Raw genomic sequence first — 92,778 nt, 5'->3', positions numbered from 1 at the left:
GAGCAGGCAGTCTGGATAAGGGTAGGCTCTTTTTTTTCATCTTTACTAACGATTTAGTGTGAATCAAAAGGTAACGCTTATCCGCTGCTTTTTTACTAAACCAGCCACCGAAGGTTTAGTGCAACCACACCTTTACGGTAGCTACGCCACCGCAAAGCCCAGTCCGTTAGTGGTAGTATCAACTAAAGAAATCATCACGAAAGAGTACCTGTATTTAGAATAGTAACAGGAATAAAAACGCCAAAGCAAATACAATATGGATATAGTACTTACTATACTTTGTGTTTTCTCGATATTGTTAGGAATCATGATAATAGTAAGGCACAAGTTCTATAAGTATGATATGAGTGATATGTTATTTGTAACCAAGCTCAAATCCTTTATTCTCGGGCTTATTTTTATTATGGTAGGACTCTATGGTTTGTTAGACGGGATTGCAAAGCTTTTAAATACATGAAGACCCTTCGAGTCGTGAATGAAAGAATTACTAACCACTAACCACACCTAAACTTTAGCTACGCCACAGTTTAGCCCAGTCCGTCAGACTGTCTAACAACTTCTTCTCTTTAGCAACATTTATCAAGCTAAGTGGCTAAGTGATAATATACTTACCCCCTTGAGCTATGAAATTCAAACAAGCCTACAGCCGAGATGAGCCTCCCGGTGGCGGTGTCAGCCTGGAGGAGCTGATTTCCCCGGACAACGAAGTTCGCTTCATCGACGCCTTCGTCGATTCACTCCCGCTCGGGGAGCTGGGCTTCCGCACCGACTTTCTCGACAACGGCCGCCCGGCTTACCATCCCAGTGTTCTGCTCAAGCTCCTGGTCTACGGCTACCTCAACCGCATCCGCTCCTCGCGCTGCTTGGAGCGCGAGTGCCATCGTAACCTGGAGGTGATGTGGCTGCTGGGCCAGCTCGCGCCTGACCACAACACCATCGCCAACTTCCGCAAGAACAACTCAACGGCCATCACCCGCGTGTTTCGTGCCACGGTCAGGACAGCGCAGCACTTTGAGCTGATCGGCGGAGAGCTGCTGGCCGGCGACTCCACCAAGCTCAGGGCCCAGAACTCAAAGAAGAACAACTACAACCGGGGCAAGATCGCCCGTCACCTGGACTACATCGAACAGAAGCTCTCTGATTGCCAGCTGGCCCTGTCCCAGCCACAGCAGGCCGAACAGGCAGAGCAGCTTTTGGATGCCATGGCCCGGCATGCGCTGCGGCGCGAGTATTACCTGAAGCTCTTGCAACACCTGCAAGACGCTGGGGAAGACCAGGTCTCGACCTCGGATCCGGAGAGCCGGCAGCTGATTATCCGCAATACCATCACCGAAGTGGCCTACAACGTGCAGACTACTGTCGACGCCAGGCACTGCCTCCTGATCGACTACCGCGTGACCAACCGCAACGACTGCAAAGCCATGGGCAACATGCTCAGGCTGGCTAAGAGCATCGTGGGCAACAGTTCCTTTACCGCCCTGTTTGACAAGGGCTATCACACGGGCTCGGAGCTGGAAATCGCCCAAAAGCTTGGAGTTACCACGCTGGTGGCTATTCCGGCGCCTGCTGCCAATGCCCCTGATCCAGGCTACAACGTGGAGCACTTCACTTATGATCCGGAGCAGGACACCTACACCTGTCCCCAGGGTGCGGTGCTTACTACTAACGGCAGCGTCTACACCAAGCACCGCGGCAAGTCCAACCAAACCAGCTTCCACCAGTACCGCACCAAAGCCTGCAAGACGTGTGCGGTGCGGAGCCTGTGCACCAGCGCCAAAAACGGCAAACTCATCGAGCGCAACACCTACACCCCGGTCTTTGAGCGGAATCGGCAGAACATCGCCGCCAACCCCGCGCTCTACAAGCGGCGGCAGGCCATTGTTGAGCATCCCTTCGGCACCATTAAGCGGCAGTGGGGCTACAGCTACGTGCTCACCAAGAAAGGGATGGAAAGGGCCTCAGCCGATGTGGGGCTCATGTTGGTGGCCTACAACCTGCGCCGCATCCTCAACATCGTCGGCTGGGAGCGCCTGCTGGCCTATGCCAAAGCGTGTACGGCCTTTTTAAGCCTCCTGTGGGCCCTGAGCACCATGTTTAGGGCACGCTGGCGAAGCTTTTGCCAAAGCACAAAAAGCACCGTCTCTAGTGCGATATATCCTTGAATTACTATCTTTAGCCAACAAACCAGCAGAGGTTATTAGACAAACTGCCGTTACCTGTCATAAAAATGATAGAAGTAGAGAAGTTAAATAGCGCTGACAAGAGCAAAGTGAAGCTTGAAATGAAACAAGTCTTAGTAAGCTATTTAGCTATCGGAATAATTGTGGCTATAGTAACCGCTGCCTCTGCTATCTTCATACAAAAGAATGACAATCTACCAATCGGAAAAGGTACAGTAATAACTCTTTTGCTCCTAACTATTGTGTCTGGCTTTGCAGCCTTTTTATACTGTGCGGTTAAGGACTACCTGAAGGATTTAAAGAGTAACTCAAAAAGAGTATATTCAGGACAGATAACAGATAAACCTACTAATACCAACTGGGGGTGGCATGGTAACCCTGCTGCTGACTCTAACTCACAACCAAAGCTTATCGAATACTCTTTAGTTGTAGATAGTCAAAGGGTACGTGTAGAAGAAGAAGAGTATAACAGGGTTGAAATTGGAGACAGAGTAAGTTTGCATTTTACGAGCGAGAGTAACATCTTGTTAGAGGTAAAAAAAGAATTACGTTCAGGTAACAAAGCACAGGCTTAAACTTAGGCTGACGCCTCGCCTTAGCCTGTACGAGTGCCGTAGACAACAAGTAGCAGTTAACCTGCCCTTCAACAAAGCATTTACTTACTTCCCGTTGTTTAGCAGCCTGTCGCCTATTTTCTGCAGAAAGGCATCCCTGTAGCTGCTGCCCAGTGCCACCACGCTCTTGTCATCCAGGGTGACTTGATTTCCCTCCACCACCCTGACCTTTGCGTTGTGGACGATAAAGGACTTGTGCACCCTGGAGAACCTATCCTCCGGCAGCCCTTCCTCCACTTTCTTCATTGTCAGGTGGGTGATGACCGGCTCCCTGGTGGTGTGTATCTTCACGTAGTTCTGCAGGGCCTCCACATATACAATCTCCTCATACTCCACTTTCACCATCTTCCCCTTCACATCGCTTTTGACAAAGATGTAGGTGTTTTCCCTCTCCTGCACCGTACTGCTCTCGGCACTGATGCGTAAGCGGACTTTACTCACGGACTGCAGGAACCGCTCATAGGATATCGGCTTTACCAGGTAGTCGAGGGCGTTCTTCTCGAAGGCCTGCAGGGCATAGTCCGGGTAAGCGGTGGCGAAGACAATCTCCGTGTGCCTGTTTAACAGTCCCGCCAGGTCCACCCCACTCAGCTCGGGCATGTCCACGTCCACAAATACGAGGTCTGGTGTTACTGTGCCGCTGGTGATGGCGTGCAGCGCTTCCAGCGGGTTTTCGGCAGCCCCCACCAGCTCCAGGCCTGGAGTCTTTTCAATGTAATCGGAGAGCAGCCTAATGTTATGCGCCTCATCATCCACCACGAAGCATTTTATCATGAGAGTGCTATTCTAAGGTTCGTTTCATAATATAGTTCATCCTCCTGGATATGGAGACTGAAGTCTTCTTCCCTGAAGAACTTTCTCAGCCTGCTTTCCACATTCTGGATGCCTATGCCAAACCCCTTCTGCAGAAAAGAGCTTCTCTTCTTGTTCCTGGTGGAAAGGTGCAGCGTGGAATCCGTGCACTTGATAGAGACAGTGGCAGGGTGAGCAGGGTCATTGAGGATGCCGTGCTTGAACATATTCTCGATGAAGGTAAGCAGCAGCAGAGGGGGGAGTCTGTGCTGGCTGAAGCCCCCCTCGAATACGGTTTGTAGCTGAAGCGGCTTGCTGAAGCGGAGTTGGTTTAACGCGATGTACTTCTTTACCTGCTCTACCTCCCTGTAAAGGTCTGTTTTGCCATCCTCATGCACCGGCCCCAGCGCATAGTGCATCACCTCGGAGAGCAGCATGATACCCTCTGATGCCTTGGGGGACACGTCCTGTACGTTGCTGTAGACAAAGCTGAGCGTGTTGAAGAGCAGGTGCGGGTTAATCTGCGCCCGCAGGTAAGCGTTCTGTGATTCTGTCAGCTCCTTTTCTACCCTTTGCCTTTCTATGATATCCCTGAGCTTTTGTTTTTCAAGCTCTTCTCTTCTCCCCTGCTCTCTGCGCAAGGTGATGAGCAAATAGTAGGCAGTCGATAAGCCCAGCAAGTAGAGGCACCTCCAAAGAGACCTGATGGCATACGTCAGGTCCAGCTCAAGCGGGCGACTGAGTTCTAGTCCAAAGTAGTTGATGCCCAGGAACTCGACACTGTAGACGGCAGAAACATAGAGGAAGTATTCAAAAACGAGGGTACCAGGAAGTGCCAGCAGCACCAGGTGTCTTCTCCGTAGCGCCAGTGGTAAAAAGAAGTGTGCATGTAAATAAAAGTAAACAATATTCAGTATGTAATGAACAGTATAATCGCCCACTGTTCCAAAACTCCCTGAAACTATACCTACTGCGCTGACTTCATAAGTAATGAAGGCAAGCCAGCCAATAATATGGTACCTGTACTTCTGTAAAAGCGCAACGATGCATTTGAACTTTTGACTTATTTTGAGGGATGTCACCAGCAGGCCTGGGTGTTTTGCCTGGCTGTTGCCCTTGCGCAGGACATGTGTTTGAGTATGAATATGAAAGGGCACGGCCTGAAAGATTGAATATTAAAAACCACCTCAAGTTACAGAGGGTAATATAAAAGAATCCTAAGATGATTACTACTGTTACTGTGACTTCTGTTGATGATCATGGTGAAACAGAAGACTTTGTAGCAAAGAAAAAGTAGTGCGAAAAGAGGGTTGTGTAAGGTAGGCTCTTGTTCATCCATAGAAAGGCGCGGTTCATGTAAAGTTTTATGCTATCAAAATATTTTAAGTTACCTTAATATACATAAGGGCAAATAACAGGTACAGTCCCTGCTACAGATAACTGGAGCTATACCTTGAGCTACTGAGGATTTTACTTCCCTACTCCATGAAAGCAAATGTTACACTTCTTTTGGGCTGCCTGTTTCTGCTCTCTGGCAATATTGTAGCCCAAAGAATCTCTTACGGTCCTACTGTAGGTCTGCTCTTTGACAATCCTACGGGTTCAGTATTGCTAGACTCTATCCAGGTAACACTGCAGGGAGACAATGACCATCAGCCATACCTTGGTGGTTATGTGTCCTATGAACTCACAAAGACTTTCAAACTCACATCCGGCCTGAATTACTATAACTCCTATAAAAGCGCTATCGTGTACAGTACCGGAAAGGAGGGCTTTGAACGGCTTATTCATTCGACTTCAGCGGGCAACCGTTCAGTTGAAGTCCCTCTTCTCCTGGAAACAAAGGTTCCTGTATGGAAGGGGAAGGGAAGCATATTCTTCCTGTCAGGCATCAGTCCTCATATCAGGCTTACCCGACAAGGACTCCCCTATCACACAAGCAAGTTCATCAGCCAGGCCATGTCAGAGGCACTTTATAGTTTCAAAACAGTGATGAAGCCCGTTGTCTGGAAATACTCTTTGGGTGTGGGGGCTAACATCTGGCGGTTGAGGCTGGAGGCAAGGTGGCAGTACGACCTGGCCAATTCCGCTACAAATCCCTACAGGGTGTGGGGCAACAGTTATGCCTTTAACTCGAAGAACAACACCATCAGGTTCGGGTTGGGGTACAACCTTAACTGGAAAAAGAAAAATTGAGTTAGTACAACTGCGCCAATAAGTAAGTGTTCCACACAAGTATTTACATTAATGACAAATGATATAAATACAAAACCCAGAAGATGAAGCTTTATTGATACCACTAAATTGCTTTGTGGCTGCTCTCCGGATACTCGTGTTCAAATGTCTTAAACAGAAAAGTTTGGCTATAGAAAACTCCTTCGCTATGAAAAAGATTATCTGGTGCATGGCCATCATCCTGAGCGGTGGCAGCCTGGTGCAGGCGCAAACTGCCAAAGAGTATAAGGTGAAAGACGGGGAGGCGGCAGCGGATGCCATCTCAGCCCTGCACCTCTACCGCTACCCCGCTTTTCAACAGGGGCAGGTGGTGTACACGAACGGCAAGTTCTCATCAGCGACATTCAACTACAACCTGCTGCTGGGTGAGGTGCAGTTCATCAATGCCCAGGGAGATACCTTAACCTTGGGGCGGGAGCCTGCACTTATTTCCGTATCTGTCGGGGAAAGCACCTTCCTCTACAATCCGGAGGAAGGGTATGCAGAAGTGGTGGCAGACTACAATACTTTGAGGCTGGGCAGGAGGCAAAAGCTGGAGAGTGCGGGAACCGAGAAGGTAGGTGCCTACAACCAGTCCACCAGGGCCTCAGCCATCGAAAGCAAAAGCTCCTACCTGACCAGCAGCGGCCGGCGCTTCAACCTGTCATCGGGGGGCAGTGAGGTCTTTTCTGAGAAGGTGTCCTTCTACCTCATTGATGAAAGCAACAGGTTTCACAGGGCTACAAAATCCTCTGTGTCAAGGCTGTTCCCGAACCACAAAAAGGAGATTTACGGCTATGTCAAAGAACACTCCCTCAACCTCAGCAGGGAGGAGGACCTGAAGCAGCTGCTCCAGTTCTGCTCCGCGCTGGGGGCATAAGCCTGTGACGTCTTTAATGCTGTATAGCCCTCGCACTTTGAATTACGTATAGGTTTAACCCGAAAAAATAATACAATCTAAATTTAAAATGGTATTTTAACCAAAGCATTTAAATCTGAACTCTTTCATTCGTGTATAGATAAGAAGGGTTGTAATTGCAAGCGACATAGGCTGTATTGCTTGTTTTAAATCCTGTTATTTTCTCAAAATGTAAAGCAGCTGCTTTGCTCTAACTAAACAAAACCATGAAGACACTTTCTCAAAAAGCTTTTCAAATTCTGTTATTGGCAGTGGTAGTCTTTGCTCCCCTGTGTTGTCTCGGGCAAAGCCTGTCTGTTGAGGGTAAAATAGACGGTATTGGCAACAAGAAGGTGTATCTCTTTGTGAGAGACGCCCATAATCAGGACATCCTACTGGACTCTACTGTGTCTGCAAAGGACAATTTTGCCTTCACTCATGAGCCTGAAGAGCTGGGATTTTATACTATAACTGTTGACAGTGTGCCTGGAGGTGTATTATTCTTCCTGGACAGCAACGTGCAAATAGAGGGAGACAGTAAGGCAATATGGAATTCATCTGTGACGGGCTCACCCTTAACAGATGAATTCAATGACTTTCAAAGGCAATTCATTGCACCTGTGAGGCAAAAAGTTATTGCCCTATCCGACAGCATGCAGGACCCAAACCTGGACCCAAGCAGGAGAGAGGAGCTTGAAAGGCAGCAGAAGGAAATTGTGGACGCGACGCGTCTTCAGTCAGAGAAGTATATTAAAGAACATCCTGATTCTTTTTTAAGCCTGTTTCAACTGCATTCGTTAGGAAAAGAAAAGAAAAGGCAGCTGCTGGATATCATTGGCCAGGAGCTGCAGGAACACTCCATTGCGAAGGCTATTCGGGAAGAAGCCCAGCTTGAGGCGTCTGTGAGCGCTGGCAAACCTGCGCCAGCCTTCACTGTTCAGGATATGAAAGGCAACGCAGTTTCGCTTGCGGATTACAGAGGGCAATATGTGCTGCTTGATTTCTGGGGCTCATGGTGTGGCCCGTGCATCAAACTGATACCCGAGACCAAAGCCGCATATGAAAAGTACAAGGGCAAAAAGGTGCAGTTCATGGGTATTGCCTATGACGAGGAAAAGGACAGGGCAAAGCTCAGCGGGATGATAGAGAAGCACGGAATGGCGTGGCCGCAAATCTTCCAGGACATGTCTGACGAAAGCAAAAAGGGTGTCGTTCGAAGCTACAGAGTAACCTCCTTTCCATCCGTCATTTTGATAAACCCCGAGGGCAGCATTGTTTACCGGGGAATAGGGCAGGACGGCCTGGTAGAGGCACTAAAGGTACTGGACAAAGACATGAATTGACCAAAAGTTTTTGGCGGGCATGTCGCATTAAACCTAGCTGCTAAGGATACAAGCTGGAAACATAAGGCAGATGCCCACCAGAAAACAGAAGAAGCAGACGGTCGGGTGGGGTATGAGGGTGCCGGTACTGTATACTATCGTAACACTGGAGACACCTGGAGCACCACGCATGCAGTGTCTTACTTGATGGCAGTTGAAGGGTGTGTCTTTTAAGCAAATCAGCATAACATTGAATGCTATGGCTGTGCTCAGTTTCCAAGCTAGCTAAAGTTTAACTTGAAGGTCTATATGTTTTAAATAATTGTACAGGCCTTTATCAAATGAACACATTTATGAAAAGCAGTCTATTTGTTCTCTTGCTGGCCTGTGTTTCCTTGTGCTCCTCTTCCTGCACGACTAACCTCTACAAACGGCCTATAACGGTTGATAATATCGTGTTTAAGAACCAGGCAGGACCTGAATATGATGAAAAGCTGAAGGCTGACAGAGAATTTTTCCTGGCCTCTATGGATTCTATACAAAAAGAACAAAGGGCTTTTGTAATCGATACGATGGCAGCCGAGAAGGACCAGGCATTGAATTATACACTGGTGTTCAACCTGGAGAACAGAAAATTGAATAAGAAGTACCCCTTGTTTCACTCTCTGATTTTGAAGCCAAACAGAACAGACGTTCAGCCCTCTGCTAAAGAGACAGATTTTCTTTATAGCGAATTTCAATATTATACTCACGACTCTCTGTTTTATACAGACATGAACAACGTGCATCTGGTGTATGCTGCAATGGGAAACCTCTCAAAGCTTATGCCGACCCAGAAGCTTTATGAGCCTTCCAACACAATTTCAGGTGATCCCAAGTCTTTTGCTGTAGATAGCCTGAGCTTTTCTCCTGGCTTCACAAAAAAGCAGCAACAGTTTTTCAGGAATGTTGTCAATAACGCTTTCGTTGTAAGACAAACAAACAAAAGGCCTTACAACATCTTGATGAAGAAGGACTTTCACTTTCATCCTAACTTCCTCTCAAAAGCAGGCAGAGACAGTGCCGACTATACAATTAACTTCCATGTTTCAGACGACCCGGAAGCAAACAAAATCATAATAAAGCTGACCTACAGCGGGGAAGATATCAATGTCAAGATTCCAAGCGATCTTTCGAAAGCAATTACGTTGAACAGGCAGGATTTCCTGGATGGAAGGCACTACGAGGCTAATCTGAAGATTAGCCGGCTGATACCGAACTTCATCTTGATGCAGTATATGTTTGACTGATAAATCTAAATCCTAAAGCTGTGAAACAGTTGTTGTTTGTAGTTTCCCTTGCGCTGTCCTTTTCTGCCCATTGCCAGGATAGTCTGGTGGGTATCAGTGACGCTCCATTGGTAACGTTAGAGGGTGATACGTTGACAAGAGACCACCTGACAGGGAAGGTACTGGTACTGAACTTCTGGTTCATCGCCTGCGGCCCCTGCAGGCAAGAGATTCCTGCTTTGGATAAGCTCAGGACAAAATATATTGACAACAAGGACGTCACCTTCATTGCCATCTCATCCATGGATGAGTTTGATAAAATCCGCTACTTCGTCTCAAGAAGGCCCTTCGGCTATGAGCATGCCACGAAGAACAGAGAGTGGCTTAACTTCTATAAGGTTGTAGTATTCCCCACCAACATTGTCATAGATAAAACAGGGAAAATGACCTTCCGCCAAAAAGGATACATGCCGGACATCTTCACAGAGCTTGACAGGGAAATACAGAAATCTTTATGATTGATACGCCTGTATGTTGGAAAACATTTCAACTGCAACCACACGCCCTCAACAAAGTCTTTCCATTCTGCATAAAAGTCTTTTAATCTGGCTCCAGAAAATTGACTTACCACTTCCTGTCACTTTCTTTAGGGTGGATCCGCCTTTCTTTCAGGTGAGTTTCTCCAGCAGTTTCCTCAGGCTGGCATACTCCGGCTGCTCCAGCACGTTGAGCTCTCCCCCGGTTGCCAGCTCCAGCGCCCGGTGGCACTGGGCCAGCCTGCCGAGCATGGGCTGTATCTGTTGGTTATAGTAGTTGAAGAAATTGTAGATGTCCCTGGTGGAGCAGGGCAGCTTGTAGCCGGCGCTGGAGGAGACGATGAGCACCCCCTCGTCCCGCACCGGCCCTACCACCAGCGAGCGGAAGCGGTGCTCGGTGTAGTTCTCGTACCTGTAGGAGTTGAGGTGCTGCAGCAATTCATAGGTGTGGATGAAGCGGGTCCTGTAGTTATAGGTAAATACCATCAGCAGGTACTCCACGAAAACCATCCGGCTCCGGACAACGGGGTCCTCGCTGCCCGCGTGCCGCTCGAGGTAGTCCCGCGCCCGCAGCTGCGCCGCAGCCGTAATGGCCTCGTCCTGCGCATCCACTGCCATGCCCTCGGTGTCCACGGTATAGGGCACGTACCCCTCCGGCCAGCGCATTACCCCCACGCACTTACTGGCCAGCTCCTGTTCCACATCCACTTCCGATAACCCTGCGTGAAACGAGTTCTGGCTTTCGCCCAGGAAGCCAGCCAGCTGCAGCAGCCCTGCCTCCTCTGCATTCGAGAAAGTAAAGGTGGCCGGGGAGAAGAGGTCCACCTGGTGGTTCTCCTGGATGTAGCGGCGGAAGCTTTCCATGAACTCCGGCGTGCCCAGCTCGTTTGCTACGATGCTCAGGTCCGGGACGGTGCGGTAGAGGTTGTTGTAGATAAGCCCGGAGAGGAACTTGTAGAACGTGCCCTTGTACTGGAGCGGCGACTTCTGGTGCAGCTTGCGCTTGTCCACCAAGAGGGCGTGGAAGGTAAAGTCCAGGGACTTGAGTTCCTCCAGGAATTCTCCCCCCTGCGCCTGGAACAGGGAGCCCACTTCAAACCGGATGTCACCATTCGGGAAGTACCGGTCGCGGATACGGCGAAACCCCTCCTCCACTTCCCTTTTGTCCTCTTCCTCCACGAGCACAACGGTAACGGAGAAGTGCGTGCTGCCGGGCCCCCCGAAGGAAAAGCCGTGCGCCCCCGCCACGGAGACAAAACCTGTTTTGGCCATAGTGTATTTTATGTGACTGTGATGCCAGAATCCTCCCCCGGCTGCCGCATTTAAGATACTAATTACAGGGTCATTTTCTGTATTCAGCTAAAAAGATTAGCTTCTGCCGGTATATAATGTTTTTTTAAGGAAGTCCTAAAAGCGTTACTGATGGCCATGCATCTGGCGGGTAAGGCAGCCCTTCCCCGGCAAGCCTTTCCCCCACCGTCCAGCACTCCGCCAATTGCTGCTCATTTGCCGGAGAGCTTTCCGTGCGCTGGCCACCCTTCCGCCAGCCTCCTCATTGCGCTGCGCTCCATTCTTCCGCTGCCGGAAAAGTGGCTTCCCCACCCTGAGCAAAGCAGGCGCCATACACGTATTACTTCATAAACACAAAAAGTAAGGTAAACACGAAAATACAAGCTTCCTTTGTTTCCTGCTTCAGGCTGGCTATCCCGTCGCCACTGCAATGCTCTCCGGAGTAAGGCCCTGACTTTGCCTCTCCTCCGCGAAGGCTTTAATCGGTTTTGAATCAGGAGAAACTGTTACAAAAGGGAAAGGAAAGCAGGTTGTGCCGGTAGCGCCTTTTACTCCTCCTACTCCCATCATAGCCCAGGTTGGGCAGGACCACGCAAATTTGCACCCACGTTCTTGACACGTAGTAGACAGAACCGTGAGCCCGCTTGATAAGCTACAGAATGATGCTATAGTAGTAATTGCACGAAACATGCTGACTGCCGGCCCTTTGGCAGATACATCTGCTCATGCCCCCCTCTGTCTGGAGCTTCCAAAACGAGCTGTTTTCGTGGCTGTAGCCGTGTATATCCGGATATAAGCGTATTATCCGGATATACACGGCTATATGAATTGCACTAGTTGGCTTTAATTTAGCGTTACAGCTACCCTTTAGCTGTTGGTTACGCTCTCAAATCGGGGAGGTAGTACCTGCTTTTGTGTACAAAAGAGGTCTTAAGCAGGTCTCGCACTCCCCTTTCTATAATTTTTGGGTTATCCATGCCTGAAATAAAGTGAAGAAAGCAGGGATTGTCACAAAATTGCTTATATTGAAGAAGTAAGATATGATGACGGAAACAAGTAAAATAGCCGCTAAAAGGTCAAATTTCAGCAAAAGAATGAAGCAGACCACCTTCGCACATAGTGCCAATAAGCGTATGTTCCCGCATATCCGGTAGTTGTAGGTAACCAAAGTTATGAAACTCACCAGATACGAAGAATTGAATAAAATTTTGGCAGTAGTTGACTCGTGTCATACTGATTGCAAAATTCATTTCTCATTTAATCTGCCAAAAGATTTTTATGATTTGGCTAATCCAGAAAATAAAAAGGGATTAGCAATTAAAAAGTACGTTGACAGTGACTTTAACTTTTTATTGACAATAGATAATAAGCCAAAACTTATTGAAGATTTGGCAGCAAACTTTGAAAATGGAGAAATATGCCATTATCTCTTTACCAAAGACTCAGTTAAAATTGGAGAAGGATTTGACCATTGTATAATTAATTTCCTGCACCCTGAATATTTTCATTTAACATCTGAGCATCTTGAGATTTTGGGAGACGTGGAAATCCATTTAGCAAGAGAAATAAATTAAAAATGGCTCCCTACAACACGGCACAGGCTCCATACTCAGCTACGCCTCGTTCGCAGCCTGTCCTAATCCGTTGTATGGTACTTAAACGATGAAAGAAACTTGAAGGAATGGTAAGTAGATTAATCAGCAAGAACAAACTAATCCTACCTCTTGCGATTATAGCAGCTGCAAGTCAGGTATATGTTTTTGGTTTCGGTGCAAATGTATACATCAACATCGGATTTCATCTGGTGGTATCTTACTTGCTGAGTTATGCTTTTACATTTTTTAAGTTAAAAAGCTACGAAGAAAATCTACACATGAAGTCTTGGAATGCTCTGTTCGTATTTATGGCAGTACTACTGTTGATAGCGTTTTTTGCTTTCCCTGAATTTGAAGGTTTTAAGTAGAGAAACTGACGAATGGGAAAGTATAAGTTCATAGTTGCTCTTTTTGTAGTCTCAGCTGTTTTACAGATTATCCTTAAAGATTTAGAATGGGAAGCCTTAATTAGCAGTCTTGTATTTCTCCTGTTGCTATCATGTATAATTAGCTACGTTGCGACTCAATTTCACTTAAAGTATAATGAAAAAGCATCTCATGTGAAGTGGTGGTTTTATGTCTATGCTCTAATGATATTGTTTGCAGCTATACCTTGAAAGAAAAGCACCATACAACAAAGTATAGCAGGTATGCTGCGGCTACGCATTGCAATCCGCTATACCAGCACGTTACCTGTAAGTTATAATTATGAAGAAACAGTATCTCATACTACTTCTCGGACTTCTTTCGTGCAGGGCAACGGAAAATTCACTTGTAGGCAAGTATGATAGATACTGGGATTTTGAGCATTATTCTTCTTTGGAATTAAGACCAAATAAAACATTTGTACTAACAGGACAGGAAGGCTTAAGTTGGATAAATACAGAAGGTGCATGGGCAGTTAAGAATAAGGTCTTAACTCTAAACAGCTTCTCAAATACAACAACAAATACTCCAAGTATTGTTCAGGCAGAAAGGAAAGTAGCAGGAGACTCCATAGCGATTGTTACTTTTGACTATGAAGGTAAGGCGCAGCCAGGAGTAACAGTGCTTGCCTACCATCAAAGTGATACAGTTGTAGAAGATTATACAAAGGAAAACGGGAAGTTAGTTTTTGCAAATCAACCAATAGACAGCATCTCCTTTAGATTCATCGGTTCAAGTCCTTTAACTTATACAGGGGAAAGCAACTATTTTGAAATAAGAATGGGATTTACAGAGCTTCCAACATTTCGGCTGGAGAACAAGAAATGGCGAATTAAAGGTAAAGCCCTTCTTGACCCAAGATTCAAAGGTGAGCAAAAAAGAAACAAATACAGAAAGAAACCAAACAGGTAACCAAGTGTAGCAGTAAGGCTTGCTGTCGCTTCGCCTCTGCTACACGAGTAACGTTGGCAGCAATAAAAATTATAGAAGAAATGGTTATAGCTGATAAAAACGAAGTCTATGCACTTTATAAGTTACTGGCGAAGGCCAAGTTCTCTGACCAAATAGACAGTTATGACTTAAATGAATTCGCTGGCAGCCCACTTATAACAAGTCTTCTTATCAAGGCGAGAGAAGAAGTAATAAAAAACTTCGAGGAAGAAGGGCGTGCTGATGTAGTTGAAGACTGGTTAAAAAGGTCAGTTTACAAGTTTGATAGTATTACAGGCAAAGCAATAGCAAATCGACTAAAGCACCTATCTGACTCAACACTTAGCACATTAGCAGATTTGGACAGAGATAAATTAAGGGACTATGCTATCGGGTTAATTGAACCTTTGGAATATGAAAATAGCGAAGTCGATAAATTGGTTGACTACATGTATCAAATTGCTAAAGAAAATTAAGAATTCCTTCTGCCAACAAAGTTCTTAATTTAGGCTTCGGCTATGCCTCACCCACATTATGCACGAGCCGTTGGCGTGCATGCGAAATAAAAGGAATGGTTAAAAAGAAATATACCTATCAAGAGAGAGCTGAACAGCTTGCCAAAACAGTTGACATAGCAGATAAAATTGTGAGGAACTCCCAAGCAATTCCTGAAGAAAACAAGATTCACTTTCTTAAATGGGGGCAGCAGGTAAAGCACATGGCTTTGAATCCTGAGCCCCAGTATAGATATGTGGTAAGCCTTAAATATCTTGAAAACGATTTTCTTACGTTTTGGAATGAATCAAGTGGGGAAGAAATTGATGTATTTTGGAGTGAACTCTCAAAGGAGGGAATCAACTTCCAGCGAACAGACACTATCAAAACCGTTTTGAAAAGAAACAGAATTAAGAGCATCCATGAGTATGACAACATCAAGGATGCTATTGTAGTGGCGGAACAAACTGGAAGAATAAATAAGGACCAAGCTATTCAGCTTGATGTACTTATTATGGAGTTCGAGGAAAGACAGGCAAAAAGGGCAAAATAAAAAGCACGAAACGCCAACCAAGTACATACTTAACCCTTGCTACGCTTCAGGCTGCGCATGTACGAGTACCGTTACCAGTGATAAACGTCCTAAATAAAATAACCCTCTACTAAATGAAAATCTTCCCCCTACCACTTTTCCTCTTACTCACTCTTCTGTCCTTCTCCTCCTGCAAGAAAAAGGATGTTAAACCTGGTGAACAACTGCCAGCCGCCACCATGGAAGGAAAGAACATCTTCGGTGCCATGGTGAACGGGGAGGTGTGGGTGCCGAAAGGAAGGCCTAGTACGCTTGAAACAAACTATGATGTTGTATACGACCCAAACTACTTGGGTGGCTCCTTTGATATCAGGGCGTTCAGCAAAATAAAGGATGACCCAGCCTTTTATGAGTACTTCTATATCTATATGACACAGGTTGACCATGTGGGAGTTTACAGCCTTGGAAATCCAGACATCGGCACAGTAACATTTAGTTCGGAGAGTTGTGAATATCAGAGAGAAGATAACGTTCAGGGCACGCTGGAAATCACGAAGCTGGACATGAAGAACGGCATTATTGCTGGCACCTTTGAGTTCACGTTAGCCAAGCCAGGCTGCGATACCATCCGTGTCACTGAAGGCAGGTTTGATAAGAAGTTGTTCTAAAAAAATTAAGCAAAGAAAAGAATAACCTTCTGCTAACACTGCACAGGCTATTTGTTCGGCTGTCGCCTTCACACAGCCTGTACCAGCCCGTTGGTGCTTATTTTCAGAACAAATTTATCTTCAAAATCTATATTATTACTGTTACCCGAAAGTTTTGCAATGGTGCTTTTATGCACTGTAGTTGTTGTATGCTTTAGTTACTTCTATCAAGCCATTAAGAAATAGTAGATTAGGCTTCCGAAAACATTAATAATATTATGCGCTATAATACTGGGAATAACAGAACCTGTTTTTGCTCTCAACCATGCTAATGCAATTGCAGCAACGGTAGTATATATGAATATCAGAACAGCCTCCATTCCAGATGTCTGAAAAAGATGCAGGAAGCCAAAGGGTAAGGCTTGTACAATTATCAAAGTCCAAATCCCTTTGCTCGAAAAATCATGCTGTTTGGCATAGTACAGTAAGAAGCCGAATACCAATCCTCGTAAACCAAGCTCTTCGCCTAATCCAGGCATTGTGGCTTCATAAATGTAATACTCAACGCTTTCAAGTTCAGCTGGCGCATCTCCAATCATTTTCGCAATTACAGAAACAGTAATTATGAATAATGCTGTGAGTACAGATATCAATAGCCATTGGTTATGTTTCGGTATCGATAAACCCAGTAATTCTTTAGGCCTTTTGAAAAAGCTTGCAAATATTAAAACTATCAGAATACTTGCTATTTGCTGCCCCCACCCCATTTGAAGCTTTAGTCCTAAAGCTTTTTGAATAATTGACCCTGCTACAACTGAAGCAAAATAAACTAAGAAGGAGATTAATGCCAAAAGGACTGGCCTTTTTCTTGAAATGGTTAGAGACTTTACGCCTTGCCAACTTTGATACATGCTTTTGTTTTATATTAGGTTATCACACACAACCGGCTCGTACAAGAGGTGAGCGAGGCGTAGCCGAAGCTTTGCTCATGTGCTTATTATGGTATTTTCCTTATTAAATCCGCTACCGTTGCCAATTCCTTATTATCAGCTCTCAAACATTCTTGAGAAGATATATAACCTTCATAGGTATCGAAGTACTTCTTGTAGTTTTACTATATCGGTTTCCAATTCTTCATCTTACCTGTTCTATGCAAAGGGAACAATTTAGTATGAACATGGTCTACACCAAAACCTTCTATCATCATGCCTGTACGACCAACATTATTGAATGATTTATTTATTTAAATCATCAGTCCTTGGGTAAAGTTCGGTTCTATACACAGTGTACAGCTCATCCACGTTCTCATGAAAACGGTCAAAGTTCAGCTCATCCTGCATTCACAGGATAATTAGGATGCTGCAGGTCATGCCATGCCCTATACCTAGAATATTGATGAGGGAGATGACTTTGTTCTGCATCAGGTTCCGAATGGCTACTTTGAAGTAGTGTTGTATCATGGCTTTGGTTTTGTACTAAGAAGCTCGCCCCGCTTTGAAATTGCTGCGTTGCGGTATAGCCATTAGAAACTTTGATGCCAATTATACATACTTTTGAACTACAGCAACTTGTCCATCACTATATTCAAGACCTGTACGCTTTTGATACAGTTTCCCGCGATACACCTGTGCGCTTTCATTACACGCATGTGCACAAATGCTTTTTAAGCTTTTCGAGTGCCGGAGTGGCGTGTGGGATACCCGCCGTCCGGGCCAGCGGGGCCACCGGGGCGGTGTAGGGATGAAGCGCAGAGGTCTGGTCAAGGACAATATCTGCTATGAATGACTAGCGCAGAAGCAACGGCAGTTTAATATCCGGCCTTTTGTCAAGGGTGCGCAAGGAGTACGTCACCCCATCCCTGCCCACTAGGGTGGCGGTGTATCTGACGAAGCGTGGGGCCATGGTATATATAAAAGCGTTTCCCCTCAAATGTTTTCAAGCCGCCATCTTACTGACTTGTCCCGCAAAACGTGAGAATAATAGGATCGTGGAGCTTCTAGCGGCGCCTGCCTCCTGCAGCCAGTATGACGTCTCACAAATCAAAATCATCCATAACTTGATGATACGTTGCGTCTGATGAGGAATAACTATTTTATCCAGACAGTCGCACCTATCAGGAAAGTTTCGCCAGCAGCTTCTTCAGGTTATCATATTCCGGTTGCTCCAGCACATTCAACTCTCCCCCAGTCGCCAGCTCCAGGGCTCGCTGGCACTGGCCCAGCCTGCCGAGCATCGGATGTATCTGCTGATTATAGTAATTGAAGAAATTGTAAATGAATTGAAGAAATTGTAAATGTCCCTGGTGGAGCAGGGCAGCTTGTAGCCGGCGCTGGAGGAGACGATGAGCACGCCCTCGTCCCGCACCGGCCCCACCACGAGCGAGCGGAAGCGGTGCTCGGTGTAATTCTCATATCTGTAGGAGTTGAGGTGCTGCAGCAGTTCGTAGGTGTGGATGAAGCGGGTCTTGTAGTTATAGGTAAAGACCATCAGCAGGTACTCCACGAAAACCATCCGGCTCCGGATAACCGGGTCCTCGCTGCCCGCATGCCGCTGCAAATACTCCCGCGCCCGCAGCTGCGCTGCCGCTGTGATGGCCTCGTCCTGCTCGTACACTGCCATGCCCTCGGTGTCTACGGTGTAGGGCACATACCCCTCCGGCCAGCGGTTTGACCCCACGCACTTACTGGCCAGCTCCTGCTCCACATCCACCTCTGACAGCCCGGCGTGAAACGCGTTGAGGCTTTCGCCCAGGAAGGAAGCCAGCTGCAGCAGCTCTGCCTCTTCTGCATTCGAGAAAGTAAAGGTGGCCGGGGAGAAAAGGTCCACCTGGTGGTTTTCGTGGATGTAGCGGCGGAAGCTCTCCATGAACTCGGGGGTGCCCAGCTCATTGGCCACGATGCTCAAGTGCGGGACGGTGCGGTAGAGGTTGTTGTAGATAAGCCCGGAGAGAAATTTGTAGAACGTGCCCTTGTACTGGAGGGGAGACTTCTGGTGCAGCTTGCGCTTGTCCACCAGTAGGGCGTGGTAAGTGAAATCCAATTTCTTCAGCTCTTTTATGAACTCCCTCCGCTGCGCCTGGAACAGGGGGCCATCCGCAAAACGGATATTCCCATTCGAAAAATGCCGGTCGCGGATGCGGCGGAACCCCTCCTCTACTTCCCTTTTGTTCTCTTCCTCCACCAGCACAACCGTGACGGAGAAGTGGGTATCCTCCGGGCTGTCGAAGTGAAAGCCATGCGCCCCCGCCACGGAGACAAAACCTGTTTTGGCCATAGTGTGTAGTTGTGACTGTGATGCCGGAAGCACTTTCCCGGTTGCTGCTTTTAATATATTAATTATAGTGTCATTTTCTATATTCAGCTAAAAAGATTAGCCGCTGTCAGTATGTTACGCTATTTAAACGAAGTCAAAAAAGCGTAACTGATTGCCATGAATCTGGCGGGTAAGGCAGCCCTTCCCCGGCAAGCTTTGTCCCCACCGTCCAGCACTCCGCCAGATTATTCTAATCTGTCAGAGAGCTTTCCGTGCGCTGGCCACCCTTCCGCCAGCCTCCTCATTTCGCTGCGCTCCATTCTTCCGCTGCCGGAAAAGTGGCTTCCCCACCGCGCCAGGCAAACTCCAACCGCGTGTTACTTCATCAACATAAAAAGTAAAGTAAACAGAATAATACACGCTTACTGTGTTTCCTGCTTCAAGCTTGCCATCCCGACCCCACGGCAATGCTCTCCGGGATAAGGCTCTGACTTTGCCTCTCCTCAACGAAGGCTCTAACTGGTTTCAAATCAGGAGAAGATGTGACAAAAGGGGAAGGAAAGCAGGTTGTGCCGTTAATGATTTGTACTCCTCAACATCTATCAAGGGACAGCCCTGGGTTACATTCAGACCCTGCCGTGGCACTGCTCCAGCAGGGCCACGCAGATTTGCACCCACATTACCTGATACGCATTAGACAAGATCTTGAGCCCGCTTGATAAGCTATAGAATGATGCTACATTAGCGATTGCACGAAACATGCCACGCTTAAAACAGGGTGTAGGAAGCGGGTATCTTCAAAAAGTTTCTTATATTGAAGAAGGAAGATATAATGATGAAAGTCTGTGAAACAGCCGCTAAAACAACACATACTGCTACAAGAGTGGACCAGACGACTTCCATACATAGTGCAGCTAGCAGGAGTCGTACTCCTGCTAGCCAATAGTTGGCACATATTGTAATTAAAGAAAATGAAGAAGGCTTATCTGTCTGTACTCTTACTGGTTGTATTTCATAGCCTTTGTTTCTCACAAACTGTAGGGGAAAAGGAGTATAGAATTACAATAAAGGAGTGGGCAATGGGTGCAGATAATCACTTTATCATAACTGCTGACTCTGTAAAAATACGGAAGAGTGCATACCCTGAAGATATTTACTATACCTCCGCATTAACGAAAGAAGAGAGCCAGAAGATATTCGCCCCAATTGAAGCCGTTGATTTAAGAAAATTAGAAGAGCCTGTATATGTTTTTACAGCCCCACTACCTGAAGGAGAACTAAGCGACCATGGCTACCAGTATGATATAATGGTTCAGAAAGGAAGTGTTACAAAAGGCTTCCATATTGAGAGAGTCAAAGTAGATTTCTTATATGCCTTTATCAGTAGATTAAACCATTATTTGCCTGACAAATTCAAGGTAGGGTATAATGACACTTACTTGAAAAAATAACAAGTGCCAACAAAGTTCATAGTATAGGCTACGGCTTCGACTTGACCACACTATGCACGAGTAACGTTAGGCTTCAATAAAATCATAGATGTTAAGATTGTTCAGGAAAAAGCTTCCACACTGCGATAAGCTTTTTAAAGAGTATTTAAGTCCATGGTATTCAGCAGAAGACAAGCCTGAAATGACTCGTCCAGATATGTACATTATAGCTGGTTATGAAGGACAAAATCTTGACCTGGATGAACTACAGTATTTGCCAGAAGAATTGCTACAGGAAGTAAAGAGCGCCATTGATATAGTAACTAACGCTGCCTTACAGGACTATCAGAGCATCAAAGAATCCGATAGTATAAGCCTTGCATTACTTGATGAAGTAGATAGATTTTATGACAGAGCAGCAGTTGCGCAGATAATAAAGGATAGCGACCCCAAGGATTATTCCAACCAGTACTTGATTTCTGTTTGTGAGTTTGGAGCCACTTTAGGTTACCTGTTCAACCAGTCAATTGAATTTGGCTGGCTCTATTCTTATCCTTACTTTAATTCTATCATAGTGCATAAAGAAACAGGATTTGGAATCACTGTTTTCGATTGGGCGGTTAAGAAATTCAGCGAGTACGGTATAGAAGATGGATTTGCTGCAAAGTATCAAGCAGCCATAAACGGAATAGAAGATTACAAGAAGGAGAAAAATATCGGAGCCTAACCCAATACATAAGTCAAGCTGCGGCTACGCCTCGCTCGCTTTATGTACGAGCCGAAATCTATGAGTAAAACAAGCGTCATGCGCTAAAAATTGTTCAATCTCACTTCATATGGTGTCCCTCGTTTTACCACGGCTACAATCTGGTGGAGCAGCTTATTTCTGACAGCATTCAAGACGCTCATCTTGCTTTTTCCTTCCCCGACTTTCCGCTCGAAATAGGTCTTGAGTTCCTGGTTATAGCGAACGCTGTTCATGGCTGCCATGTGTAGCACGTGCTTGAGCTCTTTGTTGGCAAACTTAGAGACACCTGTTTTGCCCATCACGCTCGTGCCGCTCCTGTACTCAAAGGGAGCCACGCCGCAGTAGCAGGCAAGCTTCCTGCCGTCCTCCATCTTGGTGAAGCCCTGGGTATAGACAAGAAGGGAAATAGCGAGTACCTTTCCCACGCCTTTTACTGAGGTGAGCAGGTCATACTTGCGCTTCAGTTCACCGTCCTTTTCGATAAACTGCTGCATCTTTTCCTCCACCTGCTCCTTGCTTTTCTCCAGCCCCTTGATGGCTTTCCTGTTTACCTGCTCCAGGGTTTTGCCAGAGACAGGGTCCACCTGCAGCAGCTCTTTAATAGTTGTTTTCAGGCTCTGCAGGGCCTTAAGCAGTCTGCTCCTGTTTGCCTGCAAGTCCTTTAGCCTTTCCAGTGTCACGCCTGAAAGGGAGAGGCACTGTGCCTCCTTCTGGTGCAGCAGGGCATAGCGGGCGATGCGCTGTGCGTCCACCTTGTCATCCTTGCCTCGTATCATGCCGATGCTGCGCTTTATCTGCAGGGCGCTCTCCATCCATACCCTTACATCACGAGCCAGCAGGTAGTGCACCAACTGGCGGGTGTAGAGGCCAGTGTGCTCCATGCAGCAGAGGGTTTCCTGTCCTGCCTCACAGCCCTGCTGCTTGAGCCATGCTTTCATGCGCTTGAAGCCTGAGGGGTTGTTGTTGAACTTCTGGTGGAGCATTCTCCCATCGCTGCAGTTAGCCAGGCACACGTCCAGGCTGTCCTTGGATACGTCAACGCCCAGAATGTAGGCGGGTGCTTGGGAATCAATAGGCTTTTCCATATCTTTCAATAGGGGTTGTGCAAGCTATGAGTCGAAACCTTTATAATGGGCCCAAAGTCCCGAAAATCTATATGACCCCTGCCTGCGGGTTGAGAAATAAAGCAGCCAGACTGAATCGGCTCTTAGACCTGTTCGCCTTGTTAGCGGGTAGTGCACTGGCTGCTCTTCAGGTATAGGTAAAAGTTACTCCTATACCTGGTAATATAAAAGTATAGCTATTAGAAAAATGATATACCGCTAATCTAAAGGTTAGCGGGCATTCAAAATGAAAGAAAAGTTCATTAGATATCAACCGAAAAGAGATGTTCTTTTTGTTTTTGGAGCAGGAGCATCAATTGCAGATGGCGGACCACTTCAAAGAGATTTATTGCCCGAAATTTTGAATGCAGATTATGCAGAATCAGAATTAGCCAGCCTCGCCAAAAAGTTCATCCAGGATAATTTTGATACAGAGAATGGAAATGTTCCTTCGCTAGAATCTGTATTCGGTTATTTAGATTACTTCATTTCAAGAAAAGAAAGTTTAAAGGGTGGATACACAACTATTCAACTTATAAGTATTAAGGAGTCACTCATTCGACTCCTTCACCACAGAATTAGTGAATCAAAAACTCGTAGAGGGATTTATAAAAAATTCTTAGAATGCCTTGATAGATTCAATAAGAATGTATCGATAATTACAATGAACTACGACACCCTTCTCGATGAATCGTTTGACTTTTTATATCCTTCCAAAGCTCTTATTGACTACTGCATCAACTTTATGAACTATGAAGAATATGACAAAATTGATGCATTTGATTGGTGGGATAACCCACGAGAACCTGTTAGAATTTGGGATGAGAAGACACCAACACCAATTAAAATAATCAAGATTCACGGTTCATTAAATTGGAAATACTGTAACTGCTGTAGTCAAGTATTACTTACTCCTTGGGACACAAATATTGACTTAAAGACTCAAGGTTTCAAAGGAAGAATCGGTGCAAGCTGTGAAAATCCAGAAGAAATCGTTTTTGATTTAAAGTGTCCAAATGATGAAACACCCTTTGACACCTTCATAGTACCTCCATCTCACATTAAGGACTTAAATCATCCTGCCATCTCGAAACTTTTTGATGAAGCTGCAATCGAAATTCGAAAAACGGAAAAAATAATATTCATTGGATACTCATTTCCCGAAGCTGATGTTCATATAAAGGCCTTATTCAAAAAGAATATGTTGGACGAAACAGAAATTGAAGTTGTAGACCCTTACTTAAATGAGACGATAAAAAGTAATTACAAAAGCATATCACAAAATGCTGTCTTCATTAAAGATACTTTTGAGAATTACATAGAAAAGGAATTGGAAAATAAAATAAAAACAACCCGCTAACAATGGTTATAAGACATAGGGCGGACAGTGCTTTCCGCAAGTTTCGGATTAATAGAAGCTTTGTCTCGGTGAACAAGTACGCAGCTCCGAAATGTCCTACGTTTCGTACCCGGAACGGTATAACTATTGGAAAAATGATACAGCGCTAATCTAAAGGTTAACATAATAGCCGATAAGTAGCCTTATGTTAAATACGGGAATGTTAGGCTGGCAAAAGCAATCTCGTAAAATTTTCCCAGATTTTATATTTTACCTGATCTTGGTCCTTCATCCAAATTGTAGCTAGACCTTTAACCGCCTCCTGTAGGGACTGTTCCCGAGTAAAAATTTTGTCTGAAAAGGTGAATGGTGCATCAGTTTCGGTAACAAGTTTATCTTGTGGAATTTCCTTAATAATATTTTGACCATTCTTACTGGCTAACATTCTATGGTTTATGGAAAAGAAATAGCCACGTTCGACCGCACTTTTCAAGTCTCTTGAACTTCCAGAATACCAGTGCAAGATAACCTGATGTTGCGTACCTTTTAAAGCAGTAGTAAGTTCATCTATTGTTTCCTTAGCCGCTCCTCTACTATGCACCGTGAGAACCTTCGGGTTTGAATTTTTAACTGAATCCAAAAGGCTTCTAAACACTTTAAGTTGTGTGTCACGGACTGATTTTCCCTTTGAAGTGCCATCTAGCCCAATTTCGCCTATATATTTCGCTTTAGAGCATAGATTATCAAATGAGTCTGTTTCGTGCTCTCGCTCTACAGCGAGTTCGGGATGCAGCCCAAGTGCTACCCTAATATTGTGGCTCTCTCCGAAGAGTTTTTGATTAGGAGCCCATAGAACGGGAGTATTCGTGACTGTAATGGTCTTTATAGGCAAGTTGTCCTCCTCGTCAACACTAGACCTGATGCCTTTGAACAGGTCTAGGTGACAATGGGTATCTACATAATAAGGCATATCACTCAACAACAGTCACGTTTTGTAATACGGCTTCTACCTCTTCCAGCCCCCTTTTGTATACAGCTAAAGACTGGTCAGGAAACTCCAGCGGTCCAGTAAGCCTGATGGCAGCAGTTAAAAAGTTAGGGTCTTGACGAACTCTCTCAATCATATACTTGAACGCCATGACATTTTCCCCTTTTGCAGTCTTATCCTCCACTTTTGCTGTTGATGCGTGCAAACGCGTCGTGTAAATATCAGTTCTGTAGCGTCTTCCTTCTATTAATTGATCATTATCATCGGGTTGATTTGCTTTCTTCAAGGCCGCACGGCGTATGATGCACGGCACACATCTCCCGCAGTGCCTTCTCCCAGCCCCTTCAATATTTGCATTACGAGTAGAAGGCCGGCTGCAAGACATAGTATCTGCCCCAGCGACAAAGGCAGGGTCACCACACTCCAAGAGCATCTCACCTTTGGTTTTGAACTCAAAAGGATTGATGACATCTATATTTATACCAACTGCGTTGAGGAGCCTTTGCATTAAGTTTAGGTAAAAAGGGTGTGTCGTTCGAGTGCTGTAAGCACCAATTCGTAGTGGCGTTAAAGGAAGGTTTAGCGTGATAAATCCATTCTCCGGGATATAAAGCTTTTTTCTTGTATTTTCTTCGGATTCAGGCAGAGCCGTGGCACAGGCAGCCCCTAAAGCTAGGAACAGGAAGGAGCGCCCTCGCTCCGTGTTTTCACCTTCTATCGCTTTACCATTTAGCTTTGGTTTCCCTATTCTAACAAAAGCTTTTACTAATTCTGGTGACACAGAGCCATAGCGGCTGATGATCTCTTGGCTGGCCTTATTCCGGAAATCTGATACGTCGCTGCTTTTTGCGTGCCCAACAAGAAGCGGCCTTATTCCATCCTGTAAGAGCTTCATCGCGCCTATAAAGCTATCCATTCCCCCAGAAAACAGACACACTGTGTCTGTTGCATACTCTGTTGGTTTCATCTCTTTGTTAGATACAGCGATGCTGCTGGTACCTTGCCTAAAAGTAACCTGCCATAAGTCTCCAGTCAAAAAGTTCAGAATATCTGCAATGAGCTGCTGCTGTGACTGCCATAGTGCAGCATCGCTTACTGGCACAAACAGGTGAAACTGCCTGGTCCAACCGTCATCTGAGTTTCTGTACCGGTTGATACTGGTGTCTGCGGCGTAAGCGGTACAGGCTAACGCCAAAATGTCGAGCCCCTGCAAGGAAGGACTTAACTTAAGCCGACGTAGCTCCTTTAGTAATTTGTCAATGCTTATTCTTTGCTCCTTTTGTTCTGTGTTCTGGATATAAAATGTGTAGAAGGCAGAGAATTGATCATGTTCAACCAATGCTCCGTCATCATTATTACCTATTCGTAACTCTATTCCTATTTGAGGCATGTTGTCTATTTTTGTGAACCAACGATTGATTTAAAGGCTATACTGTAAATTTTAAGCACTGCCTGATCTAAATTGCTACGGTCTGCCATCTTCCCTCTCAGCTCAGGCACTATACGGCTATGAACAAGACCGCTTACGATCTGGTATAGCTTCTCTTCTACTCCGATAGCTCTAGCTGGATCTGACGTAGAAGTTGTTAATGATCTTCCTACATCACAGATGAGCTTATAAACAATGCTCTCTTCCAGAAACACGGCCATCATTTCACAGACCTGTGGCTCTGTAAGGCTCTTTAAGTCCAAACCTGGCATATATTTCACCAAGCGTGTTATTGTGACCGCGTATGCTTCTCGTGTTACTGTGTCATCTAGTAAGGCAGATGTGCCACAAACATGTTCCATCAGCGCTGATAACACTTGTATAGCAGGCTTATCTTTGTAGTCACTAAGATTAAGTCTGGTAAGGGTGCTTTCTAATCCGTTCTGACGAATATCGCTAAGTATGGTACCAAATCGCGCTACCGCTTTGCCGGAGCGACTCATTCTACGGGCTGAGCTGGATGCGCCGCCACCTGCCTGCGTGACGTAGTTCTTTAGTACCCGCTCAAGACCTGAATAGTCTCCGGTGCGGACAGCCTCACGAAAGCCGCGCTGACTTTTATCAAAGGGGTTAGCTGGTCGCTGTAATTCTTCTATATTTTCCTTTTCATTGGCTTCATCTTCAGGGTCTTCTGTCGGTTCTGCGTCATTCTTATCATCCAACGATTCTTCCTCATCGATCCAATCTGGAATCAACGGTACAGTTGGTTTAGGACCGTGGCGATTAATGGATGTTCCCATAGTTTGTTAATTATTTTAATTCTTCAATTAGTGCTTTAAGAGTTTGGTCAGCGTTAGGATCTTGTGAGATATTTTCAAAAAGCACCCTTCTTGCTTGCTTACCCTCTGAACTTCTGAAGAAGTCTATTCTAGTAGGTAACCAGGCTCCTAAATCTTTCGGGGCGACGGAATTAAGTAAATCTACTAGGGGAACTTCTAATGAAGCTTGACGCTGCACTAAATATGTCAGGCCTTCCATTGGTTTTGGCATGTTTTTCCAATCCCCTTCCTTCACTGTTAAGGTTTTAAGTTTATCAAAAACAAGCCTTGCCAAACTATCTCCCAGTGCCTTTATTTCAGACTCGTATTTTACAAAAGTTAATCTGATACCTGAAGCTAGGGCTTCAAAGATTGGTGCCAATACAGCAGGAAGGTCATCTGCAACTTTAAAGCTTACAGCACGCTCTCTTGAGATAAAGACATATGGCCTTAAATCTACTTCGCCTAGAGAAGGTGCTTGTTTAGCCCATTCCTGTAAACTTGAATCTAAAGGCTTTTCATTAAATTTTACTTGTTTAGTCTTTGTACTCCCTTTTCTCTGGTCACCCGTATTTTCAGGCTTGATTAGTTCTTCGAGTTGCTTTACAGTGTCTGAAGTGCCCTTATCAGTTACTGTTGCGTCTATTACTACTTTCTCATACACTTCAGAGTGAAAGCGCTCAAGCAGCATGAGTTTTGCCAACACATCCATTGCCACTTTGGTCTCCAGACCATAAATTTTTGCAACGCGCTTTCGCAGAAAGAGAGTATTTAGGAAGCGCTTAATATTCCGTGGATTTCCTCGTAGTTCGTTAGCTAAAGTATTACCCAACTGTTCGGCAACAGCCAAAGTGCCTCTCAAGTCCTGGCTTTCGCCCCCAAATTGTTTTGCTATAAACTCGTAAGACAGCTCAGTATTATCATAAGGCGTTTCTCTTGAGCTCTCGAAAGCATGGCATATTTCTATAAGCCTGTCTTTATCATATTCTAAATGGTTTTGCAGGAGCATAAAACGGATGTAATTCTGAGTCTGCAACCTATTCAGAGACGGAACCCTTATAGGAACCTGAATCAGTTTCTCCAAGTAATGTTTCGTATAATCAGCTTGTGAGACAGGGAGATCAGGGAAATGGCGCCTTACAGCATATTCTATCATTTGTTCGTCTGCTGCGATAACGAATACTGTTCCTTCAATAAACAGGAAAAGTTTAACAGCCTCCAGTATATCTATCACAGCCGTTGGCAAGCAGCGATCTAAATCATCAACCAGCACTACTAATCGCTCAACCGTTGATTCCTTTATCAATTGCTGTAATTCTTTTCTGAAAGCTTCTATTTGTGCTGGAACAGTTGCCTCTTCTGGTTTAAGCCACGGGTCCTCCTCTACTTGGACTTCAACATTCACACTTGGTGATGTTTCATCTTTTTTTGAAAATAAGCTCCTTGCACCTGCCATTAAGCCAGGTACACCAAATAAGGCAGTCGCTGGAAGTCCTAGCGCAGCCGTCATAGCTAAACCTCCGCCAACCTTTGCTACCTTAAGCCAGTTAATGCGCCTGAGAATTGATTTCCCAAGATCAAGCATCTTATCATTAGTACTTCGACTTTTCAACAACTCGTGTACAACTGCTTCCATCAGTGCTGACTTAGTGTCTTCATAACCCTGGTAAAGCCAGCCGTTGAAAGTAAAGCAAAGGGTCTGAGTGTCGCTCTTTAATTCTGTCTCAATCAGAGAAAGTATCGATGTTTTACCGGCACCCCAACTGCCATGTATACCGACAGTTAAGGGCCTTAGCTCCTCTTCGCGCATAATCTCCACTATCGTTTGGGCAACTCGCTGATGTCCGAGAAGGTCTAGGTTTGTTTCTTTGTCATTCCACATATACAGTTCTTATTTTGTTGATGCCGATTCTTCCTCTGCTGCTGTTACCACTTCAATGGCAAACTAAATCCCGTCCACATCTGCCGGGTTGTGAAGCTCCAGATATACTTGCTTGCTCGTATGTAATACAGATTATTCTAGGTGTAGGCTATGTTGGCATTGGAGTGGCTGTCATCTATTTTCAATGGTTGGGATAGCATCAGGAATGCAAAATACTATAATTTTTTATTTGTTATATATTAAACTTTTTATATTATATTTTAATATGATCCACTTACAGAAAGTCCTAAAATTGAATACAATTTTAGGTACTAGATGAGAAGCAATCTATGTTAAGTTAATATATACTATAACTCTCTGTCTCGTTTGTCAAGTTTTATAACAAAAAAACTTGACAAGATAGAAGCTATCTCTTATCTTGAGGCAATTATTATATACCTAAGTATCAATGAGCATTATGCAGCAAGTCCGGGAAAGGATTGAGCAGACTCCGCCTGGGGAATTGCTGACTTATGCTGATTTTAAGGTAAATGATAGCCAACTGGAGGCCCTGGCAGCGGCGCTCAGCCGCCTGGCCAAGCAAGGGGTAATCAACCGACTGGCAAAAGGCCGCTACTACAAGCCAAAGGAAACCGTTTTCGGGAAAGTAAAACCATCTGAAAAAGAGATCATCAAAAGCCTGAGCACCTCCAAAGGCAAAGTGAAGGGGTATGAAAGCGGTTTGGGGCTCTACAACCAGCTGGGCCTGACAACGCAGGTTCCCCAGGAGGTAACGCTGATGACCCGCAAACAGCGCCGGGTAGCGAATGTCGGTAAAACAAAGATCCGTTATGTTCAAAGCCCCACCCACTTCAAGGAGTCTGACATTGACAAGCTTCAGGTTCTAGACGCTCTGCGCGGTTACAAGAAGATTCCGGACCGCAACAGCGAGAAGACGATCCTCATTCTGCTCGAGTATATCAGAAAATTAGCCGAACGCGACATGGATCGGCTCATAGCGCTGGCGCTGGACTACAACCCCGCTACCCGTGCCATGCTGGGAGCTCTGCTGGAGCAGCTGGGCTATGCACAGGAGGCGGATAGGCTAAGGCAGTCGCTCAACCCGCTGACTAAATACAAACTGGGCATTAGCGAGAGCATCTTGCCCAACAGAAAAGACTGGAATATTATATGAACCTGCACCAAAACCCGGAGGTGTTTCGGGATGCCATTACGGCCACGGCAGAGGCCTTGCAGATCAGGGATGTGTATGTGGAGAAAGACTACTGGGTGACGCTGGTGCTTTACCGCCTAGCCCACTCCCCCTACGTGGAGCAAGCCATCTTCAAGGGCGGCACCTCGCTATCCAAGGCCTACAACCTGATTGAGCGCTTTTCTGAGGACATCGACCTGGCCATCAACGCCGAAGAAGGCATGACCAACAACCAGGTCATGCAGCTGATCCGCAAAATCTCAAAAGAGATCACAAAGGACATGGTTGAGGTAGATGACCCGCACAGGACCAGCAAAGGCTCCCGCTTCCGCAAAACACTGCACGACTACGGAGCCTCCGTGCAGGGAGACTACGGTCAAGCAACTGACAAGATTCTGGTCGAGATCAACTCCTTTGCCAGCCCTAATCCACACCAGCTGATGCCGATCAAGACCTACATCAGCCAGTTTATGGCTCAACGTGGTTTGCTGGACCTGATCCGTCAGTACGGGCTAGAGCCTTTTGAGGTGAATGTGGTAAGCCTGGAGCGCACCTTCACAGAGAAAGTGCTGGCCCTGGTGCGGGCCTCTTATGCCGAAAATCCGGTGGATGAATTAGGTAGCAAGATTCGCCATGTCTACGACCTGCACGCCATGCTAAAAGCACCTGCAGTGACCGCTTTCCTGCACAGCGAGGACTTCTTCGAGATGATCCAAGCTGTACAGGCCGATGATGCCCGCAACAGCGAGTTTCAAGGGGACTGGGCCATGCAGCCGTTGTATGCCTGCCTGCTGTTCGCCGATGTAGGAGGAGCCTGGAATTCTTTAGAGACAGCTTACCAACAGGAATTCCGTTCCCTTGTATATGGCACGCTGCCTGACCCGGAGGAGGTAATTGCTGACTTGGAAACAGTCGCTGCACGCCTCAAGACTTTTGGAAACAGAGAAAGTTAATATAGCCTTAAGCCAGATTTTGTAGAGTTTGCTTCTCATACTTTAGAGTCAAAAAGATAAGTAATCTCACAGGCCTTACACAACCGCTTTTCCTGGTAATACTCCGCTATATCGCACCGGCCATTGGTTTTTTGGTAAATATCCAGTCCCCTGCCAAGTACGATTTTCCAGCCATTATTCAGCTCAATGGAGCGGTCATGGATGTTCTCATCAAACTCAAAGGAGAAGAATATACCCGATGGCTCCAGCGAATCAATAATTTCCTTGAAGGCTTCCCTAGCGTTCTCCAGGTAATCTTCGTTGTTGCTGGTGATCAGGTGCAGCTTTACCTCCTGACCCTCTTCTTTTACTTTGGCGACCAGTGCGGTAAATTCCATGAAATTCCGGAGCTGGTACGGCAGTCGGATATAAGGGTCTATTAGCTTTATGTCAGTAGCTCCTGCCAGTTACCTACCAAACAGTTTCTCATAGGAAACGCCTGTCTGATTATCTCGGATAATCTTTTGACTTGCTTCCGGTTCTGCCTCCCTAACCTCTGGTTTAGTTACTATAGCACTTTCAGGTGCTGCTTCAAACGTGGTCTCCGGAGCCTTTTCTTTAGCGCCATATTCGATGATTTCCAGCGTTTGTACTTCCTTCTTCGTGCTAGTGGCTTTGTCGGTATAGCTGAAATCAACTTTCTCAAAGGTCTCGTCCATGATATGAAGCTGCTCCTTCACGCGCCTTCTGCACTCGATAGCGAATTCCAGTAGCTCCTGGGCATCCTCCTTATCAAATTTGCCATCTGGGAAGATTACCTTTACCAGTCCTGAGAAGGTCTTGGAAATAGCCGTTTTATCACGGGTAGTAATGCTATCAGATAGCAGTTTACCTAATTTATTTTTTATGATCTGTTAAAGGGTGCTTCAACCATGTTATCAGAAAACATGGGAGTAATTAGATGTTTTACAGGCAAGAATCTCTGTACTTATTATAACATTAGTTATGGGAGAAACTGCCTTCAGAGGCTGAAAATAAAGGTGCGATTCTGTTCCTATCTTAACTTTATAGCTCTTTACTATAAGGGAAGGTTTTGATGAGTTTCTTTTCTTTATTCGAGCTGTCGTACCTAAATTCTTCCTCTGCTATAGTATGTCCCTTTTCAGCCCAGTCAGTATCCTCCTTTAGCTTTATGCTGAAATGAAAGGTATAGCCTTCTGCCGTTGAATACTCACTAAAGTAAAAGGGTAGTATGACAGCCTGGGTTTTTTGTGGTGGGATGTTGATTTGGCCAATTTTACCCTCCTTCACTATTATTCCATTATCCCTTATTTCCCAGGACAACTCCACATTGTCTAATGCTGTAAAATCATATTTATTGGCTAAATGAAGCATATTTAGTTCATCCACCCAAAAGTCCACCGGCTGGTAACGCTTCTTTAAGTGAAGGCGTTGCCGTTGGCTTAAACTGTGCCAGTTCAGGACCTGGCTTCCTATCACAGGAACATGGTTGTCAATTTCGCTACTCGGGTAAAGAAACAATATGTCTCTTTCAATTACGTTTAGCGTGTCCATCAGTGGTTGATAGGGACCTTTCAACGTCAGGTTTCTGTTGAACGACAGGGCAATTATGGAAGGGTGGTTCTTGAGTGTCCTCACCTTTGCACCAACGTTCGTGATGAGCTTGTTGACTACCTGGAGCTGTTCCTCTGCAGAAAGCCCGCTCATGTCTTCCTGACTGGGCAAATCTAATCGTTGGATGATATACAGGCCGAGTTCATCGCACAGGTCGTATATATCAGTGCCCGTTGCTTCATCAGGGAGCACGATGGTATTGACATTGTGCTCCTTTAGAGAAACAAGGGAGACTTTTAAATCTTCTGGTGTATCGAGTGAGTCAGCAGAAAGGGGTATTTGATAAAAAACTGGATTGAGTGTCAATGGCATGCCTAGCGGCCTATTGCCCAGGTAAATCTTGTTTTTGCGTTGAGAGACTACACTGAACCCAACTTTGGTGCTGAGGACTTGCACCACCTCGCTGTCTGGGGTGGTGACCTGTAGCGTTAAGAAGTACAGGTAAGGCGTTTCGCTGTTCCACTTAAGGAAGTTGTCCCCGTTGAAACGTGTCCCTCTACTACCCATCCGGCCATTCCTACCTGGTTTAGGAAGGCGCTTTATATTGATTGTATCTAACTTTACGTGCTTTAGAGACGCGTCATAAAGGGTGTACCGGTAAGTGTTAGCGCGCAGAGAAGGAGAGTCGGCGTAAAACATCAAGTCCATCTCGATACTCCAGTCTGTGTCTTTGGAAGGAAGCGGATTTCTGTATTGATAGGTATAAAACTCTACAACATTCACCTTTGGAGTCGCGGTCAATATGATTTTACCGGCACTCTTTGGGATAAGGGCACCAGGCTCTGCTACCTTTAGCGCTATCACATTTCGGTTCTCTTTGAGAAAAGAGGTGATGTTTACCCTATTGGGCACTCCCTTTTCTATCAGCACAACCTCTTTTCCGTTAATGAGCAGTTGAAAGGCTGCACTCTGGGGCGTGAGGGTGATAAATAATTCTTTGTCCTTCCACAAGGGGGGGAAATCAAAAGAAGCGGTAAGAGATGCTTCCTTTTTTAAGCTGCCTGTTTTCTGTGGCCTGAAGAGAGCGGAAATATCGGAGTAATAGGGGGAATTTTCTTTCTGGAACGTTAAAGCCTGCGCTTCATTCTGGTAGGCAACAACAATGGGGGAGAATGGCTCCTTCACCCCTTCTGTACTGGTGCTTTCACCCTGAGCTAAAGCTGTAGTACTATGCAGTATAAGAAATATAAAAAGCAGATAGTAACGCATAGTACAAATTTTACATGGGCCTGATGTAACAACCACTCAAGGCTTTAACTATTGTCTCACCAATCAAACATTGAGAGATTTAACTCTAGTTAAGGCTAATAAGGTAAGCATATCTATGCCTTTCCTCAATGACTTCTTCATATAACTTACTTGGCACATTCGGAAACTACGTAACGGCTCTTCTGAACATCACCAAGGACAGAGTCCCGAAACAATTTATACTGTTGCCTCCTATCACCAAACAGTTCACGGCTGCCGTCATCATGCGGCTGGTAGAGCAGGGCGAGGTCGCAGTTGATGTTCCTATTACCCTTTATAAAATTGGTAAGGCTCCCCGTGAAGAGGAGCCGTTCTTTTATGTAATCTATAAGTATCATTATGAACAGTGTTAAAAAGCGAAATCGCCTTTGCAGCCTCCTGGAGAGTATGCGGGATTCGGTACTTTCAGGGGAGCTAAAACTATACTCGGGATTGTGTTATTTTGACAAGAATATATAGTATATTCGGTAGTTAAATTCCGTATATACTCCTGCATTTGGGTGAATAGCAGGAGTGCAGTTCCTGCTATCCAGTAGTGGGGTGTCACTAAAATAAAAAAATGGGAAGCAAATTGATTTCATATTGCAACCTTAGAGTTTTCCTGATTCTCCTTGGCATGATTACCAAGGATGTGTTAGCTCAGGAAACTGATGTAAAAGTTGCCTGGCTCAGGCAGAACGCTATTCCCATCAGTCTTGCATCTTTCCCTGATTCTCAGGCCATAGCTTATTTTGACAAGGTGCTCGCAGACAAGCAGGTCATTCTCTTGGGTGAGCAGAATCATGGTGACGGAACTACCTTCCAACTCTACAGCAATGTGGTGAAACTGCTACACAGCAGGTACGGTTTCGAGGCAGTTGTTTTCGAGAGTGGTTTCTATGATTGCCGCAGAGCATGGAAGAGTATCAGCAATAACGAAGACCCACTTGCTGCTTTCAACAACAGCCTATTTAAGGTATGGGCTCAAAGCGAACAAGTGCAGCCACTGTTTGACTACATAGCTCAACAGGCCAATACTTCTCATCCCTTGGAAGTAAGCGGCTTTGACTGCCAGTTTACAGGTTACTACGGCAGAAAGCTCTTTCTCCATGAAGTTGACTCTCTTGTACAGGTGTTGAGTCCTGCGTACAGGGCATCAGATGAATACCGTGGCTTTAGAATAATCGCCGGCTGGGTAACAGATTATTCCTACCCGCCCCCTTATCCCTCTGTAAAGGAGCGAGAGTTGTTTGTACAGGCCACTGAGCATATTACAGATTTACTATCTGCTTTGCAACCTGAGGAAGGGCTCTTTTGGCAACAGGCGATAAGGAACCTGATAGTTCAGGCTAAAGTCACCTGGTCAGTACAGAGGCTGGACAAAGGGGAGATGACTGGCAGGGAATTTAATAACATCAGGGATGAGCAGATGGCAGATAACGTCTCTTGGCTGTTGGAGGGTCCCTACAAGGGGAAAAAAGTTATCCTTTGGGCAAACTGCTCCCACACCATCAAGAACACCTTCACTTTGGTGCCTAAATCAGGACGGGACATTTTTAAGGGAGCGAACACCATGGGAGATATCCTCTTCGAAAGGTACGGGGAGAGGCTGTATGTGATTGGCACGCTTTCTTTCCAAGGGCAGACAGGGTTTGCGCATTATCCGCAAAAGACAAATGTAGCGCCTGCTCCAGTAGGCACCTGGAACTACCTGTTTCACTTAGCTAACCAAAAAGCAGCATTTCTGGACCTGAACTCACAGGAAGTGCAAAATAGCTGGATTAGCAAGCCTATGAACGCAAGGCTTGACGCATCGATTATCTTTGAGGCTGACTGGACTAAGGTGTTGGATGGTGTTTTCTTTATTCACGATATGGAGCCAAGTAGAAAAGCCGAAAGCAGCCGTGGTATTGAAAAATAGCAACGCCAACCCCGCCTTTACGTTAGCTACGCCACCGCCAAGCCCAATCCATTATTCTTGTTTAACATATATGGGCTTCTCGGCCGACCTAATTCAAAGAATTTACTTAATAACCAAGGTATTTGCGCTGTAGAGTTAGCCTCCAAATGCATCTTTTTGAATAGCTTATAAAACGAAGGTATAACTACTAAAAGTAAAGTTATGACTGTAAGCAAAAAAGATTATCTAAATACTTCTTCTGTTCATTCACGATTCAGTTTTATCTTTCTCTGTGTCCTAGGCCTCTTTCCTTTACCTTTTCGGACAGTCTGGGCACAGGAACTTCCTACTGGTAATTGGGCCGGCAGTTTATCGCCTAGTGAGGATGATAGGCAAGCAGTCTTTCACTTCTCCACTAATGCGGCCGGAGGTACATCTGCCCTTTTTGATTTACCTGCTCAGGGCTTCCACAGTTTGCAGGCTAAGCTTGCTCCTCAGCCAGGCGACAGCCTTAAATTTCATATTCAAAGCTTTGATGCGCATTGGATTTATATTGCCAAATACAACGCTGACAAAAGGGAGATTACCGGCACTTTATCGGTTGCGGGTGCCGGAATTAAGATCCCCCTCCAACTCAAGCCTATAGACCCTCAGGCTGTTCGTCCACTGCGCCCGCAAACCCCCCAGCCGCCTTACCCTTACCGGGAATGGCCGGTTAATTTCAATGGATCCGTCCCTGGTGTGCGCCTTAGCGGCAGCATTACCGCTCCCAAAGGCAAGAAAAAGGTTCCGGGGGTGGTACTGCTCTCAGGTTCCGGTCCGCATAACCGCGACGGCGAGCAATTTTACCATAAAACCTTTCGCGTGTTAGCCGACGAACTCACTCGAAGGGGTTTTGCCGTGCTGCGCTATGATGAGCGGGGTGTGGGCGCCTCTGCCGGAAATTATACGGGTACCACCATAGCAGAATTTGCGCAAGATGCCAAAGCAGCAGTCAAAGCTTTACGATCAGACCGTCGCATTAAAGTAGGCAAAGTTTATGTTATTGGTCATAGCCAAGGGTCTTTGGAAGCCCAGATAGTAGCGGCTGATGATCCAGACGTTGCCGGATTGGTATTTTTAGCTGGGGTTGGGCTACCCGGAGTCGAGTCGCGCAAAGCCCAGTATCGGGCAACCCTGAAAGCAAGAGGTATTACGGAAGAAGCGGCTAAAGAAGACTTGCTTATGTATGACAAATCATACGAAATTGTGGGGGCTGCTCCCGATAGCGCCACTGCTCTGGCCAACCTACAGCAATGGCATAAAGAAATTGAGATGGACCCGCAGTATAGCAACATGTATATTGCTCCCTTTACAGGCAATTGGCTTTTTTACTTCCTTCATTTCGATCCTAAACCAAACTTAAACCGAATTAAAGTACCCGTACTGGCTGTTAGTGGCAACAAGGACACCCAGGTTTTTGTAGAGAAAGAATTTGCGGCCATGAAAGCAGGGTTACAGGCAGGAGGCAACCAGCAGTTCCAATCGGTCATTTTGCCAGGGGTAAACCATTTTATGCAAACAGCCAAAACCGGAGCCTACGACGAACCATTCCAGTTACAGGAAACATTTTCGCCAGCCGGTCTACAAGTTATAGGTGACTGGTTAACGCAACAGGCCCAAATAGAAAACCAAAGAAAATAAAATGTAGCGAACCCCGGAATTGGATTATATCCCACAGCAAGGGCGAGGTTGAACATGAGATAGTTTACTCGCACCTGAAAGGAGGAAGACGAGGTAGTTTACTCTATAGGCTTCTCCAGGTCGATAACCTCCAGGTACGGCTCCAGGAGCTCCCTTCGCTCAAACCCATGCACCAGGGCAATCTGGTTATCTTCCGGCGAGTACCACACCTCCACAAAGAAACCGGACATATGGTAGAGCACCACGCTGCAGCCCATCTCTGTGCGTATGGCCAGAAACCTACCGTGCTCCCAGACAAGGTCTGCCCTGGTGTCACGGGGATAACAATTAAACTGGTAAACATCCATCCTCTTCCGCTGTTGGCTCCTTCTATCATACGGCGCTGGGAAACTTTGTCTGTCGGACCGGCTCTTCTGCAGGATTTGGCTTTCTTCACCAGGTACAGCACCTCCACTCCTCCTGCCGTTCTTTTTCCCCTTCTGTCATTGCCCCTCCCCAGCAAGCTTTGCCCCCTCCGTCCAGCACTCCGCCAGATTATGCTAATCTGTCCGAGAGCTTCCCGTTGCTGGCCACTTTTCCGCCAGCCTCCTCATTGCGGTACCCTCCATTCTTCCGCTGCCGGAAAAGTGGCTTCCCTGCTCTGAGCAAAGCAGGCGCCATCCGCGTGTTACTTCATAAACATAAAAAGTAAGGTAAATACGAAAATACAAGCTTACTGTGCTTCCTGCTTCAGGCTGACCATCCCGTCCCCGCTGCAATGATCCACGGAGTAAGGCCCTGACACTGCCTCTCCTCCATGAAGGCTTTAACTGATTTTGAATCAGGAGAAAATGTTACAAAAGGGGAATGAAAGCAGGTTGTGCCGTACATGCTTTACACTGCTAATACTCCGCCACTCCCATCAGGGGAAAGACCTGCGTTACATTCAGACCCTGCCGGGGCACCGTTCCAGCAGGGCCACTGAGATTTGCACCCACGTTACTTGACACATAGTAGACAAGATCGTGAGCCACTTGATAAGCTATAGAATGATAAGCTATAGAATGATGCTATAGTAGCAATTGCACTAAGCACGCTAACTGTTGACCTTGTGAAAGACGCATCTGCTCATGCCCCTCTGCTTGGAGCTTCCGGAATGAGCTGTTTTCGTGGCTGTAGCCGGATACATCTGGATATTTGTGTATTATCCGGATATATCCAGCTAGCACCCCGTTGCAGGAATTGTATCAATTTGCTCTGCTTTCATTCTTATAGCCGCCTTTTCCAGCTGGGTTTTCTCCTTAAACGGAGGACAAAAGTCTGGAATTCATGTGCACAGGGAGCACTTAGCCGCGGGCTCCACCTCCCCTTGTTGAATTTTTGGACCACCCCCGCTTAAAACAGAGTGTAGGAAGTAGGTATCTTCAAAAAGTTTCTTATATTGAAGAAGGAAGATATAATGATGAAAGTCTGTGAAACAACCGCTAAAACAACACATACTGCTACAAGAGTGGACCAGACGACTTCCATACATAGTGCAGATAGCAGGAGTCGTACTCCTGCTAGCCGATAGTTGGCAGAAATTAAAAGCATGGAAGATTACTCACATTTAGTTGGCGATTGTAGGATTGACAAACTATCACTTGATTTTAATTCCAACACAATCACATTCGTCATGACAAGATATCGTGAAGAGTTGGAAATAATAGAAGTAAAATTTGATGGAGTAATAAACCAAGATTTCAAAATTATTGACAAGGACAACATCGTTTTCGGAATAGAAGAAACTGATTGGAATGGCTTAGAATCGGAATTTCCTGACATGATGAAGTGGTACAAGCATTATAAAAGTATCGCCCCAGAAGAGAAGGAAATGATTAGTAATGGAACCGCAAAATGCTTTCAAATAAGGGGGACTGCAGGACTTGAAGGTTATATAATAGCAGAAACCATGAAAATTGAAAAAATAAATTCTGCCAACAACTAAGGCTTCGTTGGGTACGGAGTGCCGACAATGAAGCCGTGGTTGCACTGACCGCGCGACGCGTTATGGGTTTTAAGTCGGAAGATGTTTGCCTGCGCTACTTGCCTGGGGCTGTCTGGTAGCCTGCTGGCTCAACTGATATGAGCCCGGAGAGGTCTAAATAGGTACTTTTAGCTGTTTTCCGAAAGAGGTTTTCCGCTCTTTTCCTGTCGTTTGCTCTGCTACGGGCATAGCTGCGCCAGGCCACTTTTCCGGTGGCTTTTTTTATAGTCCCTTCTCGTACTCTGTGTACTGCCTGCCTGTCCTGATGCCCTGCGGCGGCCCTCGCTTGGGCAGCACCTGCAGGGTGACCATCGTCTCCTTTCTGCAGCAGGGGCACACGAGCGGGTTGTACTCCTCCAACTCCCGCACTTTTGCTTTCAGTTTCTTTTCCTCTGGCAGCTGCTCCCTGATGACCGGAATAGCGGCCGCCTTGCCGGTGCCGCTCAGGATGCCGTAGTGGCGTATCCTGACAAAGCCCCTGGGCAGGATGTGCAGGGCAAACCGGCGGATGAACTCTATGCCCCCGAGCGTCATCTCCAGCTTCCGTGCCCCCTGCCGGTAATCCTTGTAGGAGAAGGTCACGGACTGCCCGTCCACGGCGGTGAGGCGGTGGTTGGAGATGGCAATCTTGTGGGTGTAGCGGCCCAGGTACTCCACCACGCTCCCGGGCCCTGAGAAGGGGCGCTTGGCGTACACCACCCACTCTTTCCTGAACAGCGCGTTCACCAGCTCCCTGTCCACCTCCGGCAGCCTTTGCTTCAGGGCCTGCACGTACTTTGCCCTGAACACCCGGCTCATAGCCTTTACCGGGAAGAGGTACCTGCCCTTGCCGCGGGCCCCTTTCCACTTACCGTGCTCCGTGAGCCCGCCGCCGGGCACGACGCAGTGCAGGTGGGGGTGCAGCGAGAGGGTCTGGCCCCAGGTGTGGAGCACGGCCACCATGCCGAGGCGGGCGCCCAGGTGCTTGGAATCGGAGGCGAAGGTGAGCAGCGTCTGCCAGGCGGCCTCAAAGAGTGTGTCGTAGACGATGCGTGGGCTGTGCAGGGCCAGTTGGTTCAGCGTGTCTGGCAGGGTGAAGACCACATGGAAGTAGGGCACGGGCAAAAGCTCGGCCTCCCTTGCCTGTATCCACTCCTCCCGCTTTTTGCCCTGGCACTTGGGGCAGTGGCGGTTGCGGCAGGAGTTGTAGCTGACGCGGACCTGGCCGCAGTCGGTGCAGGCGTCCACGTGCCCTCCCATGGCCTGGGTGCGGCAGCGCATGATGGCAGCCAGGGTGCGCAGTTGCCAGGAGTTGATGCCGACATGCTTCTCCACCTGTGGCCAGTGCTGCCCCAATATGTCGGCCACCTCGTGTCGGGGGCGCACTAGCAGTAGAGGGTGTCGAGCGGGGAGAAGGGCTTTCTCCTGCCGCTCTGCGCCACGTGCAGGTAGACCATGGTCGTGTCAATGCAGGCGTGGCCCAAGAGGTCCTTGATGGAGACGATGTCCAGCCCGTCCTCCAAGAGGTGGGTGGCGAAGGTGTGGCGCAGCGTGTGCGGGGTGACCTGCTTGTGGATGCCGGCCGCCTGGCGGGCCGAGCGCACCACCCACTGCACGCCCGCCGTGTTGTAGCGTCTGTCCAGCAGCCCCTCTTCACTATCCTGCACCTGGCCGTTGAAGAGCCAGGTCTGCGGGCACTCGGCCTGGATGTAGGTCTGAAGGCCGCGGACCAGGTGCCCGCTCAGGGGCACGTAGCGGTCCTTGCCCCCCTTGCCCTGGCGCACGTGCAGCATCCTGCGGTCAAAGTCCAGGTCGGCGATCTTGAGGTTACAGGCCTCGGCGCAGCGCAGCCCGCAGCCGTAGAGGGTGGCGATGAGCACGCGGTGCTTGAGGAGTTTGGGTGCGCAGAGCAGCTTCCGGACCTCGGGCTTGCTCAAGACGACGGGCAGCCTGCGGTCGCGCCGGAGGGCGGGCAGCTCAATGCGCTTGTCCTTGAGCCCCTCCATGCGGAAGACGTAGCGCAGGGCGTAGACGGTGAACTTGAAGTAGGAGTTGGAGGGGGTGTTGTGCTCCTGCTTGACCAGGTAAAGGTAGTCGTTGAGCTGGTCGGGGTCAAGCTGGGTGGGCAGGCAGCTAAAGTGCAGGGCCACCTTGGCCAGGTGGTGGCTGTAGTTTAGCTGCGTGCTCTGGCCACGGCCGGCGACGGTGATTTTTTTGGAGAACTTCTCGTAAAGCTCAGCGAATCCCGCTACATTAGAGCAGGCAGTCTGGATAAGGGTAGGCTCTTTTTTTTCATCTTTACTAACGATTTAGTGTGAATCAAAAGGTAACGCTTATCCGCTGCTTTTTATAACACGCTACCGAAGGTTTAGTGCAACAAAGTTCAGCCTTAACCCTTGCTTCGCTTCGGGCTTCGGCTGCACGAGTAAAGTTATCCCAATCAAAGATGAAAGCAACACTACTCTACTTCCTGCTCTTTCTCTCTGCTGGCTGTGCCAATGCACAGAAGAGGGTCTACATGAATACCGATAGTTTAGCGGTAGCCCAAGCAAAGCAACTAATAGCTGACAGAAGAGTTGAACAAGTTCTAATCTATGAAAGGGGCTGCCTTGGCTGCGTCTTTCTGCAAGAAGTTGATTGTAACTGTGAAGACAGCGGTACAGATACGCATCTTATATGGGCAGAAGGGCAAAAGTACTACACCAAGGAATTAGGGTGCTGTGTTGGGGATACTGTAAAGGAGTTCAGCGAACCGAGATTATTTGAAGAGATAGTCAGCAATAATAGTATAATATTTAGTTCACAGTTTAAGACCGATTATGAAGAAATCCACCATGGCTTCAACAAAATGACGCTCCTCTCTGCCAATGGAAAGCAGGAAGTATATATGGAAGACTTTCTTTTTGCTGCGGATAACAAGTACAGAAAGCATAACCTGAAACAGGCAGCCAAAGTCTTTACAGAAAAGCTAAGCAAGGAATTTAATAAAAAGTGAAAAAGGAAATCGCCTAACGAAGTGCAGCACTTACACTTTAGCTACGCCTCCCCCATATGCTGCACGAGAAACGTTACCAGTGATAAACGTCCTAAATAAAATAACCCTCTCCTAAATGAAAATCTTCCCTCTACCACTTTTCCTCTTACTCACCCTTCTGTCCTTCTCATCCTGCAAGAAAAAGGATGTTAAACCTGGTGAACAACTGCCAGCCGCCACCATGGAAGGAAAGAACAGCTTCGGTGCCATGGTGAACAGGGAGGTGTGGGTGCCGAAAGGAAGGCCTAGTACGCTTGAAACAAACTTAGATGTAGTATATGATCCTAATTACGCTGGAGGTTCCTTTGACATCAGGGCTTTTCGAAAGACAAAGAATGATCCTTTCATGTTTGAGTCTATGGCGTTAGGCATGACACAGGTAAATCGTGTGGGGGTGTATTATTGGGGGAAGCCAGACCCAGAGCAGCATGGTAGCGCTTTCTTCTATTCAGAGACCTGCGACTATTTAAATGACCCAGAGGTTTATCGGGTAGGAAAGATGGAAATAACAAAGCTGGACATGAAGAACGGTATTATCGCTGGCACTTTCGAGTTCACGGTAGCCAAGCCAGGCTGCGACACCATCCGTGTCACCGAGGGCAGATTTGATAAGAAGCTGCTCTAAGAATCAAAGCGAAGAAAAGAACTATCATCTGCTAACACTGCACAGGCTGCATGCTCGGCTGACGCCTGTACCAGCCCGGTATCATAAATTTGCCTATTGGCTATCTTATAAGTAGACTTATGTTAAGTAAGGAATTTCTTGTGAGGGTCAATTATTCATAGATTACTTAATGTTAACAATGTGATTCCTCCATATGCTCCTAGCTTTTTCGACTCTTCATTTAGTATTAAATTATCCTTACCAGTTGGATAAATAGACTTACACCATGTAGACATGGTGGTGACTGATTTATGAAAGTCTAGTGAATAGGCATCTTTCTGGTGCAGCGCCTTGTACGTAGCCGTATCCCTTCCAGGGGAATAGGTAAGATGAACCTTCCTAGAAAACAGGTCCATAAACGACCTTGACTGAAGAGACCACTGATAGCCAGCATCTCCCCATTTGATCAGCGAACAGGGACATATATTTCTTTTTATATAGTTAACTGCGGCACTGAGTACTGATACTTGAAAAGTGTCTGAAAGGAATAGAATAGCAGCCATACCTGTCTTTTTGCTTCCCTTGCATGTATCCATGAACCTACTTTCAGGCATTAAGAGATTGGATGCGAAGCAATCAGCCTCTATTTCGGCGAGATTTTCGTTGTTGTATATTTCCACCATTGACGTGTGCGGCTTGACCTTGCCACTCGTCAAGGCGTTTCTGTGCTCGTCAATGTAAAAGTGCCCTAACTCATGTGCTATGGTAAACCTAGCGCGTGGAGAATTTGGATTTCCAAGTTTATCCAGGTTCAAAAAAATGTGAAACTTACCTTTATGGTACTGCAGCATATCATCGAAGAAGGTCTCGTATGCTCCATAGTCGAACGTGATGGAATTTGCAGCGGCAATTGCCCCTAAGTCCACAACCTGTGAGGGAGAGAAGAAGTCTGCTATCGTTTCAGCCAATGCAGCAATTTCAGCCTCGCGCTTTTCCCTTAGCATTGCCTTTTTGATTTAGTCTCTGCCTTCAGCTTTCTTTCTACCCTCTTCCATTCTTTGACGTATGTAGGCTGGGATTTCCTTGCCCTTTCTTGCGGCCTGTGCTAAATTTTCTTCTATTGCTTTTGCATCTTCACTTTGAAATTCATTTTTAGGCTCTACGATCCCTCTTCTTTCTATATCAAATGGACTCCTTAATGCTTCTGGTAATTTAACGCTTGAGTTATCACAGATACTTATGAAGGCTTGTATTTCTTGGTCAGACTCAGGGACTATAAAACCATTTTGTCCTAAGAAGCTAAGTACCCTTTTCTCGTATGAGTTTTCATCAGGGTTAGCAGACACATTATTGTTTTTGGTTATTTTCATAATTAAGCGTTACCCCCGTTTAACATTCTAACTTTTTTGAAGAAGCGTTGCTTTACTTGCCTTACATTGAATGAGGTTGTATTATACTTTGAGCAAAGACCTTGCATAATCTCATCTGGTAAATGGGCATTCTTCCTGTGAACATGGGTTAAATAGGCCATAACAATATCTTTGTCTCTTGTCTTGAGTGACTCCATGGCATCTCTGACGCTTTCCCTGGAGATAGGGTAGTCATCTTCCTGTAGAACATCATTTTCCTCTAGAGTATCAGCTTCTGATTCAGGCTCTGTTGGTAGTCTATCTACAGAGAAAAAGGCTTTCCTTTCAGGATTATGAGCTGTAAACGATTTTAACTGCTCTCCCATTATTTTTAAAAGCCAGGCCTTTAATTCAATTTCTTCATCATACCCCTCTCTCGGTTCAAACTCAACCGCTCTTTCGCATGCAACGAGGAAAACGTTTCCAGATAAGTCAAGTGCAAATTCTGAGGGGTTGCTGAAAAACTTGCAGGCCTGAATGCAAGCCTTGTAGATGAATTCCATATACCGTTGATGAAATTCAATAAAAGCATACTGATATTCATCGGGGTACTGGTCCTTATAAGAAATAACTAATAAGATATCCTGTATACTTTCACCTGCATAAGGGTTTTTGCCTTTTAGTTTTTGTTGCTCCATAGTTCGGTAGTCACGCTTTCGCCTAAGTCTTAAGAGCTAGCTGTAAATGCTGTACAGTAGCCTCTATGCGGATTCAGTGTCCTTCCCACATTTCCCCTCCTATATATAGTTCCAAGCGTGACAGTACCGATTTGTCACGCTTGGAACTATATATAGGACAATATAATATTTTAACTTTTAGCACAAAGCTTATGAAATGGTTTAATTTTTACCAAGACAAAAGTCTTCAGTGGCGCTGGCGCCTGAAAGACGGAAATGGAGCAGTAGTGGCTGACTCCGGAGAAGGCTACAATGACCGTAAGGACTGCGAGAAAGGAGCGGCCCTGTTTACAACACTAGGGCCAAATGCCCCAGAACGAAAGGTATCTGGAACTGAAGAGTCGGGTAATGGTCCGGAATGGGAATACTTTGAGGACAGGGCAGACGAGTGGCGCTGGCGCTTTCAGGCTAAGAACAACAAAATTCTGGCCGACAGCTCGGAAGGCTACTCCAGCGAGTACAACGTAAAGCGGGCTATTCAAAACGTTAAGTCCTTGCTTCGCGAGATCGGCAACCAGAACAGCAGCGGCAACAACGGAGGCGGTTACATTCCTCCTAGCCAAGGCGGTTCTACCGGTGGAGGGCGTTTTGCATAAACCACTGCCATTATGAATGAACTTGACCAATTGGCGTTAAGCCAAAGCAGCGTCTTGATGTCAGAGATGAGAGGTGTTGAGCTCCTGGGAGACTGGGAGCCAATTCCCTCAAGCAACGCTTGGATACTGCGTGTCCGCTTAGAGCTGCTTAATACGGCACCAACGAAAGATATTCCCCTTTTTACGGAGTGGGGAGTCATTGTTGATTTCAACATCGATCCCTGGGGAAAGGTACAGGTGCATCCTTCCAACGGACCAGGAGGCGTAACCACAACTTTTGAGCACCAGCAGTACAACGGAGGTCCGCACCCTCTATGGCCGGTACGCAACGGACATATCTGCAGCCTAAGCGAAACACATGGGCTTGCCGCTTCACGCAACGCTATGGAGACTGAGCCCACCTCAACCGTTCACCGTGTAGTGTGGCATATGGCTAGAGCGGTGGAATGGCTGCAATGCGCTGCTACAGACACGTTAACAGTTGCGGGGGATTACTTTGAGCTACCTGACTTTGACACGGCCTTTAGGTACAAAATAGCTGATTCTAAGAACAGGATATTTACATTGGCCTACTATGAAGACCGAGACTCCTTTTCTCACTGGAAACAGAGCCATTTTTACATTGGTACTGCGGCTGTGTCTTATTTGAACCATGTTGCCATAGTGCGGGAGTTCAAGGACCACAGAGGTGACAAAACTGTACATAAGCCCTCCTGGGGAACAGCGATTAATCAATTGCAAAGTCATCAAGATGCTTTATGGGTTCGCCTAGACGAGGTACCAGCAATAAACCGCTGGCAAGTGCCTACGACCATGAAGGAGCTTGCTGATGCCGTGGCCAGTCAAGGAAAGTCGCTGATCGATTTACTCAGGCCGGCCTTAGCAAAGCTTGAGACTCACAATGAGCTTCTGCTGTTTGTAGGTATGCCGATTCCCCGCAAAGTGAAAGAAGCGCCTTACAGGTATCATTGGCAAGCGCTTGTGTTGTCGCCGAAAACAAACGTTTCCGCTAAGGCTCGTGTTTCCCTAGTAGAGAACGCGCTTCGAAGTACCTCGCCTGTGCGTTGGGTGAGCAGAGCAGAAAACTGGCATCCTGATGATTTGCAAAACAGAGGAAGGGTTTCGCCTCCTTTACGGAAGGCGAATGTGCTCCTGTTAGGAGCAGGGGCCCTGGGCGCTAGTTTGGCTGAGCAGCTGGTCCGTATGGGAGTTACGGATATGACCGTAGTGGACCCTGACCTTTTGGAGGCAGGCAATCTTGTTCGCCATCCGCTCAATCTGCCACAGCTGAACAGGAACAAGGCCGTTTCCGTTGCCGATGGCTTGAACCATGCTAATCCATCGGCCAGGGTGGTAGGGCTTGCGGTATCAGCTACTTCAAAAGATAAGGCTTTGGAGGATGCAGTACGTGCCGCTACACTCATTATCGATGCTACTGCCTCCGACACGGTACTGCGGGAGCTGCCGTTTCTTGGCATTACAGGGTACGTGCCGGTCATCAGCATTTCGTTGGGGCTTCATGCGCAGCGCTTGTTTTTCTATGCTGACTCAGCCTCCTGTTTTGACGCTGATGCTTTTTATAAGTGGTTTAATCCTTACAGGGTAGAAGAACATTTAGCCGTTTTGAAAGAAGACATGCCCCGTGGTATCGGGTGCTGGCATCCATTGACGCCGGCCCGCCTTAATAGAATAGTAGGACTGGCTGGTGTAGCTGTGGAGCTTATTGAGCAGGTGTGTGAGGGGCAGATTTCACTGCCTGTCGGATGTTGTCACTCATGGCATGCTCCGAAGCTTGAGACAGCTGAGAGAGAATCAGTCGCATGAACCATTTATTCGGCTCTTCTGACGGGAAATACTGTGCCCATTTCCTGAATGAAGCACTCGATGTTATCAAGGATGATATTTCCCGATACCACCCCTTAGAAACGGGTGGTGTTCTGATAGGTCATTACGGCAGTAACCTTCGTATGGCAACAATTTCCATCGCGACCCCTGCTCCAGTCAACTCAGAGCATGGCCTTACCTCTTTTGTGAGGGGAACTGAAGGTATATCCGAAGCCTTAGCAGATGCCAAAAAGATAGATCCGTTGTTGCACTATGTAGGCGAGTGGCACAGTCACCCATCATCCACTCCTCATCCGAGTGCTGTAGACTCAAAGCAGATGCAGAAGTTTGCTTTAAAGCGACTGTATGGTGCCCGTACGCCCCTGCTCCTGATTGTTGGCGGTTCTCCTTTAGAGGGTTTACACGGGGAAGTGTATCTTTATCGCGCAAAGATAGTTCATACAGTTCTGTCGGCACTCTAGAATTTATAAGGTAACGCTGTCTTTTTATATGTTCTCAAGCCGCTGCGCAATGTGCTCTACCACTTCCTCGCACCATCTGTCTGCCAGGTCCTGAAGTTCTTCGTCCGTCCACTCCTGGTGATAAAGCTTTTCCAGCCACGCATGATGCCTTTCGGACCCTACCTCATACTTATAAGCTTCTAATGTGAAGACCAAGTCTTTTGATAGCCCGAACGCTTTTGTGCCAGCCTTTTTAAAGCCTTCTAGGCGTAGGGTTAGTCCGATTTGATGAACGTTTTCCCTCTGTAAAACTGCTTCCAACTCCTCAGTTGTGTAGTCGACTTTGGAGGTATGATTTACGGATTTCATCAACCCAAAGTCACTGAACAAAGGCGTTACTTCTTTCAGCCCTTCAGTTATCCTAGTTGCCAATTTGGGCAGTACCTTGTCAAAAAGAACAGTGACAGATTCCTTGTCCTTGCCTTTCTTTACCTCCTCCCTGTTTACTGACTTAAGCAGATCCTTTAGCTTCTTGAGCTTTTGATCCAGTGGCTTCTCAGGAGTATCTATCTCCTTCTCCAGCTCCTGCTCCAGAGCCTCAATCGTCGGCAGCTCTCCCTTCAGGTCCTCCGGAACCGCGTGCAGCACCTGGTACTCTGCCACCCCCAGCGGGGCAGACATGTTCTTCAGCGAGTACTCCACCACCACCTTATTAGGGGTTTTGCAAAGCAGGATGCCGATACTTGGGTTGTCGTCCGGCTGCCGCAGCTGCGCATCCACCGCATTGAGGTAGAAGTTCAGCTTTCCTGCGAACTCCGGCTGAAACTCCGTTACCTTCAGTTCCACTACAACGTGACAGCGCAGCTTAGTGTGATAGAGCAGTATGTCCAGGTAGAAATCATCTCCATCGATGTTCAAGCGGTATTGCCTGCCCATGTAGGCAAATCCTTGCCCTAGCTCCAGCAGGAACTTTGTTACCTGATTCGCCAGCGCATTCTCCAAATCCCTTTCACGTGCCTCCGGTCCCAGGGTCAGGAAATCAAAGTTATAGGGGTTCTTGAGCGTCTCGATGGCCAAGTCGGCTTGTGGCTTGGGAAGCGTCAGGGCGAAGTTATTCTGCGCCTGCCCCTGCCTCTGAAACAGCCTGCTCTCCAACTGATGCAGCAGCATTGCGCGTGACCAGCCATGGCGGATTGTTTCGCTGACGTAGAAGAGTGCTTCCTTAATATTAGAGCACTTGGTGACGATTTCACGATTATGTCCCCAAGGAATTAGTCCCACAGCTTGTGGGACTAATTCCTGTGTAGCGTCCAGATGAGGAATATCACGCAACTGGCCTACAAGCTGAGGCACTAAGTCTCGCTCACGGCTGTAAAATAGGTACCACTTCTTGATGTAGAAGAGATTGGTTCGGGAGAATCCCTTCATCTCCGGAAACGCGCTGCTGAGGTCATTGGATAGCTGCTCAATCAGAGTATCCCCCCAGTTGGCCTCCTGTTGCTTCTCCACAATGGCCTTTCCAAGCTGCCAGTACACTAGGATAAGCTCCGTATTTACCCTTACCGCCGCCTTGAGCTGCGCGGTCTGTATCTTGCTTTTTAGTTCCCCAAACCAGGATCGGTAGGTACCGCTAAGTTCAATGTCTGTCATGCCTAATATTACACCGATGCACAGAAAGGCGCAAGGGATGCTGGGATAATTGTTGCAGAGTTACATAGAAATTGACTTCAAGCGGTAAGCGAAACAGAAGCGGGCGTGTTATTACTAACGAGCTTCACGCTGCTCAGTAGTTGGCGCGCCGCTCCGAAATCGTAGTATCTATCCTTAAGAACGGCTGTTTTGAACTTGATCGGCAGCATTCCTCCCCATTTAGAAAAATCCAGCAATGACTCATTTTCCTGCACGGCCTGTTCCAGGTGAAAGTCCACATCATCAATAAAGAGAAGCAGCTGTTCAATTAAGTCAGGCAGTAGATTTAGGGCAACAGAAAAGGCAAAGCTGCTGCTATGCTCGTCATAGTTGTACGTTAAGTCAAGGGAATTAAGCAGGAAAGCAATGCTTCTGTTAACCTTTGTGCCAGTGAAAGTATACAGGATTATCTCGCTGTCTTTTGTCAGCACAGGCCGCTCCACGGCACAGTTGCCAAGTGGAAAGACAGCGAAATCCTTGCGCAGTTCTGTAATTACCTCCTGACTCTGCTCATCCATTTCAGGGTAAACTGTTTCCGCAAGCAGCACCTGAAGCATCTTCTCCCGTACTTTTGCGTCCACAGTGCCTCCCCTTCCTAGGAAGAGGGGCTTCTTGCCGTCAGCAGTGGGGGCCACTTCAATCTTTTTCGATTTGAAGTCTACATACTTTATCTTCCAGACCTTGGCTGCCAGCAGGATATTCTCGTCTTCTCTCACTTGTTCTGTGAGTGGAATCTCTCCTATCGCTTTGCCCGAATGCATCACTTTATAGCTAGGTTCCGACTTAAACACGCTGTAGAACTCACGGGAGTTAACTACTTTCTCGCCCTCAACGCCGATGATCAATTCCCGGTGCAGCAGTTCTAGCCAGTCATTATCCACCAGCTCCTGAATGATCTCATGAGTCTCTGCCTCTCCGATCGCCTGGAAAGCAAAGTTTTCCCGTAGCCTGCTGACCAGTTCCTTCCTGGTGCAGCCAGAGGTTTCCTTTACGATGGAAAGGGCTTGGTGGAGCGCCAGGTCAAAAGGCTTTTCTGCGGTCTTTACAGGTTCAATATATCCTTCCTGGTAGAGTAGCCAGCAGGCCAGGGACTGCAGTAGGCTCCACTTATCAGTGGCATAAAGCAGAAGCTGGCTCTTCCCGCCTTCTCTTCTGCCGCTTCTGCCCACCCGCTGGATCAGGGAAGCAATCGAGTTTGTTGCATCCACTTGAACGACCTTGTCTACCGAGCCGATGTCAATGCCTAGTTCCAGCGTGGATGTGCAGGAAATACAAAAGCTCTGCCGCTGGTTATGCTTTGCAAAGTGCTCCACATACTCCCTCACTTCTTTGTCCACGGAAGAGTGGTGTGAGAAATAGTTCGCGTGACCATTCACTTTTTCCGAAATCCGCTTGAGCTTCACGGCAATCTCCTCTGCCCGGCCACGGCTGTTGGGGAATATGAGAACCTTATGATCATACGTCTGCTTATAGAGGTCCTTTATTAACTCTAGCGGCAGTTCAACAGTAGCTCCTTGATGGTACCGGAAGGAGGTCAGCATTTCTTTGGCAGTTTTATCCAGCAGCACCTTTGTGTTGTACTCGTCGCCAGTGAACCTCTTTGCCTCGGAGTAATCGCCAATGGTAGCCGACAAGCCGACGATACAGCACTTAGAAGAGCTAACTTTACTTAGGCGCGAAAGGATCGACTTTAGGTGAATGCCGCGATCCGTGCCAAGGAAGGAGTGAATCTCGTCAATCACTACGTACCTAAGCTTGGAGAACAGAGCTTTTACGCTGTAAGGGGCATTCACAAACATCGCCTCCAGCGACTCCGGTGTGATCAGCACAATCCCCTCCGGAGCTTGCACCAGCTTTTTCTTCTCCGTGCGGTTAGCCTCCCCGTGCCACTTGGTTACCTTCACATCCAGGTACTTGCACAGCTCCTCTACCCGGTGAAACTGGTCATTGATCAGGGCGATGAGGGGTGAAATGTACAGTACCTGTACGCCTGGCTCACGAAAGTCCACTTTGGAAAGTATAGGAAGGAAAGCAGCCTCCGTCTTACCGGAGGCCGTTCTTGATGCCAGGATGAAGTTGTAGTCGGTGGATATGATGTGTTGTATCGCAGCTCCCTGAATCGGGCGCAGCGACTCCCAACGCTTATCTCGGACGTAACGGCGTATAGGCTCCGACAGCAGCTCGTAAGCCATTACAGTACTTCTATACCGTCCACCAGACTATCTACTGCTGACTCGTCAGGACGTTCGTCGCGTATCTCTATCTCACCGAACAGCTGCTTCTTATCAATGCCAGGGTTCTGACGGATAATGCTTAGTATGTTCAGGAAGTCACGGATCACCTCACGGGGCGTAAGGAACTCGCTAGCCCCAGGCTTGTTGAACATCTCTTCCATGAACTGGTGGATCTCATCGTCTGAAACCTCAAGATTCACTTTGTAGTTGAGATCAAAGATGACCTTCAGCTTCTTGAGCAACACAAAGATTTCATTGTGGTCAAGTGGCATCAGGCGAATGACTGGCTGCGAGAAATCCCTTATTTGAAGCGTCTCGAACTTATTCGTCTCCAACCTTGACTTAAGAGCATGGTAGCTGAACAGCCCCCTGCGCTCATTCTCCAGCACCTCATTGGTGCCTGCGAAGTTTATAAAGAAGTTGCTAACCTTACCCTGGAAGCAGTCATTGTAAATAGTCAGGATCTTCTCGTAATTTTTCTCCCGCATCACGGAGGTGGATATTTTATAAAGGTTTATCGCCTCATCCAGGTTGATCATGAATCCACTGTAGCCCATGCTAACAAACAGCCTACAGAAGTTCTTGAGCATGTCATAGTAGTTCAGATCATTTATAATCTCGCGTACCCCCAAGTCCTGCCGAGCCTCTGTTTTGGTGCGATACTCTCCCTTCAGCCATTTCAATGCACTCCGGCGCAGCTGCTCGTTATCGCTGATGTAGCCCTCATAGTACTTCATGACAACCACTCCGAAATCAAAACCGCCCACATCCGTGATTTCATTTATGGTCTTCATAATGCTGCGCTGAATCAGGGGCATGTGCTGCTCATCCCTGATCGCAGTCAGCGGGATGCCTTCTTCCTGTGCCGTTTTGGAAACCACCTGCTCAATCCACTTCTCCAGAAGCGTGGCCAGCGCGCCGCCCTCCGGTTTCGTCTGGATGGCAATGTTATCCATGATAGCCGAGTACAGCGCTACGGCCTTTCCATCATTGGAGTAAAGCCTGTTGTCAGGTGTGAAATCGGCATTGGCCACTACAAACTTCTGCTTTAGCGCGACCGTGTTTAAAAGGTGCATCATAAAGGACTTCCCGGACCCGAAATCACCGATCCAGAATTTGACCATGCTGTGCCCGTTCTTTACGTCTTCCAGTGAGTTGATGAACGCCTCGATTTCAGGTGACCTTCCAACTGTAATGTGCTGTACGCCTATTTTAGGAACGACCCCACCCAGGAGCGAATTAACAATCGCGGTGGCTTCCTTTGGTTTGATGTTATCTGTCATTTCTTTATAAGTTGTTGAAAGTAGTTTTCATAGATCGTATAATACTCGCCGTCTTCTTCGATCAGCACATCGTCTAACTGCTCATAGCAGCACTCATTTATGCTATCGATTAGCTGGTTGCGCATCAGGTTATTCATCCTAGCGAAAGCCTCCACCTCCTGTTGAGCTATCGTAAAGCTATTAGAAGCGAAAAGCTGAAGCAACTCACACTGCGCATCGTTTAACAGGACCTCTTCAATGAAAAAGCCATCTGAACCCTTAGCTTGTAGCAGCAGGTTTTCAAATGTTACTTCCCCTTCTCCTAAGTTTTCCACTCCCACATTTTCAGCGTTTTGCTGCGGCTCTTCTTCCTCTTGCAGGTAATCATTGAGCAATTCAACCGTGCCGGCATGTTGCTGCTGCACTTCATTAATTGCAGCTCGATTGAGTTCTATTTTCTTGCGCTTTGGCGTGAAGATTCCGGCGACAGCCCCAACTGCTTTTTCCAGGTCCCGCCCCTGTATTAGCTCCTGAATGATCGTTGTGAAATCAGTGAGTTGCTGTTCCGTTTGAAATAAGTTCTTCTGGAGCGTCTTGGCCAGCTGCTTGTTGTTAAAGGTTGCTGAATGCAGGTCGTGGTATAGATAGTGCACGTAAAGAACCAACGCCGCCTCGCGATCTGTTTTAGCGATGAATTTGGATGCTTCGAAGAAGATGTTTTCCAGTGACGGATTCTTTTTATTGTACTCGCCTAACTGGATGATGTCTTGAATGAACTGCTTTCCGTCCCTTGCCTTAAAATTGATAGTAAGCTCCTCGAATTTTGTCTTCCACCTGCCGGTATTTTGGGCATTCAACTCTATCTCTGTAGGTATATCCGGTATGCTTACACTAGGAAGTAGTTTAGGGAGAATGGCATTGATTCGGGAGGTGATCTTTTCTTCGAAGACAGCTGCTACTTCTGGTTTTGAATGATAAACGGTTTCTGTACTGACCTTGCGCTTATGGCTGTAATGCTCCCGGACAGCGTTTTCACAATGCTTAAATACCGTGGTGTAGAGTTCGTGCGCTACCGATCCTAAACTGTACTTGTAGTTATTTGAGTTTGAACGGTATTTGAAATATTTTCGGGCTACCACATCTGCAACAGCTTTGAACTCCTGCTCTAGAGTGGTGCTCTCTAAAATACATTGACTTTCAAATATTTTAAGCGTTGCTAAGTAAAGCTTCATTACCTCTACCAGGCAAAATTCATTGTTACAGAAAGTATTGCCCGGATTCCAGAGTTTGTTCAGCAGGCTGATTTCATCTTCTGCCAAACCAAGCTTTGCCTTATATTGGGTGCCCAGCTTCCATTGATCCTGATCGTAGCTGCTTTGATAGGAATAGTGGCTGTATTGCGCCATTCTACGCCGATCTACCCCATGAATATCTCCTGCGGCTTCCATTTTCTGAATCAGAAAGGAATTTGCATATGACCTTGTTTTCGGGTAGTGCTCACCTAAGGCATCAAGTTGTCCTTCTAACTTCTCGATGTCCTTATGCTTTTCATAATCTTTGTTTAAAAGATCAAAAAGCAAAATGAAGGCATAGTTCGTGTTGCCCTCCAAGTCAAGATACACACCATTTAGAAAAGAGGCTTTAAATCGCTGATAGAAGTTACTTTGCGCAGCACTTGCGCTGTTCAGCTCTGCATATGAGTAGACATACTGATGCGCCCAATATGGTACTCCCCTGTCTGATTCACTTATCGCAGATTTCGGTTGTTGGTCGGGAATTCGATATGATTGCCCTGTTACATCAATGATACTAGAATCTACTATACTTCTGCTACGCTCATTCATATACCTGTTAACTTCTCTTACACTAGGCTTTTGAAATTTCGGTGCTTGTTCAGCCTTACTCATAGGCTGCATTACAGGAGCCGTGGCAGCAGTTGGAACAACAGAAACCCCTTTGCCTTGAGAAATATTTCGAAATGAGTTTCTATTCCTGAATAGTGCTTTAGTAACTGGAGGCAACAGTAGTAGCGCAATAGTTAAAACAAACAAAGCTGCTATGATGTCACCACTCATAAATCCGCCAATTGCTCCCATCCCAAAGAACAAGCCAAATACCCAGCGGATCACAGACAAGAGAGTTTTCATGTATTGTCGAGGTAAAGAATGAATATAACCTATTAACAATACAATTTAAATAAATTAAGACTCAAGCTTCCTATGAAAATATTAATTTCTTAAAATATTTGCAGAATTGTATAAGATAGACCTGTACTTGCTGCTGTCTTCAGCTGTGAGTAGATAAATGAAAGCCCGTTGCCTATGCAGGTGAGTTTGCCACTAATAAAGAGGCCTTAACCACTAAAACTATATATGTCCCTTGTGTCGATGGAGCAGTTGTTCCTAGGGAAAAACACTACATGAGAAGTGAGAACATCCTTACTGATGTCTTCTCCTGAAATAAGCTATCCCAGAATACGAGGGAATTTTGAGATCGTGGAACCTGCAGCGGTATCTGCCCCTGGAGCCTGTATGGCGTCTCATTTTGCCGTCTCAAAAATCAAAATCTTTTTTTATTTTTGAGATGAGTTTATGAGACATTTATGAAGATAGGATACGCCCGGGTCTCCACCCAGGACCAGAAGCTGGAGCTGCAGCTTGACGCCCTCACCCAACACGGGTGCGGACAGATATTCAGAGAGAAGAAATCCGGAAAGAGCAAGGAGCGCCCGGAGCTGGAGAAGATGATAAACCAGCTTAGGAGCGGCGACACAGTAGTGGTTTGGAAACTGGATAGGCTGGGTCGCTCGCTGCGGGACCTGATAGACCTGGTGTCGGAGTTCAAGGAGAGAGGGGTGGAGTTTGTGAGCCTGCAGGACGGCATCAACACGGCCACGCCCACCGGCAGGTTCACCTTCAACATCTTCGCCTCATTGGCAGAGTTTGAGCGGGAAATCATCCGCGAAAGAACAAAGGCAGGACTTGATTCAGCCAATGCCAGGGGAAAGAAGGGCGGCAGACCCACAGGCCTTTCAAAGGCAGCCTTGGAGAAGGCAAAGTCAGCCAGGATACTCTTCGACTCCGGAACAAAGACCGTGGAGGAGATAGCCAAGATACTGAGCATCGGCAGGGCCACCTGCTACCGCTATATCCAAAGCACAGGTGAAGCAGTGTGAAGTTAGAGTCGCGGCAGCTCAATTCTGCCCAGGCCGGAATTATTATCCCTGCTTCTGCGGCTTTTTCCTTAACGCAGCGCATTGAATGAGCTGAAAACAGCGGTTTAAACGAGTGAATGCTTCAAATTTTGTGATAATCGGCTGTGAAAGCTTGTTTTGCGGCCTTTTACTGCGCCTGTTTCTGAGTCGCCAAGGCAAATGAACAGTTTAGAAAGGCTTTTTGAGAGCTAAAAACAGACCGCAGCAACATGAGAGCAACATGAGAGCAACATGCAGCAACATAGCAGCAACATGAGAGCAACATGCTTGCAATACAACTGCAACATGGCAGCACTAAGCGCACACCGGGTAAATTTCTTAAGAAGCTACCGGTGATATGCTTGGAAATATGAATATTGACTACCTTGCGCGCCTCAAGAGCAGGATGCTCTTTTCATCATAAATGGTCCCTGCGGACTTTAGCTTTGTAACAAGAAAGGCTGCCCGATAAAGGCAGCCTTTCTTGTTCGGCTGAAAGCCAGGCGATGCGGCAAGAGGCAAAAAGTGCCGCTGCTTTAACCGCACCTCCTGCTGTGCAGTACTGTGCCTACAAAAGGGACACAACACCACACATCAAAAGCGGCGCTCGGCAGGAGTAAAAGAAGCTATTGAGCGGTAGAATACGTCGATTCCCGCCATAACCGGCTGTGAACAGTCATGCTGCAGTCTTTCATTGTACCTGTTGCTGAGCCGCCAAGGCTCCAGCAAGCCTCAGCAAGGCTCCAGCAAGCCTTAGAAAGAACCAGAAAGGACTAAAAACAAGCCGAAACAACAGCCAGCAACAGGCCAGCAACAGGCCAGCAACAGCCAGCAACAGCCAGCAACAGGCCAGCAACAGCCAGCAACAGGCCAGCAACAGCTCAGATAGAAGATATCCTAAAGTCGTCTCAAAATCTTCACGTTTTGCGGGACATGCTACCTCAGGACAAGACACCCGCTCTATGTAAGCTTAATAATACCTCCTTACTTATCTCATGATTCCGGGGTTTCGCGGGTCAAGCCTGTAAGGAGCATTCGCCGTGCCTGCCATGCATATAAGCCTGCTTTGGACGGGTACTGCCCATAACAGGCACGGAGTGATCATGAAGTATCTTATTGCTGCACTACCTTGAGCACCGCCTGCAGACCCTGCCCCTCCAGGCGCAGGTAGTACAACCTACTGGAGCGCATTTGGCGAGATAAATTGAGCTCCACCTCTTTTGTCGGGCCAGGCAGGCTTAATTTTTCTCCAGCCACCTCCTTACCCGGCGGTAAGAATAGCGTGTAGGCAAGCTCCCTTCCCAGAAAAAACTAATCATTGCAAGTACTTTTACCCTGTGAAGCGGTGAAACTTTTATCGACCGAAACAGTTATAGGAAAATTTTTCTTCCGATTAACTTAAATTTGGTAGTTTACCGTTGCAGAAACCCGCACTCCATGTCAAGTACAGACCCATCGCCAGAATTCTTGTGCAAACCTAATGTCGCAGCCATCTTTAACACTGCTCAACAACAAGCACGAAAAAAGTTAATGCGCGGGACCTCCCTGGAAGAGGTAATGGACACACTTGTTCTTTCCCTGGAGAAAGCCTATCCATCTATTTTTTCATCGGTGTTGCTCTTGAACAAGGATACGCTATCTCATCTAAGCGCCCCAAGTTTGCCAGAAGCGTATTCCAAAGCAATAGACGGAACCCGAATTGGGCCTTCCGCTGGCTCTTGTGGTACTGCAGCGTTTACCGGAGAGCGGGTAATAGTAAAGAGTATCGCCACGGATCCTAAGTGGGCAAATTTTCAGGTAGCCCTAGAGCACGGTTTAATGGCTTGTTGGTCGCAACCTATTCTTTCTTCAACAGATGAACGGGTGCTGGGGACTTTTGCTATTTATTATAAAACCGAAAAAACTCCCTCAGAGGAAGAAATCCTTTTACTGGAACTGGCCGCTAATCTGGCAGGCACAGCCATTGAATGGGGCATGGTTCTGAAAGATCGCCACGATCTGGAAGAAGAGCTAAAAGAATCAAACGCAGCCCTCCAGGCCCTGAATAGTGATCTGGAAAATAGAATTCAGGCCCACACCCAGGAACTGGAAGATCAGAATTACCTTACCAAAACTATCACCGACAATGCCACGGGTGCGCTCTTTATGATGGATGCCACCGGCTATTGTACGTTCATGAACCCTGCGGCGGTGGAGATGGTGGGCTACACGTTTGAAGAAATACGGACAAAGCAGCTGCATTACTTGATTCACCACCATCGGCCAGATGGTTCCCACTACCCACTGGAAGAATGTCCGTTAGACAGGGCGCTGCCCCAGAATTTTGACGTGCGGGCCCATGAAGATTTGTTTTTCCGGAAAGACGGTACTTCTTTCCCGGTTTCTTGTGCGGCCAGCCCTATTTTTGATGAGAACGGAGTGCCTGTTTCTACCGTGATTGAGGTACGCGATATTACAGAAGAAAAAAAGAACCGCCAGGAACTAATGGAAACGGTAGCGCAAATGCAAACCCTACTGGCGGCAATGCCCCAGATAGCCTTTACCGCCACCGTAGAGGGTGAACTGGACTATGTGAACGGACATTGGCGGGAATATACCGGACTGCCTAAAGCAGCTGTCTTGGGGGAACAATGGATAGGAGCCTTGCACCCTGAGGATAAAGACCGTTTTGCCGCAACCTGGGCGAATTCTGTCCAGACAGGGCAGGATTACAAAATTGAGATTAGGGTAAGACAATGGACGGGCGAGTACCGGTGGTATCTGACCAGAGCTGTTCCATTGCGCAATGAGAATGGCGAAATCCTCAAGTGGTTCGGGACCGCTACCGATATACATGAGCAAAAGCTGCTGATTGACCGCTTAGCCGCAACCCAGCAGGAGTTGCAAAGCATGAATGATGAACTTACCCAGAAAAACAAAGACCTGAAGCGCACCAACGTCGATCTGGACAACTTTGTCTATACGGCCTCACATGACTTGAAATCCCCGATTGCCAATTTGCAGGGTCTGGTAAAGGCCCTTCAGGAGGAGTTGCATGATTTGGGCACCCAAACCGAACCGGTAGAACCTTTGCTGCTCATGATTGACAAAGCAATTGTGCGGTTTAAGAACACTATTGATGAGTTAACGGAGATCTCCAAGATTCAAAAGCAGGTGGAAACAGGCCAGGAAATGGTAAACCTGGAGGATTTGATTGAGGAGTTCAGAGTGGTGAATGCCGAGCTGATCTGTTCCAGCAAAGCCACTATTACCACTCAGGTGGCTGCGGCCCCAGCCATTTGTTTCTCCAATAAGAACCTCCGCAGTGTATTGTATAACCTTTTAAGCAACAGCATTAAATACCGCCATCCAAACCGTGAACCAGTAATAAATGTCTCTACTGACACCTTCGGGAATAACGGTATTGTGATTACCATTGAAGACAACGGTTTGGGAATAGAAGAACGGCACTTAAGCCAGATTTTTGGCATGTTTAAAAGGGTGCATCAGCATGTGGAGGGATCTGGGGTGGGCTTATACATTGTAAAGCGCATTGTAGAGAATGCGGGCGGAGAAATTACGGTTGAAAGCAAGGTAGAGGAGGGAACAAGGTTTGAAATCCGGCTGCATAATGTCGCCCTTTGTGAGATTACCCGTTAAGGAAAAGCCCTCCTGATAAGCGAAGAGGTCCCTAAAACTGACCCTGTTGGAGGCAGGAAACCCGGTAAAGAAATCAAGGTAAAGCTGTAGGATGCAGGAACGAGTTACTTTATCAACTCTGGGGAGGGAAAACGCAGAGACAGTGGTTTTGTAAAACCCGGGAAGCTCTTATTCAACCCATAGGAATGTATACCGCTCATGGGACCCAGAGCTGTCTGAAAGTGGGCGATGCAATACTAAACCTTGAATGATTCTATAACCTCCTAAGTAACAGGGCGTATAAAACCCTTAGTCAAGGCTTCCGGTAGTTCATCTTTACCCGCTTGCGCTCTGAAGAAGCAATGTCCGGAGTACTTTCTATCTTTATCCGCATGCGCTCTGAAGATAGTGTTTGAACCCATTTTGGACTGTTTCCAAAAAAATAGACCGCACATCTTACGAGGTGAGCGGTCTATTTTTTTATGCCGTATGTGCGGTCTATTTTTCGCCGATCCTAACATTTGCTAGAACCGAAACGAAACTAAGCGCCAGAACCTGCGAAAACGAGCCGCAAAAAGAATATTTGAAGCAGGAATTATTTTGAAGTCATTCTATCTAACGGTTTACCTACCTTCATTTATTTCCACCATTATCTCTGCAAATAGCCGGGCAGATTTTAGCCGGTCATGTATATCGTACATGGTGGAAACGGCAATCAGCTCGTTCACGCGGGTTTGGCCTAGAAACTCCTCTATTTCCTTCTTAACGGTTTGCTTGCTCCCCACAAAGGAATACTTCAGCATCTGGTGCAGGGAAGGATGCTGGAACATCTCCCTCAGGTCCTCAGTATAATCTGTAGGCGGATGCAGTGGATCCCTGGCTCCGGTGAACACGCCCACAAACATTCTGATCAGGCTGGTGAACAGCCTTTCCGCCTCCTCGTCGGTGTCTGCAATATAGACATTTACCCCAGCCATGGTGTAGGCTTCCTCCAGGAACTCAGAAGGCTGGAATTCCTGCCTGTAAATCCTCAAAGCGTTGAGTAGGTGGGTTGAGGCGAAATGGCTGGCAAAGGCGTAGGGCAACCCCTTCTTTGCCGCCAAGTGGGCGCTGTCCGTGCTGGACCCCAATATATACAGCGGCACGCCCGTGCCTTCCGCCACACTAGCCCTAACCGTGGCGCTCTTGTTTTCCGGGGAAAAGTACTGTTGGATTTTAGCCACTTCCTGGGGGAACCGTTGTGCCAGCTGCATGAAATCTGACCGTATGGCCTGGGCTGTTGCCTGGTCCGTGCCAGGTGCCCTCCCTAGGCCCATATCGATTCGGTTGGGGTACAGATGGGCAAGGGTGCCGAACTGCTCCGCCACGATCAAAGGGGAGTGGTTGGGAAGCATGATGCCACCTGAGCCCACCCTGATGGTAGAGGTGTTCTCGGCAACGTACCCGATGAGCAATGTTGTGGCACTGCTGGCGATACTATCTGAGTTATGGTGCTCGGCAAACCAGATGCGTTTATAGTTATTTGCCTCCGCCTCTCTTGCCAGTGCCAATGAATCATTCAGGGTCTGCTTGATGGTGTTCCCCTGGGAGACAATAGCAAGCTCTAAAATTGAGTAGGCTATATCTTGTTTATCTTTCATGTTATAATAACTATTAAGATGCGGCAACCTGATCCTTTTCCTCAAATTCAGCAAAGCCGTTCTGATAGGGTAATCCTAAATGCTCCCGTAGGGTGGAGCCGGTATATTCTGTCCGTAGCAAGCCTCTCTTCTGCAGGATAGGAACCACCTGTTCCACAAAATCAGCCAGTGAGCTTAAACCGGAATCCCCAATAATGTTAAAGCTGTTTCCTACCCCGGCCTCAAACCACTGCTGCAGTTTGTCCGCAATACTTTCGGGTGTGCCCAGGAAAACGGGATGGTAGTTGATCGGGCCGTGTGCTAGCATACTAGCTACAATATTTTCGATGCGATTTCCGATAAAACGTCCGAGGGATGGGATTATAGTCTTCGGTAACAGACGAGTTTGCACCTACTTTTAGTTTCAAAGCTGGCTCTGTGTTAATAACAAAGTTTTCCAAAAAGGTCTGGGCCTTTGGCATGTATTTTTATTGCCGAAGCCAAAAAGTGTTTTTATAAAAGAGCCTGACCGCCATCAACTGTAAGTTCACTACCAGTCACATAACTACTTTCTTCACTAGCCAGGTATATAATGGCGTTTGCGATATCCTTTGGTTTGCCTTTATATCCCAGAGCAACTGTAGCTTCTGCCATCTGATCCAAATCAATTTTTGTAGAGGGATCAGCACCATTAAGCGCCCCTAAAGAATCCCAAGCCGGTGTTTCAATTATCCCGGGATGTATAGAATTTACACGTATTCCTGTCCTGTTTTGTGCACATTCTAGCGCTGCAACTTTTGTCAAGTGTGCTAGACCAGCCTTACTGGCACAGTAAGCCGACATATTGGCGTATGCTTTTTTTGAGGCTGTAGAAGATAGGTTGATAATACTTCCACCATTGCTTTGTGTCATTAACGGAATAGCGTGCTTCATCCCCAGGAACATTCCATCCAAATTGATTGCAAATACTAACCTGAAAGTTTCATAACTCATTTCGGTGATAGGAGAAGGCCTTCCGATCCCTGCATTATTAACTAATATGTGTAAAGCACCATATTTTGATTTAATTTCTGCAATACCGTTGATCCATTCTTCTTCTTTAGTAACATCAATTTTAATAAAATCTGCTTTACCACCTTTAGATTTTATCAAATCGACAGTTTTAATTCCTAGTTCTTCACTTAAATCAGCAATAATTACTAATGCACCTTCTTCAGCCATTCTCAAAGCCGATTCAGCGCCAATTCCTTGGGCAGCACCTGTAATCAATGCTACTTTATTTTCTAACTTTTTCATTTAATAATTTTAACAGTGTTGTTCAATCATGCCTATATTGAATGCTCTCTTCTAGATCTTACCGAATCAATTTCAAATTGTCTGCTAATTGAAGCATCACGAACCGGATCCAACCAATGATATGCACCCGGATAGATGGTTGAGAATCAACCATTTTTTCCTTTCATATATCAAGTGATTTATGGGTTCAAATTTTGGTTAGAAAACTATTTAAGCCCGTCTGCAGGGAAAAATAATTCTCTGTATAGGTTGACTATGTGTTTGCTGGTAAAACCTTCAACATACTCTCCTTTTCCTAAAGCCGTTGTAATTTTCTCACCATATCCCGCTAATCTCTGAAGAGATAGATCTCTTAATTCAGCAGACCTTTCCCTTTGGATGTTTTCAGGATTAAGGGCTTTCTCCAACTCTTCAATTGTTAATTCGGTACAATATGCTGGAGTTCCGGGCTGCAGTCTCCAGGAATCTTCAAGGGAACCGCTATCTAAAGGGTCAAAACCAATAACATCTACTAATTGTGACGCAACTTTTTTATGTTCAGGAACATCACCAGCGATTGCCATAGCAATACGACCTTTAGTTCCCTTTGCTGTTCCTTCGTGTTCCAGCGTGTAACCAAGTAAACTGCTAAAAGCTTTCACTACAGGCCTCCCCAATTGTTCGCTTACCCAAACACTTTCAGGTTTTCCTGCTTCGATTTCCTCTATAATATAGTTGTCCCTTGCTGGGAAATAGTTGGAGGTATCAATGAACACCACATTTTCTCCCAAACGACTAAACTTTTCTTTAAAGCCTGGTAATGCTTTATTAGGAACAGATGTAATCACCACTTCTGCATCTCCGATAGCTTCATCAATTGTTGTTGCAGTAGCTCCGGTTCTTTCTTCTACATCCTTTAATTGTTCTGGCGGAAGTTCGTTTGAGATTTTTACAGCATGACCTGCTTTAACTAACTTTTTGGCAATGACAGATCCGATCAATCCTGCTCCGATTATTCCAATTCTCATGTTTATTTATTTAAGGTTTAAAATTGTTTAATGATTAACGGCCATACTTGGCATAAACTATTATGGCCTAGAATTACGGCAAGTCCACTATTTAAAATCCTGCATCAAGTCCTCAACAACTTCTTTCACGCTACGGATACTTTTAATGTATGACACTCCATTTCCTACAGTAACATATCCTCTTTCCAGGTCACCATCCAGCATCCCAACTTTTAGCCCCTGTTCAGCATACATTTTGTCGGCAATTTCATCCCGGGTTTTTCCACCTTCATCCATCGCCAAAAGTTCACGGCTATATGGTGTGGGTATTGACCTATAGTAGGCTGGATTAGTTTTAAATAACAGTAGATCGCTTGCTGTGTGATTAAGAATAAGTTGTTTGACATTTTCGGCAGCAGGATTTTCTTTAGTGGCAATAAAAACAGTACCCGCAAACACCCCTTCTGCACCTAATGCGAAAGCAGCGCGAACACCCCGAGCGTCTGCAATACCACCGGCAGCCATTACCGGAATATCTACAGTATCAGCAATCATGGGAACAATTGAAAAAGTACCGATTACTTTTTCAGGCACTGTACCGCCTTCATCAAATCCTGTAGCAACCAAGATGTCTGCCCCAATTTTCTCTGCATATTGGGCATTCTCAATACTTGGCGTCAGTGAACGGAAAATCGTCTTCATATTATTTTCCTTGAATTTTTTAATTAGAGGTCCATAATCAAAGCCATCCATGCCATTCAGTAACACCACTTTCACACCTTCATCAATCAGTAAGTCTGCAATAACATCCACCGTACTTAAATCGTAAGAAAGTATTACCGGCACCCCAAATGGCTTATCCGTTAAGATTTTGACTTTTCGAATTTCCGCTTTTAAGCGGTCAAAGATTTCGTCAAATGATGTTGGATTTGTATGATGGCCAGCGTGAGGGCCTAACATCCCCAAACCTCCGGCATTGCTTACTGACGCAACAAATTCTGCATTGGTTATCCAAGACATAGCACCTTGAATAATTGGATATTTAATCCCTAGAATTTCTGTTACCCGGTTTTCTATACTAATCAATTTCATTAATTATGATTTAACTATTCGTTCCATTTTGATAGGGAATACCTAAATGGTCCTTGAGTGTGTTTCTTTCCCATTCCTCTCGCAGTAACCTCTCCGCTGAGGAGTCACCCCGGCGGCCTGGGCAATGGCTTGGATGCTCTCCTCGCCCCAGGCATCTGCAAAGAGTACCAGATACCCTGCCACACGGAATTTCGTGGCGAGTATCTAGTCAATTAAGCCAGCCCCCATAATTCTTATTTTCCTGTTTTAAGGGATGTGTGGGTTTTAGCTGGTTTAGACGCGCGGGTCGACACCATACTGATACGGCACGCCCAGATTTTCCCGCAAGGTCTTCCCTTCGTACTCTTGGTGAAACAAGCCACGTGCCTGCAGAATCGGGACTACTTCTTCTACGAAGGCGTCAATCCCATCAACATTGACATCGGGTAAAATCCAGAAGCCATCAACGGCTCCCGCCTCAAACCACGTCTGCATATGGTCGGCCGCTTCCGTGCCCGGACCGACAGTAACTGGGTGGTAATCAATGACCCCGTGCGCCAGAATGTCCCGCAAGCTCCAGCCTTCTTGGGCAATCGTTAGGGCGTGGGAGGAGCGGGGGTCGTACCGGGAAGGGCGAGCGACCTTTAGCTGCGCTGGGCTAAGCGGGTCGTTCAGGCGGGTACTATCGAGCGGTATACCCAGCATACGCCCCAGATACGCAACCCTTTGTGGAAAGTGCTCCTTCGTCAACTGAATGCGCCGGTCTAGGGCAGTGCGCTTGTCTTTGGCAATCGTGGGCATGATTCCCGCAAAAAACTTAAGCTCATCCGGGTCACGTCCGTACCGTGCGGCGGCGGCCCGGAAGGCTGCTCGTTGCGCCCGGGCGTCAGCAATGGTAAAGGCGGAGCCTATCACCACATTCGCAAACCGTCCGGCAAGCTCGTGGGCATTGGGGCTGCCCCCGGCATGCACGATAACCGGCTGCCCTTGCTCCGAGGGCGGGATGTAGAGCGGGCCGCTCGAACTCACAAATTGGCCTTGCAGATTGATGGGCCGCACCTGCCCCTTTTTGGTGAACTCCCCGCTTTCCTGGTTGTGCACCCAGGCGTCCTTGCCCCAGCTGCCCCAGAGGGCCTGCATCAACTGGACCATTTCGTGGGCCCGGCCGTAGCGGTCTTCGCTGGAGGGGATGTTGCGGCCATAAAAGGCAGCGACCTCCTCCGAACTCGACGTCACCGCATTCCAGCCCGCCCGGCCATGGCTCATCACGTCCAGCGCTTTAAATTGTTTGGCCAGATTATACGGTTCGTTAAAGGTGGTAGAGCCCGTGGCAACCAAGCCAATGCGTTTGGTTTCGCGGGCGATGGCTGCCAAGGTCATCATCACCTCCATGTTTACGCCAGGGGGCTGGGTTTCTATATCCGCGGAAACACTGGGTCCGTCAGGCAGAAACAGGAAATGTAATTTACCCCGTTCGGCGGCTTGCGCTTGCTTGACGATGACGTCAAAATTCACATAGCTTTTGGGGTCTACTCCAGGCATGCGCCAGGCTCCCGGCTGGGAGCCGTACCCATTCCCGAGGTGGAGGCCGATAAGCATCTGCTTGCCGGCGGTAGAAGGGTTGTCTATTATTTCTTTTGGTGATTCCATGATTCTGTTGCGCTTTACTGAAAGCTAAGGGTGACCTGATTGGAAAACCTGTTGCAAAATTACGGTTATTAACTTTCCTTTGTATAGTGCTTTCCAAAAGGAAAGTGAAATAACTTAATTTAGAAGACCTATGGCCAATAGAATGGGATACCTCTCCTGCCTGGACACGGTGAAGCCGGTGCGGGATGCGATCGAAGTAATTAATGGCAAATGGAAACTGCCTATCATCATCTCTGTTATGACCGGCAACGAGCGGTTCACCGACATACAGGAGAGTATCCCCGGGATCACCCCGAAGGTTCTGGCCAAGGAGCTCAAGGACCTGGAGCAGCACCAGCTGATAAAGCGCGTGGTAGTGGATGACTACCCGGTGAAGATCCTGTATAAGCCGGAACCCTATGCCGATACCTTAACCCCTATCATCGATGCCTTAAAGGGTTGGGGACTGAACCACCGAAAGAGAATCTTTAGTAAAGAATGAATGTGCTGGTAGCCCCTGAATGCATAATGCCGTACCTACAACTTTAGATGAATTTTAAAGACCGAGGAAAGAATTATGAACAGAACAGCCTTAGTAGTGGGTGTAAGCGGGATCACGGGCAGCAACCTGGCAGAAGAACTGGTAAAGCAGGGCTGGACGACCTATGGCCTGGCTCGAAATCCTAACGTGAGCATAGAGGGTTTGCAGCCAGTTGCAGCAGACCTTACGAGCCCAGAGAGTTTGTCAGCCGCCCTTGCTGATGTTGCGCCCACTCACGTGTTTTTCACCAGTTGGACGCGCATGGAGACGGAGGCAGAAAACATAAGGGTGAATGCAGCGATGGTTCGTAACCTGCTGGATGCCTTGGCACCGAAGAAATCGGTGCAGCACGTGGCTCTGGTAACAGGACTCAAGCATTACCTGGGGCCTTTCGAAGCCTATGCCAAAGAAGGGTTTCTGCCTGAGACGCCCTTGCGCGAGGAGCAGCCCCGGCTGGACATAGAGAACTTTTATTATGCGCAGGAAGATGAGGTGTATGCCGCTGCCGCCCGTGATGGCTTCACCTGGAGCATTCACCGTCCGCACACGGTTATTGGAAAAGCAGTAGGCAACCAGATGAACCTGGGAACCACCTTAGCTGCGTATGCCACCATTTGCAAGGAAACGAATCGCCCTTTCCGATTTCCTGGATCGGAAGCGCAGTGGAACGGCCTGTCGGATGTGACCGACGCCCGGGTGCTGGCCAAGCACCTGGTATGGGCAGCCACCACGGAAGCAGCCCGTAACGAAGCGTTTAATGTAGTGAACGGAGAGTACTTTCGCTGGAAATGGCTGTGGAAGCGCCTGGCCAGTTGGTTCGGTGTGGAGCCTGTTGGCTTTGATGGCACCGTTCATCCCCTGGAGGACCAGATGGCCCAGGATGGTCCCGTGTGGCGTGAAATTGCAGAGCGGTACAATTCAATAGAGCCTGATCTGAACCGATTGGCATCGCCCTGGCATACCGACCTGGACCTGGGACGTCCGATTGAGGTGATGACGGACATGTCCAAGAGCCGCAAGTTGGGTTTTACTGTCTATCAGCAAACGGAAGAGTCTTTTTTCGACCTGTTCACGCAACTCCGCAACGATCGGTTGATTCCCTGAAGTCTCTTCATCGTTTAAATAGACATAATCTTAACAGCAAGAATATTGAATAAAGGGAGGGCTGAAATATTAAGGAAGCTAAATTAGTGATGGGTTAATTAATCGACTACTATTGCTTTTAGGATAAATTGCCAATTACCAACACTGGTAGCTATAATGCTTTTTCTGCCCTTGTAGAGTCTACAACAGTAAAGGACAATCTTTAAAAACTTCATCAGTAGCTTGTTAGCCAATAACACTTATTATGTTAAGTTCAGAGATTGATTACATCTGTTGCTGAGTCGTCAAGGCTCAGGAAGTCCCCAAAATGATTGACTATTACGCAACATCCTGTTTGAGTAGATAGGCCAAGGCTGTCTGCCGGGCGGCGGTGCTTTGCTTGTTCACCGCCAGCGCCAGCGCCTTCCTTGTCCCCACGAACACGGCCAGCTTCTTTGCCCTGGTGATACCGGTGTAGATCAGGTTCCGGAACAGCATTCCGAAGTGCTGCGTGGCTACCGGGATGATGACGCTCTCAAACTCACTGCCCTGTGACTTGTGGATGGTGATGGCATAGGCCAAATCCAGCTCCAGCAAGTGCTCCTTTGTGTACCTTACTTCCTTTGCCTCCTTGCCTGCCCTGAAGCACACCGACAGCTCCATTTCCTCACTGTCTACCTGAATGATGGAGCCGATGTCCCCGTTGAACACGTTCAGGTCATAGTTGTTGCGCTTCTGAATCACCCGGTCCCCCTCCCGCAGCATCCTCCCTCCCATCAGTATCTGTGCTTTGCCTTCCCTTGCCGGGTTTATCTTCTCCTGGACCACCTTGTTGAGGTTAGCTGTTCCAAGGCTGCCCTTGGTCATGGGGGAGAGAATCTGTATCTCTGCCTCTTTGCCATGGTACCTGGGGATGATGGACTCATACAGCTTTTCGACCATTCCCACCGCTGAAAGGCCGTAATGCAGCGAGGACCAGGGATGGACCCGATGCAGGACTTCCTTCAGCTCCTCACTGTGCCTGCGGGCCTTGAGCAGGGCCTCCAGGTCCACATGGCTGAACTTGTCGGGGATGGACAAGCTGTTGCCCTGTTGGTAGGGATCCGCCGCAGCGCCTTCCGTTTCATCCGCTGCGTTTGTGGCCTGCTCCCACGTCATTCTCTTGACTTTGGAGATGAACCTGAGCTGCTCGCTGGTGGCCTCCTCTGAATCAATAAAGAGGCAGTCTCTTTTCTCCTGCCAGACTTCAGGCTTGTGAAAGGGAGACTCTATCCGAGGTACTTCCCCGCTGTTGATCTGGTGGGCGTAGGAGATGATGAGTGACTCCTGCGCCTGCCGGAACACCTTGGTCAGCTTCAGGGAAGGGACCACTCCCGAGGCGATCATGTCCTTGAGCACATTGCCCGCCCCCACGGCAGGAAGCTGGTCAGCGTCCCCTATCAGCACCAGCTGGCCGTCAGCAGGAACTGCCCGGAGCAGGGAGGCAGCCAGGTGCACGTCGAGCATCGAGCACTCGTCCACAATGAGCACATCCGTCTGCAGCGGCTCCTCCTCATTGCGCTTGAAGCCCCCTTTGGAAGGGTCCCACTCCAGCAGCCGGTGAATGGTTTTGGCCTCCACGCCGATAACCTCGCTCATGCGCTGGGCAGCCCTGCCGGTAGGGGCGGCCAGCATGACTTTCCTGGCCATGAACTGCAGCACGCCCACAAGGGCGCGGGTGGTGGTGGTTTTCCCGCAACCCGGCCCCCCTGTAAGGATGGAGAGGCGCCTGGTGGCTATTTCCAGCACGCTCTGGCGCTGCTCCTCGCTGAGGGTAATCTGGTGCAGCTGACAGAACACCTCCAGGTCTTGCTGCAGATGCTCATTGTTGAGCCTGATTTGGCGGCTGGCCAGTTGCTTGACCTTGGTGGCGATGTACTGCTCGTCATAGTAGAGGGAGTGGGCGTAGAAGCACTTCTGCGCCGCTCCCTCCTCATCGGGCAGCAGCCTGACCTTTAGCTCTCCCTTTCGCTCCATCTCAAGGAGGTTTGCTTCGATAGCAGCGGCATCCGCAAGCGACAGCAGCCCCGCCACCGCCTGGACTATCTGTTCCTGGGTCAGGTAGCAATGTCCCTCCTCTCTTGCGTTCTGCAGCACGTGCGCAATGGCTGCCTGCAGGCGTTGCGTGGAGTCCTGCGCCAGTCCCAGGCTCAGGGCCACTTTGTCGGCAGAGAAGAAGCCGATGCCGTAGATGTCGGCGGCCAGGCGGTAAGGGTTCATCTTGACTATCTCAATGGCCTCATTGCCATAAGTCTTGTAGATCTTGACGGCAAACAGGGTGGATATTCCGTGGGACTGCAGAAACAGCATCACGTTCCGTATCTCCTGATGCTCTGCCCAGGCTTTGCTGATCATCTCCAGCTTGAGCTTGGCAATGCCCTCCACCTCGGTGAGCCTTTCGATGCTGCTCTCAAAGACATCCAGCGTTTTGTCCCCGAAATGCCTGACGATTCTTTTGGCTGTCACCGGGCCCACGCCTTTAATAAGGCCTGAGCCCAGGTACTTTTCCAGCGCGTTGGCAGTGGCAGGCTTACGCTCTATGACCTTTGTGGCTTTGAACTGCATGCCATAGCTGGGGTGCGTGGTCCACTCGCCGTAAAAGTCAACGGTGGCCCCGGCAAACACCTTGGATTGGTGGACGATGACAGTGAGGTCCTCGTGGGGCCTTTGGAAGCTGTTTACCTTCAGCACGGTATAGCCGGTCTCCGCGCTATGGAAGGTGACGCGTTTGACGATGCCCGATAGCTTTTCCGGCTCAGCCGGAGTTTGTCTGTCTAGTGCCTGCATGTACAAGGATAGGGAAAGGCAAAGATACATTCACAAACGCAGGATTGGTAAAAGGCAACGTACCCTGACAGCAGAAATGCGCATCATCAGAGCAGAGGCAGCAGCTTATCAGAGCTTACCCAAAGAAGCACCCGAAAGCATCCTCGTCTACTAACTTGATGAACTGCTCTATTTCCTTTACCTCCGGATGAGGCTCGTAGGATGCCCATTTTAGACTGGCGCGCATCCAGTAAACCTTCCAGATGCCTTTAGACATGATGTACCTGGCTTTCGCTATCGGGTGATGCCGGATGACCTTCTTGTCATCCCATTGAGGCCTTATTTCAAAAATCTCTACGGTGTTATCCTGGAAGGTGTACCCTATGTCAAGCTGGCTTCTAATCTCCTCCACAGGTCTTCTTTTTTCAAGAAATTTCTTCATCTGCCTGTCAACAGAAGAAAACAAAAGGTCGTGATGATGCTTGTTTAATGTATCCATTTCTTCATGTGTTATGCCGTATGCAGCTCCACCGGAGGTATAGCCTGCAATAAAAGAGAACTGCTCCTCATTTCCCAATCCCAGGCTGCCAGCCATCTTCCTGCTGGTTTCTTTGTTTCTTTTCCTCATTTGCTTGTTCCTTTTGCCGATTATCGCTTTACCTCTACCGTGTCGGCCCTGTGTCCATCTGGCTCTCCAGCGCCTGCTGCACCTGCACCGGCAGGGCGGAAAGCAGGTCATACCCTGTGGCCTGCTCGATGGCATCCACTGTGGTGCGGTAGGTGCCCCAGTCCGGGCGGACGGTGTTGCTGTTGGGCGTGTCCACGGCTATCACGCGCGTGCCGGTGTTTATCCGCTGCAGGTCGTTTTCCCCTTCTTCCAGGACCACCAGCACCTTCCATATCCGGTTAGGCACTGTCACCTTCCCATTGTCGATGGTCCTGGCAGTGCCGTTGTCGCCGGTCCCTCCCACGCCGTAGCTGCCCATGACCACATACACCTCCATCCCGTCCTGCACCAGGTCCCGGGTGTAGTCCTCCAGGTTCGCCCACGTCTCCTGATTGTTATTAGGAGCCTGCGGGATGATGTTTGTCATCAGGAAGGTGGCTGAATTATCTTCCTCGGATTTCGTTCTGTCTGCCGAGGGGGTGCTGTGCCCCCTGTCAAAGCCACTGCCAGTGTAACTGGAAGTGGTGACGCGGTACCACCCCTGGGGTAGCTCTGGGTCTGCCCTGAAGTTGTTCTGCCGCGGCGCGCTGCCGAGCCAGTCCCGGCTCACATGCCAGCTGACCCAGTTGGGGGTGCCCCGGTCCCGGCTGTAGGAGAGCGCGAACTGGGGCTTTGTCATCAGGTAGTTGTTGTAGTTGCTTTCATCTGCGGTGGCTCCGCTGGGGTTGCCCAGCAAGCTTTGCTCCTCTTCCAGGGTGAGCGCCTGCTGCGGTGCTACCTCCGAATCCTGGCAGCCCGAGAGGAAGAGAAAAATAAGCAGGAAATATCTGTAGGTGTGTTTCAGCATAGTTCAAAGTTAAACATGTTTCCCCTGCCGTTTCCATTTGTCGTGGCATTTGCTGCGGGAGCTGCAAGTTAAAGGGTTAAATATTCTTAGAGTTGCATCTGTGCTAATGAAGTACGGGGAAGCTTCGGGATTGGCTTCACACTACAAGGTGGCAGGTTGATCTTCTATAGCATTCATCTTTCATCACCAGGTCCGACACCTCTGCTACTCCTGCCCTTCTTTCTTCCCTTCTGTAACCAGCAAGCAGTCTTCAGAAATGGAAGGCAGGTGATTTAAGAGTCACTTTCTGATGAGAAGCCAAGGGCTGTTTTGAATAGCAAGCATAGCGATGGAGCGGGCCAGTTGCAGCTGCTGGTCAATCCCCACCCGCTAAGGAACGCCTCCCCGGCAAGCTTTGCCCCCACCGTTCAGCACTCCGCCAGATTATGCTAATCTGTCAGAGGGCTTCCCGTTGCTGGCCACCCTTCCGCCAGCCTCCTCATTGCGGTACCCTCCATTCTTCAGCTGGCGGAAAAGTGGCTTTCCTCCCCGCGCAAAGCAAGCGCCACCCGCATATTATTGAATAATCATGGTAAGTACAGTAAACACAGTAATACGGGCGTACTTTGTTTTCTTCTTTAAACTTACTGTTTCTTCTCCACGTCAAAGCAAGCATGAACTACAGCTTAATAAAAAGCAAACATAAACATGATACTACTACAGATACATAGTAAACACAATAATACTAAGTTTCTGAGTAAGCTAATATTATGACAGAAGGGGAAAGAAGGCAGATGCCTGGTACTCCTCCTGCCCTATGGGTTTATTCACCCATTTGCAGCCATAGCTGGTACTCAGCCGGGGAAAGATGTTGTTCCATATAAGCGGCCATGCCTACAGTGTCTGTCTGCTCCCTCGTCTCCAGGTAGAAGTTCATCATTGTATCTTCAACATTTTTCAGTGAAGCGTTCGCCTGCTCCTGCTTCTTTACCATCTGATACATGCTCCACGCCAGGACAAGTGCAAAGCTTCCATAGATGATTAACCTGGGTATGTTCTTTCTGTAGAACTTCTGCCGGGGTGTGAGTTCACTGAATGGCTTCATGCAGGACTGGAATTAATATTTTGCCCCAAGCTTAGCCAAAAGCTTTACCTTCTCAAAGTACCTGTCCCAGTGTTGGGGGTAGGATTGAGGGTTTGTAGCATCGTTATACAAGAAGATAGTATTTATCTGCCCTCCCCCATCACGCACTATTCCATCAGGGCTGTGGGCAAGCTTTGATAGCATTGCCTCGGTTAATCCCATGTATTTCGTGTACACCGGCATTTCAGCATAGGCATCATCTTTCAATATGCTCTGGGAGTCTTTTGTTGTATTCCAGCCTAAAGGCATGTATTCCCTGTTAAAGGTAAACCATTCGTCAGAAGAGTTTCTCTTTAAGCCATAGGGCATGTTAATTCTGAAAAAATCGCTTAGCGCCATAAGTCTGGTTGTAGGATGACACCTGCAAGTATAGCAAAAAGAAGAACCACTCGGCAGGAGTGGTTCTAATATAATGGTATTATTATGTTTACTATAATTATCGTAGTTACTTAGTAACATTAGAAACCCGCTGAGCCCCGCGGTGTGGCTTGCCTCCTCTAACGCTCTTGCTGCTTCTTACATGCGAGCGGCTACGGTGGCCATACACGCTCCCTTCGCCTGTTACCTCATAGTCCTGCACCAACACTTCCAAAGGGAAGCTTAAGCCCTTGTGAAGGCCCCGGATCATGTCTATTGAGAGTTTGCGCTTGCGGTTCAATACCTTCGAGACAATCGCTTTATCGCCAATGTAGGGCACAAGGTCCTTATCCATCAGCCCCAGGTCCTCCATCCTAATCTTTATGAACTCTATTGGGTCAGGCGAGCTGATAGGGTAATTATCCTGCTCATACTTGTTAATTAGCAGGGTCAGCAGCTTGAGTTCCTCTGCCTCGGCGCTGCCCTCTGGTGCATCAAACAATTCCTCGACGCGAGCCAGGTACGCTTCGTACTGATCTTCGTTCTCTATGATTCTTATCTGCATGGTCTTAGTCTTAGATTAAATTCAAACAGTCGCTGCGTCTATCTTATCATACTCAGCATGCGTGCCAACAAACTTGATCATCATACTTTTGTACTGGAAAGACACCCGCGCCACTATTCTGTAATGATTGCCTTTGATGTTGAACACTACCCTGCTATCACCCACAAGATCAGCACTCGGGAAATCCATTTTCAGGGCGTTCAGGTCTTTCCACTCTGCCTTTACGGCTACTTTATACCAGGTAGTAAGCGCTGCTTCCGAGTCTGCGTGTCCTTCATAGAACTCCCGAAGCTTTTTCAGGCTCATTACATTCATCTTGCGGTGTGTTTATGTAAATATACGACAAAGATATACATAAGTTGACAAATTGTCAACTTCCAAAAATTACAGGCTATACAAAAACTGGAATTTCTAACGTGTACAGCAGGAAGTGTATGTTTGCCCAAGAAGCACTTATGAATGTTTTAGAGGCAGCTGCCAAGATTAAATAGGGCAGAGAAAAGGTATTTGTTGCTGTTAACAATCCAGAAAGGGAAGCCTTATGGTAAAATAGCAAATCATTATAAAAATCACTGTTGCCAATCTGCATCTATATTCTTCTCCCACATAAAGGAAATTCCTGCCAGCTCCAGAATGAAGCTCCTTATTTGGGCTATTAGGTCTTTTGGGGGTGCACCCTCTGATTGAAGCCTTTCAGAGCCGGGTGGTTTCTCTTTAAAGAGGTAGCAAGTTCATCTACTGTTTTCTCGCCCCAGCTGATATACTCCCCCACCTGCCATTACAAATTTATCAGTTCCGTGTTGACGGCACTTCGGGCAATTATAATGTGATATATTTTCACAAGCGTGTCCCTCCTTCTCTTCCCCTTTTGTCAATAACACCCTTAAGCAGCTCCTCTCCTACCCACCTTACGCTTCTGCCTTTATCCCACAGCCACTTCATTTGTCCTGCAGTGATATCATACTAAATTACTGAACTACTAAACTATTGAATTATTGAATGACTGAACTACAAACATGCATAATGACCGTAGTTCAGTATGAGTGTCATGCACTAAAAGACAAAGGAGCTGGCTCAGGAAATGGGGGTTCACTTGCTCACTGTCAGGCTTTTCACTGCAGAAGCCCCTCACCTATTATCCCCCCTACAGCCACTCCCATGCAAAAGTCCGGGGGCAAAGGTAGCCTCACTGTCCGGACACGGGGACAAGGTAGTACGACAAAATCGGGTATCCCCTTCCGGGGAGCCTCCGCATTTTTGCCGTCTTCACCTTGCCATTTCTCCGTCCCGAAGACAGGTGGGGCACCATAATCAATTCCTCACACTCAAAAGACAAATATTATGGAAAGGCTCATCCAAAACTCCTCCTTCTCCAAAGTGGCAGAAATCGAGCTCACTTACCGCGCCAAGGTAAAACCTTCCCAAAGGCCGCAGGTCACCAGCTCCACCGACTGCTACAATGTGCTAAAGGCAAGCTGGTACACCGGCAAGATAGGGTTCGTAGAGCAGTTCAAGGTCATGCTCCTCAACAGGGTCAACAAGGTGCTGGGCATCTACGAGGCCTCCACAGGAGGAGTGGTTGTGGCGGACCCGAAGCTCATCTTCGTGGTGGCCCTGAAAGCCTGCGCCTCCTCCATCGTCCTCTGCCACACCCACTCCTCCGGCACCTCACGCCAAGCGCGGCTGACCTGCAACTGACAAAGAAGATAAAACAGGGTGGGGAACTGCTCGACATCGCGGTGCTGTACCACATCATCATCACCAGCGAGAGTTACTACTCGCTGGCCGGCGAGGTTCTTTTATAGCCCCTCGTCCGCTTCAGGCAGACCAGTGACAGAAGCTTTTTTGGCGAACAGCACCTATTGGGTCGTCCGCTTCTGGGTCCCGCACGCCGCGACCGGGTAATTTTCTACTACATCCTTCTGCCCGGGAAGCAGAAGTTATCCGGCTAAGTCCAGGCAGCTTATTCTTCCGGCTAGGCTTCTCACCTCCGTTTTGCAGGTGGAATAACCTGGGTTTACGCTCCTGCCTTCCGAGTCTCTACACTAGTTGCTGTTACAGTGTTGATGTCTTCATCACTACACCCGCAGCGTACGAATCCTTCACCTTCCAGAACACTATTTCCTGTTTCCGTCGGCAGCTTCCTGTTCCCACCAGTGAGAATATTGGTTTCATGAAATGACACGCACTTCCCCTCCTATACGCTCCTTCCTATTTCATCAGAATGCTATGCGTTTGGCTCAGAGCATCGTATTAAACCATAATTGCATGGCTGAAAGGCTGAATGACAGAATTACTTACTTACAGTAATTTAGCCATTCAGTAGTTCAGTAGTTTAGTAGCTCAACCGTTTAGCCGCGCAAGCTTTCCTGCAACCGTACCCTGTGCTTCCACAAACAACCTGTTAGGTATTCCACAAAAGAATAATCACACGGAAACTATATTGCCCCATCAGGTGCTCTCGAGGCGCAGGCAAATGGTATTTGACTGCGCCTTCTCACAATGTGCCACACTCCACCTGCCCCTAGACTGATTTTAGTTCCCTACAGCGTGACGGTAACTAGTCTGGGTGTGCCTACCTAGTGGCTGTGGCGACATCTGAGAAGAGGAGGAGTTCACCGGGTATAGGGCACGAAAAGATATCGCGCTGCATGAAACGGAGCACAGGCGCTACCACTGCTATCAGGGAAACTGAGCGCCTCCAAATGAAAACCGGGCCTGTGCCACCCAATGGTTGTTGCTATTATGAACAATAGAGACAGCCTATCAGGTGACTCCGCTGGCGTGCCCCCTTGCACTATCAGTACAGCAATTGCCTTTTTTCTATCAGGGCAGTTTGCTCTTTTCCCCTTTTGTAAAAGAGGATGCTTTCCTATTCATTCCCCTCCCCGGCTGAAGTAGCTTTTTTGATATGCACTTCTGTTGTTATACTATCATACCGTAATTCCGTCATTCAGTCTTACAATCATTTAATAAGTAGGAAGTTTTACCATTCGGTCATTCAGCCATGCCGTATTGCGACCATGCTACAATTTGGTATGACAGTGCTTTAGGCTGCTCTAACAGGTTTTTCTCTAAGCTTGGTATGCAAAGCCCTTGAAGCGCTGGCAGCAGGTAGTGTGCCTTTCCTTCCTGCTGCACACCCTTGACATAGCATCTTCTAGAGACTGATAGATGCTGCACTGTCGGCTTCCTCCTTCCTGGCACTCTTGTTCCGTGGTTAGGGCAGGTATCGATTTTGGTTAAAAGAGCTCGGAGAAAAGAGTTCTGCAGATAATCTGACCAAAACCCGGTATGACGGTCTTTCAGTCCTGATGCACGTCGGTAAGACTGAAAGGTAGAATGACTGAATGACTTTCCTGTCACATGATTGAAAGACTGAAAGACTGAAAGGCGGCCATACTGAATGACAGTCAGTCAGAAAGAATGAAAAGCAATTTTGGGTTGGTCCTGGTGTCGTGTAGCCCTTTCAAGCGCAATACCTTTCCCCATCTACCTTGCTGCTCCATTACCGGTATAGATATTCCTGCCTTTAGCCTCGCGGCAGTAGTGTTCGATAGCAGCCGGCCTGTCCCGTGAATCCATTTAGAAGTATAACTAGGTATAAGAACAAGAGAAGCCGCCTTTGTTTGTCATGCCATAAGATTGTATGGCAGTATAACCATCATAGCAACAAACAGGAAGACGGTAAGGTAATTTTCAGGAACAGCCCCCCTGTAATGTTCAGGCTTTGGTCAGGGCACCTACAGGTTTTGCTTCCTTCACCTCCCTGTAGCCCTTATTTATGGCTGTAGCGCGAAGGCCTTATCAGCAGGAGATAGCAACGATGGCTACACCGAACTACTGTCATGCAGTCTTTCTGAATGACAGCAGTTCCATATTATCGAATGACAAAGCTTAGGTGGTATTCAGATTTTCTGCTGCTGTGGGTGCAGGCTTCTTTTTTTAGCGCCTGCTGCAGGATGGTGCTGAGGCACCGGGGTTCTATTCGCGGGAATGCCAAGCGCATTTTATCTGCGCATGCCGGTAGCAGGGAGTAGGGGAGGGGGTTTCCGCAACATTCTCTGGCGCAGACGTTCTTCCCGGGCGGGTGAACGATCTAAGGCTTGTCATCTGAAAAGGAGAACGGTCTGTTCTCAGCCCTCACTAACCGGGGACGGACAGTATAAGATGTGTCTGCTGGGATAGGAAGATGACGTCCTTTTTCTTACGTCCTTGCCTTTCCCGGGAGGGAGGGCTGCAGGCTCAAGAGGGCATTATCATTATTCGTGACTGATGAATTTCTGAAATACTGAATGACTGAAATTCTGTATGATTGCAATTCTGTATGACGGTCATTTTTTAATACCGAAAAACAGACCCGTGCTGTGTATAACAGCTTTTAAATAAAGCGACAGGGCTTTTACCATTTTTGTTGTTGGCAGTGAACTCATTCCTATTCTGCGGGGAAGCCTTTGACTGTAAGTTTCTCCTCTACAGACCGCCTGCCACCTGAAGATGGCAGGCGGTCTGTAGAGGAGAAATCGTCGTCTTCCTGCATGAACGCCAAACAGCCTTACCGCAACATGATAGAGCAGTAAGGCTGTTTGGCTGGAAATAAGGCTAAAAGTACGTAGCGGCGGCAGGAGGGGAGGTATCCTGAAATTCCCCTCTCCCCCTCATCTCCTTGTTCCCGGGGTGGGTCACCTACCTGAAAGGGGATGTACATCGCCGTCATACGGTACGGCCATCATGTTGTAGGGCAGCCTTATCGTAATACAGTTGTACCCTCAAACTTACAAATCCAAGGGCTTATCCTCCGGTATAGGCTCAAAGTCCTTGTCCTTCAGCGCCTCCAGCAGGATGGCTTCCACTATCTCGGATCTGTCTTTGCGGGTGTGCCAAGCCCACCGCTCAATTTTATCCGCTAAAACCGGGAGTATGGAATAAGTGACGTTGTCCCTTTTTCTCCCTTTCTTTCCCACTTTCCGGTAATGGTACTCTACGGTTTTTGGCTTGTTCTTAGCCTTCAGGTCCTCTGCGAAATCATTCTTAGCCATAGCGTTCAATTAATTCTAGTGTTAGCTTATTATAATCCTCTGCCCCATTGCACCCCGGATCATAAGAGAAGATGTCTTTGCGCTTCAGCTGCGCCTCATACAGCTTGTTATTCTCGCGGATGTAGGTGTTGAACGTTTTATAGTCCGGGTCACTTTTGATAGCGCTGGCAATTGCCTGCAGCGCCATTCCCCTTTTCTTCTCATTGTAGCGCGTCAGCACGATTCCGCCCAGTTCCAGACCGGTGTCTTCCGAAATGCTGTTACAGTGCCCGATAAGGGTGTCAATCCCGTCATAGCTGAAGAACTCGGACTGCATCGGCATGATGTAGTAATCCGAGGCATACAGGGCATTATAGGTCATCAGGCCCAGGTGGGGGGGCGTATCAATGAGCACATAGTCGTAACGCCCTTCCACATGCTTCTTTATCGCCTTGCGGAGGATGTCCTCCCGGCGCGGCTTCCCGGCGATGGCCTCCTCAAACTCCAGCAGCGTCTTGACCGACGGGATAATGTCCAGCCGCTCGCCCACTGAAACAGTAGCCTCCTCCACACTCACAGCCCCGGTCAGTAACTGCCCGACGTGATGCTTGCTATCATAGGAAAAACAGGCACTCAGGTTTGCCTGGGCATCCATGTCAATGAGAAGCACTTTTTTCCCCTGGCGCGCCAAACCGGCGCCCAGGTTAGCCGCAGTGGTGGACTTGCCGACCCCGCCTTTATTCTGCGCAATGGTGATGATTTTTGTCATGCGTTTTTACCGTCCTGTTTTATAACCGCAAGATAGTAAAACGGAATTGCCGAACAATGGTCATTCCGTAATTCTGTCATTCAGAATGACCATAACATGCCAATACCGCCTCACAGAGCAGGAACAGCCGCCCGTTTTGTTTCCTTATAGGCTACGACGTAGGACGGTATAGGAAATCCAGCCTGAAAAGAGCGGGCATTCAGGTTATCTTCTCCAGCCATATCCCGGTTAGTTCTCTGCGGCTCGCTGTACAGCGGCTCACCATGACAATGCGCCCTGAAGAAGCATCGTCCATTGTCGTCCAGGAATCAGAACAGCACGAGGGAAAGGCAATAGAATAGGGGAGAGGAAGCGCTTTAGCCAACATGCCGGGTATACTTTCTCAATTAGCTCCTCCAGGTAATCGCACCGCAACGCTTCCTGCCGGAGCACTAAAGGCGCGATGGCACCAGAGCGCCTGCACAGGAGCAGACACAACGACAATGCACGGCCTGGCGGATACCCGGCATCTCCGACGCCTCCTGTTATTATGAGAGATACTGAGCCAAACGGGAAATGAGCACGAATTATGAGAGCTACTGAGTTAAAGCAGACAGTATAAGACCTATACCCACTCAGCAGCTCTCACCTTTCGCCATGACTGAGCATTTCTCACCTTTACTCAGTGGCTCTCACCTTTCACCGCTCAGTGGTTCTCTCCTTTGGGCCTGTTTTCACTCAGTATCTCTCATACATAGGTAACTCACTCTATATAATGTATTTAAAATAGATCTTTAAAATATACGTATCTTTTATGTGGCTTAGGAAAGCCACGCAGTCTGTGGATAAGTCGGCAGGATCGGAACAAAACGGGAAAACGAGGTTCGCAGAACCGGCTCCGCACACCGGGCGCGAACTATGAGAGATACTGAGTAGGCCTTGCGAATGCGGTAGCAGCCTCTTACCTTAGACTTCATGGACGATCAACTCTCGATGTTTTCTCTCGGTCCCGAAGGAATCATGGTGCCCGCAGACGCCACCCCCATCTCCCTTCGGGGTGATGCCCAGGTAGCCCTCTCCAACTTCCTGCTAAACGGGCAGTTCCGGCTCAACTACATTGAATGGCGCCTATTCTTCGCCATGCTTTCCTGTATTGAGGAAGCCGACATCGAGTTCAAGGACTACTTCATCCGGGTACAGGACATCATTGAGCTGGCAGATCTCAAATCCGGGAGCCACCTTTACGAAGAGGTCAGCAAGAACATCAAGAGCCTCATGAGCCACGTGGTGGAGTGGGAGGAGGGCCCCAACACTACCCGCTACGCACACCTTGTCACAGACGCCACCTACTACAAAAAGCAGGGCATCGTCAAAATCACACCGCACCCGGACATGAAACCGCACCTGCTACAGCTGCGGAAGGAATTCACCCAGGCGCAGCTCAAACAGTGCATCCGTTTCTCCAGCACCTACACCTCCAGGATTTACATGCTCCTCAAGCAGTTCGACTCGCCCAAGGCAGGGTACCGAATTATGAGTGTTACTGAGTTCAGGTTCAAACTCGGCCTGGACTACACCGAAAAGCTGAGCAAGGGAAAAGAAGTTGAATACCACCTCTACCCCAAATACTCTGACATCCGCCGCTGGGTCCTGATTCCGGCCCAACAGGAAATAGCCAAAACCGATATCCCCTTTGAGTTTACGCCCATCAAAACGGGCCGCAAAGTAACCGCCATCAAATTCACGCTCACCAAGGGCAAAAAGCTCCGGACAACACCCGCTGTCCCCCCTGAGGCCGAACAGCTCACCGAACGGCAAGCCATGGCCTACGCCCGTATGGCCAAGTTCCGGTTCACCGACCACCAGATCCGCAAAATACTCCAGAACGGGAGCCTGACCGACATCCACAAGGCGTGCTATGAAGTCGAGAACACGAACTACAACAAGCTCGGGCACCCTATTGAAAACAAAACAGCCTACGCCTACGGCATCTTCAAAAAGAAATTCGGGCTTGACTAACCTTCGTGTAAGCGTGCTTGGACCTCAAAACGCAAATTGAGCCGAACGCGCTTGACTGAGATTGCGCTTTGAGAAATCCCGGCTTCTTACCGGCGCGTTTCACTCATTTTTTCTCACTTTTCAGGGTTTTACAGCGGTTTTAGCTATATTAGGGCCAGCTAACCCCTGCCCAGTGATGAAAGCAATCCCCGCCAGACAATCCCCTCCATATCACGTGTTTGCCCACTCAGACTTTGGCCTAGATACCCTCCAGACCAGGGTATTCACGCACCTGTTGGAGCAGGTTTCCTCCTATGACGAGCTGCTGCCCATCCGGGCCGGCCTGGATGAAATCTTGGGGACTAACCCCAACCCCCAGCACTACACGCTGCTCGAGGAGGCACTCCAGGATCTGGCCGGAAAGCGTCTGACAAAACCGGGGCCCGGCCGCGCCAGCATGGGATTTTACCCGCTCTTTGAGTACATGACCTTCCACCATGAGCAGGGAGGTTACCTGGAGGCGCTTTTCTCCCGCCACGCCCGCCAGGAGCTGCAGGAGCTCACCACCACGTTCTCTCTGGAGGAGATTGCCAGCCTGGTGACGCTCCGCCACAGCCACACCCAGCGCCTGTTCTGGTACCTGCGCGCCTATGTGGACGCGCGCAAGGTGGAGCTGTCAGTGGAGGAGCTCAAGGAGGTCGTGCTCGGCGTGCGCAAGTACCGCCAGCGGGACGCCGAGTATGAGCGCTACTATGACTTTAAAACAAGGGTAGTGGACCAGGCCATCAAGACCATCCGCGACAGGGGGCTGCTGGACATCCGCTACCGGGAATACCGGCACAAGCGTGTGGTGGTCAAGCTCGTGCTCACCGTCCGTTCCTGCCACACAGCCCGCTCCCCACAGGCCCCGCCTGCCCAGCTCATCCTGTTCCCCTGAGCCCTTGCAGCACGAACCGTCTAGAAGCTCTTTTCGCTCCTTTCTTATTTCTCCAGGAACAAGAATAGAACAAATAGTTACATATACACAAAATTGTGTTTCTAGCAAGCGCTTAAAGGTGTTTAGGTATCTCAATAAGACGGTAGATCGAACAAAATCCCGGACATTGAAAGAGCAAAAACAACAAAAGGGAAAAAAGTGTATCGGGGCACTGCACCTAAACATTTAGCTGATTAGAGATGTCAAAGTTTAGAAGCCGCAGGGCAGCACCTGAACCTTTAGCGGATTTTGGCCATAAGACAGCCATAGTTTAACGCTATTGAGCGCTCAGGAAAAAAACGGGTGTTCACCTTGCCAAGGAGTTTGCGCGCTCAGAGGGGCTGAAAATCGATTTTTCCCTAAGCGACAAAATAGAACAGGAAGGTGCCGTGTCAGTACCAGGCTGGGAAACATGCAGACCTAAAAACGACTTTCTATAAGTAATCCGCATTACGGGAAGTGCATTGTGTAATGCAGGTTGTTGTTTAAGGTGCGGTTTTACCCGAATATGTGTCGTCAGGCTCAACCGATTCCCTAAACAACAAAAAAAGAAACAGAAGTGTTGCTGATTGCGATTTTGCAGCACCGCTTACGCACTGTGGTAGGTGGCTTGGTCAATAAGCTAGGCTCCATAAGAATCCATGGGCAGGGGGTAAAGGAACAAATCGTGTATAAGGCCGCAGTTGGAGAGCCTCAGGAAGTGACGTTTAAACAGTAATTTCTATCAGCCCGAAGATTACCTTATCACCGTATTTGGCTCGTGCCTCGGCCTTGCTTAAAAACTTAACACTTTTTACTTGCTCCGCCTTGATGTGGCTTAGCTGACGCTGTCTGGCTGAGTAGGAGAGGATGAGCTTTCCATTTACTGCAATGGGCAGTTTATACTGGATGCCAATTTGCCGTACGTGCTCATGCACCTGCCTGTAGACATAATTCTCAATGTCAAGGTCAGCGGTAGACTTGACTATGACGCACTGGCCATCGCTGAACCCCAGCTCCGCCAGTTTCTCCCTGCTCGCTGCCCGCTCAAAATGCGCCAGCTGCTGGTTGGAAACTACGTCATTGTAAGAGGCTATCATGCCGTCGACCACATGAATGCAGTCTTTGTCATACATGTCAACCTTCAGCACATCCCCGGTCAGCCCTTTACTGTCTAAAGTAGGTACTTCTAAAAGCCTTCCGTTTAGTGTTTGGGAGTTCCCTTCAGTGAAGGCAACTATCATCATAAGGCAGGATAAAAAGAGCTTGGTTTTCATAGGCAGCACCCTGTGGTTATCAGTCTGGTTATATACGGGGGCCTCGCTAAATGGGAAAGCTACATCGGGAAGAAAAGTCAGCTGCAGCTAAGTCCATCAGTGGGCTCTGCCTTCAAAGCCTGTCGAATTCAGGCGACGCATTTTCAGCCTCTCTAAGCGCACCACCTGGAAACTCGGCTAAAGCTATGTCAAGATTTAAAAACTCTCACAGCGGCTACGGCTGCCCCGTTAGCGGCTAAAATTTGGGAGCAGTTGAGGGGTAGTTTCACTCTTCGAGCGAGAAGGTGTGTTCCTATGGCCACAGGAACCTTTCAATCTGCCTTGGATTCTTTGGAAGTACCCAAAAGCGGTACGGCAACCTAGATAAAAGGGATAAGCACTTATTTTATAGGCCCGGCTCATGAAATTGCATCAGATGGTGCGCTGTATCACTCATTTATCAATGAGGTTAATTAACCTAATGCATCTAATGGGACTCCAAAATAGCTGCTACTTTGCTAATAAATTTAGTTTTTTATATAGCTTTTGCTAATATTATTCGTACATATGCGTCATAAACGGATAATATGACCTCACTCTTCGCGATAGTAGACGGAAACAACTTCTATGCTTCCTGTGAGCGTGTTTTCAACCCAGAGCTGGAGGGGAAGCCAGTGGTGGTGCTCAGCAACAATGACGGTGCTGTCATTGCCCGCAGCAATGAGGCAAAGGCGCTGGGCATCAGGATGGGCGTTCCCGCTTTTGAGATAAAAGACCTCGTCAGGAAGCACGACATTCAGGTGCTCAGCAGTAACTATGAGCTGTATGGGGATATGTCCCGGAGAGTGGTCGATACGCTGCTGCACTTCACGCCGCACCTGGAGGTATACTCCATAGACGAATCGTTCCTGGACCTGGGCAACTTCTACAACGTAAACCTCCAGGACTATGCCCGCACCATGAAGGACACGGTCAGGCTGTGGACGGGCATCCCTGTGGCCGTTGGCGTGGCTCCCACCAAGACACTGGCCAAGGTGGCGAACCGGATATCCAAGAAATCCGCGAAAGCCAACGGCGTGCTGGTGCTCACGGATGAAAGGCATATAGAGGAGGCACTGAAGCGCACGGAAGTAGGGGATGTGTGGGGCATCGGCTCGCGGTATGCCCGGAAGCTGGCCACCTTCGGCATCACCACCGCTTGGCAGCTGCGCAACGTGACGGATGCCTTCGCTAAAAAGCATTTGACGGTAGTGGGCCTGCGTACCGTCAGGGAGCTGCGCGGTATGGCGTGCATTGATTTGGAGATGATACCGGCCTCCAAGCAGAACATTTGCACCTCCAGAAGCTTCGGGTCCACACTCACCGACCTTGGTGATATCAAAGGAGCGCTGGCCACGCACACCGTACGCTGCGCCACCAAGCTCCGCGCTCAGAATAGTTGCGCCGGCGTGCTGACTGTCTTCCTGGAAACGAGCCGCTTCAACGATCCTTCTCAAACCTACTTCAACAGCCGCACCGTTAAACTCGACTGCCCTACCTCCAGTGAGGTGGAACTGCTGCACTGTGCCATGGACGCATTGCGGAACATCTACCGGGAAGGATACCGCTACAAGAAGACCGGCATCATCCTGCAGGACATTGTGCCGGACAACCAGGTGCAGCTGAATCTGCTCAGCAGCCCTAACATTGACCGTGACATGAAGCTGATGCAAACACTGGATAAGCTCAGAGACAGGTTCGGCCATAAGAGCGTGCGCTATGGGGTGCAGGGTGTGAAGGAGGAATGGGCCCTGAAGCAGGAGAATGTTTCGCCCTGCTATACTACACGACTAGAGGATATTCTCAAAGTCAGGAGCTAAGGGCACCCTACATGTTGCACATCATCCCATATACTCAATATTTCACCTGGCCCAGTTGTTAGACCTTAAAACGAGGAATGACCTGTGCCTGATTTGTAGCAGGTATGGCAGCCTGAAAATATAATTTATAGAGGATGAGGCCTGGAGGATTGAAAGGAAAAGAGGGTGAACCAGAGCAGTAAAGCCCTGGCAGAAAGAGCACCGATCTTTCCGGTGGGATTGAAGCGCCTGGCATCAGACAATAAACCAATTATTGTAAAAACAGTTTTACAACTATTGATAAAACAATAAAGCAATTATTGTAAAGACAACCTTTGCAAAAACAATTTTACAATTTCTGTAAACACAATTAAGCAACTTTTAACAATTAACTTTTAAAAGTTAAACTTTAAATTTTAACATTTAATTTTTAGAATTTAACTTTTAAAGTTTAAAAATTAAGTTCCGGCTTTCTGTTCTTAATCTTGTGCAGGAAAAGTCGCCCCTCTTCCTGCTGGAGTTTTACAGTAAACATGCTTCTTTTTCTTCCGGTCTCTTTCCCCGGCCACCCCGCCCCACAGCCTCTAACTCAGGCTACCACGAGGCAAGGCAGCTCTCAGATAATTTTTTCCCTTTCGTGCAAAATGGTTTATATTCTTTGGCTTCCGGGAAAGTCTTTACAAGATGTGTTTTGACTTACTCAAAACCTCTTGCCAGCGCGCCGGGATTGTCTTTGCAAGATGTATTTTGAGTAAGTCAAAATTAGGCTGCCCGGTGCCGGGAAAGTCTTTGCAAGATGTGTTTTGCGCTGCGCAAAACCTCTTGCCAGCGCGCCGGAATTTCCTCTGCATGATATGTTTTGAGTCCCTCAAAACCACTTGCTCCCAAAGCGCAGCTTTGTGGTCGGAAACAAATAACTCGCAACTCGTTATTTTCTATTATCATCATGAAAGAGGAGAAGTTAAATAGCGTGGGGCGGTAATGAGGGTAGGGGAGGAGCCAAGAGCGAACCAGCATCAGCCTGCTTTTCTTCTCCACTGCAGACTCTATTGTGATGTTAACCCCTAACCAAAGCTTCGCCGTAGATAGGTAACACAGGCTACCTTTGTCTCCATAAAATGCCTCTGCCCAACTTGTCGATTAAGCTTATAACTGATGCTATTAAAACACAGCTACAGATACCTCCTGCTTCTCATTCTTATTTTCTCGGGTTGTAAAGATTCGGAGGTAGCGCCGCAGCAGTCACTCACCCTGGAAGAGGAGCAAAGCTTGTTGGGTAACCCCAGCGGTGCTACTGCAGACGAAAGCAACTATAACAATTTCCTGATGGCAAAACCCCAGTATGCTCTTTCCTACAGCCGGGATCGGGGTACATCCAACTGGGTAAGCTGGCACGTGAGCGAGGACTGGCTGGGAACGGCCGATCGCCAGGACGACTTCCGTTCAGATCCGGAGCTGCCTCAGGGATGGTACCGCGTCACTGCCTCCAGCTACCGGGGCAGTGGCTTTGACCGCGGACACAACACTCCCTCTGCAGACCGGACAAAATCTGTAGAAGACAACTCCGCCACTTTCCTGATGACGAACATGATTCCGCAGGCGCCGCAGAATAATCAGGAGACGTGGGCAAACCTGGAGGACTACACGCGGGACCTGGTGCGGGACGGGATGGAGGTGTATGTGGTGATGGGCAGCTACGGCCAGGGAGGTACCGGTAGTAACGGCAGCGCCAGGACTATCGACAACGGGAACGTGACAGTGCCCAACCGGATCTGGAAAGTGCTGGTGGTGCTGCCGGAAGGGGAGGGGGACCTGCAGCGGATAAACACCGGCACGCGCGTGACAGCTGTTGTCACGCCTAACAGCAACACTGTCCGCTCCGACTGGGGAACATACCGCACCTCAGTGGATGCCATCGAGCAGGCTACCGGTTATGACCTGCTTTCTGCTTTATCAACGCAGGTGCAGCAGGCACTGGAGAGCCAGGTGGACACGGGACCGACTCAGTAAAAGCCACCATCCTGGAGGCACCACCGTAAAACGGTAAAACCAAAACAGATAATATATGTGCGGCAGATACACCGTCGTCCCCAAGGCCAAAGGCAGTTCCCGGGTAGCAAAGCTGATTGAGAAGCAGCTGAAAGAGGGGCATTACAACGCGGCTCCTTCGCAGGCACTTCCTGTAGTCACTAATCAACAGCCTGGCGAGCTCCAGTTCTTTTCCTGGGGCCTGCAGCCCTTCTGGGCAAAGGATGTGAAGTCAGTAAAGCGTTCCATCAACGCACGGTCTGAAACGCTGGCAGAGAAGCCTTCCTTCCGTACACTGCTCAAATCAAAGCGATGCCTGGTGCCGGCCGACGGGTTCTTTGAGTGGCAGAAGACTGCCCAGGGTAAAGTGCCCCACCGCATCCAGCTCAGGAGCGGGGACATGTTCTCCTTTGCTGGGCTGTGGGACGAGTGGCTGGACAAAGGCACCGGCGAAATCCTGCACACCTATGCCATCATCACGACTGAGGCCAATGACCTGGTCAAGCCGATCCATGATAGGATGCCAGTGATACTCTCTCCGGAAGCGGAAGAACTGTGGCTCGATGAGCATGAATCGCAGCAGGAACTGCTGTCTCTCTTGAAGCCGTTCAAGGCGGATGAGATGAAAGCCTACGCCGTGTCGGATCTTGTAAACTCTCCTGTGAACAATGTGCCGGAAGTAATTAACTCGCTATAGCTGTTCTAGCTTAGTCTTTTCTTATGGTTACTTTTTTTGGTTGCTCCCCTTTCTCAATTCTATCAGAGGGGAATAGTGGAGGTGTGGGCTGTAGCTGGGCCGGTTTAGGTGCCTCACCTAGCTTTTTATCGTTGTTGCATATTGCAAATATTTCCTGTTGAGTAGAATATATACTTCTACCTACCAATGTTAAAAATTTTGCACATATGTGATCAATGCTTTGGCTTTGTGTAAATCCCTCCCTCTTTGGTCGTTTACCTCCTTGTGATTGTCAGCAGCCTTATCTTAGCCTGGGATATTGTTGCTATGCTCGTAGACGCACGTCCAGCCGTCGCCGTCGAAGAGCCTGTTGCGCACCGGGCGCCGGTTCTTGGAGGTCCTCTCGCGAAGGATCTGCTCGAGAACGGGCATCTTCCGGCCAGTAATCTCCTCGGCCGCGGGCTTGCCGTTCACATCGGCCCAATGGTCGAAAAAACCCTCCACCTCCCAGTTGGAGTTGATGCCGAAGGCGTACTGTCGCACCGGTTGTGGCTCTCCCTCCCAGAGCCTTGTGACGCGTACACGGAAGTCCACCCCCTTAGCGCCCCGGTCTTTTCTGACGAAAGCACGCACGGTGCTGCGCCCGTAGAGGAAGAGCTCCTCCAGCACCTGGTCAATGATGGAGAAAAGCTCCTCGTTATCCAGGTGGACAGGGTATAGCTTCTCGCCTCGCCTGACAAATTGCTCGTTTCTGATGATGTCTATTCTCATAAATGTACAGTTATGGCCGTGGGCAGCTGCACTGCCTACGGCGAAAGTAGTGTACTCATATAGCCTGTGGCAGGGAAGTTGGCTTTTGTGTTCTTTACCGAAGGGTGCAGCCGCGCACAGCCAGGAGGAGCTCCTTTACCGTATCTCCTCTATAAACCTCTTAATCAAGGCACGCACTCTCGTTTTGTCCTGTTCGGTCATCCGCTGCTTGCCAGTTCCGGCGATCACCTCGTTGAGCTTGTTGTTGAGCGTCTGTTTGGGGTACTTCTGGTTTGGGAATAGTGCTGCGGCAACCGCCGCCTTGTTAATGAAGGGGTGCTCTAGTAGTTTCTCTATGTTCATTTCAGCCTTTTCCATGATGCTTGCATCAGTTTCAATTAAAGATTATTTCTTGTTCATCATGCATTGCTTGTTGCGCAGTGCTGTGTCTGTTGTTTCCCAATCAGCTTCTCCAACCGCCTTTGCAACACCACTGCGCCCAGCGGCTGCCGCATCTGATGTCAGCCTACTTCGCTTGTGGCCGCCTCAGGTAACGCCGTAGGTAGAGCCGCAGATAGTGCAATGAGCCAGCCAAACAGCTCCCCATTACCGTTACCGGCTCTTTTTGCTCTTCTGCCGTGAGGTGGTTTATCCCGTTACCCGAGTTGGTTTTCACGCTTTCCATAGGTATGGAATCTGTTAATTCTCTAAATTAATACTTTGTTCATGCGTACCGAACCCATAACCCGTGTACTTTACTCACCCGCACGTTTTTCTTACTCATCTAAAAACACTATATTTGGTTTAATGGAAACCACAACGAAACCTTCGCACATCGGCAGGAAGATCAGCCGCATCAGAGAGCTGCGCGGCATTAAGCAGGAAACACTTGCCCAGGAGCTGGGCGTGAGCCAGCAGACTGTCTCCAGAATAGAGACAAGCGAAACTGTGGAAGAGGACATATTGGCTAAAGTCGCTAAGATACTAGGCGTAACAACAGAAGCTATAAAGAACTTCAGCGATGAGGCTGTGTTTAATTACTTTAACAATTTCAGCGACAACAGCATTAACCAGGGCCCTATCGGTGCACACAATACCTGTAATTTTAATCCCCTGGATAAGCTGATGGAAGCCTTGGAGGAGAACAAGAAACTGTATGAGCGTCTGCTGGATAGCGAGCGAGAGAAGAATGAGCTGTTGAGGCAGAAGTTGCGTAAAGACTGATAGTGCTAGAGCATAAAGTATAAAGCCCTCCCCGGCCAGCACTCCATTCGTCAGCTGCCGGAACAGTGGCTTTCCCGCCCGCGCAAAGCAGGCGCCACACCCAAATTATTAGATAAACAAAGTAAGTTTAGTAAACAGAATAACACGTGTTTACTTTGTTTTCTTCTTCAAGCTTGCCATCTCTTCCCCTCGGCAATGCTCTCCAAAGTAAGGTCCTGACTTTGCCTCTCCTCCGTTAAGGCTTTAACTGATTTTGAATCAGGAGAAGTTGTTACAAAAGGGGAAGGAAAGCAGGTTGTGCCGTTACTGCCTTTTACTCCTCATACCCCTATCAGGGAAAGACCTGCGCTACATTCAGACACTGCCGGGGCACCGCTCCAGCAGGACCACGGAGATTTTACCCATATTACTTGACACATGTTAGACAAAATCGTGAGCCCGCTTGATGAGCTATGGACTGATGCTATAGTAGCGATTGCACGAACATGCTGACTGTCGGCCCTCTGGAAGACACATCTGCTCATGCCCCCTCTGCCTGGAGCTTCCGGGAAGAGGTCTTTTCGTGGCTGTAGCCGTACCTATCCGGATATAAGCGTATTATCCGGATATATACGGCTAGCACCCCGCTGCAGGAATTGTATTGATTTGCTGTGCTTTCATTCCTATAGGCGCCTTTTCCAGCCGGTTTTTCTCCTGGAAGGAAGACAAAAGGTTGGAATTCAGGTGCACAGGGAGCACTTAGCCGCGGGCTCCGCCTCCCCTTGTTGAATTTTTGGGCCACCCATGCTTAAAACAGGGTGTAGGAAGCGGGTATCTTCAAAAAGTTTCTTATATTGAAGAAGGAAGATATAATGACGAAAGCCTGTGAAACAGCCGCTAAAACAACCAATACTGCTTCAAGAGTGGACCAGATGACTTCCATACATAGTGCAGCTAGCAGGAGTCGTACTCCTGCTAGCCGATAGTTAGGCTAAATCTAAAACATTAATAAAAATGCTAAAGCATTCCCCTTTAAATACCTTTATTATCCCTGTTTTAGGCTTCTCCTTATTTGCATCAGGATGTACTGAAAGCAAATCATCTTTAGGGGAAAAAGAACTAAAAGATTTGTCAGAGCATGCTGTGGGTATGAACTTTTCAAATAGGTTTGACTACTACCCTTTAATAGAAGAAAAGATTCCCCAAAGTCCTAATCCTGAACTCCACCAAGATGTATTGGAAATAGCGATGGTTATAGACACGTTAGCCATGAAGTATATGGAACAAACAGGTGGGATTGCTGAAAACGGTACCTTAATGAATCCAACGATGGGTGGTGAGAAAGGAATAGACATTTACAATGAGTTACATGTAAAGGATAAGCTAAGAGATTTGCTCAACAAAGCTAAAGAACATGCAAGTTCCTCTGATAAAAGCCTGTTACAAAGGACTGAATGGATAGTTCAGAATAAGTTTACAGGTGAGACAGCCTATTTTGACCACAGAAGATTGTCAGAAAGACCCTTATCAGTATTAAGCCTTGAGTTGGTGCTTTTAGAAAACTATCTTTTAGCTGAGCTACTAAACAGTCTTTCTGAAAATAAAGAATAGCAACAGCCTAACAGAGTGTAGCAGTAAGGCTTGCTAACGCTTCACCTCTGCTACACAAGTACGTTGGGTGTAATGTAGAAGAACAAACTGAATGGATTTATTTTACTTAGTAGCTATCCTTATCGTGACTTTTATCTTTGTCGGAATTCCACTCATCTTGATCTGGGTAGCATATAAATTTCTTAGAAAGAAAGCGAGCGAGAAGACTTCGGTTATCATAACCAGT

86 protein-coding genes and 2 pseudogenes are annotated in these 92,778 nt (G+C 47.8%); 41 read left to right on the top strand and 47 right to left on the bottom strand.

The window, feature by feature from the left end:
• Nucleotides 1–623 precede the first annotated feature (623 nt).
• Nucleotides 624–2,162 carry an IS1182 family transposase gene (locus tag DXT99_RS20335; protein ID WP_115567430.1) on the top strand — a complete coding sequence of 513 codons (1,539 nt, stop codon included), beginning with the start codon at nucleotides 624–626 and terminating at the stop codon, nucleotides 2,160–2,162.
• 65 nt (nucleotides 2,163–2,227) lie between these two features.
• Nucleotides 2,228–2,755: a hypothetical protein gene (locus DXT99_RS20330; RefSeq protein ID WP_115567429.1), complete on the top strand. Its 528-nt coding sequence runs from the start codon at nucleotides 2,228–2,230 to the stop codon at nucleotides 2,753–2,755.
• Between the two features lie 84 nt (nucleotides 2,756–2,839).
• On the opposite strand, the gene DXT99_RS20325 is transcribed toward DXT99_RS20330, so the two are convergent.
• Both DXT99_RS20325 and DXT99_RS20320 read right to left on the bottom strand, forming a co-directional pair.
• Nucleotides 2,840–3,568, bottom strand: a complete 729-nt coding sequence (locus DXT99_RS20325) for a LytR/AlgR family response regulator transcription factor (RefSeq protein ID WP_115567428.1) — start codon at nucleotides 3,566–3,568, stop codon at nucleotides 2,840–2,842.
• Nucleotides 3,565–4,743 carry a sensor histidine kinase gene (locus DXT99_RS20320; RefSeq protein ID WP_181885200.1) on the bottom strand — a complete coding sequence of 393 codons (1,179 nt, stop codon included), beginning with the start codon at nucleotides 4,741–4,743 and terminating at the stop codon, nucleotides 3,565–3,567. Before DXT99_RS20320 ends, DXT99_RS20325 begins: the two co-directional genes overlap by 4 nt.
• A 328-nt stretch (nucleotides 4,744–5,071) precedes the next feature.
• Between DXT99_RS20320 and DXT99_RS20315 the strand changes: the two genes are divergently transcribed.
• The 5 genes from DXT99_RS20315 (at nucleotide 5,072) to DXT99_RS20295 (ending at nucleotide 9,806) form a co-directional block, all read left to right on the top strand.
• Complete coding sequence (locus tag DXT99_RS20315; RefSeq protein WP_115567426.1) at nucleotides 5,072–5,782, top strand: hypothetical protein; 711 nt, start codon at nucleotides 5,072–5,074, stop codon at nucleotides 5,780–5,782.
• Nucleotides 5,783–5,969: 187 nt separating this feature from the next.
• Complete coding sequence (locus DXT99_RS20310; RefSeq protein WP_115567425.1) at nucleotides 5,970–6,680, top strand: hypothetical protein; 711 nt, start codon at nucleotides 5,970–5,972, stop codon at nucleotides 6,678–6,680.
• A gap of 245 nt (nucleotides 6,681–6,925) precedes the next feature.
• Entirely contained in the window at nucleotides 6,926–8,041 is a 1,116-nt protein-coding gene (locus DXT99_RS20305; RefSeq protein WP_115567424.1) for a TlpA disulfide reductase family protein, read from the top strand.
• Between the two features lie 332 nt (nucleotides 8,042–8,373).
• A complete protein-coding gene (locus tag DXT99_RS20300) occupies nucleotides 8,374–9,309 on the top strand; it encodes a hypothetical protein (RefSeq protein ID WP_147294265.1) in 936 nt (311 codons plus the stop codon).
• 20 nt (nucleotides 9,310–9,329) lie between these two features.
• Nucleotides 9,330–9,806, top strand: coding sequence for a TlpA family protein disulfide reductase (locus tag DXT99_RS20295; RefSeq protein WP_181885199.1), 477 nt, complete (start codon nucleotides 9,330–9,332; stop codon nucleotides 9,804–9,806).
• A 150-nt stretch (nucleotides 9,807–9,956) separates the two neighbouring features.
• Here DXT99_RS20295 and DXT99_RS20290 read toward each other — a convergent pair whose 3' ends face one another.
• The 3 genes from DXT99_RS20290 to DXT99_RS27135 form a co-directional block, all read right to left on the bottom strand.
• Nucleotides 9,957–11,096, bottom strand: coding sequence for a DUF3800 domain-containing protein (locus tag DXT99_RS20290; RefSeq protein ID WP_115567421.1), 1,140 nt, complete (start codon nucleotides 11,094–11,096; stop codon nucleotides 9,957–9,959).
• 144 nt (nucleotides 11,097–11,240) lie between these two features.
• On the bottom strand, nucleotides 11,241–11,447 hold the full coding sequence (locus DXT99_RS26865) for a hypothetical protein (protein WP_147294264.1): 207 nt from the start codon (nucleotides 11,445–11,447) through the stop codon (nucleotides 11,241–11,243).
• 78 nt (nucleotides 11,448–11,525) lie between these two features.
• On the bottom strand, nucleotides 11,526–11,684 hold the full coding sequence (locus DXT99_RS27135) for a hypothetical protein (RefSeq protein ID WP_181885198.1): 159 nt from the start codon (nucleotides 11,682–11,684) through the stop codon (nucleotides 11,526–11,528).
• A gap of 602 nt (nucleotides 11,685–12,286) precedes the next feature.
• On the opposite strand from DXT99_RS27135, the gene DXT99_RS20280 reads away from it, so the two are divergent.
• From DXT99_RS20280 to DXT99_RS20250, 6 genes are all read left to right on the top strand, one after another.
• Nucleotides 12,287–12,688 carry a hypothetical protein gene (locus DXT99_RS20280; RefSeq protein WP_115567419.1) on the top strand — a complete coding sequence of 134 codons (402 nt, stop codon included), beginning with the start codon at nucleotides 12,287–12,289 and terminating at the stop codon, nucleotides 12,686–12,688.
• Nucleotides 12,689–12,795: 107 nt separating this feature from the next.
• Entirely contained in the window at nucleotides 12,796–13,077 is a 282-nt protein-coding gene (locus tag DXT99_RS20275; RefSeq protein ID WP_115567418.1) for a hypothetical protein, read from the top strand.
• Between the two features lie 340 nt (nucleotides 13,078–13,417).
• Complete coding sequence (locus tag DXT99_RS20265; protein WP_115567416.1) at nucleotides 13,418–14,047, top strand: hypothetical protein; 630 nt, start codon at nucleotides 13,418–13,420, stop codon at nucleotides 14,045–14,047.
• A 53-nt stretch (nucleotides 14,048–14,100) separates the two neighbouring features.
• A complete protein-coding gene (locus tag DXT99_RS20260; protein WP_115567415.1) occupies nucleotides 14,101–14,541 on the top strand; it encodes a hypothetical protein in 441 nt (146 codons plus the stop codon).
• 95 nt (nucleotides 14,542–14,636) lie between these two features.
• Nucleotides 14,637–15,113 (top strand): hypothetical protein, encoded by a 477-nt coding sequence (locus tag DXT99_RS20255; protein ID WP_115567414.1) that lies wholly within the window; start codon nucleotides 14,637–14,639, stop codon nucleotides 15,111–15,113.
• Nucleotides 15,114–15,226: 113 nt separating this feature from the next.
• Nucleotides 15,227–15,760, top strand: a complete 534-nt coding sequence (locus tag DXT99_RS20250) for a DUF6252 family protein (RefSeq protein ID WP_115567413.1) — start codon at nucleotides 15,227–15,229, stop codon at nucleotides 15,758–15,760.
• A 206-nt stretch (nucleotides 15,761–15,966) separates the two neighbouring features.
• On the opposite strand, the gene DXT99_RS20245 is transcribed toward DXT99_RS20250, so the two are convergent.
• Complete coding sequence (locus tag DXT99_RS20245; RefSeq protein WP_115567412.1) at nucleotides 15,967–16,650, bottom strand: CPBP family intramembrane glutamic endopeptidase; 684 nt, start codon at nucleotides 16,648–16,650, stop codon at nucleotides 15,967–15,969.
• Between the two features lie 745 nt (nucleotides 16,651–17,395).
• On the opposite strand from DXT99_RS20245, the gene DXT99_RS27750 reads away from it, so the two are divergent.
• On the top strand, nucleotides 17,396–17,524 hold the full coding sequence (locus tag DXT99_RS27750) for a hypothetical protein (protein WP_262511371.1): 129 nt from the start codon (nucleotides 17,396–17,398) through the stop codon (nucleotides 17,522–17,524).
• 387 nt (nucleotides 17,525–17,911) lie between these two features.
• On the opposite strand, the gene DXT99_RS20240 is transcribed toward DXT99_RS27750, so the two are convergent.
• Entirely contained in the window at nucleotides 17,912–19,012 is a 1,101-nt protein-coding gene (locus tag DXT99_RS20240) for a DUF3800 domain-containing protein (protein ID WP_115567411.1), read from the bottom strand.
• A 950-nt stretch (nucleotides 19,013–19,962) separates the two neighbouring features.
• Between DXT99_RS20240 and DXT99_RS20230 the strand changes: the two genes are divergently transcribed.
• Both DXT99_RS20230 and DXT99_RS20225 read left to right on the top strand, forming a co-directional pair.
• On the top strand, nucleotides 19,963–20,442 hold the full coding sequence (locus tag DXT99_RS20230; protein ID WP_115567409.1) for a hypothetical protein: 480 nt from the start codon (nucleotides 19,963–19,965) through the stop codon (nucleotides 20,440–20,442).
• Between the two features lie 88 nt (nucleotides 20,443–20,530).
• Entirely contained in the window at nucleotides 20,531–21,148 is a 618-nt protein-coding gene (locus DXT99_RS20225; protein ID WP_147294263.1) for a hypothetical protein, read from the top strand.
• A gap of 83 nt (nucleotides 21,149–21,231) precedes the next feature.
• Here DXT99_RS20225 and DXT99_RS20220 read toward each other — a convergent pair whose 3' ends face one another.
• A complete protein-coding gene (locus tag DXT99_RS20220) occupies nucleotides 21,232–22,254 on the bottom strand; it encodes an IS110 family RNA-guided transposase (RefSeq protein ID WP_115567407.1) in 1,023 nt (340 codons plus the stop codon).
• Between the two features lie 265 nt (nucleotides 22,255–22,519).
• On the opposite strand from DXT99_RS20220, the gene DXT99_RS20215 reads away from it, so the two are divergent.
• On the top strand, nucleotides 22,520–23,632 hold the full coding sequence (locus DXT99_RS20215) for an SIR2 family protein (protein ID WP_115567406.1): 1,113 nt from the start codon (nucleotides 22,520–22,522) through the stop codon (nucleotides 23,630–23,632).
• A gap of 202 nt (nucleotides 23,633–23,834) precedes the next feature.
• Here DXT99_RS20215 and qatD read toward each other — a convergent pair whose 3' ends face one another.
• Genes qatD through qatA form a run of 4 tightly spaced genes read right to left on the bottom strand, consistent with a single transcriptional unit; the run spans nucleotide 23,835 to nucleotide 28,728 of the window.
• Nucleotides 23,835–24,581 carry a Qat anti-phage system TatD family nuclease QatD gene (gene qatD / locus DXT99_RS20210; protein ID WP_115567405.1) on the bottom strand — a complete coding sequence of 249 codons (747 nt, stop codon included), beginning with the start codon at nucleotides 24,579–24,581 and terminating at the stop codon, nucleotides 23,835–23,837.
• Between the two features lies 1 nt (nucleotide 24,582).
• A complete protein-coding gene (qatC, locus tag DXT99_RS20205) occupies nucleotides 24,583–25,989 on the bottom strand; it encodes a Qat anti-phage system QueC-like protein QatC (RefSeq protein ID WP_115567404.1) in 1,407 nt (468 codons plus the stop codon).
• Nucleotides 25,990–25,994: 5 nt separating this feature from the next.
• Complete coding sequence (qatB, locus tag DXT99_RS20200) at nucleotides 25,995–26,828, bottom strand: Qat anti-phage system associated protein QatB (protein ID WP_115567403.1); 834 nt, start codon at nucleotides 26,826–26,828, stop codon at nucleotides 25,995–25,997.
• Nucleotides 26,829–26,838: 10 nt separating this feature from the next.
• Nucleotides 26,839–28,728, bottom strand: a complete 1,890-nt coding sequence (gene qatA / locus DXT99_RS20195) for a Qat anti-phage system ATPase QatA (RefSeq protein ID WP_115567402.1) — start codon at nucleotides 28,726–28,728, stop codon at nucleotides 26,839–26,841.
• A gap of 448 nt (nucleotides 28,729–29,176) precedes the next feature.
• Here qatA and DXT99_RS20190 point away from each other — a divergent pair, with 448 nt between their 5' ends.
• Both DXT99_RS20190 and DXT99_RS20185 read left to right on the top strand, forming a co-directional pair.
• A complete protein-coding gene (locus DXT99_RS20190; RefSeq protein WP_115567401.1) occupies nucleotides 29,177–29,902 on the top strand; it encodes a DUF6088 family protein in 726 nt (241 codons plus the stop codon).
• Nucleotides 29,899–30,873 (top strand): nucleotidyl transferase AbiEii/AbiGii toxin family protein, encoded by a 975-nt coding sequence (locus tag DXT99_RS20185; RefSeq protein WP_115567400.1) that lies wholly within the window; start codon nucleotides 29,899–29,901, stop codon nucleotides 30,871–30,873. Before DXT99_RS20190 ends, DXT99_RS20185 begins: the two co-directional genes overlap by 4 nt.
• A gap of 35 nt (nucleotides 30,874–30,908) precedes the next feature.
• On the opposite strand, the gene DXT99_RS27380 is transcribed toward DXT99_RS20185, so the two are convergent.
• The 4 genes and pseudogenes from DXT99_RS27380 to DXT99_RS20175 all read right to left on the bottom strand — a co-directional run bounded on the left by DXT99_RS27380 (nucleotide 30,909) and on the right by DXT99_RS20175 (nucleotide 33,696).
• Nucleotides 30,909–31,301 (bottom strand): MIT C-terminal domain-containing protein, encoded by a 393-nt coding sequence (locus DXT99_RS27380; RefSeq protein ID WP_394851335.1) that lies wholly within the window; start codon nucleotides 31,299–31,301, stop codon nucleotides 30,909–30,911.
• 18 nt (nucleotides 31,302–31,319) lie between these two features.
• Nucleotides 31,320–31,571: a hypothetical protein gene (locus tag DXT99_RS27985; RefSeq protein ID WP_246000876.1), complete on the bottom strand. Its 252-nt coding sequence runs from the start codon at nucleotides 31,569–31,571 to the stop codon at nucleotides 31,320–31,322.
• Between the two features lie 27 nt (nucleotides 31,572–31,598).
• Nucleotides 31,599–31,679, bottom strand: a pseudogene (locus DXT99_RS27980) (hypothetical protein); the annotation flags it as partial.
• 238 nt (nucleotides 31,680–31,917) lie between these two features.
• The gene (locus DXT99_RS20175; RefSeq protein WP_115567399.1) at nucleotides 31,918–33,696 is read right to left on the bottom strand and encodes a beta-galactosidase domain 4-containing protein; all 1,779 of its coding nucleotides are present in this window, start codon (nucleotides 33,694–33,696) and stop codon (nucleotides 31,918–31,920) included.
• 128 nt (nucleotides 33,697–33,824) lie between these two features.
• Between DXT99_RS20175 and DXT99_RS20170 the strand changes: the two genes are divergently transcribed.
• The 3 genes from DXT99_RS20170 (at nucleotide 33,825) to DXT99_RS20160 (ending at nucleotide 37,297) form a co-directional block, all read left to right on the top strand.
• Nucleotides 33,825–34,088, top strand: a complete 264-nt coding sequence (locus DXT99_RS20170; RefSeq protein WP_115567398.1) for a hypothetical protein — start codon at nucleotides 33,825–33,827, stop codon at nucleotides 34,086–34,088.
• Between the two features lie 206 nt (nucleotides 34,089–34,294).
• Entirely contained in the window at nucleotides 34,295–35,635 is a 1,341-nt protein-coding gene (locus DXT99_RS20165) for an erythromycin esterase family protein (RefSeq protein ID WP_115567397.1), read from the top strand.
• Between the two features lie 453 nt (nucleotides 35,636–36,088).
• On the top strand, nucleotides 36,089–37,297 hold the full coding sequence (locus tag DXT99_RS20160; RefSeq protein WP_181885197.1) for an alpha/beta hydrolase family protein: 1,209 nt from the start codon (nucleotides 36,089–36,091) through the stop codon (nucleotides 37,295–37,297).
• Nucleotides 37,298–37,395: 98 nt separating this feature from the next.
• Here DXT99_RS20160 and DXT99_RS20155 read toward each other — a convergent pair whose 3' ends face one another.
• A complete protein-coding gene (locus tag DXT99_RS20155) occupies nucleotides 37,396–37,644 on the bottom strand; it encodes a hypothetical protein (RefSeq protein WP_115567395.1) in 249 nt (82 codons plus the stop codon).
• A 534-nt stretch (nucleotides 37,645–38,178) separates the two neighbouring features.
• Complete coding sequence (locus DXT99_RS27740; protein WP_262511370.1) at nucleotides 38,179–38,310, bottom strand: hypothetical protein; 132 nt, start codon at nucleotides 38,308–38,310, stop codon at nucleotides 38,179–38,181.
• A gap of 557 nt (nucleotides 38,311–38,867) precedes the next feature.
• Between DXT99_RS27740 and DXT99_RS20145 the strand changes: the two genes are divergently transcribed.
• Nucleotides 38,868–39,263 (top strand): hypothetical protein, encoded by a 396-nt coding sequence (locus tag DXT99_RS20145; protein WP_115567393.1) that lies wholly within the window; start codon nucleotides 38,868–38,870, stop codon nucleotides 39,261–39,263.
• 261 nt (nucleotides 39,264–39,524) lie between these two features.
• Here the strand turns inward: DXT99_RS20145 and DXT99_RS20140 are convergent, their stop codons facing one another.
• Entirely contained in the window at nucleotides 39,525–40,667 is a 1,143-nt protein-coding gene (locus DXT99_RS20140) for an IS91 family transposase (RefSeq protein WP_115567392.1), read from the bottom strand.
• Nucleotides 40,667–41,431, bottom strand: coding sequence for a tyrosine-type recombinase/integrase (locus DXT99_RS20135; protein WP_115567391.1), 765 nt, complete (start codon nucleotides 41,429–41,431; stop codon nucleotides 40,667–40,669). The genes DXT99_RS20140 and DXT99_RS20135 overlap by 1 nt, the downstream gene beginning before the upstream one ends.
• Before the next feature lie 296 nt (nucleotides 41,432–41,727).
• On the opposite strand from DXT99_RS20135, the gene DXT99_RS20130 reads away from it, so the two are divergent.
• Both DXT99_RS20130 and DXT99_RS20125 read left to right on the top strand, forming a co-directional pair.
• On the top strand, nucleotides 41,728–42,276 hold the full coding sequence (locus DXT99_RS20130; RefSeq protein ID WP_115567390.1) for a hypothetical protein: 549 nt from the start codon (nucleotides 41,728–41,730) through the stop codon (nucleotides 42,274–42,276).
• A gap of 115 nt (nucleotides 42,277–42,391) precedes the next feature.
• Complete coding sequence (locus DXT99_RS20125) at nucleotides 42,392–42,940, top strand: hypothetical protein (RefSeq protein WP_115567389.1); 549 nt, start codon at nucleotides 42,392–42,394, stop codon at nucleotides 42,938–42,940.
• 155 nt (nucleotides 42,941–43,095) lie between these two features.
• Here DXT99_RS20125 and DXT99_RS20120 read toward each other — a convergent pair whose 3' ends face one another.
• Genes DXT99_RS20120 through DXT99_RS20110 form a run of 3 tightly spaced genes read right to left on the bottom strand, consistent with a single transcriptional unit; the run spans nucleotide 43,096 to nucleotide 44,966 of the window.
• A complete protein-coding gene (locus tag DXT99_RS20120) occupies nucleotides 43,096–43,923 on the bottom strand; it encodes an ImmA/IrrE family metallo-endopeptidase (RefSeq protein WP_115567388.1) in 828 nt (275 codons plus the stop codon).
• A gap of 12 nt (nucleotides 43,924–43,935) precedes the next feature.
• Nucleotides 43,936–44,289, bottom strand: coding sequence for a hypothetical protein (locus DXT99_RS20115; RefSeq protein ID WP_115567387.1), 354 nt, complete (start codon nucleotides 44,287–44,289; stop codon nucleotides 43,936–43,938).
• Nucleotides 44,290–44,291: 2 nt separating this feature from the next.
• Nucleotides 44,292–44,966 (bottom strand): sigma-70 RNA polymerase sigma factor region 4 domain-containing protein, encoded by a 675-nt coding sequence (locus DXT99_RS20110; protein ID WP_115567386.1) that lies wholly within the window; start codon nucleotides 44,964–44,966, stop codon nucleotides 44,292–44,294.
• A gap of 191 nt (nucleotides 44,967–45,157) precedes the next feature.
• Between DXT99_RS20110 and DXT99_RS20105 the strand changes: the two genes are divergently transcribed.
• Genes DXT99_RS20105 through DXT99_RS20095 form a run of 3 tightly spaced genes read left to right on the top strand, consistent with a single transcriptional unit; the run spans nucleotide 45,158 to nucleotide 47,907 of the window.
• Nucleotides 45,158–45,601, top strand: coding sequence for a YegP family protein (locus DXT99_RS20105; RefSeq protein WP_181885196.1), 444 nt, complete (start codon nucleotides 45,158–45,160; stop codon nucleotides 45,599–45,601).
• 12 nt (nucleotides 45,602–45,613) lie between these two features.
• Complete coding sequence (locus tag DXT99_RS20100) at nucleotides 45,614–47,425, top strand: ThiF family adenylyltransferase (RefSeq protein WP_115567384.1); 1,812 nt, start codon at nucleotides 45,614–45,616, stop codon at nucleotides 47,423–47,425.
• On the top strand, nucleotides 47,422–47,907 hold the full coding sequence (locus DXT99_RS20095) for a Mov34/MPN/PAD-1 family protein (protein ID WP_115567383.1): 486 nt from the start codon (nucleotides 47,422–47,424) through the stop codon (nucleotides 47,905–47,907). The genes DXT99_RS20100 and DXT99_RS20095 overlap by 4 nt, the downstream gene beginning before the upstream one ends.
• Before the next feature lie 24 nt (nucleotides 47,908–47,931).
• On the opposite strand, the gene DXT99_RS20090 is transcribed toward DXT99_RS20095, so the two are convergent.
• The 4 genes from DXT99_RS20090 to DXT99_RS20075 all read right to left on the bottom strand — a co-directional run bounded on the left by DXT99_RS20090 (nucleotide 47,932) and on the right by DXT99_RS20075 (nucleotide 55,218).
• Nucleotides 47,932–49,536, bottom strand: coding sequence for a PDDEXK nuclease domain-containing protein (locus tag DXT99_RS20090; RefSeq protein ID WP_181885195.1), 1,605 nt, complete (start codon nucleotides 49,534–49,536; stop codon nucleotides 47,932–47,934).
• 77 nt (nucleotides 49,537–49,613) lie between these two features.
• A complete protein-coding gene (locus DXT99_RS20085; protein WP_115567381.1) occupies nucleotides 49,614–51,767 on the bottom strand; it encodes a DEAD/DEAH box helicase in 2,154 nt (717 codons plus the stop codon).
• Complete coding sequence (locus DXT99_RS20080; RefSeq protein ID WP_115567380.1) at nucleotides 51,767–53,092, bottom strand: ATP-binding protein; 1,326 nt, start codon at nucleotides 53,090–53,092, stop codon at nucleotides 51,767–51,769. The genes DXT99_RS20085 and DXT99_RS20080 overlap by 1 nt, the downstream gene beginning before the upstream one ends.
• A complete protein-coding gene (locus DXT99_RS20075; RefSeq protein ID WP_115567379.1) occupies nucleotides 53,089–55,218 on the bottom strand; it encodes a tellurite resistance TerB C-terminal domain-containing protein in 2,130 nt (709 codons plus the stop codon). Before DXT99_RS20075 ends, DXT99_RS20080 begins: the two co-directional genes overlap by 4 nt.
• A 455-nt stretch (nucleotides 55,219–55,673) precedes the next feature.
• Between DXT99_RS20075 and DXT99_RS20070 the strand changes: the two genes are divergently transcribed.
• Nucleotides 55,674–56,246: a recombinase family protein gene (locus DXT99_RS20070; protein ID WP_115567378.1), complete on the top strand. Its 573-nt coding sequence runs from the start codon at nucleotides 55,674–55,676 to the stop codon at nucleotides 56,244–56,246.
• 1,131 nt (nucleotides 56,247–57,377) lie between these two features.
• Here the strand turns inward: DXT99_RS20070 and DXT99_RS27130 are convergent.
• Nucleotides 57,378–57,521, bottom strand: coding sequence for a hypothetical protein (locus tag DXT99_RS27130; protein WP_181885194.1), 144 nt, complete (start codon nucleotides 57,519–57,521; stop codon nucleotides 57,378–57,380).
• Between the two features lie 273 nt (nucleotides 57,522–57,794).
• On the opposite strand from DXT99_RS27130, the gene DXT99_RS20060 reads away from it, so the two are divergent.
• Complete coding sequence (locus tag DXT99_RS20060) at nucleotides 57,795–59,903, top strand: PAS domain S-box protein (RefSeq protein WP_181885193.1); 2,109 nt, start codon at nucleotides 57,795–57,797, stop codon at nucleotides 59,901–59,903.
• Nucleotides 59,904–60,505: 602 nt separating this feature from the next.
• On the opposite strand, the gene DXT99_RS20055 is transcribed toward DXT99_RS20060, so the two are convergent.
• The 6 genes from DXT99_RS20055 to DXT99_RS20030 form a co-directional block, all read right to left on the bottom strand.
• Entirely contained in the window at nucleotides 60,506–61,522 is a 1,017-nt protein-coding gene (locus tag DXT99_RS20055; RefSeq protein WP_046311694.1) for an LLM class flavin-dependent oxidoreductase, read from the bottom strand.
• A 13-nt stretch (nucleotides 61,523–61,535) separates the two neighbouring features.
• Nucleotides 61,536–61,829 (bottom strand): hypothetical protein, encoded by a 294-nt coding sequence (locus DXT99_RS20050; protein ID WP_046311692.1) that lies wholly within the window; start codon nucleotides 61,827–61,829, stop codon nucleotides 61,536–61,538.
• 185 nt (nucleotides 61,830–62,014) lie between these two features.
• Nucleotides 62,015–62,797 carry an SDR family NAD(P)-dependent oxidoreductase gene (locus DXT99_RS20045; RefSeq protein WP_115567375.1) on the bottom strand — a complete coding sequence of 261 codons (783 nt, stop codon included), beginning with the start codon at nucleotides 62,795–62,797 and terminating at the stop codon, nucleotides 62,015–62,017.
• 206 nt (nucleotides 62,798–63,003) lie between these two features.
• The gene (locus tag DXT99_RS20040; protein WP_115567374.1) at nucleotides 63,004–63,804 is read right to left on the bottom strand and encodes an NADPH-dependent F420 reductase; all 801 of its coding nucleotides are present in this window, start codon (nucleotides 63,802–63,804) and stop codon (nucleotides 63,004–63,006) included.
• An 87-nt stretch (nucleotides 63,805–63,891) separates the two neighbouring features.
• On the bottom strand, nucleotides 63,892–64,875 hold the full coding sequence (locus DXT99_RS20035) for an NAD(P)H-dependent flavin oxidoreductase (RefSeq protein ID WP_181885192.1): 984 nt from the start codon (nucleotides 64,873–64,875) through the stop codon (nucleotides 63,892–63,894).
• A gap of 273 nt (nucleotides 64,876–65,148) precedes the next feature.
• Nucleotides 65,149–66,504, bottom strand: coding sequence for an NtaA/DmoA family FMN-dependent monooxygenase (locus tag DXT99_RS20030; RefSeq protein ID WP_115567373.1), 1,356 nt, complete (start codon nucleotides 66,502–66,504; stop codon nucleotides 65,149–65,151).
• 130 nt (nucleotides 66,505–66,634) lie between these two features.
• Here DXT99_RS20030 and DXT99_RS20025 point away from each other — a divergent pair, with 130 nt between their 5' ends.
• On the top strand, nucleotides 66,635–66,985 hold the full coding sequence (locus tag DXT99_RS20025) for a winged helix-turn-helix transcriptional regulator (protein ID WP_115567372.1): 351 nt from the start codon (nucleotides 66,635–66,637) through the stop codon (nucleotides 66,983–66,985).
• Between the two features lie 75 nt (nucleotides 66,986–67,060).
• Entirely contained in the window at nucleotides 67,061–68,128 is a 1,068-nt protein-coding gene (locus DXT99_RS20020) for an SDR family oxidoreductase (protein WP_115567371.1), read from the top strand.
• A 318-nt stretch (nucleotides 68,129–68,446) separates the two neighbouring features.
• Here the strand turns inward: DXT99_RS20020 and recD2 are convergent, their stop codons facing one another.
• From recD2 to DXT99_RS19985, 7 genes are all read right to left on the bottom strand, one after another.
• Nucleotides 68,447–70,933, bottom strand: a complete 2,487-nt coding sequence (gene recD2, locus DXT99_RS20015) for an SF1B family DNA helicase RecD2 (RefSeq protein ID WP_115567370.1) — start codon at nucleotides 70,931–70,933, stop codon at nucleotides 68,447–68,449.
• Between the two features lie 115 nt (nucleotides 70,934–71,048).
• On the bottom strand, nucleotides 71,049–71,540 hold the full coding sequence (locus DXT99_RS20010) for a DUF3024 domain-containing protein (RefSeq protein ID WP_246000875.1): 492 nt from the start codon (nucleotides 71,538–71,540) through the stop codon (nucleotides 71,049–71,051).
• Nucleotides 71,541–71,574: 34 nt separating this feature from the next.
• Complete coding sequence (locus DXT99_RS20005; protein ID WP_115567369.1) at nucleotides 71,575–72,426, bottom strand: DNA/RNA non-specific endonuclease; 852 nt, start codon at nucleotides 72,424–72,426, stop codon at nucleotides 71,575–71,577.
• Between the two features lie 802 nt (nucleotides 72,427–73,228).
• On the bottom strand, nucleotides 73,229–73,510 hold the full coding sequence (locus DXT99_RS20000) for a hypothetical protein (protein ID WP_115567368.1): 282 nt from the start codon (nucleotides 73,508–73,510) through the stop codon (nucleotides 73,229–73,231).
• A 12-nt stretch (nucleotides 73,511–73,522) separates the two neighbouring features.
• On the bottom strand, nucleotides 73,523–73,888 hold the full coding sequence (locus DXT99_RS19995; RefSeq protein ID WP_115567367.1) for a hypothetical protein: 366 nt from the start codon (nucleotides 73,886–73,888) through the stop codon (nucleotides 73,523–73,525).
• Nucleotides 73,889–73,994: 106 nt separating this feature from the next.
• Nucleotides 73,995–74,471, bottom strand: a complete 477-nt coding sequence (locus tag DXT99_RS19990; RefSeq protein ID WP_317048157.1) for a helix-turn-helix domain-containing protein — start codon at nucleotides 74,469–74,471, stop codon at nucleotides 73,995–73,997.
• Nucleotides 74,472–74,492: 21 nt separating this feature from the next.
• A complete protein-coding gene (locus DXT99_RS19985) occupies nucleotides 74,493–74,786 on the bottom strand; it encodes a type II toxin-antitoxin system HigB family toxin (protein ID WP_115567366.1) in 294 nt (97 codons plus the stop codon).
• A gap of 1,026 nt (nucleotides 74,787–75,812) precedes the next feature.
• On the opposite strand from DXT99_RS19985, the pseudogene DXT99_RS19975 reads away from it, so the two are divergent.
• Together DXT99_RS19975 and DXT99_RS27735 are read left to right on the top strand one after the other, a co-directional pair.
• A pseudogene (locus DXT99_RS19975) lies at nucleotides 75,813–76,276 on the top strand (JAB domain-containing protein).
• 2,649 nt (nucleotides 76,277–78,925) lie between these two features.
• Nucleotides 78,926–79,051 carry a hypothetical protein gene (locus DXT99_RS27735; RefSeq protein ID WP_262511369.1) on the top strand — a complete coding sequence of 42 codons (126 nt, stop codon included), beginning with the start codon at nucleotides 78,926–78,928 and terminating at the stop codon, nucleotides 79,049–79,051.
• A gap of 195 nt (nucleotides 79,052–79,246) precedes the next feature.
• On the opposite strand, the gene DXT99_RS19970 is transcribed toward DXT99_RS27735, so the two are convergent.
• Both DXT99_RS19970 and DXT99_RS19965 read right to left on the bottom strand, forming a co-directional pair.
• Nucleotides 79,247–79,510 carry a hypothetical protein gene (locus tag DXT99_RS19970; protein ID WP_115567364.1) on the bottom strand — a complete coding sequence of 88 codons (264 nt, stop codon included), beginning with the start codon at nucleotides 79,508–79,510 and terminating at the stop codon, nucleotides 79,247–79,249.
• Nucleotides 79,503–80,258, bottom strand: a complete 756-nt coding sequence (locus DXT99_RS19965; protein ID WP_115567363.1) for a ParA family protein — start codon at nucleotides 80,256–80,258, stop codon at nucleotides 79,503–79,505. Before DXT99_RS19965 ends, DXT99_RS19970 begins: the two co-directional genes overlap by 8 nt.
• 954 nt (nucleotides 80,259–81,212) lie before the next feature.
• Between DXT99_RS19965 and DXT99_RS19960 the strand changes: the two genes are divergently transcribed.
• Together DXT99_RS19960 and DXT99_RS19955 are read left to right on the top strand one after the other, a co-directional pair.
• Nucleotides 81,213–82,256: a replication initiation protein gene (locus DXT99_RS19960; RefSeq protein WP_115567362.1), complete on the top strand. Its 1,044-nt coding sequence runs from the start codon at nucleotides 81,213–81,215 to the stop codon at nucleotides 82,254–82,256.
• Nucleotides 82,257–82,431: 175 nt separating this feature from the next.
• Nucleotides 82,432–83,172 (top strand): replication initiation protein, encoded by a 741-nt coding sequence (locus tag DXT99_RS19955; protein WP_115567361.1) that lies wholly within the window; start codon nucleotides 82,432–82,434, stop codon nucleotides 83,170–83,172.
• A 746-nt stretch (nucleotides 83,173–83,918) separates the two neighbouring features.
• Here DXT99_RS19955 and DXT99_RS19950 read toward each other — a convergent pair.
• Complete coding sequence (locus DXT99_RS19950; protein ID WP_115567360.1) at nucleotides 83,919–84,467, bottom strand: hypothetical protein; 549 nt, start codon at nucleotides 84,465–84,467, stop codon at nucleotides 83,919–83,921.
• Nucleotides 84,468–85,033: 566 nt separating this feature from the next.
• Here DXT99_RS19950 and DXT99_RS19945 point away from each other — a divergent pair.
• The 3 genes from DXT99_RS19945 (at nucleotide 85,034) to DXT99_RS19935 (ending at nucleotide 89,009) form a co-directional block, all read left to right on the top strand.
• Nucleotides 85,034–86,305, top strand: coding sequence for a Y-family DNA polymerase (locus DXT99_RS19945; protein WP_115567359.1), 1,272 nt, complete (start codon nucleotides 85,034–85,036; stop codon nucleotides 86,303–86,305).
• 1,134 nt (nucleotides 86,306–87,439) lie between these two features.
• On the top strand, nucleotides 87,440–88,294 hold the full coding sequence (locus DXT99_RS19940; RefSeq protein ID WP_115567358.1) for a DNA/RNA non-specific endonuclease: 855 nt from the start codon (nucleotides 87,440–87,442) through the stop codon (nucleotides 88,292–88,294).
• Nucleotides 88,295–88,349: 55 nt separating this feature from the next.
• Nucleotides 88,350–89,009 (top strand): SOS response-associated peptidase, encoded by a 660-nt coding sequence (locus DXT99_RS19935; protein WP_115567357.1) that lies wholly within the window; start codon nucleotides 88,350–88,352, stop codon nucleotides 89,007–89,009.
• A 285-nt stretch (nucleotides 89,010–89,294) separates the two neighbouring features.
• Here DXT99_RS19935 and DXT99_RS19930 read toward each other — a convergent pair whose 3' ends face one another.
• The 3 genes from DXT99_RS19930 to DXT99_RS27125 all read right to left on the bottom strand — a co-directional run bounded on the left by DXT99_RS19930 (nucleotide 89,295) and on the right by DXT99_RS27125 (nucleotide 90,423).
• Nucleotides 89,295–89,759, bottom strand: coding sequence for a hypothetical protein (locus DXT99_RS19930; protein WP_115567356.1), 465 nt, complete (start codon nucleotides 89,757–89,759; stop codon nucleotides 89,295–89,297).
• 135 nt (nucleotides 89,760–89,894) lie between these two features.
• Nucleotides 89,895–90,116, bottom strand: a complete 222-nt coding sequence (locus DXT99_RS19925; protein ID WP_115567355.1) for a hypothetical protein — start codon at nucleotides 90,114–90,116, stop codon at nucleotides 89,895–89,897.
• 148 nt (nucleotides 90,117–90,264) lie between these two features.
• Entirely contained in the window at nucleotides 90,265–90,423 is a 159-nt protein-coding gene (locus tag DXT99_RS27125) for a hypothetical protein (RefSeq protein WP_181885191.1), read from the bottom strand.
• 122 nt (nucleotides 90,424–90,545) lie between these two features.
• Here DXT99_RS27125 and DXT99_RS19920 point away from each other — a divergent pair, with 122 nt between their 5' ends.
• Both DXT99_RS19920 and DXT99_RS19915 read left to right on the top strand, forming a co-directional pair.
• Entirely contained in the window at nucleotides 90,546–90,962 is a 417-nt protein-coding gene (locus DXT99_RS19920) for a helix-turn-helix domain-containing protein (RefSeq protein ID WP_115567354.1), read from the top strand.
• 993 nt (nucleotides 90,963–91,955) lie between these two features.
• Nucleotides 91,956–92,552 carry a hypothetical protein gene (locus tag DXT99_RS19915; protein ID WP_115567353.1) on the top strand — a complete coding sequence of 199 codons (597 nt, stop codon included), beginning with the start codon at nucleotides 91,956–91,958 and terminating at the stop codon, nucleotides 92,550–92,552.
• Nucleotides 92,553–92,778 lie beyond the last annotated feature (226 nt).

Source organism: Pontibacter diazotrophicus, from assembly GCF_003367245.1.
GTDB lineage: Bacteria > Bacteroidota > Bacteroidia > Cytophagales > Hymenobacteraceae > Pontibacter > Pontibacter diazotrophicus.
The sequence above is the reverse complement of the archived record's forward strand: the minus strand, read 5'-3'. Positions and strand labels throughout refer to the sequence as shown.

Coding starts and splice junctions, on each gene's coding strand:
- DXT99_RS20335 (WP_115567430.1), top strand. CDS start 624: ATGAAATTCAAACAAGCCTACAGCCGAGATGAGCCTCCCGGTGGCGGT.
- DXT99_RS20330 (WP_115567429.1), top strand. CDS start 2,228: ATGATAGAAGTAGAGAAGTTAAATAGCGCTGACAAGAGCAAAGTGAAG.
- DXT99_RS20325 (WP_115567428.1), bottom strand. CDS start 3,568: ATGATAAAATGCTTCGTGGTGGATGATGAGGCGCATAACATTAGGCTG.
- DXT99_RS20315 (WP_115567426.1), top strand. CDS start 5,072: ATGAAAGCAAATGTTACACTTCTTTTGGGCTGCCTGTTTCTGCTCTCT.
- DXT99_RS20310 (WP_115567425.1), top strand. CDS start 5,970: ATGAAAAAGATTATCTGGTGCATGGCCATCATCCTGAGCGGTGGCAGC.
- DXT99_RS20305 (WP_115567424.1), top strand. CDS start 6,926: ATGAAGACACTTTCTCAAAAAGCTTTTCAAATTCTGTTATTGGCAGTG.
- DXT99_RS20300 (WP_147294265.1), top strand. CDS start 8,374: ATGAAAAGCAGTCTATTTGTTCTCTTGCTGGCCTGTGTTTCCTTGTGC.
- DXT99_RS20290 (WP_115567421.1), bottom strand. CDS start 11,096: ATGGCCAAAACAGGTTTTGTCTCCGTGGCGGGGGCGCACGGCTTTTCC.
- DXT99_RS26865 (WP_147294264.1), bottom strand. CDS start 11,447: ATGGCGCCTGCTTTGCTCAGGGTGGGGAAGCCACTTTTCCGGCAGCGG.
- DXT99_RS27135 (WP_181885198.1), bottom strand. CDS start 11,684: ATGATGGGAGTAGGAGGAGTAAAAGGCGCTACCGGCACAACCTGCTTT.
- DXT99_RS20280 (WP_115567419.1), top strand. CDS start 12,287: ATGAAACTCACCAGATACGAAGAATTGAATAAAATTTTGGCAGTAGTT.
- DXT99_RS20275 (WP_115567418.1), top strand. CDS start 12,796: ATGGTAAGTAGATTAATCAGCAAGAACAAACTAATCCTACCTCTTGCG.
- DXT99_RS20265 (WP_115567416.1), top strand. CDS start 13,418: ATGAAGAAACAGTATCTCATACTACTTCTCGGACTTCTTTCGTGCAGG.
- DXT99_RS20255 (WP_115567414.1), top strand. CDS start 14,637: ATGGTTAAAAAGAAATATACCTATCAAGAGAGAGCTGAACAGCTTGCC.
- DXT99_RS20250 (WP_115567413.1), top strand. CDS start 15,227: ATGAAAATCTTCCCCCTACCACTTTTCCTCTTACTCACTCTTCTGTCC.
- DXT99_RS20245 (WP_115567412.1), bottom strand. CDS start 16,650: ATGTATCAAAGTTGGCAAGGCGTAAAGTCTCTAACCATTTCAAGAAAA.
- DXT99_RS27750 (WP_262511371.1), top strand. CDS start 17,396: ATGCTTTTTAAGCTTTTCGAGTGCCGGAGTGGCGTGTGGGATACCCGC.
- DXT99_RS20240 (WP_115567411.1), bottom strand. CDS start 19,012: ATGGCCAAAACAGGTTTTGTCTCCGTGGCGGGGGCGCATGGCTTTCAC.
- DXT99_RS20230 (WP_115567409.1), top strand. CDS start 19,963: ATGAAGAAGGCTTATCTGTCTGTACTCTTACTGGTTGTATTTCATAGC.
- DXT99_RS20225 (WP_147294263.1), top strand. CDS start 20,531: ATGTTAAGATTGTTCAGGAAAAAGCTTCCACACTGCGATAAGCTTTTT.
- DXT99_RS20220 (WP_115567407.1), bottom strand. CDS start 22,254: ATGGAAAAGCCTATTGATTCCCAAGCACCCGCCTACATTCTGGGCGTT.
- DXT99_RS20215 (WP_115567406.1), top strand. CDS start 22,520: ATGAAAGAAAAGTTCATTAGATATCAACCGAAAAGAGATGTTCTTTTT.
- qatD (WP_115567405.1), bottom strand. CDS start 24,581: ATGCCTTATTATGTAGATACCCATTGTCACCTAGACCTGTTCAAAGGC.
- qatC (WP_115567404.1), bottom strand. CDS start 25,989: ATGCCTCAAATAGGAATAGAGTTACGAATAGGTAATAATGATGACGGA.
- qatB (WP_115567403.1), bottom strand. CDS start 26,828: ATGGGAACATCCATTAATCGCCACGGTCCTAAACCAACTGTACCGTTG.
- qatA (WP_115567402.1), bottom strand. CDS start 28,728: ATGTGGAATGACAAAGAAACAAACCTAGACCTTCTCGGACATCAGCGA.
- DXT99_RS20190 (WP_115567401.1), top strand. CDS start 29,177: ATGAGCATTATGCAGCAAGTCCGGGAAAGGATTGAGCAGACTCCGCCT.
- DXT99_RS20185 (WP_115567400.1), top strand. CDS start 29,899: ATGAACCTGCACCAAAACCCGGAGGTGTTTCGGGATGCCATTACGGCC.
- DXT99_RS27985 (WP_246000876.1), bottom strand. CDS start 31,571: ATGGACGAGACCTTTGAGAAAGTTGATTTCAGCTATACCGACAAAGCC.
- DXT99_RS20175 (WP_115567399.1), bottom strand. CDS start 33,696: ATGCGTTACTATCTGCTTTTTATATTTCTTATACTGCATAGTACTACA.
- DXT99_RS20170 (WP_115567398.1), top strand. CDS start 33,825: ATGACTTCTTCATATAACTTACTTGGCACATTCGGAAACTACGTAACG.
- DXT99_RS20165 (WP_115567397.1), top strand. CDS start 34,295: ATGGGAAGCAAATTGATTTCATATTGCAACCTTAGAGTTTTCCTGATT.
- DXT99_RS20155 (WP_115567395.1), bottom strand. CDS start 37,644: ATGGATGTTTACCAGTTTAATTGTTATCCCCGTGACACCAGGGCAGAC.
- DXT99_RS20145 (WP_115567393.1), top strand. CDS start 38,868: ATGGAAGATTACTCACATTTAGTTGGCGATTGTAGGATTGACAAACTA.
- DXT99_RS20130 (WP_115567390.1), top strand. CDS start 41,728: ATGAAAGCAACACTACTCTACTTCCTGCTCTTTCTCTCTGCTGGCTGT.
- DXT99_RS20125 (WP_115567389.1), top strand. CDS start 42,392: ATGAAAATCTTCCCTCTACCACTTTTCCTCTTACTCACCCTTCTGTCC.
- DXT99_RS20120 (WP_115567388.1), bottom strand. CDS start 43,923: ATGCTAAGGGAAAAGCGCGAGGCTGAAATTGCTGCATTGGCTGAAACG.
- DXT99_RS20115 (WP_115567387.1), bottom strand. CDS start 44,289: ATGAAAATAACCAAAAACAATAATGTGTCTGCTAACCCTGATGAAAAC.
- DXT99_RS20110 (WP_115567386.1), bottom strand. CDS start 44,966: ATGGAGCAACAAAAACTAAAAGGCAAAAACCCTTATGCAGGTGAAAGT.
- DXT99_RS20105 (WP_181885196.1), top strand. CDS start 45,158: ATGAAATGGTTTAATTTTTACCAAGACAAAAGTCTTCAGTGGCGCTGG.
- DXT99_RS20100 (WP_115567384.1), top strand. CDS start 45,614: ATGAATGAACTTGACCAATTGGCGTTAAGCCAAAGCAGCGTCTTGATG.
- DXT99_RS20095 (WP_115567383.1), top strand. CDS start 47,422: ATGAACCATTTATTCGGCTCTTCTGACGGGAAATACTGTGCCCATTTC.
- DXT99_RS20090 (WP_181885195.1), bottom strand. CDS start 49,536: ATGACAGACATTGAACTTAGCGGTACCTACCGATCCTGGTTTGGGGAA.
- DXT99_RS20085 (WP_115567381.1), bottom strand. CDS start 51,767: ATGGCTTACGAGCTGCTGTCGGAGCCTATACGCCGTTACGTCCGAGAT.
- DXT99_RS20080 (WP_115567380.1), bottom strand. CDS start 53,092: ATGACAGATAACATCAAACCAAAGGAAGCCACCGCGATTGTTAATTCG.
- DXT99_RS20075 (WP_115567379.1), bottom strand. CDS start 55,218: ATGAAAACTCTCTTGTCTGTGATCCGCTGGGTATTTGGCTTGTTCTTT.
- DXT99_RS20070 (WP_115567378.1), top strand. CDS start 55,674: ATGAAGATAGGATACGCCCGGGTCTCCACCCAGGACCAGAAGCTGGAG.
- DXT99_RS20060 (WP_181885193.1), top strand. CDS start 57,795: ATGCGCGGGACCTCCCTGGAAGAGGTAATGGACACACTTGTTCTTTCC.
- DXT99_RS20055 (WP_046311694.1), bottom strand. CDS start 61,522: ATGAAAGATAAACAAGATATAGCCTACTCAATTTTAGAGCTTGCTATT.
- DXT99_RS20050 (WP_046311692.1), bottom strand. CDS start 61,829: ATGCTAGCACACGGCCCGATCAACTACCATCCCGTTTTCCTGGGCACA.
- DXT99_RS20045 (WP_115567375.1), bottom strand. CDS start 62,797: ATGAAAAAGTTAGAAAATAAAGTAGCATTGATTACAGGTGCTGCCCAA.
- DXT99_RS20040 (WP_115567374.1), bottom strand. CDS start 63,804: ATGAGAATTGGAATAATCGGAGCAGGATTGATCGGATCTGTCATTGCC.
- DXT99_RS20035 (WP_181885192.1), bottom strand. CDS start 64,875: ATGAAATTGATTAGTATAGAAAACCGGGTAACAGAAATTCTAGGGATT.
- DXT99_RS20030 (WP_115567373.1), bottom strand. CDS start 66,504: ATGGAATCACCAAAAGAAATAATAGACAACCCTTCTACCGCCGGCAAG.
- DXT99_RS20025 (WP_115567372.1), top strand. CDS start 66,635: ATGGCCAATAGAATGGGATACCTCTCCTGCCTGGACACGGTGAAGCCG.
- DXT99_RS20020 (WP_115567371.1), top strand. CDS start 67,061: ATGAACAGAACAGCCTTAGTAGTGGGTGTAAGCGGGATCACGGGCAGC.
- recD2 (WP_115567370.1), bottom strand. CDS start 70,933: ATGCAGGCACTAGACAGACAAACTCCGGCTGAGCCGGAAAAGCTATCG.
- DXT99_RS20010 (WP_246000875.1), bottom strand. CDS start 71,540: ATGAGGAAAAGAAACAAAGAAACCAGCAGGAAGATGGCTGGCAGCCTG.
- DXT99_RS20005 (WP_115567369.1), bottom strand. CDS start 72,426: ATGCTGAAACACACCTACAGATATTTCCTGCTTATTTTTCTCTTCCTC.
- DXT99_RS20000 (WP_115567368.1), bottom strand. CDS start 73,510: ATGAAGCCATTCAGTGAACTCACACCCCGGCAGAAGTTCTACAGAAAG.
- DXT99_RS19995 (WP_115567367.1), bottom strand. CDS start 73,888: ATGGCGCTAAGCGATTTTTTCAGAATTAACATGCCCTATGGCTTAAAG.
- DXT99_RS19990 (WP_317048157.1), bottom strand. CDS start 74,471: ATGCAGATAAGAATCATAGAGAACGAAGATCAGTACGAAGCGTACCTG.
- DXT99_RS19985 (WP_115567366.1), bottom strand. CDS start 74,786: ATGAATGTAATGAGCCTGAAAAAGCTTCGGGAGTTCTATGAAGGACAC.
- DXT99_RS19970 (WP_115567364.1), bottom strand. CDS start 79,510: ATGGCTAAGAATGATTTCGCAGAGGACCTGAAGGCTAAGAACAAGCCA.
- DXT99_RS19965 (WP_115567363.1), bottom strand. CDS start 80,258: ATGACAAAAATCATCACCATTGCGCAGAATAAAGGCGGGGTCGGCAAG.
- DXT99_RS19960 (WP_115567362.1), top strand. CDS start 81,213: ATGGACGATCAACTCTCGATGTTTTCTCTCGGTCCCGAAGGAATCATG.
- DXT99_RS19955 (WP_115567361.1), top strand. CDS start 82,432: ATGAAAGCAATCCCCGCCAGACAATCCCCTCCATATCACGTGTTTGCC.
- DXT99_RS19950 (WP_115567360.1), bottom strand. CDS start 84,467: ATGAAAACCAAGCTCTTTTTATCCTGCCTTATGATGATAGTTGCCTTC.
- DXT99_RS19945 (WP_115567359.1), top strand. CDS start 85,034: ATGACCTCACTCTTCGCGATAGTAGACGGAAACAACTTCTATGCTTCC.
- DXT99_RS19940 (WP_115567358.1), top strand. CDS start 87,440: ATGCTATTAAAACACAGCTACAGATACCTCCTGCTTCTCATTCTTATT.
- DXT99_RS19935 (WP_115567357.1), top strand. CDS start 88,350: ATGTGCGGCAGATACACCGTCGTCCCCAAGGCCAAAGGCAGTTCCCGG.
- DXT99_RS19930 (WP_115567356.1), bottom strand. CDS start 89,759: ATGAGAATAGACATCATCAGAAACGAGCAATTTGTCAGGCGAGGCGAG.
- DXT99_RS19925 (WP_115567355.1), bottom strand. CDS start 90,116: ATGGAAAAGGCTGAAATGAACATAGAGAAACTACTAGAGCACCCCTTC.
- DXT99_RS27125 (WP_181885191.1), bottom strand. CDS start 90,423: ATGGAAAGCGTGAAAACCAACTCGGGTAACGGGATAAACCACCTCACG.
- DXT99_RS19920 (WP_115567354.1), top strand. CDS start 90,546: ATGGAAACCACAACGAAACCTTCGCACATCGGCAGGAAGATCAGCCGC.
- DXT99_RS19915 (WP_115567353.1), top strand. CDS start 91,956: ATGCTAAAGCATTCCCCTTTAAATACCTTTATTATCCCTGTTTTAGGC.